This is a genomic window from Streptomyces sp. NPDC002018, from assembly GCF_042890865.1.
Classification (GTDB): domain Bacteria; phylum Actinomycetota; class Actinomycetes; order Streptomycetales; family Streptomycetaceae; genus Streptomyces.
Genome location: NZ_JBIASO010000003.1, coordinates 1 through 115343, shown reverse-complemented (window position 1 = coordinate 115343; position 115343 = coordinate 1). Strand labels below are relative to the sequence as shown.

General features: G+C 71.3%; 89 protein-coding genes, 1 tRNA gene, 1 rRNA gene, 1 other RNA gene, 1 pseudogene and 1 riboswitch (1 of these 94 running past the window's edge). Of the genes and pseudogenes, 26 read left to right on the top strand and 67 right to left on the bottom strand.

Annotated elements, in window-relative coordinates; all coding sequences use genetic code 11:
- From ACFYYH_RS06135 to clpS, 7 genes are all read right to left on the bottom strand, one after another.
- A protein-coding gene (locus ACFYYH_RS06135; RefSeq protein WP_388546563.1) for an ABC transporter ATP-binding protein crosses the window boundary here: on the bottom strand, positions 1–182 show its 5' portion. The gene continues 607 nt to the left of window position 1, outside the view; the window shows 182 of its 789 coding nt (coding positions 1–182); the start codon lies at positions 180–182; the stop codon falls past the left edge of the window.
- Positions 179–1225 carry a FecCD family ABC transporter permease gene (locus ACFYYH_RS06130; RefSeq protein WP_388546561.1) on the bottom strand — a complete coding sequence of 349 codons (1047 nt, stop codon included), beginning with the start codon at positions 1223–1225 and terminating at the stop codon, positions 179–181. Before ACFYYH_RS06130 ends, ACFYYH_RS06135 begins: the two co-directional genes overlap by 4 nt.
- 6 nt (positions 1226–1231) lie before the next feature.
- Positions 1232–2245: an ABC transporter substrate-binding protein gene (locus ACFYYH_RS06125; RefSeq protein ID WP_388547239.1), complete on the bottom strand. Its 1014-nt coding sequence runs from the start codon at positions 2243–2245 to the stop codon at positions 1232–1234.
- A gap of 48 nt (positions 2246–2293) precedes the next feature.
- A riboswitch (cobalamin riboswitch) is annotated at positions 2294–2428 on the bottom strand.
- Complete coding sequence (locus ACFYYH_RS06120) at positions 2418–2831, bottom strand: Mov34/MPN/PAD-1 family protein (protein WP_388546558.1); 414 nt, start codon at positions 2829–2831, stop codon at positions 2418–2420. It overlaps the preceding riboswitch by 11 nt.
- A gap of 170 nt (positions 2832–3001) precedes the next feature.
- A complete protein-coding gene (locus ACFYYH_RS06115) occupies positions 3002–4474 on the bottom strand; it encodes an amino acid permease (RefSeq protein WP_388546556.1) in 1473 nt (490 codons plus the stop codon).
- 400 nt (positions 4475–4874) lie between these two features.
- Positions 4875–5453 (bottom strand): DUF2017 domain-containing protein, encoded by a 579-nt coding sequence (locus ACFYYH_RS06110; RefSeq protein ID WP_388546554.1) that lies wholly within the window; start codon positions 5451–5453, stop codon positions 4875–4877.
- Positions 5453–5758, bottom strand: a complete 306-nt coding sequence (gene clpS, locus ACFYYH_RS06105; protein ID WP_376374152.1) for an ATP-dependent Clp protease adapter ClpS — start codon at positions 5756–5758, stop codon at positions 5453–5455. Before clpS ends, ACFYYH_RS06110 begins: the two co-directional genes overlap by 1 nt.
- A gap of 167 nt (positions 5759–5925) precedes the next feature.
- Between clpS and ACFYYH_RS06100 the strand changes: the two genes are divergently transcribed.
- Positions 5926–7254 (top strand): nicotinate phosphoribosyltransferase, encoded by a 1329-nt coding sequence (locus ACFYYH_RS06100; RefSeq protein WP_388546551.1) that lies wholly within the window; start codon positions 5926–5928, stop codon positions 7252–7254.
- 364 nt (positions 7255–7618) lie between these two features.
- Positions 7619–8209, top strand: a pseudogene (locus ACFYYH_RS06095) (nicotinamidase); the annotation flags it as partial.
- Positions 8210–8545: 336 nt separating this feature from the next.
- Here ACFYYH_RS06095 and ACFYYH_RS06090 read toward each other — a convergent pair.
- On the bottom strand, positions 8546–8872 hold the full coding sequence (locus ACFYYH_RS06090; protein WP_388546549.1) for a hypothetical protein: 327 nt from the start codon (positions 8870–8872) through the stop codon (positions 8546–8548).
- Positions 8873–9007: 135 nt separating this feature from the next.
- A complete protein-coding gene (locus tag ACFYYH_RS06085) occupies positions 9008–11422 on the bottom strand; it encodes an immune inhibitor A domain-containing protein (RefSeq protein WP_388546547.1) in 2415 nt (804 codons plus the stop codon).
- A gap of 418 nt (positions 11423–11840) precedes the next feature.
- On the opposite strand from ACFYYH_RS06085, the gene ACFYYH_RS06080 reads away from it, so the two are divergent.
- Complete coding sequence (locus tag ACFYYH_RS06080; RefSeq protein WP_388546544.1) at positions 11841–12161, top strand: hypothetical protein; 321 nt, start codon at positions 11841–11843, stop codon at positions 12159–12161.
- A gap of 9 nt (positions 12162–12170) precedes the next feature.
- On the opposite strand, the gene ACFYYH_RS06075 is transcribed toward ACFYYH_RS06080, so the two are convergent.
- Positions 12171–12929, bottom strand: a complete 759-nt coding sequence (locus ACFYYH_RS06075; protein ID WP_388546542.1) for an RDD family protein — start codon at positions 12927–12929, stop codon at positions 12171–12173.
- 76 nt (positions 12930–13005) lie between these two features.
- Complete coding sequence (locus tag ACFYYH_RS06070; protein ID WP_388546540.1) at positions 13006–14604, bottom strand: RDD family protein; 1599 nt, start codon at positions 14602–14604, stop codon at positions 13006–13008.
- A 454-nt stretch (positions 14605–15058) separates the two neighbouring features.
- Between ACFYYH_RS06070 and ACFYYH_RS06065 the strand changes: the two genes are divergently transcribed.
- Positions 15059–15535 (top strand): SsgA family sporulation/cell division regulator, encoded by a 477-nt coding sequence (locus ACFYYH_RS06065; RefSeq protein WP_388547236.1) that lies wholly within the window; start codon positions 15059–15061, stop codon positions 15533–15535.
- A gap of 125 nt (positions 15536–15660) precedes the next feature.
- Here ACFYYH_RS06065 and ACFYYH_RS06060 read toward each other — a convergent pair whose 3' ends face one another.
- Entirely contained in the window at positions 15661–17046 is a 1386-nt protein-coding gene (locus tag ACFYYH_RS06060) for an FAD-binding oxidoreductase (protein ID WP_388546538.1), read from the bottom strand.
- A 107-nt stretch (positions 17047–17153) separates the two neighbouring features.
- On the opposite strand from ACFYYH_RS06060, the gene ACFYYH_RS06055 reads away from it, so the two are divergent.
- On the top strand, positions 17154–18788 hold the full coding sequence (locus ACFYYH_RS06055; RefSeq protein WP_388546535.1) for a tetratricopeptide repeat protein: 1635 nt from the start codon (positions 17154–17156) through the stop codon (positions 18786–18788).
- A 183-nt stretch (positions 18789–18971) separates the two neighbouring features.
- On the opposite strand, the gene hppD is transcribed toward ACFYYH_RS06055, so the two are convergent.
- Entirely contained in the window at positions 18972–20126 is a 1155-nt protein-coding gene (hppD, locus tag ACFYYH_RS06050) for a 4-hydroxyphenylpyruvate dioxygenase (protein WP_388546533.1), read from the bottom strand.
- 170 nt (positions 20127–20296) lie between these two features.
- Between hppD and ACFYYH_RS06045 the strand changes: the two genes are divergently transcribed.
- On the top strand, positions 20297–20842 hold the full coding sequence (locus ACFYYH_RS06045) for an Lrp/AsnC family transcriptional regulator (RefSeq protein ID WP_388547234.1): 546 nt from the start codon (positions 20297–20299) through the stop codon (positions 20840–20842).
- A gap of 139 nt (positions 20843–20981) precedes the next feature.
- Here the strand turns inward: ACFYYH_RS06045 and ACFYYH_RS06040 are convergent, their stop codons facing one another.
- The 4 genes from ACFYYH_RS06040 to ACFYYH_RS06025 form a co-directional block, all read right to left on the bottom strand.
- Complete coding sequence (locus ACFYYH_RS06040) at positions 20982–21770, bottom strand: S16 family serine protease (protein ID WP_388546531.1); 789 nt, start codon at positions 21768–21770, stop codon at positions 20982–20984.
- A 57-nt stretch (positions 21771–21827) separates the two neighbouring features.
- The gene (locus tag ACFYYH_RS06035) at positions 21828–22469 is read right to left on the bottom strand and encodes an IclR family transcriptional regulator (RefSeq protein WP_066953917.1); all 642 of its coding nucleotides are present in this window, start codon (positions 22467–22469) and stop codon (positions 21828–21830) included.
- A 541-nt stretch (positions 22470–23010) separates the two neighbouring features.
- Complete coding sequence (locus tag ACFYYH_RS06030) at positions 23011–24798, bottom strand: DEAD/DEAH box helicase (protein WP_388546528.1); 1788 nt, start codon at positions 24796–24798, stop codon at positions 23011–23013.
- A gap of 380 nt (positions 24799–25178) precedes the next feature.
- Positions 25179–26660 (bottom strand): MFS transporter, encoded by a 1482-nt coding sequence (locus ACFYYH_RS06025; protein ID WP_388546526.1) that lies wholly within the window; start codon positions 26658–26660, stop codon positions 25179–25181.
- A gap of 172 nt (positions 26661–26832) precedes the next feature.
- Between ACFYYH_RS06025 and ACFYYH_RS06020 the strand changes: the two genes are divergently transcribed.
- Positions 26833–26907 (top strand) — tRNA-Cys (locus ACFYYH_RS06020).
- A gap of 240 nt (positions 26908–27147) precedes the next feature.
- Here the strand turns inward: ACFYYH_RS06020 and ACFYYH_RS06015 are convergent.
- From ACFYYH_RS06015 to ACFYYH_RS05945, 15 genes are all read right to left on the bottom strand, one after another.
- On the bottom strand, positions 27148–27804 hold the full coding sequence (locus ACFYYH_RS06015) for a hypothetical protein (RefSeq protein WP_388546523.1): 657 nt from the start codon (positions 27802–27804) through the stop codon (positions 27148–27150).
- 9 nt (positions 27805–27813) lie between these two features.
- On the bottom strand, positions 27814–30114 hold the full coding sequence (locus tag ACFYYH_RS06010) for a hypothetical protein (RefSeq protein ID WP_388546520.1): 2301 nt from the start codon (positions 30112–30114) through the stop codon (positions 27814–27816).
- Positions 30114–30557, bottom strand: a complete 444-nt coding sequence (locus ACFYYH_RS06005; protein WP_388546517.1) for a hypothetical protein — start codon at positions 30555–30557, stop codon at positions 30114–30116. Before ACFYYH_RS06005 ends, ACFYYH_RS06010 begins: the two co-directional genes overlap by 1 nt.
- A gap of 49 nt (positions 30558–30606) precedes the next feature.
- Positions 30607–32040 carry a type VII secretion-associated serine protease mycosin gene (mycP, locus tag ACFYYH_RS06000; protein ID WP_388546515.1) on the bottom strand — a complete coding sequence of 478 codons (1434 nt, stop codon included), beginning with the start codon at positions 32038–32040 and terminating at the stop codon, positions 30607–30609.
- A gap of 39 nt (positions 32041–32079) precedes the next feature.
- Complete coding sequence (locus ACFYYH_RS05995; protein WP_388546513.1) at positions 32080–33525, bottom strand: hypothetical protein; 1446 nt, start codon at positions 33523–33525, stop codon at positions 32080–32082.
- Positions 33526–33713: 188 nt separating this feature from the next.
- The gene (locus tag ACFYYH_RS05990) at positions 33714–34238 is read right to left on the bottom strand and encodes a hypothetical protein (protein WP_388546511.1); all 525 of its coding nucleotides are present in this window, start codon (positions 34236–34238) and stop codon (positions 33714–33716) included.
- 98 nt (positions 34239–34336) lie between these two features.
- On the bottom strand, positions 34337–36646 hold the full coding sequence (locus ACFYYH_RS05985; protein ID WP_388546509.1) for a xanthine dehydrogenase family protein molybdopterin-binding subunit: 2310 nt from the start codon (positions 36644–36646) through the stop codon (positions 34337–34339).
- Positions 36643–38058 (bottom strand): 2Fe-2S iron-sulfur cluster-binding protein, encoded by a 1416-nt coding sequence (locus tag ACFYYH_RS05980; protein WP_388546507.1) that lies wholly within the window; start codon positions 38056–38058, stop codon positions 36643–36645. Before ACFYYH_RS05980 ends, ACFYYH_RS05985 begins: the two co-directional genes overlap by 4 nt.
- Positions 38055–38951, bottom strand: a complete 897-nt coding sequence (locus ACFYYH_RS05975; RefSeq protein ID WP_388546504.1) for an FAD binding domain-containing protein — start codon at positions 38949–38951, stop codon at positions 38055–38057. Before ACFYYH_RS05975 ends, ACFYYH_RS05980 begins: the two co-directional genes overlap by 4 nt.
- A gap of 278 nt (positions 38952–39229) precedes the next feature.
- Complete coding sequence (locus ACFYYH_RS05970) at positions 39230–41023, bottom strand: beta-N-acetylhexosaminidase (RefSeq protein WP_388546502.1); 1794 nt, start codon at positions 41021–41023, stop codon at positions 39230–39232.
- Between the two features lie 10 nt (positions 41024–41033).
- Positions 41034–41858 (bottom strand): carbohydrate ABC transporter permease, encoded by an 825-nt coding sequence (locus tag ACFYYH_RS05965; protein ID WP_388547232.1) that lies wholly within the window; start codon positions 41856–41858, stop codon positions 41034–41036.
- A gap of 11 nt (positions 41859–41869) precedes the next feature.
- A complete protein-coding gene (locus ACFYYH_RS05960) occupies positions 41870–42841 on the bottom strand; it encodes a carbohydrate ABC transporter permease (RefSeq protein WP_388546499.1) in 972 nt (323 codons plus the stop codon).
- A gap of 7 nt (positions 42842–42848) precedes the next feature.
- Positions 42849–44153: an extracellular solute-binding protein gene (locus ACFYYH_RS05955; protein WP_388546496.1), complete on the bottom strand. Its 1305-nt coding sequence runs from the start codon at positions 44151–44153 to the stop codon at positions 42849–42851.
- A gap of 227 nt (positions 44154–44380) precedes the next feature.
- The gene (locus ACFYYH_RS05950) at positions 44381–44680 is read right to left on the bottom strand and encodes a DUF3039 domain-containing protein (protein ID WP_066953876.1); all 300 of its coding nucleotides are present in this window, start codon (positions 44678–44680) and stop codon (positions 44381–44383) included.
- Between the two features lie 123 nt (positions 44681–44803).
- Positions 44804–45364, bottom strand: coding sequence for a YqgE/AlgH family protein (locus tag ACFYYH_RS05945; RefSeq protein WP_388546494.1), 561 nt, complete (start codon positions 45362–45364; stop codon positions 44804–44806).
- A gap of 263 nt (positions 45365–45627) precedes the next feature.
- Here ACFYYH_RS05945 and murA point away from each other — a divergent pair, with 263 nt between their 5' ends.
- Positions 45628–46968: a UDP-N-acetylglucosamine 1-carboxyvinyltransferase gene (murA, locus tag ACFYYH_RS05940; protein ID WP_363081869.1), complete on the top strand. Its 1341-nt coding sequence runs from the start codon at positions 45628–45630 to the stop codon at positions 46966–46968.
- 212 nt (positions 46969–47180) lie between these two features.
- Here the strand turns inward: murA and ACFYYH_RS05935 are convergent, their stop codons facing one another.
- From ACFYYH_RS05935 to ACFYYH_RS05875, 13 genes are all read right to left on the bottom strand, one after another.
- Complete coding sequence (locus ACFYYH_RS05935; protein WP_004571953.1) at positions 47181–47462, bottom strand: HU family DNA-binding protein; 282 nt, start codon at positions 47460–47462, stop codon at positions 47181–47183.
- Between the two features lie 467 nt (positions 47463–47929).
- Positions 47930–49363, bottom strand: coding sequence for an NAD-dependent malic enzyme (locus ACFYYH_RS05930; protein WP_388546491.1), 1434 nt, complete (start codon positions 49361–49363; stop codon positions 47930–47932).
- A gap of 428 nt (positions 49364–49791) precedes the next feature.
- A complete protein-coding gene (locus ACFYYH_RS05925; protein WP_388546489.1) occupies positions 49792–52365 on the bottom strand; it encodes a HelD family protein in 2574 nt (857 codons plus the stop codon).
- A 63-nt stretch (positions 52366–52428) separates the two neighbouring features.
- Positions 52429–53283, bottom strand: a complete 855-nt coding sequence (locus ACFYYH_RS05920; RefSeq protein WP_388546486.1) for a zf-HC2 domain-containing protein — start codon at positions 53281–53283, stop codon at positions 52429–52431.
- Positions 53280–53867 carry a sigma-70 family RNA polymerase sigma factor gene (locus ACFYYH_RS05915; protein ID WP_388546484.1) on the bottom strand — a complete coding sequence of 196 codons (588 nt, stop codon included), beginning with the start codon at positions 53865–53867 and terminating at the stop codon, positions 53280–53282. Before ACFYYH_RS05915 ends, ACFYYH_RS05920 begins: the two co-directional genes overlap by 4 nt.
- 371 nt (positions 53868–54238) lie before the next feature.
- Complete coding sequence (locus tag ACFYYH_RS05910) at positions 54239–54832, bottom strand: CGNR zinc finger domain-containing protein (RefSeq protein WP_388546482.1); 594 nt, start codon at positions 54830–54832, stop codon at positions 54239–54241.
- A gap of 168 nt (positions 54833–55000) precedes the next feature.
- Positions 55001–55531, bottom strand: a complete 531-nt coding sequence (locus ACFYYH_RS05905) for a GNAT family N-acetyltransferase (protein WP_388546480.1) — start codon at positions 55529–55531, stop codon at positions 55001–55003.
- A gap of 191 nt (positions 55532–55722) precedes the next feature.
- Positions 55723–56862 carry a uroporphyrinogen-III synthase gene (locus ACFYYH_RS05900; RefSeq protein WP_388546478.1) on the bottom strand — a complete coding sequence of 380 codons (1140 nt, stop codon included), beginning with the start codon at positions 56860–56862 and terminating at the stop codon, positions 55723–55725.
- 104 nt (positions 56863–56966) lie between these two features.
- On the bottom strand, positions 56967–58343 hold the full coding sequence (locus tag ACFYYH_RS05895; RefSeq protein ID WP_388546475.1) for a nitrate/nitrite transporter: 1377 nt from the start codon (positions 58341–58343) through the stop codon (positions 56967–56969).
- A gap of 235 nt (positions 58344–58578) precedes the next feature.
- A complete protein-coding gene (locus tag ACFYYH_RS05890) occupies positions 58579–59982 on the bottom strand; it encodes an acyltransferase (RefSeq protein ID WP_388546472.1) in 1404 nt (467 codons plus the stop codon).
- Positions 59979–62102, bottom strand: coding sequence for a bifunctional polysaccharide deacetylase/glycosyltransferase family 2 protein (locus ACFYYH_RS05885; protein WP_388547230.1), 2124 nt, complete (start codon positions 62100–62102; stop codon positions 59979–59981). Before ACFYYH_RS05885 ends, ACFYYH_RS05890 begins: the two co-directional genes overlap by 4 nt.
- A 99-nt stretch (positions 62103–62201) precedes the next feature.
- Entirely contained in the window at positions 62202–62969 is a 768-nt protein-coding gene (locus tag ACFYYH_RS05880) for a hypothetical protein (RefSeq protein WP_388546469.1), read from the bottom strand.
- 139 nt (positions 62970–63108) lie between these two features.
- Positions 63109–64080 carry a LysR family transcriptional regulator gene (locus ACFYYH_RS05875; RefSeq protein WP_388546466.1) on the bottom strand — a complete coding sequence of 324 codons (972 nt, stop codon included), beginning with the start codon at positions 64078–64080 and terminating at the stop codon, positions 63109–63111.
- 102 nt (positions 64081–64182) lie between these two features.
- Between ACFYYH_RS05875 and ACFYYH_RS05870 the strand changes: the two genes are divergently transcribed.
- Positions 64183–64440, top strand: a complete 258-nt coding sequence (locus tag ACFYYH_RS05870; RefSeq protein WP_388546463.1) for a hypothetical protein — start codon at positions 64183–64185, stop codon at positions 64438–64440.
- Between the two features lie 48 nt (positions 64441–64488).
- Here the strand turns inward: ACFYYH_RS05870 and ssrA are convergent.
- The 5 genes from ssrA to ftsE form a co-directional block, all read right to left on the bottom strand.
- Positions 64489–64875: a transfer-messenger RNA gene (gene ssrA / locus ACFYYH_RS05865) on the bottom strand.
- A 189-nt stretch (positions 64876–65064) separates the two neighbouring features.
- Positions 65065–65544 (bottom strand): SsrA-binding protein SmpB, encoded by a 480-nt coding sequence (gene smpB / locus ACFYYH_RS05860; RefSeq protein WP_388546460.1) that lies wholly within the window; start codon positions 65542–65544, stop codon positions 65065–65067.
- 34 nt (positions 65545–65578) lie between these two features.
- Positions 65579–66868, bottom strand: a complete 1290-nt coding sequence (locus ACFYYH_RS05855) for a S41 family peptidase (RefSeq protein ID WP_388546457.1) — start codon at positions 66866–66868, stop codon at positions 65579–65581.
- A 67-nt stretch (positions 66869–66935) separates the two neighbouring features.
- Positions 66936–67853, bottom strand: coding sequence for a permease-like cell division protein FtsX (gene ftsX, locus ACFYYH_RS05850; protein WP_388546454.1), 918 nt, complete (start codon positions 67851–67853; stop codon positions 66936–66938).
- A 52-nt stretch (positions 67854–67905) separates the two neighbouring features.
- Entirely contained in the window at positions 67906–68595 is a 690-nt protein-coding gene (gene ftsE, locus ACFYYH_RS05845) for a cell division ATP-binding protein FtsE (protein ID WP_046503740.1), read from the bottom strand.
- Between the two features lie 338 nt (positions 68596–68933).
- Between ftsE and ACFYYH_RS05840 the strand changes: the two genes are divergently transcribed.
- Positions 68934–69128, top strand: coding sequence for a hypothetical protein (locus ACFYYH_RS05840; RefSeq protein ID WP_066943440.1), 195 nt, complete (start codon positions 68934–68936; stop codon positions 69126–69128).
- A 122-nt stretch (positions 69129–69250) separates the two neighbouring features.
- Here ACFYYH_RS05840 and ACFYYH_RS05835 read toward each other — a convergent pair whose 3' ends face one another.
- The 4 genes from ACFYYH_RS05835 to ACFYYH_RS05820 all read right to left on the bottom strand — a co-directional run bounded on the left by ACFYYH_RS05835 (position 69251) and on the right by ACFYYH_RS05820 (position 74718).
- Positions 69251–69910 carry an LPXTG cell wall anchor domain-containing protein gene (locus tag ACFYYH_RS05835; RefSeq protein ID WP_388546452.1) on the bottom strand — a complete coding sequence of 220 codons (660 nt, stop codon included), beginning with the start codon at positions 69908–69910 and terminating at the stop codon, positions 69251–69253.
- A 268-nt stretch (positions 69911–70178) separates the two neighbouring features.
- The gene (prfB, locus tag ACFYYH_RS05830; protein WP_388546449.1) at positions 70179–71285 is read right to left on the bottom strand and encodes a peptide chain release factor 2; all 1107 of its coding nucleotides are present in this window, start codon (positions 71283–71285) and stop codon (positions 70179–70181) included.
- Between the two features lie 424 nt (positions 71286–71709).
- On the bottom strand, positions 71710–72945 hold the full coding sequence (locus tag ACFYYH_RS05825) for a serine/threonine-protein kinase (protein WP_388546447.1): 1236 nt from the start codon (positions 72943–72945) through the stop codon (positions 71710–71712).
- 90 nt (positions 72946–73035) lie between these two features.
- A complete protein-coding gene (locus tag ACFYYH_RS05820; RefSeq protein WP_388546444.1) occupies positions 73036–74718 on the bottom strand; it encodes a serine/threonine-protein kinase in 1683 nt (560 codons plus the stop codon).
- Positions 74719–75182: 464 nt separating this feature from the next.
- On the opposite strand from ACFYYH_RS05820, the gene ACFYYH_RS05815 reads away from it, so the two are divergent.
- The 4 genes from ACFYYH_RS05815 (at position 75183) to ACFYYH_RS05800 (ending at position 82577) form a co-directional block, all read left to right on the top strand.
- Positions 75183–78743 (top strand): FHA domain-containing protein, encoded by a 3561-nt coding sequence (locus ACFYYH_RS05815; RefSeq protein ID WP_388546442.1) that lies wholly within the window; start codon positions 75183–75185, stop codon positions 78741–78743.
- 204 nt (positions 78744–78947) lie between these two features.
- Positions 78948–80348, top strand: coding sequence for an ABC transporter substrate-binding protein (locus ACFYYH_RS05810; protein WP_388546440.1), 1401 nt, complete (start codon positions 78948–78950; stop codon positions 80346–80348).
- Positions 80349–80352: 4 nt separating this feature from the next.
- Positions 80353–81699, top strand: coding sequence for a carbohydrate ABC transporter permease (locus tag ACFYYH_RS05805; RefSeq protein WP_388546437.1), 1347 nt, complete (start codon positions 80353–80355; stop codon positions 81697–81699).
- Positions 81696–82577, top strand: coding sequence for a carbohydrate ABC transporter permease (locus ACFYYH_RS05800; RefSeq protein ID WP_388546435.1), 882 nt, complete (start codon positions 81696–81698; stop codon positions 82575–82577). The genes ACFYYH_RS05805 and ACFYYH_RS05800 overlap by 4 nt, the downstream gene beginning before the upstream one ends.
- Positions 82578–82889: 312 nt before the next feature.
- On the opposite strand, the gene ACFYYH_RS05795 is transcribed toward ACFYYH_RS05800, so the two are convergent.
- Positions 82890–83498 (bottom strand): TetR/AcrR family transcriptional regulator, encoded by a 609-nt coding sequence (locus ACFYYH_RS05795; RefSeq protein WP_388546433.1) that lies wholly within the window; start codon positions 83496–83498, stop codon positions 82890–82892.
- A 192-nt stretch (positions 83499–83690) separates the two neighbouring features.
- On the opposite strand from ACFYYH_RS05795, the gene ACFYYH_RS05790 reads away from it, so the two are divergent.
- From ACFYYH_RS05790 to ACFYYH_RS05780, 3 genes are all read left to right on the top strand, one after another.
- Positions 83691–84599 (top strand): ABC transporter permease, encoded by a 909-nt coding sequence (locus tag ACFYYH_RS05790; protein WP_388546430.1) that lies wholly within the window; start codon positions 83691–83693, stop codon positions 84597–84599.
- Entirely contained in the window at positions 84592–85362 is a 771-nt protein-coding gene (locus tag ACFYYH_RS05785) for an ABC transporter ATP-binding protein (RefSeq protein ID WP_388546427.1), read from the top strand. Before ACFYYH_RS05790 ends, ACFYYH_RS05785 begins: the two co-directional genes overlap by 8 nt.
- A gap of 312 nt (positions 85363–85674) precedes the next feature.
- A complete protein-coding gene (locus ACFYYH_RS05780) occupies positions 85675–86805 on the top strand; it encodes a glycosyltransferase 87 family protein (protein ID WP_388546424.1) in 1131 nt (376 codons plus the stop codon).
- A 154-nt stretch (positions 86806–86959) separates the two neighbouring features.
- Here ACFYYH_RS05780 and ACFYYH_RS05775 read toward each other — a convergent pair whose 3' ends face one another.
- The gene (locus tag ACFYYH_RS05775; RefSeq protein ID WP_388546421.1) at positions 86960–92035 is read right to left on the bottom strand and encodes an NAD-glutamate dehydrogenase; all 5076 of its coding nucleotides are present in this window, start codon (positions 92033–92035) and stop codon (positions 86960–86962) included.
- Positions 92036–92473: 438 nt separating this feature from the next.
- On the opposite strand from ACFYYH_RS05775, the gene ACFYYH_RS05770 reads away from it, so the two are divergent.
- Positions 92474–93040 carry a DJ-1/PfpI family protein gene (locus tag ACFYYH_RS05770; protein ID WP_388546418.1) on the top strand — a complete coding sequence of 189 codons (567 nt, stop codon included), beginning with the start codon at positions 92474–92476 and terminating at the stop codon, positions 93038–93040.
- Between the two features lie 177 nt (positions 93041–93217).
- On the opposite strand, the gene ACFYYH_RS05765 is transcribed toward ACFYYH_RS05770, so the two are convergent.
- Positions 93218–93883 carry an HAD family hydrolase gene (locus ACFYYH_RS05765; protein ID WP_388546416.1) on the bottom strand — a complete coding sequence of 222 codons (666 nt, stop codon included), beginning with the start codon at positions 93881–93883 and terminating at the stop codon, positions 93218–93220.
- Positions 93884–93941: 58 nt separating this feature from the next.
- On the bottom strand, positions 93942–94448 hold the full coding sequence (locus ACFYYH_RS05760; RefSeq protein WP_388546413.1) for a DUF6912 family protein: 507 nt from the start codon (positions 94446–94448) through the stop codon (positions 93942–93944).
- 416 nt (positions 94449–94864) lie between these two features.
- On the opposite strand from ACFYYH_RS05760, the gene ACFYYH_RS05755 reads away from it, so the two are divergent.
- Entirely contained in the window at positions 94865–95335 is a 471-nt protein-coding gene (locus tag ACFYYH_RS05755; protein ID WP_388547228.1) for an Rv3235 family protein, read from the top strand.
- A gap of 145 nt (positions 95336–95480) precedes the next feature.
- Here ACFYYH_RS05755 and secA read toward each other — a convergent pair whose 3' ends face one another.
- Positions 95481–98306: a preprotein translocase subunit SecA gene (secA, locus tag ACFYYH_RS05750; protein ID WP_388546410.1), complete on the bottom strand. Its 2826-nt coding sequence runs from the start codon at positions 98304–98306 to the stop codon at positions 95481–95483.
- 240 nt (positions 98307–98546) lie between these two features.
- Here secA and ACFYYH_RS05745 point away from each other — a divergent pair, with 240 nt between their 5' ends.
- Positions 98547–99176 carry a GNAT family N-acetyltransferase gene (locus ACFYYH_RS05745; protein WP_388546407.1) on the top strand — a complete coding sequence of 210 codons (630 nt, stop codon included), beginning with the start codon at positions 98547–98549 and terminating at the stop codon, positions 99174–99176.
- 112 nt (positions 99177–99288) lie between these two features.
- Positions 99289–100482 (top strand): winged helix-turn-helix domain-containing protein, encoded by a 1194-nt coding sequence (locus tag ACFYYH_RS05740; RefSeq protein WP_388546405.1) that lies wholly within the window; start codon positions 99289–99291, stop codon positions 100480–100482.
- 37 nt (positions 100483–100519) lie between these two features.
- Here ACFYYH_RS05740 and ACFYYH_RS05735 read toward each other — a convergent pair whose 3' ends face one another.
- From ACFYYH_RS05735 to mtnA, 7 genes are all read right to left on the bottom strand, one after another.
- Positions 100520–101281: a response regulator gene (locus ACFYYH_RS05735; protein ID WP_388546402.1), complete on the bottom strand. Its 762-nt coding sequence runs from the start codon at positions 101279–101281 to the stop codon at positions 100520–100522.
- Positions 101282–101522: 241 nt separating this feature from the next.
- On the bottom strand, positions 101523–102218 hold the full coding sequence (gene hpf / locus ACFYYH_RS05730) for a ribosome hibernation-promoting factor, HPF/YfiA family (RefSeq protein ID WP_388546399.1): 696 nt from the start codon (positions 102216–102218) through the stop codon (positions 101523–101525).
- A gap of 312 nt (positions 102219–102530) precedes the next feature.
- Entirely contained in the window at positions 102531–103253 is a 723-nt protein-coding gene (locus ACFYYH_RS05725; protein WP_388546396.1) for a ComF family protein, read from the bottom strand.
- 257 nt (positions 103254–103510) lie between these two features.
- Positions 103511–105364, bottom strand: a complete 1854-nt coding sequence (locus tag ACFYYH_RS05720; protein WP_388546393.1) for an LpqB family beta-propeller domain-containing protein — start codon at positions 105362–105364, stop codon at positions 103511–103513.
- The gene (gene mtrB, locus ACFYYH_RS05715) at positions 105354–107378 is read right to left on the bottom strand and encodes an MtrAB system histidine kinase MtrB (RefSeq protein ID WP_388546390.1); all 2025 of its coding nucleotides are present in this window, start codon (positions 107376–107378) and stop codon (positions 105354–105356) included. The genes ACFYYH_RS05720 and mtrB overlap by 11 nt, the downstream gene beginning before the upstream one ends.
- Before the next feature lies 1 nt (position 107379).
- Entirely contained in the window at positions 107380–108057 is a 678-nt protein-coding gene (gene mtrA, locus ACFYYH_RS05710) for a two-component system response regulator MtrA (protein ID WP_026245691.1), read from the bottom strand.
- 7 nt (positions 108058–108064) lie between these two features.
- On the bottom strand, positions 108065–109222 hold the full coding sequence (gene mtnA / locus ACFYYH_RS05705) for an S-methyl-5-thioribose-1-phosphate isomerase (RefSeq protein ID WP_388546387.1): 1158 nt from the start codon (positions 109220–109222) through the stop codon (positions 108065–108067).
- Between the two features lie 194 nt (positions 109223–109416).
- Between mtnA and ACFYYH_RS05700 the strand changes: the two genes are divergently transcribed.
- From ACFYYH_RS05700 to ACFYYH_RS05680, 5 genes are read left to right on the top strand one after another with little or no spacing between them, the layout of a single operon-like run.
- Entirely contained in the window at positions 109417–110673 is a 1257-nt protein-coding gene (locus ACFYYH_RS05700) for a glycerophosphoryl diester phosphodiesterase membrane domain-containing protein (protein WP_388546385.1), read from the top strand.
- 4 nt (positions 110674–110677) lie between these two features.
- Positions 110678–111367, top strand: coding sequence for a DUF4129 domain-containing protein (locus tag ACFYYH_RS05695; RefSeq protein ID WP_388546383.1), 690 nt, complete (start codon positions 110678–110680; stop codon positions 111365–111367).
- On the top strand, positions 111364–112590 hold the full coding sequence (locus tag ACFYYH_RS05690; protein WP_388546380.1) for a DUF4350 domain-containing protein: 1227 nt from the start codon (positions 111364–111366) through the stop codon (positions 112588–112590). The genes ACFYYH_RS05695 and ACFYYH_RS05690 overlap by 4 nt, the downstream gene beginning before the upstream one ends.
- Positions 112587–113615, top strand: coding sequence for an AAA family ATPase (locus ACFYYH_RS05685; RefSeq protein ID WP_388546378.1), 1029 nt, complete (start codon positions 112587–112589; stop codon positions 113613–113615). Before ACFYYH_RS05690 ends, ACFYYH_RS05685 begins: the two co-directional genes overlap by 4 nt.
- 11 nt (positions 113616–113626) lie before the next feature.
- The gene (locus ACFYYH_RS05680; protein WP_388546376.1) at positions 113627–114937 is read left to right on the top strand and encodes a DUF58 domain-containing protein; all 1311 of its coding nucleotides are present in this window, start codon (positions 113627–113629) and stop codon (positions 114935–114937) included.
- A 135-nt stretch (positions 114938–115072) separates the two neighbouring features.
- Here the strand turns inward: ACFYYH_RS05680 and rrf are convergent.
- A 5S ribosomal RNA gene (rrf, locus tag ACFYYH_RS05675) occupies positions 115073–115189 on the bottom strand.
- Between the last annotated feature and the right edge of the window lie 154 nt (positions 115190–115343).

Sequence of the window (115343 nt, the reverse complement as noted above, 5' to 3'; positions counted from 1 at the left end):
GTGGGACGGAGGGTCCCGTACACACAGCGCAGCAGGGTGGTCTTGCCGCTGCCGTTGGGGCCGACGAGTCCGACGGTCTCGCCGGGGGCGGCGGTCAGCGCGGCGCCGTCGACGAGCAGCCGTCCTCCGGTCTCGTACGAGAGCCCCTCGATCCGCAGTCCGGCGGCGTCCGGGGCGGTCATACCGGTGCTCCTTCGGGGCGGCGGCGCATCAGCCACAGGAAGAGCGGCCCGCCGGTGAGCGCGGTGAGGACGCCGACGGGGATGTCCTGGGGCGCGGCGACGGTACGGGCCGCGAGATCGGCGACGACCAGGGCGAGCGCCCCGCCCAGTGCCGCGACGGGCAGCAGGACGCGATGACCGGCGCCGACGGCCATCCGGGCGGCGTGCGGGGCCAGCAGTCCGATGAAGCCGACGGCCCCGCTCGCGGCGACCATCACCGCGGTGACGAGCGAGGCCAGGACGAAGACGGCGGCCCGGAAGCGTGAGGTGTCGAGGCCGAGGACGGTCGCGCCCTCCTCCCCCACGAGCAGCAGATCGAGCGGCCGGGCCAGCGCCATGAGCAGGGCGGTCCCGGCGGTGAGCGCGACGGCGGGCACGGCGAGCGTGGCCCAGCGGGCGCTGCCGAGGCCGCCGAGCGACCAGTAGAGCGCCTCCTGGAAGTGCTCGGGCCTGGCGGAGAGCATCAGGATCAGGGTGGTGAGCGCGGAGAGGATGTACGAGACGGCCACCCCGGCGAGCACCAGCCCGCCGCCGGTCATCGTGGAGCCGCGCCGGGCCAGCCCGTACACCAGCGCCAGCGCGAGCAGCGCCCCGGCGAAGGCGGCGGCCGGCATGGCGACGGTGGTGGTGACCCCGCCGCCGATGCCGAGGACCAGCACCAGTACGGCGCCGGTGGAGGCCCCGGAGGAGATGCCGAGCAGGAACGGGTCGGCGAGCCGGTTGCGTACGAGTGCCTGGAGGACGGTGCCGACGACGGCGAGCCCGGCGCCGACGATCGCGCCGAGCAGCACCCTCGGCAGCCGTACGTCGAGGACGATGGTGCGGAAGGGGCCCGGCTCGGCGCCGCCGGCCAGGATCGTGAGCACCTGGCCGGGCGGGATCCGTACGGAGCCGAGGGCGAGGCCCGCGACCACGGCGACGGCGAGCGCGGCGGCGAGGCAGCCGAGCACGAGGGTGTGGCGGAGCCGCCCGTGGGCACGGGCGGGCGCGGTCGCGCGGCTCACGGCGGCTTACTTCACGGCTTCGGGGTGGAGCTGGGCCGCGAGCCGTTCGACGGCGGCGGGGGCCCGTACGCCGAGGACCACGTCCGAGAGGGGCATGACCGCGAACCGCTGGTTCCTGACGGCCGGTACGTCCTTGAGCACCGGGTCCTCCAGCAGCCGCTTCTTCTTCTGCGCGACGGTGGTGGAGCCGTAGTCGTAGATGACGATGACGTCGGGCTCGCGTGCGACGACCTGTTCCCAGGTGGCGTCGCCGAAGGACTTGTCGAGATCGGCGAAGACATTGCGTCCGCCGGCCAGCCCGATCAGTTCGTTGCCGATGCCCGTGCCGCCGGCGGTGAACGCGGTCTTGTCGCCGCTGTCGTAGACGAAGACGGAGAGCGGTTCGACGCCCTTCAGCTCGTCGGCGGTGGACGCGACGGTGGTGCGGGCGTCCGCGATCCACGCGCGGGCGCGGTCCTGGACACCGAAGGTACGGCCGGTCTCCTCGACCTCCCGGTAGACGTCGTCCATGGTCGTCCGGCCGTCGGCGCAGTTCTCCAGATTGAGCCGGGTGCCGATCCCGGAGGCCTTGAGGTCGTCGCGGCTCCGGCCGTCCTTGGCGGCGAACGCGCTGGCGTATCCGCCGTAGACGAAGTCGGGGTTCGCGGCGAGGAGCTTCTCCTTGGCGGGGTACTCCGCGGAGAGGACGGGGACGCTCTTGTACGCCTTCTCGTAGGCGGGGAGGATCCGGTCGTCCAGCCAGGCGGTGCCGACGAGGGACTTCTCCAGGCCGAGCGCGAGCATGATCTCGGTGACGTGCTGGTTCATGGTGACCACCCGCTTCGGCGGCGCCTGGTAGGTGGTGGTCACCCCGCAGTTGGTGACGGTGTACGGGAAACCGGGCGCGGCCTGGGCGGCGGGCCGGCCGGCCGCCGGCTCCGCGGTGTTCCCGGAGGTGCCGCAGGCGGCGAGCGGGAGCAGTACGGCGGATATGAGGGCGAGCGGCACGGCGGGTGCGAGCGCACGGCGGCGCCGGGACAGGACAGACACGACTGGGCCTCCTCCGGGGGATTTCCGCGTCCCCTGGCTGGTGGGAGAAGGGCGGCAGGTCAGTTCCTGGCTGGCAGGCTTCGCGCCTGGTCACAGTGGCGGGACCGCGCCGGTTTCGCACCGGCTTCCTGGGTCCTGCCGCCTCGGTTCGGGTCCGAGTCTCTCAGACGATCTCGACGGGCTCCTCGGTGACCTCGCCGTCGACGATCCGGTACGAGCGGAACTGGAAGGGGCCCGCGTCATCGGTGTCCGCGGTGGAGACCAGCACATAGTGGGCGCCGGGCTCGTTGGCGTAGGCGATGTCCGTACGGGACGGGTAGGCCTCGGTCGCGGTGTGCGAGTGGTAGATGATCACCGGCTCCTCGTCGCGGTCGTCCATCTCCCGGTAGAGCTTGAGCAGATCCGCCGAGTCGAACTCGTAGAAGGTGGGTGAGCGGGCGGCGTTGAGCATGGGGATGAACCGCTCGGCCCGTCCGCCGCCCGCGGGGCCCGCGACCACACCGCAGGCCTCGTCGGGGTGGTCGGCTCGCGCGTGCGCGACGATCTGGTCGTGCAGGGCCTGGGTGATGGTGAGCATGCAGAGAATATAAGCGGACACCGCGGAGCACGGCGAAGGCCCCCGGACACCGGTCCGGGGGCCTTCGTACGGCAGGTGGCCGGGCCCTGTGGGGGCCTGTGTGGCCAGGCCCTGTGGGGCCCTGTCCTGCTCCTGTCCAGGATCTGTTCCTGTCCAGGATCTGCCGGGACCTAGTCCACGGCGGAGGCGTACTCCCGCTCGGCGCGCTGCGCGATCGCGGGGTTGCGGCGCTTCAGGAACTGCCAGCCCGCCGCCAGGGCCACCGCCCAGACCGCCGCGACATAGAGACAGACCCGCGCGTCCTTGTCGTAGGCGATCAGACAGGTCACCAGGGCCAGGAAGGCCACCGCGACCCAGCTGAAGAGCGCGCCGCCGGGGGCCGGGAAGGACGAGGCCGGCAGCCGGCCCGCCTCCACACCCCGGCGGTAGCGGATATGGCTGATCAGAATCATCATCCAGGTCCAGATGCCGGCGGCGGTGGCCACGGAGGTCACATAGCCGAAGGCCTTCTCCGGGACGACGTAGTTGAGGACCACGCCGATGCCCATCAGGACGACGGAGACGGTGATGCCGAAGGCGGGGGTCTTACGGGAGTTGAGCCGGCCGAAGATTGTCGGCGCCTCGCTGTTGGCGGCGAGGTCGCGCAGCATCCGCCCGGTGGAGTACATCCCGGAGTTGCACGAGGAGAGCGCGGCGGTCAGCACGACGAAGTTGACGATGCCGGCCGCGAGCGGGATGCCCATCTTCTCGAAGGCGTGGACGAAGGGGCTGTTGCCCGCCGAGAACTCGGTCCACTTGACGACGGCGAGGATGACGGAGAGCGCGCCGACGTAGAAGACGATGATGCGCCAGGGCAGCGTGTTGATGGCCTTGGGCAGGGTCTTCTCGGGGTTCTCCGACTCGCCCGCGGTCACCCCGACCAGTTCGACTGCGAGATAGGCGAACATCACCCCCTGGAGGGTCATCAGGCTGGAGCCGATGCCGTTCGGGAAGATCCCGTCGTGTGCCCAGAGGTTGGAGGCGGCGGCGGTCTCACCGGCGTCGGAGAAGCCGAGGGTGAGGACGCCCAGACCGATGACGATCATGCCGATGATCGCGGTGACCTTGATCATCGAGAACCAGAACTCGACCTCGCCGAAGATCTTCACCGAGATCAGATTGACGCCGAAGAGCACCACCAGGAACACCAGCGCGCTGACCCACTGGGGGATCTGCGGGAACCAGAAGTGGATGTAGATCGCGGCGGCGGTCAGTTCCGCCATTCCGGTGACGACCCACATCAGCCAGTACGTCCAGCCGGTGGCGAAGCCGAAGAACGGGCCGAGGAACTCCCGGGCGTACTCCGCGAAGGAGCCCGAGACCGGCCGGTAGAGGAGCAGCTCGCCGAGCGCCCGCATGATGAAGAAGATCACGACGCCGGCGAGGGCGTACATGAGGATGATGCTGGGGCCGGCCTTGGCGATATTGGCTCCGGCGCCCATGAAGAGACCGACACCGATCGCGCCGCCGATGGCGATCATCTGGACCTGGCGGCTGCCGAGCCCCCGCTCGTAGCCCTCTTCGGCCGGACCGCCCCCGGCGGGGCCGTCCGCGGCGCGGTCGCCGCCGTGTTCCTTTTCCCTGTCGACCTGCGCAGAGGTCATGTCGTGCAACCCTTTCTCCATGCCGATCCGCGCCGGTGTCGGCCGCGGACCAGTTCGTGATCCCCCCGGATACGGATGGAGTGCCGCCGGCGGTCGGCCGGCGAAAGCACCCCCGGGGACAGGGGTGGAGTCCCCGGGGGGTCGTGAAGATTTATCACGGCGGCGGGCGTGACCGGCGGACGGTTCTGTGGCGCAGCCCACAGGAAGAAGCGGAGGAATCGCACCGCGAACCGCAAAGGTCGCCGGACCGGTGACATGATCGTTATGGCGACTTGAGCGTCAGTTGAGCGTACGGGAAGAGGCCGGCCGGGGGCCGCCGCATGACATGTGGACGCCAGCCCCCGGCGCCCGCGCGTCCTGTGCGCGGGACACCGTGGCGGTGCGGCCCGGTCGGCCCGGATCAGGGCATCAGCGTCTCGACGAGGGTTTCCTGGAGCGCGCCGAGCCAGAGGTACGCCATCACCATCGGCTTGCGCGGGTCGGAGTCGGGCAGCCGGTACAGCTCGCCGCCCTCGTCCTCGTCCGTGACCTCCAGCCGCGTACCGATCGTCAGCCGCAGATCGTTGAGCGCGCCGAGCCAGTGCAGACAGTCCTCGGGGGTCAGCTTGAGCACGGCGCCGCCCTCGCCCGTCGAGGTGAGCCCGTCCAGCGAACGGACCAGCGCGATCCCGTCCTGGCGCTTGCGGCCCCGCAGATCGTTCTCCGTGAACCGTCGGAACTCGGCGGAGAACTCCTTCAGTTCGTCGTCGTCATCGCCGTACGCGTCGGGGAAGAGCCGGGCCAGCGCCGGGTCGTCGGGCGGCTCGCTGGGGCCCTCCGCGAAGAGCGAGGCGAGCGGGTCCTCACCCTGGGCGGGCTCGTCACCGGGCCCGATCAGCTCCAGGAGCTGTACGGCCAGGGAGCGCAGGATCGAGATCTCGACCTCGTCGAGCGCGACGGCCGCGCCGCCGCCCGGGATCGCCTCGAAGCGCCCGGCCATCAGGTGCGGTCCTGGGAGAGGGTCGCCCAGAGCCCGAATCCGTGCATCGCCTGCACATCGCGCTCCATCTCCTCGCGGCTGCCGCTGGAGACGACCGCGCGGCCCTTGTGGTGGACGTCGAGCATCAGTCTGTGGGCCTTGTCCTTGGGGTAGCCGAAATAGGTCTGGAAGACGTACGCCACATAGCTCATGAGGTTGACGGGGTCGTTGTGGACGATGGTCACCCACGGCACATCGGGTTCCGGGACGGCAAAGGTCTCCTCGGCCGATTCGGGGCGTTCGATCTCAGTGGGAGCAACACTCACGGTTCCGGACGACCTTCTTCTCTGCCGGGCTTCTCTGCCGGGTCACAGCGTCACCTGACCCATGTCAGAGCGTCACATGACCCATGCTGCCACCCGGAACCGCCTGTCGCACAAACGGCCACACAGAAATCGTCACTCTGACGAGAGGTCGGGGTAGGATCGGTCATATGAACACTGCGGACCTTGGGCTGCCGGTGGACGTGCCGTCGACCGCGCTCTTCACCGACCAGTATGAGCTGACGATGCTCCGTGCCGCGCTCCAGGCCGGCACCGCCGACCGCCGGTCGGTCTTCGAGGTCTTCACCCGGCGGCTGCCCGAGGGGCGCCGCTACGGGGTGGTGAGCGGCACCGGGCGGGTCCTGGACGCCGTCGAGAACTTCCGCTTCGACTCCGATGTCATCGGCTTCCTCCGGTCGAACCGGATCGTCGACGACGAGACGCTCGGCTGGCTCGCCTCGTACCGCTTCGGCGGGGACATCTGGGGCTATCCGGAGGGCGAGGTCTACTTCCCCGGCTCGCCGGTCCTGCGGGTGGAGGGCTCCTTCGCCGAGTGCGTGCTGCTGGAGACCGTGATCCTGTCGATCCTCAACCATGACTCGGCGATCGCCGCCGCGGCCTCCCGGATGTCGGCGGCGGCGGGCGGGCGCGGACTGATCGAGATGGGGGCGCGGCGTACGCACGAACTGTCCGCGGTCGCCGCGGCGCGCGCCGCGTACGTGGGCGGCTTCGACACCACCTCGGACCTGGCGGCCGGGTTCCGGTACGGCATCCCGACGGTGGGGACGAGCGCCCACGCCTTCACCCTGCTGCACGACAGCGAGCGCGACGCCTTCCAGGCGCAGGTGCACGCGCTCGGGCGCGGTACGACGCTGCTGATCGACACCTACGACGTGGCCGAGGCCGTACGGACCGCCGTGGAGATCGCGGGACCCGAACTGGGCGCCGTCCGGATCGACTCCGGCGATCTGCTGCTGGTCGCGCACCGGGTACGCCAGCAGCTCGACGAACTGGGCGCGGTGAACACCAGGATCGTGGTGACCTCCGACCTGGACGAGTACGCCATCGCCTCGCTGGCCGCGGCGCCCGTGGACGCGTACGGCGTCGGCACCCAGCTCGTCACCGGCAGCGGGCATCCCACCTGCTCCATGGTCTACAAGATCGTCGCCCGTGCGGTGTCCTCGGATCCGAGGGCCCCGCTCCAGCCGGTGGCGAAGAAGTCGCTGGGCGGGAAGCTCTCGGTGGGCGGCCGCAAGTGGGCCGCGCGACGGGTGGACGCGTGGGGGTACGCCGAGGCCGAGGTGCTCGGCACGGGTACGGTCCCGTCGGACCTGCTGGACCGGCAGCTCCATGTGCAGCTCGTCAAGGGCGGCGAGATCGTCGCCCGGGAGCCGCTGGAGGTGGCGCGCGAGCGGCACTTCGCGGCACGGGCCGCGCTGCCGGTGTCCGCGACGCAGCTCTCGCGGGGCGAACCGGTGATCCCGACCGAATACATATGAGAACCGCGGAGACATGAGACACAGGGGACGGCGGTGACGGGACGGTGGTGAGGCGGATGCCCGGCTCCTCCCGTCGCGGGGCCCGGTCCCCAGGGAGCGGACACACCCCGGGGCGCGCGTGTGCCCGGGGGCCGGCCGGACCTCCGGCCGTCTCCCCGGCCGGTGCCGCTCCCGCCGCTCCCGGCTGCCCTGCCCTTCCCGGCCGATCCGATGTTCCCGTCCGCCCCGCCGTTCCCGGCCGATTCGCTACTCCCGACCGATCCGGCGTTCCCGACCGATTCGCCGCTCCCGACCGGCTCTCGTTCCCGTCCTCCGTTCCCGCCCGCAGGCCGCTCGCCCGCCCCTCCGCCGAAGGAAGACCGTCATGCACCGCGCGTTGATCGTCGTAGACGTTCAGAACGATTTCTGTGAGGGCGGCAGTCTGGCGGTGACAGGAGGGTCCGAGGTCGCCGCCGCCATCACCGACCTGATCGGCGAGGCCTCCCCCGGATACCGGCATGTGGTCGCCACGCGGGACCATCACATCGACCCGGGTAATCACTTCGCCGTCGGTCCCGACAGCCCCGATTTCGTCCGGACCTGGCCCGTGCACTGTGTGGCGGGTACGGAGGGGGCGGGCTTCCACCCCAATTTCGCCCCGGCCGTCGCCTCCGGCGCGATCGACGCCGTCTTCGACAAGGGCGCGCACGCGGGGGCGTACAGCGGCTTCGAGGGCGCCGACGAGAACGGTGTCCGGCTCGCGGACTGGCTGCGGGAGCGGGAGATCACGGAGGTCGACCTGGTGGGCATCGCCACGGACCACTGCGTCCGGGCGACCGCGCTGGACGCGGCCCGTGAGGGCTTCGCCACGCATGTGCTGCTCGATCTGACGGCGGGCGTGGCCGTGGAGACCACGGAGCGGGCCCTGGCGGAGATGCGGGCGGCGGGGGTGGAGCTGACGGGCAAGCCCGTGGTGACGGCCCGGCTGACCCCGCCCGGTCCGCGCAGCGCCCCCGAGGAGCCCTCCGGGGGCCCCGCGGGATCCGGAGAGGCCCCGGTCGGCCCCGGCACCCCGGGCGCCCCGGGAAAGCCCAGGAGCAGCGCGGAGGACCTCTCCTGAGCACCACGGCCTGAGCACCACGGCCTGAGCACCACGGCCTGAGCACCACGGCCTGAGCACCACGGCCTGAGCACCACGGCCTGAGCACCACGGGCCTGGGCACACGGCCCGAGCGCTTGGACGGCACCGGCCCCCGGCACGGCGGAACGGCCTGCCTCGCGCGGTCGGTGCCCAGCGCTCGCCGTGGCCTGGCTAGTAGCCGGCGGCCGGGCTGGCCGTGGGGCGCAGCAGGGCCCGTATCGGCTGCCAGAGCTGTTCCCGGCACTCCGGTGTGGTGCGCCACAGCAGACCGTCCGGGTGGTGCAGCACCGCCGTGATCTCGTCCGGCGTCGGGGGGTGCGCGTTGCCGCGCAGATACACCGCGCGCAGCCCCAGGTTCCGCAGCCTGGTCAGGGCGCGGGCCCGGTTCACCGCGTGTACCAGGACGCGCACCGTACCGCCCTCGGCCGCCGGGCTGGGCAGGGTCAGTGCCACCACCACCGTGCCGTTCGGGAGCCTGCTGAAGCCTCCGCCTGCCATGTCCTTCATCTCCCCCGTGCGGCCCCAGTGAGACACCGCGTCAATAAGAGAACCGTAGGACGCACCTAAACACGATCGGCCGCCGCCCGCTAGAGGGCGACGGCCGATCATGCTTTGACCTGCGGTTACTTCCGGTTACCGACCGGAGGCCCCCACCTTGACCGTCAGCGTCTGGCCGTCGAGCGGCTGGCTGATGATGCTGATCTTGGTGTTGGTGTCAGGAACCTTCACGCTGCCGCTCGGGTTCTCCGCACTCCAGTAGGTGCCCTTGCGGTCGTCGAAGACCGGGGCGCCGAGCTGGGCCTTGATCCGCGTCGGCACGTTCGCCTTGTGCAGCGTCAGACCGGACACCGGCCACCAGCTGAAGGTCGAGTCGTACGCCTGGATCCGGTTGCGCATCAGCGTGCCGTCCGACCACTTCAGCGCCTTGGCGTGCGCGTCGATGGGCAGGACCAGACCCTCACCGGGGTGCTGGCTGGTGTTGTTGTCCTTCTGCGAGGTGTCCCACAGCCAGATCAGCAGACCGGTCTGGTACGGGAAGTGCTCGACCTTGTCGCCGTTCGGCGCCGCGAAGCCGAAGTTGTACGGGCCGACCTCAAGGGTCTTGTCGTACGAGACGTACTGACGGTTCTCGGCGATGTAGTACTGCGGGTAGTCCTGGGTGAAGGACTCACCGATGCGCGAGAAGCCGTCCGCGGTCCAGCCCGCGTCGTCGCCCTCGGCGTTGTCCGAGAAGACCGTCGCGCCGTCCGCGGTCAGGGTGATCCCGTCCGCGGCGAAGCCCTTCTGGGCCACTCCGCCGTCCGTCTGGTAGCGGAAGCGCAGGTCGAACTTCTGGCCCGCGTAGGCGTCCAGCGGGTAAGAGAGCTTCTTGTACGCGCCCGAGACACCGGTCAGCGACGGCTTGTCGGCCGCGTCACGGGGAAGGGGCACGCCGTCGGCCGTGCCGTCGAGCACGGTCCAGTTGGCGCCGCCGTCCGTCGACACCTCGGCGTAGAGGTAGTCGTAGTCGGCCTCGATGTCCCACCAGCCCTGGAGGTCCAGCGTGGCGGCGGACTTGCCGGTGAGGTCGACCGGGCGGGTCAGGGTGTTCTTGAGATCGTCACCCATGTCGCTCCACCACTGCTTGGAGCCCTCGGCGGGCTTCACGACAGTCGTGGTCTGCGTCTTCTCCGGCAGCTCGACGATGAGCGCCTGCGGGTTCTTCGTGTTGTACTCCGAGACGCCCAGCTTGTGGGTGGAGTTCTTCGCCGCCTTGGCCTCGGCGTAGTTGAGCCAGCCGAGCTGGAGCTTGTCCCAGGCGGTCATGTCGCCGGGCAGGTCGCCGATCGCGTCCTTGCCGGTGCCGAGCCAGGAACCGGACGACATCAGCGTCCAGAAGGCGGTGGAGTTGTCACCGCCCGCGGTGTCGTACAGGTCGGGCAGGCCCAGGTCGTGGCCGTACTCGTGGGCGAAGACACCGAGGCCGCCGTTCTCGGGCTGCATGGTGTAGTCGCCGACCCAGATACCGGTGTCGCCGAACTGCGTGCCGCCGGCCTTGTTGCCGGTCGGGCCGGTGCTGCCCGCGCTGGTGCCGTACGCGTACCAGCGGTGCGCCCACAGGGCGTCCTCACCCTGGACGCCGCCGCCCGCCGACTCGTCCTCGCCCGCGTGGACGATCTGGAAGTGGTCGATGTAGCCGTCGGCCTCGTTGAAGTTGCCGTCGCCGTCGAAGTCGTAGCGGTCCCACTGGTCGTACTGGACCAGGTCCGCCTTGATCTGCGCGTCCGTACGGCCCTGGGCCTTCTGGTCCGCGGTCCAGGCGTTGACGCCGTCGCGCACCGCGTCCCAGACGTTGGCGCAGTTGCTGGAACCGCAGTAGTTGGAGCCGTAACGGGCCTCGTTGTACGGGACCTTGACCCAGTCGGAGACCTCGCCGTCGACCGAGTAGCGCCCGGAGGACGTCTTCTCGTAGTAGGTCTTCAGCGACTCCTTCTGGCGGCCCTTCCTGTCCTTGCCCGTGCCGAAGTAGAGGTCCTGGAAGTGCTGCTGGTTGTAATCGGCCTGCCAGGCGGTGGAGTTGTCGACCTTGCGGTCGGGCTCCGCTATCTGGTTGTGCCGCGGGCCGGGGTCGCCGCCGAACTTCTGGACGGGCGGGAGCGGTCCGGCCGCGCCGTCCGGGTCGTACGTGGTGGTGCTGTCGACCGTGTCGCCGAACTCCACGAGGATGGTGAAGATCTTGTCGGTCTTCTCCCGGCCCAGCTCGACGTACTTCTTGTTGTCGAGCTTGACGACCTTGGAGGCGCCACGCTTCTCCACCTTGGCGGCACCGGAGATGACCTGCTGGAGCGCCGCCTCACGCTGCTGCGACTGCTGCTTGCTGAACGGGCCTTCCAGGTCGTGTTCGACCTGTCCCTTCTGGGGCGCCGGATCACGGCGCTCGATCCCCGTGGGACCGGATGCGGGGTTGTCCTGAGCCTGGGCCGTGGTGAAGGCCGAGGCCGTGGCGGCGGTCGCGGCGAGAGCCACCACCACCGCGGACATTCTTCTCGCCCGTCGGTTTCTGATCACTTGATGCTTTTCCTCCCCGGCGCACGCGATCCGCGGACCGGGAGTGAGGGATCCGCGCGCGTCTGCGTCATAAGTGACGACATTCGACCGGAGTTAAGAGAGAAAAGACAGACCTTGACTTGCACTGGTCAACTGCACTATGCGAAGGGCCGCGTTCCGCTCGACGGACCCACCGGACACGGAGAAATTCGGACAACAGGCGCACAATTTCAGCCGCTTGTTGAGGGAAGTGATTCGATGCGCCCCCTGTGCGACGGCACCGTGCGTCAGGTCACGCTTACTACCCGTTCCTCCCGGGCATCCCCCGTCGTAGAGTCGATGGGCGGTGCGAGCCCTCCCCACCGCCGCCCCACCCGTGCGACCCGCGTGCGATATGCGAGACACCCCCGAACCCGATGCTCCGAGGACGGATTCCGCCATGCCGCGTCCGACTGCCGCACCGCTCGCCTATGGTTCCGCCACCGTCGTCTGCTCCACGGTCGTCATGCTGCTGGTCTCCGGTGTCACCTCCGGCGCCGGAATCGTGGTGATAGGGATCGCCGCGCTCGCGCTGGGTCTTCTGGTGACGCTCACCGTGGCCGCGCCGGGCCGCGCCGGGGCATACGACGGCGACTCCGGCCGAATCCTCGCGGACCCGGGTGCCCGCCGCGCGCGTACACGGGGGCGGGGAGACACCGGCCCAGCCCTCGATGCGCCGCTAGTCCCCGTCCGTCGATCTTCGCGGGCCCGGAACGCCTGACGGAGAACCCTAGGGACGGCCCGGTCGCTGTTCCGTCGCCACCACCACGACCGTTCTGGCCGCCTTGTCGTGCAGGCCCTGCCGGTAGGGCCTGCTGACCAGGATGCTGAGAATGATGACGGCCCACCAGACGAGCAGACAGCAGAGCAGGGCGGGCAGCCAGAGCACGATGGCGCGCAGGAGCGCGCTGCCGGTGTCCGGCACGGCGCCGTTGTTGAGCATCGCGACCCGGAGTTTCATCCAGCGTTTACCGAGGGTCTGCCCGGATCTCCTGGTCATGAGGGTGTCGTAGCCGACATAGGCCACGACGGAGATGACCGACCAGAACCACTGTGTTCCCGTGTTCACCTGACTGGTGAAGTCGCCCCAATTGCTGCTGTTCGCCTGCGCGTGCCAGTTCCCGAAGAGGCCGGACAGAATGGCCAGCGGAATAAAGATGATCAGGGCGTCGATGATCCGCGCCGCCAGCCGTTTGCCGAAGGGCGCGAGCGGGGGCATCCCGGCGAGCGGATCCGTACCGCCGAACGGCCCCCCGCCGTAGGCGTTCCGGTCATGGGGCCCGGGAGGCGGACCGCTGTCGCCGCCGTAGGGAGAGCCGTACGGGGAGCCGGAGGGCGGACCGTACGGAGAGCCGGATGATGAGCCACCGGGCGGCGGACCCGGCGGGCCTTCCGACGAAGGGCCCTCCGACGACGGGGGTCCCTGCGGTCTCTTCAGGAAGGGGTCGTCGTCGGGTGACTGGCCGGGCGGCGGCTGATCATTGCTCATGGGGGCAGTGCACCGCGCGGGACAGGGGCCCGCAACGGATCACCCGCCGTTCGGAGCAGTCGGTGCCGGCCGGTGTTCAGCCGGCCACAAAGGTACGGGCCGCCTTGTCGTGCCAGCACTGCCGCCAGGGCCGGTCGACCAGGCACCAGAGCACATTGAGGACGCCCACCACGAGCATCCCCAGGACTCCGTAGACGAGCCAGCGGCGCAGCGCGGCGCCGAAGCCCGGGGCCTCGTGGGACTCTATGTCGCGCACTTCGAGACCGCAGAGTTTCTTGCCGAGCGTGCGCCCCCACCTGGCGGTCGGCACCGCCTCGTACAGCACACCGAGGATCAGCAGCGCGACGAGGACCGCCCCGAGATAACCGGCCGTCGTCCCGTCGATGAGCCAGACCGTGACGGTCTCGCCGGTCCGCTCGGCCGCCGCGACCTTGGCGTCGATATGCGTACGGGCCCGGGAGACGAGGGGCAGGGCGGCGGCGCCGACGAGCGCGCCCAGGACGACGGAGTCGATCAGCCGGGCCACGAACCGCTTGACGAGTCCGGCGGGCCTGGCCGCGGCCTGGGCCCGTGCCGCCTGGAGGAACGGGTCCTCCACCGGGGGCTTCCAGGGCGCGACCGGCTGGTCCGGGCCGCCGGGTGTCATGGGCTGGGCGAGCTGGTGGACCTGCTGGGCCCAGGAGGCGGCGCCGCCGCCGGCGCCGGGGCTGACGGGGGCGGCGGGCGCCTGGGGCGTGCCGCCCTGACCGGACATCTGCGGGGACGGGGACTGCGGCTGCCCGTGGGGCTGGGGTTGCGGGTGGGACGGGGAGGGGTGCTGGGGCTGCGGCTGGCGGCGCGCGGGCAGTGCCGCGCCCGTACTGGACGCGCCCTGGTTCAGCGCGCGGATCGCCATCGTGCCCTCGCCCTGGCCCGTACGGCCCGACGCGGCGGCGGTGTCGTCGTCGTTCTTGGCGCGCCGTGCGGCGCGCAGGGCGCGGATGGCCATGGTGCTGTCCACGGCCGGCTGTCCCGTGTCCCGGGGGCCGGACGCCCGGCCGCTGTCGGCGCCGCTCCCGGCGCCGGGCTCCTGTCCGGCCTCCGGCGCGTTCGTCTCCCTCCCGGGTCCCGTGCCCGGCCCGACACCGCGCCGCATCGCGCGGATCGCGACCGCCCCGTCGGAGGACGGCGGGCCGCCGTCGTCCGTACCGGGCCCGAGCGCGCGGACGCCGGGCAGCGCGCCGCCCGTCGGATCGCCGGGGGTGGGCTGCGGGATCTCGTGGTGGGCGGCCGGGGACGTACCGGCCGGCAGCGCCGGCCGGGAGCCGGGCGGCAGCTCCCGCGCGGGACCGGGGACCCGCGGATCCGGACCGCCCGCTCCCCAGGAGACACGGTCGTCGCGCTCCCCGCCGAAGCCGGTCTGCCGTGAGGCGTCGGCCTGCCAGACGGACGCCGGTTCCTGCCGGGGGCCCTCGGGCGGCTCCTCGTCCAGGAAGACCGGGCCCGTCTCCTCGACGGCCGGCGGGGCGAGGGCGGGCTGGGCGCCCGGCGCCCCCTCACCGCCCTGGGGCGCGGGCCGGCTCGTGCCGGGCACCCAGGCGGCGCCGTTCCAGTAGCGGACATATCCGGGGATGGACGGGTCTGGGTAGAACCCTTCCCGGGGTACGTTCCCGCCGTCACCAGGAGGAGTAGCCACTGACCCCAACTCCGTTCACTCACACCATGTTCAGCCAAGGAAGACATTAACGAAGAACTCAGATGCCTGAAGAAGGAGAACAGCAGAAAGACCGCATTCGAAAGGATGTGGGCCAAGAAGTGTTCGCCATGGTGTACGAAGATCCGGGCGCCAGTACCAACGGACGGGTCCTGCATTCACGATCCGGTCCTGATGTGAACGGTACGGTCCCGACATGAACGGTGCCGTTCCGACGCGAACGGTGCTGTCCTTATATGAGCGCCCCCGTCCGGGCACCGATCGGGCCGGACGAGGGCGGACGGACCGGGGGGACCGGCGCGGCGCGGCTCGCGTGCGAAAGGCCGCGAACTCGTGAACTCGTCGCCGGAAGTCGCGTCATAGCAGGCGGGGTGGCGCCTCTCTCCTGGTACGGGCCCGTCTCCGGGCCACCCCGTCAGGAGAGGAAGTGGCCACCATGCACACCGTCGTGGAACGCGATCTGGAGCTGCGTCTGGTGCTGTCGCCCGAGCGCGGCATCCCCGTACCGGCCCGGCTGACCTACCGTACGGACGACCCGTACGCCGTGCACATCACCTTTCACATCGGCACCGAGACCCCCGTCGAGTGGACCTTCGCCCGTGAGCTGCTGGTGGAGGGGGTGTTCAGGCCCTGCGGGAACGGGGACGTACGGATCTGGCCCGCCAAGGTCGACGGGCGCGCCGTTCTCTGTTTCGCCCTCTCCTCGCCCGACGGCGACGCCCTGCTGGAGGCGCCGACGTCCGCGGTGTCCGCGTGGGTGGAGCGGACGCTCCGGATCGTGCCACCGGGTACGGAGGGCGGGCAGCTCGGCATCGACGACGCTCTCGCCGAGCTGCTCGCCGCCACCCCGGCGGACGATCTGTGGCTGCGGGACCCCTGGCCGTCGGACGGATCCGCGGACGGGGAGGCCTGACCGGCGGGCCGGGAGGGTGACCGACAGCCCGGGGCTGACCGGCGGCCGGGGACTGACCGGCGGCCGGGGACTGACCGGCGACCAGGGACTGACCGGCGGCCGGGGATTCACCGGCGACCGGGGGCTCAGAAGAGTTTGCCGGGGTTGAGCAGGCCGAGCGGGTCGAAGGTGCTCTTGATGCCGCGCTGCAACTCCAGCCCCACCGGGCCCAGTTCGCGCGAGAGCCACTCCTTCTTCAGGACACCGACCCCGTGTTCGCCGGTGATCGTGCCGCCCAGCTCCAGACCGAGCGCCATGATCTCGTCGAAGGACTCACGGGCGCGCCGGGACTCGTCCGGGTCGGCCTGGTCGAAACAGACGACGGGATGGGTGTTGCCGTCGCCCGCGTGGGCGCAGACGCCGATCGTCAGGGCGTACTTCTCCGCGATGACCGCCGTGCCGTCGAGCATCTCGGCGAGCCGGGTGCGCGGTACGCACACATCGTCGATCATCGTGGCCGACGCGACGGTCTCCAGCGCGGGGAGCGCGAGCCGCCGGGCCTGGAGCAGCATCTCCGACTCGGCCGCGTCCTCGGCGGGGACGACCTCGGTGGCGCCCGCCGCCACGCACAGCTCACCGACGGCCGCCAGGTCGGCCGCCGGGTCCGGGGTGTCGAAGGCCGCCAGCAGCAGCGCCTCCGTGGTCTCGGGAAGCCCCATGTTCGCCGTGGCGTTGACGGCCCGGACGGTCGTACGGTCCATCAGTTCGAGCAGGGACGGGGTGTGCCCGCGCTCCATGATCCGGCAGACGGCGTCGCACGCGGCGGCGCTGGAGGCGAACTCCGCGGCCAGGACGAGCTGCTGGGGCGGCTGGGGCCTGAGCGCGAGGACGGCCTTGACGACGATGCCGAGGCTGCCCTCCGAGCCGACGAAGAGCCGCGTCAGATCGTAGCCCGCGACGCCCTTGGCGGTACGGCGGCCGGTGGTGAGCAGCCGGCCGTCGGCGAGAACGACATCGAGGCCGAGGACGTACTCCGCCGTGACCCCGTACTTGACGCAGCACAGCCCGCCCGAGGCCGTGCCGATGTTCCCGCCGATGGTGCACATCTCCCAGCTCGACGGGTCCGGCGGGTAGTACAGGCCCCGCTCGCCGACCGCGCGGGAGAGGGTGGCGTTGATGACGCCCGGCTCGACGACGGCGATCCGGTCGACCGGGTTGATCTCCAGGATCCGGTCCATTTTCGTCAGGGAGAGGACGATGCACCCGTCCGAGGCGTTGGCGGCCCCGGACAGCCCCGTACGGGCACCCTGCGGGACGACGGGAACGCGCAGCGCGGTCGCGGTGCGCATGACGTGCTGGACCTGCTCCACCGAGCGCGGCAGCACGACCACCGCGGGCGCGCCCGCCGCGCAGAAGCTCGCCATGTCGTGCGCGTAGGAGGCCGTGATGTCCGGGTCGGTGATCAGGGCTTCGGCGGGGAGCCCGGACCGCAGCCGTACGAGGAGGTCGTCCTGGGAATCCAGATCATCCATGATCCCAGCCTGGCATCCGGGGCCATCGGTGTGAACCCGTCTGCGATCCCCAACGGGAAGCACGGGTGTGCTCTTCATATGGACGCACAGTAATCACCATGAACCGCATGAAACCAGAGCAGGTCAAACAGGTCAGAAGGGCGGCGCTGGCCGCGGGGGTGGGCGCGGCGCTGGTCGGGGGCGTCCTGCTGTTCGTGCCGGACCACGACCGGCCGGCGGCGCTGAGCCCCGAGGCGCGGGCGATGGCCGCCGCGGGCGCGGGGACGCCCGCCTCCTTCCAGGACCTGACCGCGCTCATCCGCGACCGGGAGGCCTGGCTGCGCACGCACCCGAAGGACGGAGAGGCCTGGGCGGTGCTCGGCGCGGCCTATGTGGAACGGGGGGCGCGGCGGGCGGACTCCGCGTACTACCCGAAGGCCGACCAGGCTCTTCAGCGGTCGCTCGCCACGGAGGTCGCGTCGGACGAGCGGGGCGGCGCGGGGCGGCTCGGGGGGCCCGGTGAGGACGGCAAGGCGGGCGAATCCGCCGACTACGGGAATCCGGCGGCCCTGGTGGGCCTGGCCCGGCTCGCCAACGCGCGGCACGACTACGCCACCGCCAGGAAGTGGGCCGAGACCGTACGCAAGCAGCGGCCCGACGACTGGACGCCGTATCCCGTGCTGATCGACGCGTACAGCGGACTGGGTGAGTACAAGGCGGCGGGCGACGCGCTGGACCGGCTGAAGGAACTGCACTCCGGGACCCCGGTGCTGGAGCGTGCCGCGACGGTCTACCGTGAGCGCGGCCGGCGCGCGGACGCGGCGGCGAAGGCGACCGAGGCCGCCGAGACGGCCCGTACGCCGGAGGAGAAGGCGTCGGCGCTGCACACCCTGGGCCAGCTCTCCTGGGACCAGGGCCGGCCGACCGAGGCACTGGGCCACTACGACGCGGCGCTCGCGGCGGCGCACGACCATCCCGCGTCCCTGGCCGGGCGGGCGCGAGCCCTGGCGGCGCTGGGCAGGACGAACGAGGCGTTCCAGGTCTACGACGCCGTGCTGGCCAAGCTGCCGCTGCCGGAGTACGCGCTGGAGCTGGGCGAGCTGTACGACTCGGCGGGTCTGAACGGGGACGCCCAGACGCAGTACGAGCGGCTCAGGAAGCGGATCGAGAAGGCGCAGGCCCACGGGGTGAACGAGGAACTCGTCCTCGCCCGCTTCGAGGCCGACCATGGCAACCCGGAGGGGGCCGTCGAGCGGCTGAGGGCGGAGTGGACACGGTCGCACCGGAACATGTACGTGGCGGACGCGCTGGGCTGGGCCCTGCACCGGACGGGCCGGAGCGACGAGGCGCTGGGGTACGCGCGGAAGGCGACCCGGCAGGGCCTGAGGAGCGCGCTGTTCTCCTACCACCTGGGCGAGATCGAACGCGCGCTGGGGATGCGCGGTCCGGCGCGCGGCCATATCGAGGAGGCGCTGCGGATCAATCCGTACTTCTCGCCGCTGCTCGCGCCGAAGGCCCGGGAGGCGCTGGACCTGCTGGACGACATGCCGGGTGGCGTCCGCCAGGGCACACCGGACACCTACGGACAGCCGATGGCCTCGCCGTCGGTCCCGCCCCCGGCGCCGCAGTCCGTGCCGTCGTCGGTGCCGCGGTCGGTACCCCAGTCCGTGCCGTCCTCGGTGCCGTCCTCGGTGCCTCAGCCGGTGCCCGAGTCGGTGCCGTCGTCGCTCCCGCTGTCACCGGCCGGGGGCGGCGGGATCTGAGCCGGGCGGGCGCGGCCCACGGACGAGTTCGCTCTTCCGCGGGACCGCGCCCGACGTGTGCCCGGCCCGACGTGTGCCCGGCTCGGCGTGTGCCCGGCTCGGCGTATGCCCGGCCCGGCGCCTGGCCGGGGGAAACGCCTGGCCGACGCGGCGCCAAGCCGGGGAGGCGCCTGGCCGGAGCGGTCAGAGGTTGCCGCGCTTCTCCTGCTCGCGCTCGATCGCCTCGAAGAGCGCCTTGAAGTTGCCCTTGCCGAAGCCCATCGAGCCGTGCCGCTCGATCATCTCGAAGAAGACGGTCGGCCGGTCCTGGACCGGCTTGGTGAAGATCTGGAGCAGATAGCCGTCCTCGTCACGGTCGACCAGGATCTTCAGCTCGCGCAGGGTCTCGACCGGCACCCGGGTCTCGCCCGCCCACTCGCCGAGCGTGTCGTAGTACGAGTCGGGCGTGTCGAGGAACCGCACGCCCGCGGCCCGCATGGCCCGTACGGAGGCGACGATGTCGTTCGTGGCGAGCGCGATGTGCTGGACACCGGCGCCGCCGTAGAACTCCAGATACTCGTCGATCTGCGACTTCTTCTTGGCGATCGCGGGCTCGTTGATCGGGAACTTCACCTTGAGGGTGCCGTCCGCGACGACCTTCGACATGAGCGCGGAGTACTCGGTGGCGATGTCGTCGCCCACGAACTCCTTCATGTTCGTGAAGCCCATGACCGTGTTGTAGAACCCGACCCATTCGTTCATCCGGCCGAGTTCCACATTGCCCACGCAGTGGTCGACGGCCTGGAAGGTGCGCTTGGCGGGGGGCGCCACGAGGGGCTCCGCGGCGTCGAAGCCCGGCAGGTACGGGCCGTCGTAACCGGAACGGTCCACCAGGGTGTGGCGGGTCTCGCCGTAGGTGGCGATGGCGGCGAGGACGACCGTGCCGTACTCGTCCTTGATCTCGTACGGCTCCTGGATCCCGCGCGCGCCGTGCTCGGTGGCGTAGGCGTACGCGGCGCGCGCGTCCGGCACCTCGATGGCGAGGTCGACCACACCGTCGCCGTGCTCGGCGACATGCGCGGCGAGGAACCGGCCCCACTCGGTGGACGGCTTGATGACGGAGGTGAACACGAAGCGGGCAGCCCCGTTGGTGAGGACGTAGCTCGCGGTCTCCCGGCTGCCGTTCTCCGGTCCGGAGTAGGCGACGAGCTTCATGCCGAAGGCCGTGGAGTAGTAGTGCGCGGCCTGCTTGGCGTTGCCGACGGCGAAGACGACGGCGTCCATGCCCTTGACCGGGAAGGGGTCCGCCTCGCGCGCGGTGGCGGGGGCGGCGGCGGTGTTCATCGAGGTGTCAGCCATGGCCTCAGCGTCCCGCCGTTCCACAAGGTGCGCAACAGTTCGCGGATTCACTGGGCAGTATGCACAGCCGAGGGCGAGAATGAGGGGGCCATCTGCACAGTATGACCACGGCGGCACAGCGCCGTGCGAGGGCGAGCGCCACGAGGGCGGGCGAGGGGGCGGGCATGGCCATGGGAGCGGACACGGGGGGCGGGGGCACCGGTACGGGCACGGCGGCCGGTATCGACGGACTCGACGGCAGGCTGATCGTGCTGCTGGCACAGGAGCCGAGGATCGGGGTGCTGGAGGCCTCACGCCGGCTGGGCGTGGCGCGCGGGACCGTACAGGCGCGTCTCGACCGGCTTCAGTCGAACGGGGTCATCAGGGGGTTCGGCCCGGCCGTCGATCCGGCCGCCCTGGGCTATCCGGTCACGGCCTTCGCCACCCTGGAGATCAAGCAGGGGCAGGGCGCGGACGTACGCGCCCATCTCACGACCGTCCCCGAGGTGCTCGAACTGCACACCACCACCGGCCAGGGCGACATGCTCTGCCGGCTCGTCGCCCGTTCCAACGCGGACCTCCAGCGGGTGATCGACCGGGTGGTGGGCTTCGACGGCATCGTGCGGGCCGCGACGGCGATCGTCATGGAGAACCCCGTACCGCTGCGGATCATCCCCCTGGTGGAGCAGGCCGCGGCGGACTCCGCCCCCACCGGCCGGCCGCACGGATCCCGGTGACGGGGCCGCCCTGCGGGTGACGGGTGACCTGCGCGTGACGGGTGAGGCGTGACGGCTGGGGGGGGTGGCGCCGGCCGCTCCACGGGTGGCGCGTGACGAGTGGCGGGGCCGCTCCACGGGCGGCGGGTGGCGGGTGGTCTCAGCAGCCCGGTACGTCGCCGCCCTGTTCCAGCGCGCGCAGCGCCGACACCGCGCCCTTGAGCGTGGTGACCGGGATCAGCCGCATGCCCCGGGGAAGCTCGGCGCGCGCGTCGCGGCACTCGGCCTTCGGGACGAGGAAGACGGTCGCGCCGTCGCGGCCGGCCGCCTGGGTCTTGAGGGACACCCCGCCGACCGGACCGACCTCGCCCTCGTCGGTGATCGTGCCCGTCCCCGCGATGGTGCGGCCCCCGGTGAGATCGCCGCCGGTGCCGTCGCCGTTCAGCTTGTCGACGATGCCGAGGGCGAAGAGCAGCCCGGCGCTGGGGCCGCCCACATCCGCGAGATGGAGGCTGACGTCGACCGCGGCCGGGTCCTCGCGCAGATAGCCGAGCGCCGCCGTGGTCGCGGAGTTCTGCGACTCGACCATGTCCTGGACATTGTGCTTCTCGATCTCCTTGTCGGACTCCCCCGACGGATAGACCGCCTCGCGCGGCAGCACCGCCCGGTCCGCGCGGAACCAGCCGTCGACCACATCGCCGAGGTCCACATCGGCGGAGGGGCCGGTCGCCTCGATCGTGGTCATCCTGAGCTGGCCCTCGGTCGTGCGGGTGGGCGTCCCGCCGATGGTGATGACCTGCCGGCCCTGGTCGGTGCCGAGGACGTCCACGGTCATCCCGGGCTGCGCCACGGCGTACGGCAGCGGCGCGATGCCGACGACGGCGAACAGCACGAGGACCGGGAGCGCGCAGAGGGCGAGGAGGCCGGGACGCGAGAGACGAGAGAGCACGGTGTCAATGTATCCGCGTATCGGCGCCCCCTGGGGCCCCGGGCGTACGCGGACGGCTCAGCGCAGGGCGTCCGCCACTTCCTTGGCCGCGTCGACCACGCGCGGGCCCACCCGTTCCGGTACGGAGTCGGCGAGCATCACGACCCCGACACTCCCCTCTATCCCCGTCACGCCGACCAGCGCGGCGGCGGCGCCGCTGGCGCCCGCCTCCAGTTCGCCGTGGGTGAGGGTGCAGCGCGGTTCGGTGAGCACGGTCCGGCGGGCGGCGAGTATCGCCTTGCCCGCGGCGCCCCGGTCCAGCGGATGACGGAATCCGGCCCGGTAGGCGACGTGGTAGTCGGTCCAGGTCGGTTCGACGACCGCGACGGCCAGGGCCTCGGCCCCGTCGACGAGGGTGAGATGCGCGGTGGCGCCTATGTCCTCGGCGAGCGAGCGCAGCGCGGGCAGGGCGGCCTCCCGTACCAGCGGATGCACCTGGCGGCCCAGGCGCAGCACACCGAGGCCCACCCTGGCGCGGCCGCCCAGGTCACGGCGGACCAGGGCGTGCTGTTCGAGGGTGGCGAGGAGCCGGTACACGACCGTCCTGTTGACACCGAGTTTGTTGGACAGTTCGGTGACGGTCAGGCCGTGGTCGGTGTCGGCGAGCAGCTTGAGGACGCGCAGTCCCCGGTCGAGCGTCTGGGAGGTTTCCGCGGTCACGACGCCCTCTCCTTCGGAGTGAGTAACGGCGGCGGCCTCAGGGAGGTGGCGGCGCCGGCCCATCGGCAACGCACGGGGAGGCCGCCCGGCAGGCATTGACGCACCGGCTGCGCTCAGTGGCTGAGCTGCCACGGGGCGTTCATATTGCCGGGACAGTAGCGATCGGCACCGCTGAGCGGAAGGGCTCGTCCAGAATCCGGGCAGGGAAAGGGAGTTGATCCCCGTTCGCGTGTGAAGTCGGCAGAGTGGTGACTTGCGGTGATCGCTCCCGTAATGCCGCGTGACCGGGACGCCGCACCCGGGCGGCCCGGAGCGCCGCGCACGGCGACGGACCGGGGCGCCACGCACGGGCGGCCCGGGGCGCCGCGCATCGCGACGGCCCCGCCGCGACCGTACGACCCGCTCCGTACGCCGCACCCGTCCGGCCCGGTACGGGCACAGGCCGGCCCCCGGGGCCCACGGCCCTGGCGCCCGGCCGCCTCCGGGCCGCCCGGCCGGTCCGGCGCGCGCGCCTGCCCCGGGCGGTCCGGTCCGGTCCGGCTCACCGCATCCGGGTGGCCCACTCCTGCACCTTCGCGATCCGCTCCCGGATCTGCCCCGCCGTCGCCTCGGCGGTCGGCGGCCCGCCGCACACCCGGCGCAGTTCCGTGTGGATCACCCCGTGCGGCTTCCCGCTCTGATGGACATACGCGCCGACCATCGTGTTGAGCTTCTTGCGCAGCTCCAGCAGTTCCTTGTGGGAGACCACCGGCCGCCGCTCGGCCGGCAGTTCCAGCAGGTCCGCCTCGGCGTCCGGCTTCTTCCGGCTGTGCGCGATCTGCCGCGCCTGCCGCTTCTGGAGCAGCATCTGCACCTGGTCGGGCTCCAGCAGTCCGGGGATACCGAGATAGTCCTGCTCCTCCTCGCTCCCCGGGTGCGCCTGCATCCCGAACTCGGCGCCGTCGTACAGCACCCGGTCGAAGACGGCGTCGGACTCCAGCGCCTCGAAGGGCAGCATGTCCTGCTCGCCGGTGTCCTCGTCCTGCTGCTTCTCGGCCTCCGCCATCTCCTTCTCGGACTCGGCGTAGGGGTCCTCCTCGCCGGCCTTCTTCGGCTTGTCGAGCACATGGTCGCGTTCCACCTCCATCTCGCTCGCGAAGCCGAGGAGATTGGGGATGGTGGGCAGAAAGACGGACGCGGTCTCGCCACGGCGTCTGGACCGTACGAAACGGCCGACGGCCTGCGCGAAGAACAGAGGGGTGGAGATGGTCGTCGCGTACACCCCCACCGCGAGGCGCGGTACGTCGACGCCCTCCGAGACCATGCGGACCGCGACCATCCAGCGGTCGTCGTTCTCGCTGAACTCGTCGATCCGCTTCGACGCGCCGGTGTCGTCGGAGAGGACGACCGTGGCCTTCGTACCGGTGATCTCGCGGAGCAGCTTCGCGTAGGCGCGCGCGGAGTCCTGGTCGGTCGCGATGACCAGGCCGCCCGCGTCCGGGATGCCCTTGCGCACCTCGGTGAGGCGCTGGTCGGCGGCGCGCAGCACATTCGGCATCCAGTCGCCGCGCGGGTCGAGCGCGGTGCGCCAGGCCTGCGAGACGGCGTCCTTGGTCATGGGCTCGCCGAGCTTGGCCGCGATCTCGTCACCGGCCTTGGTGCGCCAGCGCATGTTGCCGCTGTAGCTGAGGAAGATCACGGGACGGACGACGCCGTCGCCGAGGGCGTTGCCGTACCCGTAGGTGTAGTCGGCGGCCGAGCGGCGGATGCCGTCGTTGCCCTCCTCGTACGCCACGAAGGGGATGGGGTTGGTGTCGGACCTGAACGGCGTACCCGTCAGCGCGAGCCGCCGGGTCGCGGGCTCGAACGCCTCCAGACAGGCCTCGCCCCAGGACTTGGAGTCGCCCGCGTGGTGGATCTCGTCCAGGATGACGAGGGTCTTGCGCTGCTCGCAGCGGTTGCGGTGCAGCATCGGCCGTACCCCGACACCCGCGTAGGTGACGGCGACCCCGTCGTACTCCTTGCTCAGCGGCCCCGCGCTGTAGTCGGGATCGAGCTTGATCCCGATCCGCGCCGCCGCCTCCGACCACTGCTTCTTGAGGTGCTCGGTCGGCGCGACGACGGTGACCTGCTGGACGACATGGTGGTGCAGCAGCCAGGAGGCGAGCGTCAGCGCGAAGGTCGTCTTGCCGGCGCCGGGGGTGGCGACGGCGAGGAAGTCACGTGGCTGCTCCTGGAGGTATCTGCCGAGGGCACCCTCCTGCCAGGCACGCAGCTTGTTGGCGGTGCCCCAGGGGGCGCGGCCGGGAAAGGCGGGTGAGAGGTGGTGGGAGGAGGCGGTAGTAGTCACGGTCTCCGGTTCGGGCGCTCGGGGTGACGGGGGTACGTACGCGGTCGCGCACGCGCCGGGGTCCGGCACGCGGGGCCGGCACGCCGGGGGTCGGCTGCTCGGATCGGCTGCTTGGGTACGACAACCGGGCCACCCTACCGGTGGGGCGCGTGGATCCTCGTACGAACGAGGCCCTGGACGGGCGGGTGCGACGGGCGCCACATCCAGGGCGTCGACACGATCCCAAGGGGTACTGAATCCACCCGGAATCCGCCTGAACCACCCCGAATTGATCCGCCTGTATGCAGCCGACGGCCTGGCGGGTCCGACGGGCTGGCGGGTCCGACGGGCTAGCGGGTCCGACGGGCTAGCGGGTCCGACGGGCTAGCGGGTCCGGCGGGCTAGCGGGTCCGTACCCGGGTGGCGACCCACACTCCCGCCAGCGCCACCGCGGCCATGGGCAGGAACACCGCCGCGAAGGCCGCCGGGTGGGACCCCGCCGCGCCGGCGCCGGTCACGGCCGAGGCGGCGTGCCCGCCCACCTCGCCACCGCCCAGGGCCGCGAAGGCCGCGCCGCCCCCCGCCAGCAGCAGGACGTTCGAAAGCCCGTCCGAGATCTGGAGCGCGGCGGAGTTCGCGCCCGCCTCCTCGGCAGCGGAGAGCTTGAGCAGCAGCACGCTGGTCGAGGAGATCACCGCGCCCATGCCGAGACAGCCCACACCCCAGGCGATACCCACGATCCAGACCGGAACGGAGTCGATCAGCACGCTCGGCGCGGTCGCGATGGCCGCGGCGGTCAGCACCATGCCCCCCGCCATCAGCCGCTCGCGGTACGGCTCCATCCGCGGCCGGGACTGTAGGTACGAGCCGAGCGCCCAGGTCGCGCCGCCGAGCGCGAGCGAGAGCCCGGCCATCGTCGGCGACAGCCCGCGCTGGGTGACGAGCATCAGCGGTACGAAGCTCTCGGCGGCGATGAAGGAGCCCGCGGCCACCCCGCGCAGCAGCACCACGGACGGCAGTCCGCGGGCCGCCCGCCAGGTGCCGCCGGGCAGCAGCCCGAGGACGGCGGGGACGAGCAGCGCCGCGCCCGCCGCGGCCGGGAGCAGCGAGAGCGGGCGCAGATCCTGGCCCGCGTACTGGAGCAGCCCTGCGCCCAGCGAGATCCCGAGCGCGAGCCGGATCCGGCGCCGGTCGAGGGCGACGGCGGGCGCCGAGGGGTCGGCGGGCCCGGACGCCGTCCGGCGTATCGCGGGCAGGGCGAGCGCCAGCGGCAGCACGATGAGGACGGGTATCCCGATGAACACCCAGCGCCAGCCGAGATGCTCGGTGACGGTCCCGGAGGCGAGCGGCCCGACGACGGAGGGGATCACCCAGCTCGCGGCGAACGCGGCCATGATCGCGGGCCGCAGCCGCTCCGGGTAGGCGCGGCTGACGACGACGTACAGCGCGACGATGACCAGCCCGCCGCCGAGCCCCTGCACGGCGCGGCCGAGGACGAACAGCCACATCGTGCCCGCCGTGCCGGAGAGCAGCAGCCCGGCGCCGAACGCGCTGATCCCGGTGGCGAGCGGCGCCAGCGGCCCGCTGCGGTCGGCCCACTGGCCGGAGAGCACCATCGCGAAGAGGCTGGTGGTGAAGTACGCGGAGAAGGCGAAGGCGTACAGCGGGATGCCGTGCAGCTCACGCGCGGCCACCGGCATCGCCGTACCGACGGCGGTCGCCTCGAAGGCGATCAGCAGGACGACGGAGACGATGCCGATGCTGAGCGCCCGGTGCGCGGGGCCCAGGACACCCCCCTGGTCGGGGGCCTCGGCGGACGGCGGGAGCGGCAGGGCCCGGTCGACGGGAGCGACACCGGCGTCGCCAGGTTCCAGGGGGGTCATAGGCACAGCGTAAGGGGCGAACCATGGGTTGATCCCTGTCGCGGGCCCGATCCGCGCTGGTCCCTTGGTCGTACGACCGTGAACGGAGTGTGGCAGTCGCGTTGCGCCGCCCCCGGCCGTCTTGAGCCACGGCCGCGACGGCTCTACGGTCGAGGAACACCATGACGCACATGGCCGTGTGCCCGAGTGGTTCAGGGACTCGCCTGCAAAGCGAGTTACGCGGGTTCGATTCCCGCCACGGCCTCCACGCAGGGCGCAGCGGCCGGTCCCGGAATGCCACCGGGGTCGGCCGCTGAGGTGTTCCAGGGCCGGCCGCCCGCCGTGCCACCGCGTCGGCACGCGAGGCCCTCGCCGCGCCGGCGGACCGGTCGGCGGCCGACCGGTCGGCTCCGTATCGGTCGGCACCGGCGCGGGTGGACGGCGGGCCGGGGCGACGGCGGGGCGGGGCGACGCGGTGAGGTCCGCGTCGCATCCGGCGCCGGGTGGATCAGAGGGCCGGTGAGGTGTCCGGGAGCCGGGACGGGAGGTCACAGTTGGCCTGCTCGTGCGCGTGCCTGGCCATCACCAGCGCGAGATCCGCGAGGCTCCGGCGAGCGGCCTCCTCGGAGGAGTCCGGGGCCTCGACGGCGCGCGCCACCACACTCAGATGGCGCGGCCCACCGGGAATGACCCCCTCGGAGACACAGGGGACATACACCGCCGCGAGCCGGCCCGAGGCCAGGGCGCCGTCCCCCGCGGTGAAGTCCTTCGGCCGCCCGCCCGTCTCCCCCGCGACGGACTCGTCCTTGATCACGCGCTCGCTCCACGCCTCCGGCGAGGGCGAGGTGACGAGCTCCGCGGTGACGCCGAGGACCGGCTTGCCGTCGGCCGAGACAAAGCAGTTCGAGGTGAACTGATCGCTCAGCTCGTCGTTGCGTCGTCCCTCCTGCCCCGAGAACCGGTACGCGGACCTCTCCGGCAGGGCGTCGGGAAGCGCCGCCGCGGCCGCCTCGCCGTCCCCCAGCGAGCCGCAGACACGATCCGCGCTGATCTCCCCGCGCTTCTCGAACGGCGGCAGCCCGACGGCATAGGCGACCGCGCCGAACGCGACGAGCAGCAGCAGAAACGCCCCCGCGACCAGGGTGATCCTCTTGGATGCAGCCATGACAGATCCTCAACCGCCTTCCGACGGAACGCCTTGACCGTCGATGTAGTTCCGTACGTTCGTCGCGGCGTTGTCGAAGCCGATCTCGGTCTCGCCACCCGCGAAGGACTCGATGTGCGAGGAGGGGTTGCCCGCCATTTCCCCGGCCCTCCTGGCGCCTTCCTGGACCAGCAGGGACGTCGAGTCCTGCATGCTGTCCCAGCGCTCGCCGTTGCGGTAGATCACCTCGTCGGAGCTGTCCTTCTTCTGCCCGTCGGTGATGAAGCCGAGGATCTCGTCGACCGCCGTCTCGGCGAGCCCGCCGGCCACCACACCGCCGGGTCCCGTGAACGGCGCCGTGGCCAGTCCGACGCCCACGCCCGCGATACCGCTGGCCCAGGCGGAGGCGTTGTCCAGCGCCTGGTTGTACTCGGCGTCGCCCTCCACGCCCTTCAGCTCGATCTCGTACGTCCGGCCCGCCCCGATGATTCCCTCGATCTCACCGGCGGTCCTGGAGATACCGCCGATCGCGGACTTCAGATTCTCCGGGTCCGTGAAATTGGGATCGGCGATATACGCGTCCGGGTTGCGGAAATGGTGCTCCATCAGAGCGGTGGTGTAGTTGTGCTGGCCGAGGTTGACCGCCGCGTAGCCCTCCGGGTCGCGGCCCACCGTATGGAGGAAACGGGTCACATCCGCCTGGCCGAGGTCGGCCACGGCGCCGGAGACGGGGAAGAGCCTGCCGCCGTTGGCACCGTCGGGATTGAGCGCCCTGTTGACGTCCGGCATGTACTCGGCGGTTATCTTGCCGAAGCTGTCGGACAGATAGCCGCGCTCCGTGAGCCGCTCCGGTTCCTCGGAGACGGATCTGACGATGCTCTCGTACAGATCCGCCTGTTCCCTGCTGTGCGGAATGGTGTCGATGGTCGGTGCCGTACCGGCGGGATGTCCCGTCGTCGCGGCCTCCAGGGCGAGGCCGAGGGCGTTCTGACCCGTCACGCTCTCGTCCCCCTCGCTGTTGCGCTCGGGCAGCCAGTCCCGCTCTTCGAAGAGATAGTCGAAATTGGTCAGCGACCTCTTGTCCCCCTTGTGGTCGCCGTCCTCGTGCCGGAAGTCGTGGTCCTCGTCCGCGGTGACGAACGTACCGCTGAAGAAATCGGTGGCGGCCTGCGGGCTGTTGGACAGCGCCTTCATGAAACCGGTCATCGGATCGTGGCCCGCGTCCGTGCCGGTCCTGTTCAGCATCGCGCCCATGGGGGTGTTCCAGGCGACGTCGGCGGCGCGGCCGTTGCCGCTCCGCTCCTTCTCGTTCCTGATGAGTTCGCTGCCGTAGTCGGTGAGGAACTTGTCGTCGAAGTCGCCCCAGCGCATCAGACTGCCCATCACCTGGAAGCCGTAGCTGAACGAGGCGCGCCGCTGGATCCGCTCGTCGCCGAGGCCCACCATGTCCTGCTCCCAGCGGGCCATGGCACCGCTGTCGGACTGGGTGGCACGGGCCAGGGTGAGGCCGAGGTTCTCCTGGAGATCACCGAACTGCTTGAGCCGCGCCTGGCTCAGCTCCGGGTTCTCGGTGAGGTCGTTGAGACTCGCCCAGAAGTCCAGCGTGCCCCTGGCGCCGAGCTGGGTGGCGAACCGCTCCGAGAAGAGGTCGTCGTTCGCGTACCGCTCCAGATTGCGGTTCAGCTCGTCGAACTCCTCGGGGCTGAGGTCCTTGGGGTTCTTGGCCAGCCGTGCCATCTCGTCGGCACGCTTGAGCGCCGCCGCCGCGCTGTCCCGGTCCGTGTACGAGGCGTCGGCGAAGCCGTACGGGGCCTGCCCGACGATGGCGACCAGCACCTGCGCCGCCGTGCTGTCGCTCTCGGTGGCCCGGTCGAGTATCCCCTTGACCTCGTCCCTCAGGGCGATGACATCCGACTCCGTGTGCTCGGGGACCTCATGGCCCCTGGCGGCGCGGTCGGGGTGGATGTTCATCGTGACGGTGAATCCGCCGTCCCCCGTGCCCGTCACCGTGAGATTCTTCCGCAGACCGCGCTCGATCGCCGCGTTGAGCCGGCTCTGAAAGCCGACCAGCTCACCGTGGGTGTCGCGCAGGATATTCCGGATACTGGTGGCTTCGGTCACCGCGTCACCGAACTCGCCGGTGGTCTTGGTGATGAACTCACGGGTCACCGTGGCGTTGACACCCGACCAGTTGGCGCTCCGTGAGCGCTGTTCGAGCTGGGACCTCGCGTCCTCCTTCAGCTCCTCCAGCTTGGTGATCATCGTCGACCAGTCGTCGACGGCGGTGCCGAGCTTGGCGAAATTCCCGAACCTGAGCGCGTCGAGATCCATCAGCCCCGGGTCCTCTCGTCGAAGCCGCTGTCCAGCTCGGCGTACCGGAATCGGGTGGCGATGTAGTACTCGTCGTCGGCGTGGGCGTTCTTGGAGTAGTCCAGGTGATTGGAGATATGGGCGCAGGCCTCGAGCAAGGTGTCGACCTGGGAGTTCCATGTGTCGGTCACGGTCGAGAGCGCGCTTCCGAGGGCGAAATCGTCCTTCATCGCCGTCGCCGCCTCGTAGCTGCTCTGCTTGGCGTGATCGCCGTCCGTGTCGAGTCTTCTGTACAACTTGAACGCCTCGTCACCGATCGCCGCCAGATCGGACTGCGTGACCTTCAGGTCACCCTCCGGTATGGGGCCACCGCCGCCGCCGTCCAGTTGATTGAGCCGCGTCTGGGAGGACGACCGGTCGGCGGCGTCGCTCTTCAGCTGGGACCATTCCTCGTCGAATGACATGACTTCCCCGTGAGTGAATATGGATCGGCGTCGAGAGCTGGTGGTCGGCTCATCCCGACCGCTCGGGCCCCGCCGGACCGGTGGGCGGATACGGCTGGGGGCGAGGGTGTGGCTGGGCTCGCGGATACTGCGGCGGCGACCCGAACTGCTGCGGCTGGGCGTACGGCTGGGGCTGCTGGGACTGCTGCGGGTACGGAGGCCGCTGATACGCGGGCTGCTGGTGCGGGGCGGACCCGGGTGCCGGCGGCGCGAGGGCGGCGGCCCGGCGGCGGGAGCGGAGGAGGGGGACGGCGACGGCCGCACCGATGAGCAGGGCCGCGCCGATACCCAGGCCGACCCAGAGAGCGGTGCCGGTGTCGGCGCCGTCGTCGGAGGCGGCGGCCGGAGCGGGGGCGGGCTGCTGGGTCTCGTCGCCCCCGTCGCCCGTGTCCCCGGAGGCTTCGGAAGCTCCGGAGGCTCCGGGCGAAGGCGCCGTGGAAGCGGCGGCCGCGAGATCGGGAAGCGGGTACTCGTCGGCCGGGCCGGGGTCGCCGGGGTCCGTGAGGGCGATCCGGGGGCGGACGAAGCCGTAACCGATGTAGTCGTTCCGCTCGGCCCCGCTGGTCGGACCGCCGGCGGTGTTGAGCATGACGCGCAGCACCTGGTTGTTCGTCCAGTCCGGGTACTTGGACCAGATGAGCGCGGCGGAGGCGGAGGCGAGGGCGGAGGCGTCGCTGGTGCCGCTGGTGTTGCAGAGGCCGGTCTTTCCCGCGCAGGCGGTGACGATGTCGGCACCGGGGGCGGCCAGGTCCACCTCGGGGCCGCGCTGGGACTCCGAGGTGGCCTTGATGTCCTTGCCGACCGCTCCGACCCCGACGACGCCCGGCGTCGCGGCGGGGTACTTCGTGGCGGCGTAAGCCCCGTCGTTGCCGACCGCGGCGAAGAGGAGTTTGCCTTTCTCCAGCGCGTACTTCACGGCCTCGCGCGTGGCGGCGCCGTCGTACGGGGCACCCCGCGAAAGGTTGATGATCTTCGCTTCCGAATCCGCCGCGTACCGGATCGCGACGGCCTCCATCTCGTCGCCCCGCTCACCGGCGGCGTTGTCCACCCTGACGGGGAGGATCCGCGCCCCGGGCGCCAGTCCGAACGCGCCGTCTCCGCCATGGCTCTCACCGGTGGCCGCGATCATGGCCGCGATGCCCGTGCCGTGGAGGCCGTAGTCGTCGAGTTCGTCGCCGGGCCGCACCGAGAAGTCCTTGCCCGCGACCAGCCGGCCGTCCAGGTCGGGCACCTGCTGCACACCCGAGTCGATGACCGCGACCGTGACACCCTCGCCGGTGCTGGTCTTCCACATCTGCTCGGCCCGCATCGTGTCGAGGTGCCACTGTCTCGACCTGACCGTCTCGGCATGGGCGGGGGTGGCCGCCACGCCCGCCAGCAGCAGCCCCAGGGAGCCGGATATGAGCACGTTCCACCGAGGGGCTCGGGTGCCGCTGGCGCGCATGTGTACGGTCCTTCTCACCGGATTCGGGCGGGGGGCGGTTCAGTCGACGACCGGCGGCACGACACGGCGACCGCCCTGCTGCCAGGTCTCTTCGTCCTCGGTCAGATAGTCCGGGCGCCGACCGGCCTCGTTCTCTGGGGTCCCGGGGTTCCCGGGACGGCGACCGCCCCGCTGCGCCGCACCACGGACCAGACCCGAACCACCGGGGGTGAACGGGCGGGCGCCGGTCGCTCCGGGCTGCTGCGTCCGCCCGGCCACCATCCCGCCGCTCTCGCCCGCGAGACGCCGGCCACCGGCCACACCGCCGTGAGCGCCCGCCGAGCCGCCCATCGCGCCACCGCCGGCCGCCCCGCCCATCGGGGGGCGGCCATGGACGCCTTCGGCGCCCACGACCGTGCCGCGCGGGATCCCGCCGCTCGGGCGGCCCGAGTTCGGCGGTACCGGCCGGCCGCCGACGATGCCGCTGTCACGGGGCATGCGCGCGCCCGGCGAGCCGGCGAGGGGCCCCTGTCCGGACAGCAGCGGAGCACGCCCGCCACCGGTGGACGAACGGCCCCCGCCGGAGACCGGCGCGGAGGAGCCCCCGCCGAACGCGGGCGGGACCAGCCCGATCTGCGGAAGGGTCGTGCCGTCGGGGCGGCCCGCCGGGGGAACCGTGTTCGGCGTCCCGGTCGGCGGAAGCTGTGTCGAGGGCGGCGCGGTCACACCGTCGATCTCCATGGCCACGGGAACGTCCCGCGCCGTCGTCGGCGGATACGTCCGGATCTCCGTCTGCCCGACCGGCGCCGCCGGTCCGCCACGGCTCTCCGTCGCGCTATGACGGGCCGAGGAGGCGGAACCGTCGGAGGTTCCTCCCCCGCCGCCCGACGTACCACTGGACCAGGAGAGGTCGTCGGACCCGTAGTAGTCCCCCTTGGGGACGAAGTCCCCCGGCGGCGGCGGGAACGTCGGCGGTTCCTGCGCGCCTATCACGACCGACGACAGCGAGTACGACTGCGCGAGCTTGTTCATCTGCTGAACGGCCTGCGCGTGGTCCTCGTTGAGCTTGGCCCTCGCCTCCGAGGCGATCGTCCGGGAGTCCGGGTCGTTGCGGAACTCCAGGGCCGCCTCCAGGTTGCCCCGCGCCGTCTCGTCCACCTTCGGGAGGTTGGCCTTGACCTCTCTGAGGGTCTGGGCCGCGTCGCCCATCCAGACGGCGCCCACATCGCTGTAGTCCGCGAGCAGCAGCGTGGCCTTCCAGGTCTGGTCGCCCCAGGTCTCGAACGCCTTGCCCGCCTCGCCCCGCCAGTCCACCGAGGTGATGTACGACTTGAGGTCGTCGCCGATCTCGCCGATGGTCTTCGCCGCCTCGGCCAGCAGATCGGCGTGGTTCTTGAGTGTGTCAGGGTTCGCGGCGGCGATCATGGCCCGCAATTCCTGATGTGTGTGTGCCTCGAAGTTGGTGGTCGCCGACGATCCCCCGCCGCCCCCACTGTTCTCCAGCATGACTCCGGCCCCTCTTTCCCCGTTTGTCCCGCGTTCCCCGCGTGCCCAGCGTTCCCCGCGTTCCCCATGTGCCCGACGCACCCCGACGGGCCGACGCACCCCGTCGGGACTGCTCACCCCGTCGGGCCGGTCCGCCCCGACGGCCCGGCGTTCCCCGCCCGGCCGCCGTGACGGCCGACGGCATCACGTCAGGAAGCTCCGCCCGACGAGTCCCCGTCACCGCTCACGGGACGCCCGTCCGTGGCGTCCCGTTCCTGCTCCGCGCGCCGTTCCTGCTCGCGGCGCTCCCAGTTCCGCTGCGCGTCCTGGCTGATGCGCTGCATACGCCGCTTGATGTCGTCGTCGATGTTCTCGTAGCCCCTGCGGGAGCCGTCGACGGCGATGCCCAGGGCCTCGATCTGACCGGCCAGGCCCTTGGAGAGATTCTGGAGTTCGGTGTGCACGGTGCGGTAGACCCCGTACAGCTCGTCGGCTTCGCCGAAGCCCGTGCCGAGGTCCGCCCTGGCGACCGTTCCGCCCGCCATCTCCGTCGGCGCGGCCGACGAGTTGTCGAGCTTGGTCAGCAGCCCGTCAACCCTGTTCTTGAACTTGATCAGTTCCGCCGCGTCGACATTCAGATCCGTGGAGCCGCTTCCGCCGCCGCTCCCGCTCGCCGCGCTCGTCGTGGGCAGGCCCGGATACACCGGCCGTCCCGTCCCGTCGTCCTCCGCCATCGACGCCTCCCCCGTTCACCACACCTACGGGGATCACTGTAGCGAGCGCCCACGACAGTACGCATCCCGGGCTTGCAGGTGCAACGCGGATACCGCCCCTACGAGTTGGGGACCGCGACCGCCGCCTGGGGACGGATCGGGAGGCGGCTGATCGGGCGGCCCGTCGCGGCGCGCACCGCCGAAGCCACCGCCGCCGGGGCGGTGACCACCGGCGCCGCGCTGGCCGGTTTGGCACCGAAGGGGGCCACGACGTCGCGTTCTTCCACGAGTTTCACGATGCGAATGTCCGGTGCGTCCAGAGAGGTCGGAAGCGCGTAGCCGGTGAGGTCGGGGCGGCGGATCAGACCGCGGTTCGTCCGGAGGTTCTCGGTCAGGGCCGTACCGATGCCCTGGGTGATGCCCGCCTCGATACGGGTGGCGAGCTGCGCCGGGTTGAGGACCCGGCCGACGTCCTGGGCCACGGCCATCTCGACCACCCGGATCGAGCCCAGCTCGATGTCCACGTCCACGACCGCGCGGATCGCGCAGAAGGCCAGCCCCACGAAGGCGTCGCCCTGGCCCGACGCGTCGAGGGGCTCGGTGGGGTGGGGACGGCACTGCGCCGTCGCCCAGAGTTCCTTGCCGTCCATCGCCTCGGTGACCGTGGTGGACAGCACACCGTCGTACGAGGTGATCTTGCCGTCGGTGATCTGGAGCAGTTCGGTGGACATGCCGAACTTGTGGGCCAGCGGCTGGAGGAGCTGCGTACGGACCATCTTCGCGGCCCGCTCGACCGCGCCGCCCGAGACCCAGGTGTGCCGGCCGTGGGCGGCCGGGCCCGCCGGGGGCTGGTCCGTGTCGACCGAGGCGACATGGACCTCCTCGATGCCCAGCGTCTCCTGGACGATCTGACGGGCGAGCGTGGAGAAGCCCTGTCCGGTCTCGACGGCCGCGCAGATGACCGTGGCCACCCCGTCATGGACCTTGACGGTGGCCGTGGAGACCTCGTCCGCGCCCTCGGCGCCGAGCATGTGCACCATGCCCAGGGCGTAGCCCACCCCGCGCCGTACCGCGCCCGGTTCGCCCGCGCCCTCCGGGCCGCCGGGCAGCAGCCAGGCCGCCTCCGGGGTGTCCTTGGGCAGCGGGGGCAGCGGGAAGTCCCGTACGGCACCGAGCAGTTCGGCCACCGGGGCCGGGCAGGTCACGGTCTGGCCGGTGGGCAGGATGTCGCCGGTGGCGAGGACATTGCGCAGCCGCAGCTCGGCCGGGTCGATCCCCAGCTTGGCGGCCAGTTTGTCGAGCTGGCCCTCGTACGCGGCGCAGACCTGCATCGCGCCCTCGCCGCGGACATGGCCCGACGGGGGGTTGTTGGTGCGTACGGCCCAGCCCTCGATGAAGGCGTGCGGTACGACGTACGGGCCGCAGGCGAAGGCGACCGCCGCCGCGAGCGACTCGGACGAGGAGTCCGCGTACGCGCCCGCGTCCAGCAGGATCTGGGCCTCGACCTTGACGAGCCGGCCCTCGGTGTCCGCGTGGTGGCGGTAGCGCAGCAGCGTGGGATGGCGGTGGGCGTGGCCGAGGAAGGACTCCTCGCGGGTCGCGGCCAGTTTGACGGGGCAGCCGGTCCGCAGCGCCAGCAGGCCGAGCGGGATCTGGAAGCCCGGGTCCTCGCGGTCGCCGGTGGCGCCGGGCACCCCGGTGACGACGACCTTCACCCGTTCCGGGTCGAGGCCGAAGCAGGCGGCGGCCAGATCGCGGTCGGTGTGCGGGTCGGTGGACGCCGTGTAGATCTCGACGCCGCCGTCGGGTCTGGGGACGGCGAGGCCCGCCTCCGCGCCGATGGGCGCGGGGTCCTGGCGGCCGATGCGGTACAGGCCCTCCACGACCACCTCGCCGGTGATCTCCGGATCGCCGTAGCTCAGCGGGATATGGCGGATCAGATTGCCGTCGGGGTGCAGCGGCTCGGCGGCGAAGGCCTTCTCGGGGTCGGTGACCGGGTCGAGCACCTCGTACTCGACGGCGATCGCGGCGGCGGCGAGGCGTGCCGTGTCGGGATGGTCGGCGGCGACCGCGGCGATGGCCTCGCCGTGGTGGCGCACGACGTCCGAGGCGAAGACGGGACGGTCGACGACACGGCGGCCGTACGCCGAGTCCCCGAGGACGTCCTCGTGGGTGACGACGGCCCGTACGCCCGGCATCTCGGCCGCGGCGGCGGTGTCGATCGAGACGATGCGGGCGTGCGGGTGCGGGGAGCGCAGGATGGCCGCCCACAGCAGGCCCTCGGCCCACAGGTCGGCGGCGTACGGGAACGTGCCCTCGGTCTTCGCGCGCGCGTCGGCCGGGGGGAGGGATGCTCCGAGGCCGTGCGCGGGGGGCTCCTGCTGAGGAGCGTCGAGCGCCTGGGCCCCGGTGGCCGCGTCGTTGCTCACGCCATGCCTCCGTCGGGCGAGTGCGGGGCCTGGGCGCTGCCGGCCCCTGGGGGTGCCTGGTGCGGGATGCGGGCTTCCTCGGAGGCCGCGGCCGCGGCCTCCGCGCTCGCGGTCCGTTCGGCGACGACCTCGTTCACCGCGTCGAGCACGCCGCGGTAGCCGGAGCAGCGGCAGAGGTTGCCGCAGAGCGCCTGGCGGGTCTCCAGCTCGCTGGGGGCGTGGTTGCCCTCCAGGAGGTCGTGCACAGTCATGGCCATGCCGGGGATGCAGAAACCGCACTGCACCGCCCCGCACTTCGCGAGCGCCCGTTGGACGTCGGAGGGTTCGCCGTCGACGGCGAGCCCCTCGACCGTACGGACCTCGGAGCCCGCCGCGGTCGCGGCGGGGACGAGACAGGAGGCGACGAGCCGGCCGTCTACCTGGACGTTGCAGGCGCCGCACTCGCCCTGTGAGCAGCCGTCCTTGGCGCCCGCGAGGCCGAGGCGCTCGCGCAGCACGTACAGCAGGGACTCGCCGATCCAGGCGTCGGTGACGGGGCGGTCGGCGCCGTTCACCCGCAGGACGTAGGCGCCGGACGGGTGTTCGGCGCTGTCGCTGCTGCTGGTGAGGGGCTCGGGGGCGGGCTCCGGCAGGGGTTCCGGCTCGGGCGCCTCCACGGGCTCGGGCGCGGGGCCGGCTTCGCCCTCGGCGGTCTCCGCGCCGTCCGGGGACGGTGCGTACTCCGCCGGCTCGTACGCCGCGGGCTCCTGCGACACCGGCTCGCGCGACACCGGGTCGTGCGCGGGCTCGTGCGTCACCGAACCCTGTCCGGGGTCCTCCTGCGGCGGGAGGGGTGCGCCCGGAGCGCCCTCCTGGCCCGTGTCTCCGGGCCCGGTGGCCCAGGGTGCCGCCGCGCCACCCGGCAGCGTTGCCGGCGGACTGCCGCCACCCCACTGGGATGCCAGCATCGAGGTACTGAACTCGCCCGATTCGTCGGGAAGATCACCCTTGGTGACCGGGATCGTCCACTGACCGGTCAGCTCGGAGGGGCCGGCGGGCTCACCGCCGCCCCCGCTCTCCCCGGCACCCGCCGCGCCGTTGTCGGCGTAGCCCCACTGTCCGGCCGTCTGCGGGTCGTAGCCGCCCTGGCCGTACGCGCCCTGGAACCGGCTTCCGCCGTCCTGGCCGGGGTCCGGCCACCGTACGGCGCCGCCCGCGTCCTCCGCGGGCGTCAGCGGGGTGATCTGGGGCGGTACATAGCCATGTCCCGGCGCGGCCAGCGGCGCGTCCATGCCGTCCTCCGGAGGGAGGTGCACGAACGCGGTCGACTCGCCGTCGTACTCGCCGCCCTGCGGGACCGGCTGCCAGCCGCCCTGCCCGTGCGGGGCCCCGGTGCCGGAACCGGAAGTGCCGGAGTTCTCGTTGGTGGTCACGACAGCGCCCTCCCCAGTGCTCGTCGGGCCAGCGCGGCGACCGTGCGCCGCAGATGCTGTACGGCGGGCGAGACGGGCGGAGCCTCTCCCCCGTCGACCGGTGGCGGGGGGTCCGGGATGCACGCGGCGGCCACGTACTCGCCGAAGGCGGCGAGCGCCTCCTGGGTGAGCCCCCGCGCGCCGTCCCAGTCGATCAGCGAACCGATCCAGCGCTCGGCCTCCAGGGGACGCAGCGGCATCGGCGCGATCGCGCCGACCGCGCAGCGCACCCCGCGCCGCGCCGGGTCGAGCACGACCGTGACCGAGGCGGTGGCCCGGCCGGGGCCGGTCCGTCCCGTCGCCTTCAGGAAGACCTGGGGCGCGTGCAGCAGGGGCACCCGTACGAAGCCGATCAGTTCGGCGGGCGCCAGCATCTCGCGGCCCGCCAGCAGATGCGCGATGGGGATCTCACGGCGCGCGCCGCCGGGGCCCGCGACCACGAGGTCGGCCTCCAGGGCGGCGAGCACGGGCAGGGAGTCGCCGGTCGGGGCGGCGGTGGCGATATTGCCGCCGAGCGTGCCCGCGTTGCGGATCTGCGGCGGTCCCGCCGCACGCGAGGACGCGGCGAGCGCGGGGATGAGGGCCGCGAAGTCGGGCCTGCCCATCCGCGCGTGTGTCAGACCGGCACCGAGCAGGGCATGACCGTCCTGGTAGTGCCAGCCGCGCAGCTCGCTGATCCGGCCGAGGCCGACGAGCCCCGCGGGCCGGAGCTGGCCCTTGTTGACGGCCGCCATCAGATCGGTGCCACCCGCGACGGGCACGGCGGCGGGCATCTCCGTGAGCGCCGCCACGGCCTCGTCGAGCGAGGCCGGCAGCGTCACGGACTGCGCGGTCTGCGGTGCGTGCGTGGTCAACCCGGCTACCCCTTTCCGGTGTCCCGGTGTCCCGCCTGTGTTGCCGTACCGTACGTGCTCACAGCCCGGACGTGGCAACTCTGGCACATCTTCCGGGCCCGCCGACGCGAGGGTCCGCGAAGGGTGGATCCGTCCCCCACCAGGGGGAAGGTCCGGTTTCACACCTCTTCGCCGTCACATACGGAATGCCACTCTTCGGCGTTCCTTGTACGACTTATCCTTACGGACGGCCACGATCCCAGGGGCGGCGGGCCGGGGCGCCCGGCTCCCGTGTGTGCTCACACGTTTGGCGGCGCCCCCTCGATCGGGCGTCCGAGCACACCGGGGCGCCGCTGCCACGGCAACGGGCCGCCGGGCGGCCGGTATTCGACCCCGAGTGCGTCGAGGCGCCGAAAATGCCCGGCCATACGCCGCTCGAAATCGGCGTAATCCCGCTCCACCGGGGACGGCAGCGAGGACCAGGCGACCTCCGCGAAGGCGGCCAGGCGCGGGAAGACCTGGTAGTCGACGCGGGAGCGGTCCTGCATCACCTCGGTCCACACATTGACCTGGGCGCCGAGCACATGGGCCGCCTCCTCCTCGGTGAGCTGCGGCGGTACGGGCTCGAACCGGTAGACGTCCTCCAGGGTGCGGACATAGCCGATGGGCATCGGCTCGTCGTCGCCCGCGGCCTGGCGGTGGTCGAGATAGACCTGCTGCTCGGGGCACATGACCACGTCGTGGCCGGCCCGTGCGGCGGCGATCCCGCCCGCGTAGCCGCGCCAGGACGACACGGCGGCGCCCGGCGACAGGCCCAGGTCCGTGGTCTCGTCCCCGCCGGTCCGGTGCCCGCCCTCCAGGATCTCGTCCCAGCCGATCAGCCGCCGTCCGCGCTCGGCGAGCCAGCGGTCGAAGTGCCGGATGATCCAGGACTGGAGCTGGTCCTCGTCGGCCAGGCCCAGTTCGCGCATCCGGGCCTGGGCGGCCGGGGAGCGGCGCCACTGGTCCTTGAGGCACTCGTCCCCGCCGATGTGGATGAACGGCGAGGTGGACCGGGGGAAGAGCGCGAGGAGTTCCTCGAAGACGTCCTCGTAGAACCGGAGGGTGTTGTCAGTGGGGGCGAGTACGTTCTCGGTAATGCCCCAGGAGTCCCAGACGGTGAGGGAGGCCGTGTCGATGACATCGGTGTTGCCGAGTTCCGGATACGCGGCGATGGCGGCCTGCGAATGGCCCGGGATATCGATCTCCGGGACGACACGGATATGCCGCTCGGCGGCGTAGGCGACGATCTCGCGGATGTCGTCCTGGGTGTAGTAACCGCCGTGCGGCTTCTCGTCCCACAACTCCGAGGCGCGGTGGCCCCATTTGGTGCGTGAGCGCCAGGCACCCACCTCCGTCAGCCGTGGATGGCGCTTGATCTCGACGCGCCAGCCCTGGTCGTCGGTGAGATGGAAGTGGAAGACATTCAGTTTGTGGGCGGCGAGCAGGTCCAGATAGCGCAGCACCCCGTCCTTGGGCATGAAGTGCCGTGACACATCGAGCATCAGACCGCGCCAGGCGAAGCGGGGCGCGTCCTCGATGACGGTCACCGGCACGCTCCACGCGCGCGGGGGTCCGGCCGGCGCCGCGCGGAACGCGTCGGGGCCGAGGAGCTGACGGAGGGTCTGGGCGCCCCAGAAGACACCGGCCGCGCCGCCGCCCTCGATACGGACCGCCTCCGTGTCGACGGTGATCCGGTACGCCTCGGGGCCCGGGTCCCCCGTGATGCCGGGGGTGATGCCGAGGACGATCCGGGTGCCGTGCCCGGCGCCGCCGGGATCGCCCGCTCGGCCCGGGTGGCTGGATCCGTACGGGTCTCCGGAGCCGCTCGCGGCGCCGGAGTGGTTCGCGGCGCCGGATCCGTACGGGTCGCCGGAGCCGTTCGCGGCGTCGGGGAGCGGCAGTCCGGTGGCGGCGCCGACGGTCGTGCGGAGCCAGCGGGCCACGCCCTCCGTGCCGGGTGCCGCCTCGATCACCGTCCGGCCGTCGAGCGGCAGGCGGGCGCCTTCCGGCGGTGCGGGAGCGGTCCGCCGGGGGTTCGGGATCAGATCCATCGCCGTGTCCTCAATCCTTGACCGCGCCGCCGAGTCCGGAGACCAGGCGCCGCTGTACGAGTACGAAGAAAACCAGCACCGGAATGGTCATCACGGTGGACGCGGCCATGATGCCGCCCCAGTCGTTCTCGTCCGGTTTGAAGAAGACCAGCAGTGCCATGGGAAGCGTCGACTGGGAGGTGTCGCTGATGATGAAGGACTTGGCGAAGAGGAAGTCGTTCCAGGTCGAGATGAAGGAGAAGACGCTCGTCGCGACAAGCCCGGGGAAGACCAGCGGGAAAAGGATCTGCCACAGGAACCGGGTGCGGCTCGCCCCGTCGATGTACGCGGCCTCCTCCAGCGCTTCGGGGACCGCCTTGACGAATCCCCGCAGCATCCAGACCGCGAACGGCAGGGAGAAGGCGAGATGCGGCAGGACGAGTGAGCCGAGCGTATTGAGCAGTCCGGCGTCCCGCATCAGGAAGAACAGCGGGATGGTCAGCGCCTCGACCGGCACCATCTGCGCGACGAGGAACATGATCAGCAGGGTCGTACGGAATCGGAAGCGGAAGCGGGTCACCGCCGTGGCCGCCAGAAACGCGATCAGCGCGGAGACGATCACGACCGTGCCCGCGACCGCCAGGCTGTTGAGGAAGTACCGCCCGAATTCCTGCTGTTCGAAGACGCGGCGGAAGGAGTCGAGCGACGGGGAGAACGTCCAGGGACGGGCCTCGGTGGACTGGATCTCGCCCGCGGGTTTGACCGCCGAGAGGACCATCCAGTACAGCGGGAACGCCACGATCACGGCGATGACGAGGGCTGATGCCTCGGCGGCCAGCCGCCAGGGACGGCGCATACCGAGCAGGTTCACAGTTCTTCTCCCCGGCGTCGGATCAGTCGCAGATAGACGAGTGTGACCGCCAGCAGAATCAGCAGCATGACCACGCCGATCGCCGAGCCCAGGCTGTACTGCGAGGAGGCGAAGGCCTTCTGATAGGCGTACACATTGAGCACGAGATTCTGGCCGGCGATTCCGCCGCCGTTGGTCATCACATAGATCTGTGTGAAGACCTTGAAGTCCCAGATGATCGACTGAATGGTGACGACCACCAGGATCGGCCGGAGCATCGGCGCGGTGACGGCCCGCCAGGTCCGCCACTGCGAGGCGCCGTCGAGCGAGGCCGCCTCCAGCACCTCCCCGGGGATCGCCTTGATGCCCGCGTACACGGTCACCATCACGAACGGGAAGGAGCACCAGACCACTTCGAGCAGCACCAGCGTGAAGGCGCTGTAGCGGCCGTACGTCCAGGAGAAGTCACCGAGTCCCAGCAGCCGGTTGACCGGCCCGTAGTCCGGGTCGAACAGGAAGACCCAGACGGTGGAGCCGGTGATGGCCGGGGTGGCCCAGGCGCCGAGGGCGGCGAGCATCAGCGCGAGCCGGGGCACGGCCCGGACCCGGGTCAGCAGGACGGCGAGCGCGCAGCCCACGGCGAGCGTGGCGACGACACACGCCGCGGCGAACACCACGGTCGCGAGCAGCACCTGCCAGAACTGGCTGTCGCCGAAGAGTTCGGCGTAGTTGCCGAACCCCTTGAAGGTGGTGGGTTCACCACCGCTGACCTGGGCCTGGGTGTACTCCAGAAAGGAGATGAGACCGAGCTGGTAGATCGGGTAGACCAGCAGCCCGCCGAGGACGACGAGGGCGGGCGCGAGATAGAGCCAGGGTGTCCAGCCGCCCTCTCCCGCCCGCCGGGGCCCCCGTCGGCGGGTGCCCGCGGGGTGCCCCGGAGCCGGAGGGACACGTACGGTGCCGTCCCGCTCGTCGGTGCGGATCGTCATCGCGCGCTCAGCCCGCGGACGCGAAGGCCGCGTCCATCTTCTTCGCCGCCTCGTCGGACGCCGTGGCGACGTCCTTACGGCCGCTGACGATCTCCTGGAACATGGTCGGCAGGACGAGCGAGGAGTCGATCTGCGCCCAGCCCGGCGACGCGGGAACGAACTTGGCGCCGGCGCCGAGGGTCCGTACGAAGGGCTCGACGAACGGCTCCTTCTTCGCCGCGTCGGCCAGCACGTCCGTGTACGTCGGCAGGAAGCCCATCGCGTCGAACAGCGCGGCCTGGCTGTCCTTGCCGGTGAGCGACTTCATCAGGTCCACCGCGAGCGTGCGGTGCGAACTGCTCCTGAGGACGCCGATGTTGTTGCCGCCCGCGAACGCCGGCGCGATCGAACCCGCCGTGGCACCGGGCAGCGGCACGACCGCGTACTTGCCCTTCACCGAGCCCGCCTCGACGGCCGCGTGGCTGAAGTCGCCGCCTATCGCCATCGCGGCCTTGCCCGAGGCGAAGGCCGTCACCGTCGCGTTGCCGCCCATCGAGGCGCACTTGGCGGCCGGACAGTTGTCGTCGCCGAAGAGGGAGGTGTACGCCTCGATGCCCTTGCGGGCGGCCGGGCTGTTGACCGCGGCCTTGTACGTGCCGCCGCTCTCCTCGGCGAGTTCACCGCCGTTCGCCCAGAGGAACGGCATGGCGCCGTAGGTGTACGCGCCGCCGACCGCGAGCCCGTACAGACCGGGCTTCTCCTGGTGGATCTTCTTGGCCGTGGAGATCAGCTCGGACTGTGAGGCGGGGGCCTTCAGCCCCAGCTCCTTGAAGACATCGGTGCGGTAGTACAGCGCCCGGACACCGACGAAGAGCGGCGCCCCGTAGATCTTGCCGTCCACGGTGACGGACCGCTTCGCCGTCGGGTCGGTGTCCTTGGCCTCGTCCCAGGCGCCGAACTCCTCGGTGATGTCGGCGAGTCCGCCGTCCTTCACATATCCGGCCGTGTCGGTGTTGCCGTACTCGATCAGATCGGGCGCGCTCTTCGGGTCGTTGAAGGCGGCCTTGATGCGCTGGGCGCGGGTCTCGACCGGGATGTACTCGATCTCGACCTCGGCGTCCTGGTGCTTCTTGCCGAAGGCCGCGACGGCCGCGTCGACGACCTGCTCCTTGGGCTTGTTGCCGACCTCCTGGAAGAGCCAGACGCGCAGGGTGCCGCTCTTCTCGTCCTTGGCCGCGCCGGTGTCGGAGGTCTGCGGCGCGCAGGCGGTGGCGGTGAGGCCGGCCAGCGCGAGTGCCGCGAGGGGGGTGGCGATACGGGCAGAAAGCTTCATCCGGGGTCCCTACGGGTTGGCGTTGCAACATGTGCAACATCCGTTTCGTGCTGCACAACACGCAGGAGACTAGGCATGGCCTGATCACGCCGACAAGTGGTCTCAACCATTTCGTTGCAGCGGACACGGCGGCGAAACAGCGCGAGCCATGGCCGGAAACGCGCGACGGCCCCCGGGACGCGCGCGGATGCGCGCCCCGGGGGCCGTCGGTGACGGAGGACCAGCCGTTACTTCTTGCTCTTGTCCTTACCGCCCTTGCCCTTGTCCTTGTCCCCACCAGGACCCATGGACTCGTAGATCTCCTTGCACATCGGACAGACCGGGTACTTCTTGGGGTCACGCCCCGGCACCCAGACCTTTCCGCACAGTGCCACCACGGGAGTGCCGTCGAGCGCACTCGCCATGATCTTGTCCTTCTGGACGTAGTGGGCGAAGCGCTCGTGGTCGCCGTCGCCGTGCGACACCTGTGGTGTCGGCTCCACGAGGGTGCCCGTACCTGCCCCGCGCTCGGGCTCAAGAGTGCTCATGAGAGCCAAGGGTACCCACGCCTGACCCGTATCGGAGGCTCCGGGTCCATGCACTCCGCAGCCGTACGCTCACACATCGCGCCGACACGCCGACCGCACCTCGCACGGCGCGCCGGCGAAGGGTCAGTTGAGAGAGGGATCGTCCGGGTATGTCGCGACCATGGCCAGCTCGCCGCGCTGCCGCCGCAGCACCGCCCGCCACAGCCGCTCGGGACGCGGGGACGACACATCGCCCGGCTCCGACTCGACGACGTACCACGCCCCTTCGCGCAGTTCGTCCTCCAACTGGCCGGGGCCCCAGCCCGCGTAGCCGGCGAAGACCCGCAGCGAGCCGAGCGCCCGTGCGAGCAGCTCCGGCGGGGTCTCCAGATCGACCAGGCCGATCGCGCCGTACACCCGGCGCCAGCCCAGCGGTCCGTGGTCCCCCGGGATGACCGCGAGCGCGAGCGCCGAGTCGAGCGAGACGGGACCGCCCTGGAAGACCACACCGGGCTCGCCCGCCAGCTCCCCCCAGGGCTCCAGGATCTCCCCGACGTCCACCGGGGTCGGCCGGTTGAGGACAACGCCGAGCGAGCCCTCCTCGTCGTGATCGAGCAGGAGGACCACCGCGCGGTCGAAATTCGGGTCGGCGAGGGCCGGTGTCGCGACGAGCAACCGCCCTGTGAGCGAGGACACCTCGGTCATGCGAGACATGATCCCGCATCTTCGCGTTCCGCGGGGCTCGCCCAGCACAGTCCACGTGAACGCAGCTCAGGGCCTACGGCGGCGGCGGGAGCACACACCATGGAAAAGCCGCGTCGGTCACCCTCCGCGAGGGAAGGGGAACGGTATGTGTCGTAGCGGCTCCCGTTCCGGCCCATCCCTGTCACAGGCCTTATGGCACAGGGGTCCCAGCCCCTTACCCTTTTCCTTGGCCACCTGCCCGCCCACTCCGGAACGCGAGATTCATGACCGGCACAGACGATGTAATGCTTGTCCACGGCGGAACCCCGCTGGAGGGTGAGATCCGGGTCAGAGGCGCGAAGAACCTGGTGCCGAAGGCGATGGTCGCCGCGCTTCTCGGCAGTGGCCCGAGCCGGCTCCGCAACGTTCCGGACATCCGGGACGTACGGGTGGTTCGGGGGCTGCTCCAGCTCCACGGGGTGACCGTACGCCCCGGCGACGAACCGGGCGAGCTGATCCTCGATCCGACGCATGTCGAGAGCGCCAACGTCGCCGACATCGACGCCCACGCGGGTTCGTCGCGTATCCCCATCCTCTTCTGCGGTCCGCTGCTGCACCGGCTCGGCCACGCCTTCATCCCCGGTCTGGGCGGCTGTGACATCGGCGGCCGGCCGATCGACTTCCACTTCGACGTGCTGCGCCGGTTCGGCGCGACGATCGAGAAGCGGGCGGACGGCCAGTATCTGGAGGCCCCGCAGCGACTGCGCGGTACGAAGATCCGGCTGCCCTATCCGTCGGTCGGCTCGACGGAGCAGGTGCTGCTGACGGCCGTGCTGGCCGAGGGCGTCACGGAGCTGTCGAACGCCGCGGTGGAGCCGGAGATCGAGGACCTGATCTGCGTGCTCCAGAAGATGGGCGCGATCATCTCGATGGACACCGACCGGACGATCCGGATCACCGGTGTCGACCGGCTCGACGGCTATACGCACCGGGCGATCCCGGACCGTCTGGAGGCCGCCTCCTGGGCGTCCGCCGCGCTGGCCACCGAGGGCAACATCTATGTACGCGGCGCCCAGCAGCGGTCGATGATGACCTTCCTCAACACCTACCGCAAGGTCGGCGGCGCCTTCGAGATCGACGACGAGGGCATCCGCTTCTGGCACCCGGGCGGCTCGCTCAACGCGATCGCGCTGGAGACCGATGTGCACCCCGGCTTCCAGACCGACTGGCAGCAGCCGCTGGTGGTGGCCCTGACGCAGGCCTCCGGGCTCTCCATCGTCCACGAGACGGTGTACGAGTCGAGGCTCGGGTTCACCTCCGCGCTCAACCAGATGGGCGCGCACATCCAGCTCTACCGCGAGTGCCTGGGCGGCTCCGACTGCCGCTTCGGCCAGCGCAACTTCCTGCACTCCGCGGTCGTCTCCGGTCCCACCCGGCTCCAGGGCGCGGATCTGGTCATCCCCGACCTGCGCGGCGGCTTCTCGTATCTGATCGCGGCGCTGGCGGCCCAGGGCACGTCCCGGGTGCACGGCATCGATCTGATCAACCGCGGCTACGAGAACTTCATGGAGAAGCTGGTGGAGCTGGGCGCGAAGGTCGAGCTGCCGGGCGGCGCGCTCGTCTGACCCGGCCGCACCCCGTCGTCCCCGTTTCGCCGGTGGCCCCGCTCCCCTGAGCGGGGCCACCGGCGTGAGCGCCCGCACCGGCCCTGTCGGGGTCCCGCACGCGCCTGGCCTGCGGCCTTGTGACGGCCGGCCGTACGGAAGGGGTCCCGGCACACCCAGGGGCGGCCACCCGGTCCGGGTGGCCGCCCCTGAGCGTTGCCTATGGATGCGTCTTACTTGCCCTTGGCGGCTTCCTTGAGCTTGGAGCCCGCGGAGACCTTGACGCTGTAACCGGCCGGGATCTGGATCGGGTCGCCGGTCTGCGGGTTACGAGCGGTGCGAGCGGCACGGTGGGTGCGCTCGAAGGTCAGAAAGCCGGGGATGGTGACCTTCTCGTCGCCCTTGGCGACGACCTCGCCGACCGTCTCGGCGAGAGCGGCCAGCACAGCGTCGGCGTCCTTGCGGGTCACCTCGGCGCGGTCGGCCAGGGCGGCCACCAGCTCACTGCGGTTCATGTTGTTACTCCCGTGTTCTTCTTGCCTGTGAGGCGTGAGATCGAAGCCGATGCTGCCAGGGCCCTCGGACAGTCCCCGGACCCGGGTCTGCTGACAGACCCTCGCGCCCGAATACGCATCCTGCCCCCACCAGCGGCGGGAAAGCCAATCCGGCACCCTCCGGAGTCACACGAAAAGCGCCACTGCCTCGTCGTCGTGACGTTCCGTGGACTCTGTGGAGACTCCTTGGAGCCTTGGAGCCCTGAACCCCCCGAAGGCCCTGAAAACCTCCCTGGAGCGGCGGGGCTCATGGTCCGCCACCCTAGAGGGGCCCGTGGGGCCCGGCGAATCGCGACGCGCCGGGCGCGGGCGGACGTGGGAAGCACCACAACGGTGCGCCACGGCCGTGCGCCATCGGGGCCGTCCTCGCTCCCGGACCGGTATCGGCACCGGTGTGGGTGCCGATGGTGGTGCCGACGTGGGTGCCGTCACACCGACGTGGGGGTCGTCACACCGCCCGCCGCCGCTCTGGCGGCGTCGCGCACCGCTCCGGCCACCGCGCCCGCGACCTTGTCGTTGAAGACGGAGGGCACGATGTAGTTGGGGTTCAGCTCGTCCTCGGTGACGACATCCGCGAGCGCGGACGCCGCGGCCAGCATCATCTCCGTGTTCACCGTACGGGACTGGGCGTCCAGCAGGCCACGGAAGACACCGGGGAAGACCAGCACGTTGTTGATCTGGTTGGGGAAGTCGGAGCGGCCGGTGGCCACCACGGCCGCCGTCTCGCGCGCGATCGCCGGGTCGACCTCGGGGTCCGGGTTGGCCAGGGCGAAGACGATCGCGCCGTCCGCCATGGCCGCCACGTCCTCGCCGTCCAGCACGTTCGGGGCCGAGACACCGATGAAGACGTCCGCGTCGACCACGGCCTGCTTCAGTGTGCCGGTGACGCCCTCGGGGTTGGTGTTGTCGGCGATCCAGCGCAGCGGCGATTCCGGAGCCGCCTCGACCAGGTCCTCACGGCCCGCGTGCACCACACCGTGGATGTCGGCGACCACGGCGTGCTTGACGCCCGCCGCGATCAGGAGCTTGAGGATGGCCGTACCGGCGGCGCCCGCGCCGGACATGACCACGCGTACGTCCTCGATGGCCTTGCCGACCACGCGCAGCGCGTTGGTCAGGGCCGCGAGCACCACGATCGCGGTGCCGTGCTGGTCGTCGTGGAAGACCGGGATGTCCAGGGCCTCCCGCAGCCGCGCCTCGATCTCGAAGCAGCGGGGCGCGGAGATGTCCTCCAGGTTGATGCCCGCGAAGCCGGGGGCGATCGCCTTGACGATCTCGACGATGGCGTCGGTGTCCTGGGTGTCCAGGCACAGCGGCCAGGCGTCGATGCCGGCGAAGCGCTTGAAGAGGGCCGCCTTGCCCTCCATGACGGGCAGCGCGGCCTTGGGGCCGATGTTGCCGAGGCCGAGCACCGCGGAGCCGTCGGTGACGACCGCGACGGAGTTGCGCTTGATGGTCAGCCTGCGGGCGTCCTCGGGGTTCTCCGCGATCGCCATGCAGACCCGGGCCACACCCGGGGTGTAGATCATGGAGAGATCGTCACGGTTGCGGATGGGGTGCTTGGACGCCATCTCGATCTTGCCGCCGAGGTGCATCAGGAACGTACGGTCCGAGACCTTGCCGAGGGTGACGCCCTCGATCCCGCGGAGCTGCGCGACGATCTGGTCCGCGTGCGCCGTGGAGGTCGCCGCGATGGTGACGTCGATCCGCAGCTTCTCGTGGCCGGAGGCGGTCACGTCAAGGCCGGTCACGGAGCCGCCGGAGGACTCCACGGCCGTGGTGAGCTGGGAGACCGCGGTACCGCTCGCGGGCACCTCCAGCCTGACCGTCATCGAGTACGAGACGCTGGGCGCCGTTGCCATGACCGAGTTCCTCTGCTTTCCCTAGCCGCTGTGCCGCCCCGCCCGGCCCATGACCCGGCGGCGCAAACCGATGGTCGCACCTACCAGCGGGTAGCAGGTAAAGACCGCTACCTCCGAAAGGCGCTTTCCACGATGCGAGAGACCCTAACAGCGGCAGGCCCAACAGGAGCAGGCCCCCACCAATGACTGGTGAAGGCCCGCTGACAGAAGTGTGGTGCTCGCGCGAAGAAGAACCGCGCGTATGAACGCATATCGCGTATGAACGCATATGAAGAAGAAAGTGGCACCGACCCGCCATGCTCGCCTCGCGGCAAGTGGTCGCTCGAAGCGACGAAGGTTGGGCCCGGGGGCTTGGATCGGGCCGGTGCCGTACCCAGGCTAACAAACCACTCCGGTAAGTGATTCCTTCCTCGCGAGTTGACTTGGAATCAATCCCGCAGGAGGTCCGGTACTCCCTCCGGGTCCGGCTCGTCACGGGCCGTCGAGACCACCGTGAGCTGCTGCGTCGCCCGGGTCAGCGCCACGTACAGCACCCGCAGTCCGGCCGGCGACTCGTCCGCGATCTCGGCGGGCGAGACCACGACCGTCGCGTCGTACTCCAGGCCCTTGGCCTCCAGGCTGCCCAGCGCCACCACCCGCCCGCCGAGCCCGGCCAGCCAGCGCGCCGCCTGCTCGCGCCGGTTCATGGCGACCACGACACCGACCGTGCCGTCGACCCGGTCCAGCAGCCGCCCGGCCTCCGCCCGTACGGCCGCGGCCAGATCCCCGTCCCGTACGACGGAGAAGCGCGGCTCCACGCCGGTGGAGCGCACCGCCCTCGGGGACTCCATACCGGGCATCGCGAGCGCCAGGACCTTCGCCGCCAGCTCCGCGATCTCGGCCGGGTTGCGGTAGTTCACGGTCAGGGTGAAGCGACGGCGCGGCCGGGTGCCCAGCGCCTCGTCGCGGGCCTCCGCCGCCTCGTCCGGGTCGGACCAGGACGACTGCGCCGGGTCACCGACGACCGTCCAGGTGGCGTGCCGTCCCCGGCGGCCGACCATCCGCCACTGCATGGGCGTGAGGTCCTGGGCCTCGTCGACGATGACATGCGCGTACTCCGTACGCTCCGCCGCCAGCCGCTCGGCGCGCTCACGCTGGGACTCCTCGCGCTGGGGCATCAGCTCCTCCAGCCCGGTGAGCTGGTCCAGCGGATCGAGTTCGCGGCGCTTCCTGGGGCGCGCGGGCGTGCCGAGCAGGGTCTCCAGCTCGTCCAGCAGCGCCACGTCATGGACGGAGAGGGGGCCCTTGCCGTCGGCGCCCAGCCGCTTGAGCGAGCGCGCCAGACGGCGGATCTCGCCCTGGTTGAGAATCCGGCGCGACCAGCGGGCGAGCCGCCGCTCGTCGGCCATCGCGGCGAGCACGCCGCGCGGGGTCAGCTCGGGCCACCACGCGTCGAGGAAGGCGATGAAGCTGTCCTCGGAGGTGACGTCCTCGTCGAAGGAGGAGCGCAGTTCGGCGGCCAGCTCGGGGTCGGTGTGGCGCCCGGCCGCTCCGGACTTCGTCCACAGGGCGTCCAGCAGCAGTCTGCGGGCGCGCGGGCGCAGCAGATTGACCGGCGCGGTCCCGCCGAGCACGGCCTCCCGGATCCGGCGCAGCTCGTCGGCCTCGAGTTCGAGCCGCCGGCCGAACGCGACCACACGCAGCCGCACCGGCGCCCCGCCCCGGCCACCGCGCGCCACGGCCGCGCCGGTGCCTACAGTGCCCACGGCCTCCCCGGCCCCCCGCGCGTCGCCGGCTTGCCCTGTCTCCTCCGTCTCCTCACCGAACGAGAGCTGCTCCTCGCCGAAGGAGAGCTGACCGGCACCCGCGCCCATGACGGCGCCCGCGCCCAGGCCCGCGTTCGCCGCGCGGCCGGCCCGTCCGCCGCGGCCGCCGGGACCGCCGGCCGGGGCGCCTTCCAGCGCTCCTCTCGCCGCCTTGCGCAGCACCTTCAGCATCCGCGCCGAGCCCTTGACCCGGGCCACGGCCGGTTCGTCGTACGCCGTGGCCTCCGCGCCGTCGACCAGCGAGCCGACCGCGCGGATCGCGACCTGCCCCTCCTCGCCCAGCGAGGGCAGCACACCCTCCGTGTACGCGACCAGCAGCGGCGTCGGCGAGACGACCAGGATGCCGCCCGCGTACCGCCGCCGGTCCTGGTACAGCAGATACGCGGCGCGGTGCAGCGCCACCGCGGTCTTGCCGGTGCCGGGACCGCCCGAGACCTCGGTGACCGACGCGGCGGGGGCCCGGATCACCAGGTCCTGCTCCGCCTGGATCGAGGAGACGATGTCCCGCATCGTGTGGCTGCGCGCCTGCCCCAGCGCGGCCATCAGCGCGCCGTCCCCGATGACGGGCAGCGCCGCGCCGTCCAGGGAGGCGGTCAGCTCGGGACGCATCAGATCGTCCTCGACCCCGAGGACCCTGCGGCCCTTGGAGCGGATGACCCTGCGCCGCACCACCCGGCCGGGATCGACCGGGGTGGAGCGGTAGAAGGGCGCGGCGGCCGGCGCGCGCCAGTCGATGACCAGCGGCGAGTAATCGGAGTCCAGGACCCCGATCCGGCCGATGTGCAGGGTCTCGGCGATATCGGCCGTACGGTCGGACCTGATGGCGTCGTCGGCCGGTTCGACCGAGGTGTACGCGCCGTCCGGGCCCTTCTGGCCGTCCTTGCCGGGCAGCAGGTCGATCCGCCCGAAGAGGAAGTCCTCGAACTCGTTGTTGAGCCGGTTGAGATGGATCCCGGCCCGGAAGACCTGGGCGTCACGCTCGGCGAGGGCTCCGGGCGTCCCCACCTGCCCCCGTTTGGCGGCATCGTGCATCAGGAACTCCGCCTCGTGGATCTTCTCCTCGAGGCGGCGGTACACCTGGTCCAGATGGCGCTGCTCGCCGTCGATCTCACGGTCGCGTACGGAGTCGTGCCCCGTGTCGCGTACCGGATCGACGACCGGTCCAGCGGATTGAACAGCGGCATCCTGCGCGGCCACCGGGGCCCCCTTCATAACGTGCGTCGGGCAGCCGTCAACCGTACGCGAAGGGGGGCCGGTATGTCAGGCGTCGACCTCCACCAGTCGCTCGCCGTCGAACGTACGGACCTCGAAGTGATCGATGTCGTTCGTGTCCATGGCCGTACCGCCGTGGACGTACAGCGGGCTCTTGGAGATCTTGTTCGGGCTGTCGGCGATACCGTAGCCCCACTTCGGCACCGACCAGGAGGTGACGACCTCCTCCTCGCCCGTCTTCGAGACCGCGACCAGACTGCACTTGAGCGGACCCTTCACATTCTTCAGCTCCAGGACCGTGTGCGTGCCCCAGCCCTTCGGCTCCATCCCGATGGTCGCGCTGACCTTGGTGGTGGCGTCCGTCGCCCAGACCTTGTCGGTCATGTGGTTGAAGAACGCGTCCTCGGCCGGGCTGGTGGGGTGCGGGTCGGCGGCCTGGTTGGAGGTCCCGCCGTCCCCCGCGGTGGCGGTGACGGCCACCACGGGACCGCCGATGACCAGGGCCGCCGCGGCGGCCACCAGATACATCCCGCGCCGCCTGCGCCGGGCGTGCCGCACGGCCACCTCGTCGACCAGCCGCCCGAGGAGCTGGGGGCTGGGCTGTACGGAGACGGACGGCGTCGGCAGCGCCGCCAGCGGCACGACGGGGGCCAGGGGAGCCGGCGGGCCGGGCAGTCCCGGTGGCCGGGACCCGGCGAACGGATCGGGGCTGTCCGCCAGCATGGCCAGCATCGGCTCCATCCCGGAGAACTCCTCCAGGTTGACGGCGCAGATGCGGCAGCCGGCCAGATGCGCCTCGAAGGCGGTGGCCTCGGCGTCGTCGAGAATGCCGAGGACATACGCGCCGACGGCTTCGTGCACAGTACTTTCGTCGCCCAGTCCGTACTGCTCATGCGTGGTCATGCCGAGACCCCCCTCTCCTCCAGCGCGAGCTTCATGGAACGCAGCGCGTAGAACACCCGTGAACGCACCGTGCCGCTGGGTATGCCGAGCGTCTCGGCAGCCTCGTTGACCGTCCGCCCCTTGAAGTACGTCTCCACCAGAACTTCCCGGTGTGCGGGGGTCAAATCATCGAGCGCATCAGAGAGCGTCATCAGCCACAACGCCTTGTCGATCTCGTCCTCCGCGGGCATGACCTCCAGCGGCGACGGGTCGACCTCCTGCGGCCGGGCCTGCCGGCTGCGGTGACCGTCGATGACGATGCGCCGGGCGACCGTCACCAGCCAGGGTCGGACAGAGCCGGTCGCCCGGTTGAGCTGGCCGGCGTTCTTCCAGGCACGGATGAGCGTCTCCTGCACGACGTCCTCGGCCCGCTGGCGGTCGCCCGCGACCAGACGCAGTACGTAGGCGAGCAGCGGTCCGGCGTGCTCCCGGTAGAGAGCTCGCATCAGCTCCTCGTCCGGAGCGGAGACGTTGGTGCGCTGTGCCTCGTTCCGGTGCCGGGCCCGGTGAGGTCGGTCTTCGGCCACGGCCGCATCCTTGCGCACCTGAACCTCCCGGTCGAGACCTTGATGGCTGCTTCTCCCTCATCACTACGGACACACCCGTGCCATGACTCAACGGGTCCGGAAAAACTTTCAAGATCTTTTATGGGCACGGGTGGGCGGCCTCGCACGGGTTCGCCCCGGTCCGGTACCCGTGCGCGACGCATGGAGAAGGCGCGGAGGGGTCGTGTGGGCCCTGCACGGAATTTATGCATGGGGAGACCATACTTGGCCGAAAATCGCCTGGAGAGGACCGGAAGTCGCTCACCTCCCCCGGCGGAATCCGATCGCGCGACCGGAAACCCGACGCGCTGACGGAAGCCCCGCGAGGCGGGGCCGCGGTCACGGGGCCGTCGCGAGCGCGGCCCCGAGGCTCAGGCGCGGGACAGGGCCGCCCTGCGGCGGTGCCTGGCCACCCGTTCGCGGTTGCCGCAGACCTCGCTGGAGCACCAGCGCCGCCGCCTTCCCCGCGAGGTGTCCAGATAGACCCTCCCGCAGGTGTCACCCTCGCACTGCCGGAGCCTGGCCCGCGCCGCCGGGTCGGTGAGCAGCTCCACCGCGTCCCTGGCCACGGCAGCCAGCAGGGCGGGGCAGTCGGGCTCGGCGCTCAGCGCCCGTACGAGCACGCCGTCCTCGTCCCGTACGGCCCTGATCCCCGGCGGCGCCCCGGCGGCCAGCGCGTTGACCCGCTCCAGGGCTCCCGCCGCCTCCCGGCCGTCGATCTCGGCACGCACCAACTGCCCCACACCGTCGCGCAGCTCGGCGAACGAACGGACCCAGCAGGCGTCCACGGCCCGCAGCGGGGTCCCCTTCGGCACCAGTCCGGCACCGACCAGCCACCGGCGGAGCGACACGGCGCCGTCGAGCTGTTCCCACGCTCTGGTGGTCGGCTCCGCCGTGGCCACCAGATCCAGGCAGACGCGCCCGGAGTCGAACCGCCACTCGTACGAGCCCATGCCCGCCGCCATGTGCCTGTCACCGCCTCGGGTTCACCGGATGGGTGCCTTCCCTCACAGAGTGCCTGCCCCCGGGCGCGGCCGTAACCCCTGCCGCCGGCCCGGTAAACGCGGGAGCGCGGGAAACCCGTCCCGTAGAAAGGGGCCGGACCTCCACGGGGGGGCGAGGTCCGGCGGACCTCATGGGGCGATGTCCGGCGGGCCGTGGTGCAGTATGCGCTGGAAGAGACGGTGGTCGCGCCACTGTCCGTCGATCTGGAGATAGAACGGGGCGGTCCCGATCAGCTCGAAACCGCACTTGCGCAGCACCCGCTGCGAGGCCGCGTTGGCGAGGACCGTGCCCGCCTCGACCCGGTGCAGGCCCAGTTCGTCGCGGGCCGCGCGGCAGACCTCCTCGACCGTGCGGGTCGCGAGGCCCCGGTTGAGGTACTCGCCATCGATCCAGTAGCCGAGGTTCGCGCTGCGGAAGGCACCGAGGGCGATGTTGGAGAGATTCGCCTCACCGACGACGCGTGCGCCGTCGGTGAGATGCCAGCGCCGGATGGACGGGTTCGCGAGCCGCTTGGCCTGGAAGCGCGCGGTGAAGTAGTCCGCGGGGCGGTACGGCTCCCAGGGACGCAGATGGTCGCGGTTGCGGACCAGTGCCTCGGCGAGGCTTTCGGCGTCGTCGGGGGTCGCGGGCCGGAGACGGACGGAGGTGTGGGGGGCCATTCCCCGTACGGTACCGACGGGGCCGGGAAGTGCCAGAGGGCCTGGGGACGGCCGCGCGTACCCCTGATCGGCGGCGCGGCGGGACGGCCCGTCCCGGCCCTCCGGCAGTCCCCTCGGATCGCGCGCGGCCACTCACGTACCGCCGCTCACCCGTCTCACCCGTCTCAGCCGCCTCAGCCGTCTCAGCCGTCTCAGCCGTCCGCGTACTTGGAGTCGGCCGCCGGGTCCAGCGCCAGCCGGTAGCCGCGCTTGACCACGGTGTGGATCAGCTTCGGCTCGCCCAGCGCGGTCCGCAGCCGGGCCATCGCGGTCTCCACGGCGTGCTCGTCACGGCCCGCGCCCGGCAGCGCGCGCAGCAGCTCCGCCCGGGAGACCACCCAGCCGGGCCGGCGGGCCAGGGCGTTCAGCAGCGCCATCCCGGCGGGCGGCACCGGCCGCAGTCCGCCGTCGACCAGCACGGCATGACCGCGGATCTCGACTCGGCGGCCCGCGACCGGGAGCGTACGGGCACGGGCGGGAAGCTCCGCGCAGAGCACCTGGACGAGCGGTCCGAGCCGGAAGCGCTCCGGCTGGACCGTGTCGATCCCGCGTGCCTGGAGCGGCAGCGCGGTGACCGGCCCGACGCACGCCGCCAGTACGTCGTGGTGCAGGGCCTCCAGCAGCGCGGGCAGCCGTCCGCGCTGCTCGGCCCGCGACAGCAGCGAGGCGGCGGCCGGCGCGCTGGTGAAGGTGACCGCGTCCACGGCGCGTGCGACGGTCGCGTCGATGAGCCGGTCGACCGGGGCCAGATCCTCCGGGGGCATCCAGCGGTAGACGGGCACGACGACCACATCGGCGCCCCCGGCCCGCAGCGACTCCACGAATCCGGGCAGGGGTTCGCCATGGAGCTGGAGCGCGACCCGCCGGCCCTCGACCCCCTCGCCGAGCAGCCGGTCGAGCACCTCCGCCATCGACTCCGAGCCGGGCGACCAGGCCTCGACCAGCCCGGCGGCGCGGATGGCCCCGCGCACCTTGGGTCCCCGGGCGAGGAGTTCGGCCCCGCGCAGACAGGACAGCAGTTCCTCGCCGTGGCCCCAGCCGTCGGCCGCCTCGATCCAGCCGCGGAAGCCGATCGCCGTGGTCGCCACGACCACATCGGGGACGTCGTCGATCAGTTCCTTGGTGGCGGCGAGGAGTTCGGTGTCGTCGGCGAGCTGGACGATCCGCAGCGCCGGGGCGTGCAGGACGGAGCCGCCGCGCCGCTGGAGCAGCGCGCCCAGTTCGTCGGCGCGCCGGGCGGCCGTGACCCCGATCGTGAATCCCGCGAGCGGGCCGTGCGGCTGGCCTTCCATGGCTCTCCTCCTGCCCGCTGGAGCGACCGAGCCTGTCAACGGCGCGTGACGTGCGGGGTTCGCCTGTATTTCCCCGTTGTAACGAACAACGGGGCTCCCCTGGCTCACACCTGTGCGTAGCCGAGCCTGGGCTCGCGCTCCTCCGGTACGGCTCCGGCCCGCGGCCCGCGAAGGTATACCGCCCAGGTCAGGCCGGAGCAGACCGCGTAGAACGCCAGGAACACGACGAACGCCGCGGTTCCGGTGCCCGCCGTCTGGAACGACTGCCGGAACGCGAGATTGATGGCGAGCCCGCCGAGCGCGCCGACGGCGCCGATCAACCCCATCGAGGCGCCGGAGAGCCGGCGGCCGTACGCGGCGGCGGCCTCGCCCGTCATCCCCCGCTCCAGCGCCTTGGCCCGGAAGATGTCCGGAATCATCTTGTATGTCGATCCGTTGCCGAGCCCGGTCAGCAGGAACAGCGCGACGAATCCGACGAGGAAGACGGTCAGCGACGCGTGGAGGGAGGCCAGGATCACCACCCCGGTCGCGAGGGCCATCGCGGCGAAGGTCCCCAGGGTGATGCGGGCACCGCCGTACCGGTCGGCGAGCCTGCCCCCGACGGGCCGTACCAGCGAACCGAGCAGCGGTCCGACGAAGGTCAGCGAGGCGGCCTCCAGGGGCGTACGTCCGAACTGGGTCTGGAGGACCAGACCGAAGGCGAAGCTGTATCCGATGAACGATCCGAACGTCCCGGTGTAGAGCACGGACATGATCCAGGTGTGCGGGTCCCGCACGGCCTCCCGCACCGCGCCCGTGTCATTGCGTACGGGCGCCAGATTGTCCATGAACAGCGCGGCGCAGAGCGCGGCGACGACGATCAGGGGGAGGTACACCCCGAGCACGAGCCGCGGATGCGCGGCTCCCGCCGTCCCGATCACCAGCAGCCCGGCCAGTTGCACGACGGGTACGCCGATGTTCCCGCCGCCCGCGTTGAGTCCCAGCGCCCAGCCCTTGCGGCGCAGCGGGAAGAAGGAGTTGATGTTGGTCATCGAGGAGGCGAAGTTCCCGCCGCCGATCCCGGTGAGCGCCGAGACGAGCAGCAGGACGGGGTACGGGGTCCCCGGCTCCATCACGGCGAAGGCGGCCCCGGTCGGCAGGAGGAGCAGCAGCGCGCTGACGACCGTCCAGTTGCGCCCGCCGAACCGGGCGACGGCGAAGGTGTACGGCACCCGGACGACCGAGCCGACCAGGGTGGCCATGGCGATCAGGAAGAACTTCCCGGCGGGGTCGACACCGTACTCGGGGCCCATGAACAGGACCATGACCGACCACAGGGACCAGATGGAGAAACCGATGTGCTCGGAGAGTATGGAGTAGAGCAGATTGCGGCGCGCGATCCGCTCGCCCGTCTCCTTCCAGAAGGTCTCGTCCTCCGGATCCCACTGCTCGATCCAGCGGCCCCTCTTGCGTGCTGCGGTGGTGGTGCTCGCGGCAGTCATCACGCCTCCACGGACGGGAATCGAATGGTGGTTCCCGACCGTAGGGACGGCGCGTTTCGCCCCCGTGCCCGAAGGTGACCGCGGCGCAACCTTGCTCTCACCCGCCCGAAAGCCCAACTGTGAGCGCCCCCCGCGCCCCGAGCCACCCCCGGAACCAAGCCCTGCCCACCCCTGCCCCCGGGCCCGCGCCCTGCCCAGGGCTGTCCCCCGGGGCGCGCGTCAGCGCCGTGTTGTGTCAGTGCCGGGACGCGCGGGCCCTGGCCTCCTTCTCGCCGTTCGGCCACAGGCGCGGCCGGCGCTTGGCCGCCACGTCCTCGACCCAGCCGATCGCCAGGATCGTCAGGGCGAGCAGCGGCCAGACCAGGACCAGCATCAGGGCCGTGTACGCGGAGTCCAGTTCGGCGGAGTACGCGTCGATCCCGGGGATGGACCAGAGCTGGTCGATCAGCGGGACCGTCGCCAGGATCAACAGGTTGTGCCAGAGATAGATCGTCACCGCGCGGTTGTTGGCCAGCGTGATCACCGAGTCGAACTGTCCGAGCCGGCCCGGGAGTTCGCGCCACGACGGGGAGTACTGGAGCAGGATCGCGACGAAGCCCAGCGACCAGGTCGCCTGGGCGAGGGGGATCTCGTCCAGGTTCCAGCCCTCGGCGGTGAGATGGCCCGACGCCCACCACAGGGCGAAGGCCATCGCGAAGGCGGCCAGCGAGACCGTGATGTAGCGCGGGACCTTGCGGAACATGCCGTCGTTGTGGGCGAAGCCGAGGACCCAGCAGGCGCCGTAGACCGCGAAGTCGGAGACCGCCTCACCGGTCTCGCCGGGGAGCTCCACCAGGCCCGTCCCGATGACGGCGGTGAGGGCGACCGGGAGGAGCAGCGTCGCCCACGGCACCTTGCGGAACGCCCACAGCAGCAGCGGGGAGGCGATGACGAACCAGAGATAGGCACGGATGTACCAGAGCGGGCCCGCCGTCTGCTCCGCCCAGGTCTCCTCCAGCAGACCGCCCGGGGAGCCGTTCTCGTACGGGTACGGCGGGGCGCCGAACGGGACGAGGTAGTTGGCCAGCCGGAGGAACCACCACAGTCCCTCCTCCCTGACCGGCCGCCACCCCAGCACGAACATCAGCGGTACGACGAGCAGCGCGAACGCCCACATCGGCGGCAGCAGCCGGCGCAGCCTGCCGCGGATGACGCTCCACGGGGGCCGCTTCGACAGGGAGCGGGCCATCAGCGATCCGGCGAGCGCGAACATCACGCCCATGGACGGGAAGAGGATCGTCAGCCAGGCCCAGCCGAAGACATGGAAGACCACGACCCTGACCAGCGCGATCGCGCGCAGCAGATCCAGATAGCGGTCGCGTCCGCCGGGCGCCGGGGCGGCGGCCCGGTCCCCGGCGGGCGTCCCGCCCAGGACCTGGCCGGACGGCCGGTCCTGGCCGGACACCCACTCCGGGGCGAACGCCCGGTCCTGGCCGGACACCCACTCCTGGGGGAACGCCCGGTCCCGGGGTGCCATCGGGTCCTGGACGGCCGCCCTGTCCTCGGCGGAGGTCCGGTCCTCGGCGGAGGGCCGGCCGTGCGCCGGCGCCTTGTGCTTCGCCCGGGGCACTCCCCCGGTGTCGACGGGACGACTGGTCACGCGACGGGCCTCCGATCGGCACCGCGCCCGCGCTGGCTCGGTATCGAGCCGGGCGCCTCCACCACTCCGGTACGGCGCAGCTTCTGCCACCGCAGCCGGCCACCGGTGAGCGCGGTGATCCAGGACTGGAGCAGCACCACGTACATGAGCTGCCGGTAGAGGATCTGCTGGAGGGGCAGCGAGATCAGATGGGTCATGCGTTCCCGGTCGAGCCGGAAGGCGTACGCGGCGCAGACGGCCTGGATGAGCAGCACACCGAGCCAGGCCACGACGGTCTTCTGCGTGGGGCCGAAGACCAGGCCGTACAGCAGGAACACATCGATCAGCGGGGCCAGCAGCGGCGCCAGCACCATGAAGAGCGACACCAGCGGCAGACCGACCCGGCCGAAGCGGCCCGAGGGACCGCGCTCGACCAGGGCGCGGCGGTGCTTCCAGATCGCCTGCATCGTGCCGTAACTCCAGCGGTACCGCTGGGACCAGAGCTGCTGGACCGACTCCGGGGCCTCGGTCCAGGCACGGGCGCGCTCGGCGTACACCACCCGCCAGCCGTCGCGGTGCATGGCCATGGTGATGTCGGTGTCCTCGGCGAGCGTGTCCTCGCTCATCCCGCCGACCCGCTCCAGCGCCTCGCGCCGGAAGGCGCCGACCGCGCCCGGGATGGTGGGCATGCAGCGCAGCATGTCGTACATACGCCGGTCGAGGTTGAAGCCCATCACATACTCGATGTGCTGCCAGGCCCCGATGAGACTGTCGCGGTTGCCGACCTTGGCGTTGCCCGCCACCGCGCCGACGCGCGGATCGCCGAAGGGCTGGACCAGCTCCCGGACGGTGGACGGCTCGAAGACGGTGTCGCCGTCCATCATCACGATCAGATCGTGGGTGGCGTGCGCGATGCCGTTGTTGAGGGCGGCCGGCTTGCCGGAGTTCACCTGGCGTACGACATGGACGTTGGGCAGCCAGAGCGCCTCGACGATGTCCGCGGTCCCGTCCGTCGAGCCGTCGTCGATGACGATGACCTCGATGGGATGGTCGCTCTCCATCAGCGAACGCACGGTGTTCGCTATGCACTCGCGTTCGTTGTACGCGGGCACCAGCACGGTCACCGGTTCGGTGACGGGCGTCCCCCAGGTGAAGCCGCGGCGGCGCACCCTGCGCGCGTGCGCGAAGGAGAGCACCAGCATCAGGCCGAACCGCAGGAAGACCAGCACCCCGATCACGGAGAGCCCGACGACCAGGACACCGGTGACGCTCTCGGAGAGGGCGACGGCGCCGACCCAGGCCTTGCCCTTCCACAGGGCCGTGCCGGTGACCGGGGTATGGGCGCTGGGCGCGCCGAGGGCCTCGGTGACCGTGGTGAACTCGTACCCCTTCTCCCGCATGTCCGGCAGGAACTGCCCCAGTGCCGCGACGGTCTGGGAGCGGTCGCCGCCGGAGTCGTGCATCAGCACGATCGCGCCCTTGCCGTCCTTCGGGGTGGCGTTGCGGCTGATCACGGCGGCGCCGGGGCGCTTCCAGTCCTCGCTGTCGGTGCTGTCGAGGACCGTGATGTAGCCGAGGCTGCCGATGTACCGGGCGACCGGCCAGGACTTGTTGTCCAGGGCCGAGGAGAACGAGGAGTACGGCGGCCGGAAGAGCGAGGTGCGGATGTCGGCCGCGCCCGCGAGCGCGAGCTGGTTCTGGGACAGCTCCCAGTCGATCCGTGACTGCGTCTGGAACGAGAGATCGGGGTGGTTGAAGGTGTGCAGCCCGATCTCGTGGCCCTCGTCCACCATCCGCTTCACCAGCGCCGGATAGCGGGAGGCCATGGTGCCCGTGACGAAGAAGACGCCGTGGGCGTCGTACTCCTTGAGCTTGTCGAGGACCTTGGGCGTCCACACCGGGTCGGGGCCGTCGTCGAAGGTGAGGACGATCCTGTGGTCCGGGATGTTCAGGGCGCGGGCGGGGGTGGCGCCCCGCGCGTCGATGACCGGGCCGCCCTTGAGGATCTGCCGGGGCACCTGGTCCGCGTCCACCGATTCGCGTACGCGGTGGTCGGCCAGGATCTCGCTGTGCACATAGCCGCGCAGCATCAGCATCGCGAACAGCGCGACCAGGATGAGCGAGGGGAGGAGATAGCGCATGGGCAGTCTGCGCCGCCCGACCCGTGTCCGCCTGGTACGACGGGCATGGCCGCCGTGCCGCTGCGAGGCCGGTCTGCCGGTGGAGCCGGTGGAAACCATCTAGCGCGCACCCTCCGCCGCCAGCGGCCGGCTGCCTTCCGGCTGGCCGTCCACGGGTGGGCTCTCGACGGGCGGTGAGCCGGGCTCGGTGGTGGGCGGATCCGGGTCCGGGCTCGTCCCCGTGGGGGGCTCGCCTCCGGTCCCGCCGCCGTCCTCGCCCGGGTTGCCGCCGGTCCCGGGCGTGGTGCCCGGATCCGGCTTGGTGCCGCCCGTACCGCCCGCCGGATCGGCGGGCGGTTTCGCCGAGGCCGAGGTTCCCGGCGCGGGCTTGCCCGAGGTGTCGGGGGTGACGCTCTCCGAGGGCCTCGGCACGGCCACGCCGTCCGGGTCCGTCGGCGAGGAGGTGGCGTCCGGAGTGACGGGGGTGACGCCGACGGACTCGCTGGTCGTCGGCGCCGGCTGTATCTCGACGGTGTCGGGCTTCTGCTTGTCGGCGAGCCCGGGTATCTGGAGCCAGGGAGCGCTGGAGTTCCCCCCGATCAGCGCGCCGACCAGCGTCACGGCGTAACAGGCGCAGGCGATGGCGACGACCCAGCCCGCCCGGCGGAAGGTTTTGCCACGGCGGCCACTGGCATCGACGAACACGGGGCCGTCGGATATCTCGGGACCGGTCTCCCGCGCGGGACCCGACTCCCGCGAGGGACGGGCGCCCGGGGGCAGTTCGGAGAGTTCACGGCCCGCGCCGTCCAGCTCGATGGTGACATCGCTCGGCTCATACGTATGCCCCGTTTGGGCATCTTCTCGCCATTTGTCCACTGCGCTACGCACATCCCCCACCACTGAACGTATTTGGGTGTCCCAGCGGCTGGCCGGATATCACTGCGGTCGAGCCCCCACTCGAACCGAGCACCCCCCTACCACACCGCACCCGGGTCACGAATGTAGCGCACCGGGATGGCCGGGGAGTTCAGCTTCCGGGGTTGGTGTGCATCAGTCCGGTGACAGTGGCGGGCAGCCAGCCACCAGGGGACAGATCAAGCCAATCCCCCTCTTTCGTCAGCCTGGTGGCGGCGGCGCGCAGCGCGTCCACTCCGGGGTGTTTCAGCCCCTTCCGCCACACCAGCGACAGCGGTGACAGGGGCACGGGATCGACGAGGGGGCGCAGGACGGCCCCGGGCATCTCCGGAAAATCCACCACCGTGAGCACGGGCGCCCGGCTCTTGGCCATCACCCGCCGGAACTCCTCGGCCCCGACCGCCATCGGCGCGGGCGGCGCGATACCGATGCCCCGTCCGGCGAAGAGCTGCCGCGCCAGCTCCGTCCACTCCAGGGTGCCCGGATTGCCCGCCCCGGCGTACACGTTCTCCCCGGCGAGCGCGTCGAGCGGCACCTCCGCGCGCGCGGTCAGGGGATGGTCGTACGGCAGCAGCACGGCCAGCCGCTCGTACCGTACGAGCTGATGGGAGAGACCGGCGCGGAGTGCGGGCGCGAGCCCGCCGAAGTATCCGAACGAGACATCGAGCCGGCCGGCGAGGATCTCGGCCGCGGCCCCGGTGAGTCCGCTCAGGAACCGGGCCATCAGCTCATGGTCCGGGGCGAGTTCACGGGCCCGCGCCAGCACCCGGCCGGAGACCATGCCCTCGCTGTTGAGGTCGACGAGCAGGGGCCGCGCCCCGCCCGCGCAGGCCGCGATCAGCTCGTCCTGGGCGGCCAGCACCCGCCGGGCGTACGGCAGCAGCCGCTCTCCGTCGGCCGTCAGCGTCACCTGCCGGGTGGTGCGTACGAACAGTTCGGCGCCCAACTCTCGCTCCAGCCGCCGGACATCACGGCTGAGCGCCTGCTGGGCGACATGGAGCCGGGCGGCGGCGCGGGTGAAGTGCAGCTCCTCCGCGGCGACGGTGAAGGCCCGGAGCAGCCGGGGGTCGATGTCTCGGGGCACACCGCATTCAACCGGGAACGGCTCGCGATCCACAACACAGATGCGTGAATGGCCTCTGATCAGGTGTTGGACGGGAGTGGCGGAAGCCGCGAGGGTGAAGCCATGCCTGAAGCCATGCCGTACACACCTCCTCCCCGGGCGCCGCTGATGACCGTGACGGGCCACACCCTGGTCCTGGCACGGCGGTACGAGCCGGATCCCCAGCCCGGTACGGGCCGGGCTCCCGGCCGGGAACCCCGCGGGCGACGACGCCCGCGCACCCGTCCGTACGCCCGCCGCTTCGCGATCCGGCTCGGGGCCTCACTGAGGGCCCTGCTCCTGGCGGCCACCAGCCGCCCGCGCGGGTCCGGGCACGACTGAGGCCCCGCTGCCGGAGCAGTGGGGCCTCAGTCTGTGTTCACATGGGAATTGTGGAGATGGCGGGAATCGAACCCGCGTCCAACGGTGCGGAACCAGGGCTTCTCCGAGCGCAGTCCGCTTCGCTTTTCTCAGCCCCGGAGATCACGCGGACAAGTCTCCGACGGGCTCAGTCACTGTTTGATTTCCCACCGGGCCCCGTGACCGGGCTCAGTGGTTTAGTTCCCTAGCTGATGCCAGGATCCGGGTCGGGAACAGCCCCGGGCTGACACTCCGCGGAGTCTTCGCTAGCTGCTAATTAGGCAGCGAGAGCGAAGGCGGAGGAATCGCGCTTAGAAGTGGCGATTATTGTTTGCGACATATGGTTAACGAGATCATTGCCGCTTCCTCGGCTCGCTTCCCCTGCTTCGACATCCGCTGTCGAAACCGATCATCCCCATGTTGATTTTTCAATCGTGAGCACACACCCGCTGAGAGGTGCGTACCCATCGTACGTGATCAGCGCGGGACGGTGCCAGCGTATTCCCCCGATCGGGCCCCGCCCGGCTCCCGGCGGGCTCCCGGCCGACCCCCGTCCGCCTCGTCCAGGCCTCGTGCGGGCCTGATCCAGGCCTCCGGCGGCCCGGATCAGGCCCGCTGACGCCGCTTCACCGCCGAGATCGCCCGGTCCGTCTCGCGCCGGTCCTGCTTCTCCCGGAGCGTCTGGCGCTTGTCGTACTCCTTCTTGCCCTTGGCCAGCGCGATCTCGACCTTGGCCCGGCCGTCCTTGAAGTACAGGGCCAGGGGCACGATCGTGTGACCCGACTCCTGCGACTTCGACTCCAGCTTGTCGATCTCGGCCCGGTGCATCAGCAGCTTGCGCTTGCGGCGGGCGGAGTGGTTCGTCCATGTCCCCTGGCTGTACTCGGGCACATGCACATGGTGCAGCCAGGCCTCGTGCCCGTCGATCTGGACGAAGCCGTCCACCAGCGAGGCCCGCCCCTGGCGCAGGGACTTCACCTCGGTGCCGGTCAGCACGAGACCGCACTCGTAGGTGTCGAGAATGTGGTAATCGTGCCGCGCCTTCTTGTTCTGCGCGATCAGTTTGCGCCCTGTTTCCTTAGCCATAGTCCCGCCATTTTCGCACCCCGGCGCAACTTCTTTACCGTGTGCCGCCGAGACCGCTCAGTACGGTCGTGGCCCGCTCCTGGGCACGCTCGCTGACCAGCAGGTCCGGGGTGACGCCCCGGCCGTCCACACCGTGGCCGGCCGGAGTGCGGTAATGGCCCACGGTCAGCTCGGCGACGGAACCGTCGGGCAGCCGGCTGGGCATCTGGACCGAGCCCTTGCCGAAGGTGCGCGAACCGACCGTGACGGACCGGCCGCGGTCCTGGAGGGCACCGGTGACCAGTTCGGCGGCGCTCATCGTGCCGCCGTCGACCAGCACCACCACGGGCCGGCCGGTGTCGCCGCCGGGAGCCGCGTAGAGGGCGCGCTGCTCACCGCGTATGTCGTACGTGGCGACCAGCCCGCCGTCGAGAAAGGCGGAGGCGGCCGTGACGGCCTCCGTGACCAGCCCTCCGGCGTTGCCCCGCAGGTCGAGCAGGACACCGACCCCCTCGGGCGCGCCCAGGACCGTGTCCCGCACCCGCTTCCCGGAGCCCTTCGTGAACGCCTCGACCGAGATCCGCAGCACACCGTCCTGGACACGGTCGACCGTGACGGGCCGGGTGGCGAGCCGGGCGCGGCGCAGGCTCTTCGTCCAGGAGCGCCCGTCCCGTTCCAGGCCCAGGACGACGGTGGTGCCGACGGTGACGGGGGCGGACCCCCCGCCGGTGGATCCGGCGCCGGACCCGGTGCCGGACCTGGCCCCGGAACCGGATCCCGGCCCCGATCCCGGCCCCGAGCCCGAGCCGGCCGTGGAGCCGGATCCCGGGCCGGTGGCGCCGCCGCGCAGCAGCGTCATGACCTCGGTCACGGGCCGGTGCGCGACCTCCGCGCCGTCGACGGTCCTGATGATGTCGCCGGGGCCGACACCGGCCGCGTCCGCCGGGCCGCCGGGCTGGACCCGGGTCACCTCGACCAGACCGCCGGCCGTCCGCCGGGCCTCGATCCCCACCCCGGTATAGGCGCCGTCGAGCGCCTGTTCGAACTCCGCGTACCGGCGCTTGTCGTACACCGCGCCCCAGCGGTCACCGCTGCGGCTGACGACCTCCTCGGCCGCCTCCGTGGCGGACTTCCCGTCGGCCATCGCCTCGGCCGCCGCCCTGGCGACCTCCTCGCGGTCGGCCGTGGCGGCGACATTCCTGGCGGGGACGCGGGCAGCCTTCTCCTCGGTGCGCGGCAGCGAGTCCGTCGCGGCGGCCGTGGCGAGGACACTCGCGAACAGCAATGTCAGGGCCGCCCCGCGGCGCAGACCGCGGGATCCATGGTGCGATGCGGAACCCGGCATGGCGCTGAGTCTAGGACAACGCCCGACGGCCCAAGGAAGCTTGTCCCCGCGCCGCCAGGGGCACTTGTCACACCCGGAGGTACTTGCGCAGCGCGAGGAAGGCGGCCACGGCGGGCATCAGCAGACCGATCGCGATCACCAGTGGAAGCTTGGCGAGCACGGCGTCCCAGCCGATGAAATTGACGAGCTGCATCTTCTCGGCGAGCGCCAGACCGTTGTCGATCAGGAAGTAACGGCCCACCATCAGCATCAGACAGGCCACCACACCGCCGATCAGCCCGGCGAACGCCGCCTCCATGATGAACGGCATCTGGATGTAGAAGCTGGAGGCGCCCACCAGCCGCATGATCCCGGTCTCCCGGCGCCTGCTGAACGCCGACACCCGTACGGTGTTGACGATCAGCATCAGGGCGATGACGAGCATCAGCGCCATCACACAGAGCGCCGCCACATTCATGCCGGTCATCAGGTCGAAGAGATTCTGGAGAATGTCCCGCTGGTCCTGGACGGACTCCACACCGTCCCGGCCGGCGAAGGCCGTCGCGACCACCTTGTACTTCTCGGGGTCCTTGAGCTTGACGCGGAAGGACTCCGGCATCTGGTCCGGGGTGATCGAGCCGGCGATCGGGGAGTCGCCGTACTTCTCCTTGTAGTGCTTGTACGCCTCGTCGGCCGTCTCGTAGTGGACCTTCTCGACGAGGTCCATCTTCTTCAGATCGGTCTCGATCTGCTTCTTCTGCTCACCCGTGACCGCGCCCTTGACGCACTTGGGCGCGGTCGCCGCGTCGTTCTTGTTGCAGAGGAAAATGGAGACATTGACCTTGTCGTACCAGTAGTCCTTCATCACGCTGACCTGGTCGCGCATGAGCAGCGCGCCGCCGAACAGGGCGAGCGAGAGGGCTACGGAGACGATGACGGCGAAGGTCATCGTGAGATTGCGGCGGAGACCGACGCCGATCTCCGACAGGACGAACTGGGCGCGCATGGCGTCCTTTCAGCTTTCGATTCAGCTTTCGGTGCTCAGTGCTGCCGGCCGCTCAGTGCTGGTAGCCGTAGACGCCGCGCGCCTGGTCACGTACCAGCCGGCCCTTTTCCAGCTCGATCACGCGCTTGCGCATCTGGTCGACGATGTTCTGGTCGTGGGTCGCCATCACGACGGTGGTGCCGGTGCGGTTGATGCGGTCCAGCAGCTTCATGATGCCGACGGAGGTCTGCGGGTCGAGGTTGCCGGTCGGCTCGTCCGCGATCAGCAGCAGCGGGCGGTTGACGAAAGCGCGTGCGATCGCGACGCGCTGCTGCTCACCACCGGACAGCTCGCCGGGCATCCGGTCCTCCTTGCCGCCGAGACCGACGAGGTCGAGGACCTGGGGGACGGACTTGCGGATCTCGCCGCGGGACTTGCCGATGACCTCCTGGGCGAACGCCACGTTCTCGGCGACGGTCTTGTTCGGCAGCAGCCGGAAGTCCTGGAACACGGTGCCGAGCTGGCGGCGCATCTGCGGCACCTTCCAGTTGGACAGGCGCGCGAGGTCCTTGCCGAGGACATGCACCATGCCGTGGCTGGTGCGCTCCTCACGCAGGAGCAGTCTCAGGAAGGTCGACTTGCCGGAACCGGACGAGCCGACCAGGAAGACGAACTCCCCCTTCTCGATTTCGAGGGAGACATCACGCAGGGCCGGGCGGTTCTGCTTCGGATAGGTCTTGGAGACGTTGTCGAATCGGATCACGGGATGCACCACGCACGGTCGGCCGGAGATACGGGAGTACGGGAGTGGGTGAGGGGAAGTGAGGGAGTAGGTGAGCGAGACCTTACGCGAAGCGGACAGGGCCGCGCAGTCCGCGTCCGGGGTTGGGACAGGACCGGCCCCGACGGTACGTCCGGTCTTGCGGCGCTTTATCACGGATGCACGGCGACCGCCAGCGGTGATGGGCCCACCGGAATGCCGTCGGCCGCGCCGAAAGCGACGGGAACTGGCACAGTGGGGTGGGGAACGGTCGTGTTCCCCGGAGCGTTGAGCGGAGTGACACTGGCTGCGGCTCCGCCGCGCGGTGAGGAGGAATGCGCATGACCTACGACCGACTGGTGTGCGCCAACTGCGCGGGGCCCGTCAGCGAGGGCAGATGCCGCGTCTGCCGTGCCAACAGGGAGCGACTCCAGCAGCAGGGCCCCCTGGGCGGCCTGAGCCCGGTGGCTCTGCTGACGCTGCTCGTCCTGCTGGTGGCGGCGGTGGCGCTGGTCGCCGCCCATCAGCCCGCCTGACACCCGTCCCGCTCTCCCGAGCGCACATCCTCATCCGGGCACACAGAGGGGCCCGGACGCCTTGACCGGCGTCCGGGCCCCTTGTGTCTGTCCTACGGCTGTGCTGTCCGTCCGCGGTCGCCTCAGGCGGCCGTACGGCCACCGCCCACCAGACGCGGCAGCATCCGGAAGCCGACGCCGCCCGCGATCATGGTCGCGGCACCGATCAGCAGGAACGAGGTCTCGGCGGCGCCGGTCTCCGCCAGCTCCTCCTTGGCCGATCCCTGCTGCACCGGCTGCGAGCCGGCACTGTCGGTGTCGGTGTTGTCGACGCACTCGGCACCGTCGAGGTCCACGGTGCAGGTGCCCGCGCCCTCGTCGCCGCCACCGCTGCCACCGCTGACGCCCGCGCCGGGGTCGTCGGTCGGACCCGGGTCGGTGGGCTCGCCGGTCGGCGGCTCCTCGGTCGGAGGCTCCTCAGTGGGAGGCTCCTCGGTGGGCGGCTCCTCCGTCGGGGGCTCCTCGGTCGGAGGCTCCTCCGTCGGCGGCTCCTCAGTGGGAGGCTCCTCGGTCGGCGGCTCCTCGGTGGGCGGCTCCTCCGTCGGCGGCTCCTCGGTCGGAGGCTCCGGGATCTCGGTCGGCGCCCCGGTCTCCTCGTTGATTCCGATGAGGCCGACGTCGGCGGAGGCACTGACTCCGATACCCACGGCCTGAGCGGCGCCCGCGATGGTCAGCGAGGCGCCCGCCGCGATCACCGCGCCGGCGGCCACGCGTGCCACGCGGATCCGCGTCTTCTTGGTCATCTGCTTGCTACCCCCAGTAGCTCATTCGTCATCGGTGCAGCGTCCGGCGCGGCGACGGCGGGGGTCCGCATGTACTCCGCCCCCGGTCTCACGCGCCTCGGAATACGCATGCCGCGCGCCAGCTTTCCGACTTTTCATATACGCGTCAAGGTGGTTGCCCGTGCGATGACCGTTATCGCGTCAGTTGTCCGGCGCGAAGACGCAACTGTGACAAAGAAGGGAACTGCCGCCCGGTGGACGGCAGTTCCCTTGTCGACAAAGCGCGAATTTACTTGTCCTGCTGCTTGCGCCAGCGAATTCCCGCTTCCAGGAACCCGTCGATCTCACCGTCGAGCACACCCTGCGGATTGCCGACCTCGAACTCGGTCCGCAGGTCCTTGACCATCTGGTAGGGGTGCAGCACATACGAACGCATCTGGTTGCCCCAGGAGTTGCCGCCGTCGCCCTTCAGCGCGTCCATCCTGGCCTGCTCCTCCTGGCGGCGGCGTTCGAGCAGCTTCGCCTGGAGGACGTTCATGGCGCTCGCCTTGTTCTGGATCTGGGAGCGCTCGTTCTGGCAGGAGACGACGATGCCGGTCGGCAGGTGCGTGATACGGACCGCGGAGTCGGTGGTGTTGACGCCCTGTCCGCCGGGTCCCGAGGCGCGGTAGACATCCACGCGCAGCTCGGACTCGTCGATCTCGACATGGTCGCTGGACTCCACGACCGGAAGCACCTCGACCCCCGCGAAGGAGGTCTGGCGACGGCCCTGGTTGTCGAACGGCGAGATACGCACGAGCCGGTGCGTGCCCTGCTCCACGGAGAGGGTGCCGTACGCGTACGGCGCCTTGACGACGAAGGTGGTCGACTTGATGCCGGCCTCCTCCGCGTACGAGGTCTCGTAGACCTCGGTGCCGTAGCCGTGCCGCTCGGCCCAGCGCAGATACATGCGCTGGAGCTGCTCGGCGAAGTCGGCGGCGTCGACGCCACCCGCCTCGGCCCGGATGTTGACCAGCGCCTCGCGCTCGTCGTACTCACCGGACAGGAGCGTACGGACCTCCATCTCGTCCAGCGCCTTGCGCACGGACTCCAGCTCGGACTCGGCCTCGGCACGGGTCTCCGGATCGTCCTCGGCCTCGGCCAGCTCGAACAGCACTTCGAGGTCGTCGATCCGCCCCCGGAGCGCCTCCGTCTTGCGGACCTCGGCCTGAAGGTGCGAGAGCTTGCTGGTGATCTTCTGCGCCGCCTCCGGGTCGTCCCAGAGGGACGGGGCCGCGGCCTGCTCCTCCAGCACGGCGATGTCGGCCCTCAACTTGTCGAGGTCCAGGACGGCCTCGATCGACCCCATGGTCGAGGAGAGGGACTTCAGCTCTTCGGATACATCGACGACTGCCACGCCCCCAGCCTAGCTCCTCTTTGTTTTGGGGCTCGGTTCGCCTCCGGGCGCTTGGTGCCACTGTCGACGGTCGACCGTGCTCGGTTCGCTCGTTCCTCACGAACCTCCGCGCGCTCTCCCTTTCGACAGCGGCGCGCCCTTCGGCTCACTCGCCGGCGGCCGACAGCAGCCGGAAACAGGTCCGCACCCCGGGCGGCCGGGGTGACCGGACCCGAGGTGGGGCCCACCCTGGCGGCCTGGGGCGCGGATACGTCCTGGTTCCGCACGGCCGCCGGCGAGTGAGCCGAAGGGGCGCGTCGGTGCCGAGAAGGAGAGCGCGCGGAGGCCGTGAGGTACGAGCGGTCGAGCACGGTCGACTGTCGGCATCGACATGAAGCGCCCCGGAGGCGAACCGAGCCCCAAAAAAAGAAACAGCCCCGAAAAATTACGGCACCGGGGAAGTGGGGTGCTTGGAGTCCTGGGGGGCGGCGTCGTCGCCGCCCGCGCTCGTGGCCAGCCAGCCGCCCACGGCCACCAGCAGGATCACCAGTACCGAGACCACTCCCAGGGTGAGCCGGCGCTTGCGTACCGCCTCCGCCTTGTGGCGGGCCGAGCCCGGCCTGCGCTGGCCCGGGGAGCGGGGCGCGCGGGCCGTGCCCCGGGCGCCGCCCGCCAGTTCGTCCGGGCCGGGGACGCGCATGCTCGTGTGCGTGTCCCGGTTGGAGTCGGGCGCCGCGCCGGGGACGAGCGGGACCGCGCCGCGGCGGCGCGGCTCCTCGGGGGCCGTGGGGCCCGGCTCCTCGTAGGCCGGTTCGGCGGGTTCCGCGTCGGGCTCGTCCACGTCCAGCGGGGGGATGCCCGCGAGCAGCGGCAACTGCTCCCGCAGCCGGGCCGCCAGCTCGGACGCGCGCAGCCGTGAGGCGGGGGCCTTCGCCAGGCACTGCACGAGAAGCTGCCACAGCTCCTCGGGGATGCCGGGCAGCGGGACGACGGTCTCGGTGACATGACGGCGCAGTACGGCCCCGGGGTGGCCCCCGCCGAACGGGGTGAAGCCCGCCAGCAGCTCGTACAGCACGGTCGCCAGGGCGTAGATGTCGACCGCGGCGCGCGGCGGCAGGCCCTCCACGATCTCGGGCGCCAGATAGTCGGGTGTGCCGATGATCCTGGTCGCCTTGGTGCGGCGCGGGGTGTCGATCAGCTTCGCGACCCCGAAGTCGGTCAGCAGCGCGGGGTGCGCGCCGCCGGGGCCGAGCGGGCCCTCCATGTCGAGCAGGATGTTCTCGGGCTTGACGTCGCGGTGGACCACCCCGGCCGCGTGCGCGGCGGCGAGGCCGTCGGCGACATCGGCGATGATCGCGACCGCGGCCTCGGGTGCGAGCCGGCGCTCGCGGTCCAGACGGGTCCGCAGATCGGTGCCGCGGACCAGTTCCATGACCAGCGCCAGATCGTTGCCGTCCACGACCAGGTCGCGGACGCCGACCACCCGGGGATGGTCGAGCCCGAGCAGGGCGGTGCGCTCCTGCACGAAGCGCCCGACCAGTTCCTGGTCGGAGGCGAGGTCCTCGCGCAACAGCTTGATGGCCACGGGGCCTTCGGGCCCTTCCCCGAGCCACACCGTGCCCGCGCTGCCCCGCCCCAGAATCTGATGGGCGGTGTACCGGCTGCCGATATTCCGTGCCAAGACTGCTCCCTCAGCGGCTGGCGTTGCCCAGTCAAAGTACGCGGGTATCGGGGCGTTCCGTACGGGATCCCGGGGTTGTCCCCCCTGGGATCACTGCCCCGAGCCGGAGCCCGGGTCCGAACCGCCCAGCTCCGACAGCCAGTCCGTCACCGTCGAAAACGCGTCACTTATCGCGGTCCAGTAGCTCTTGCCCTCGGCGACCCAGTCCTGAAGAGGTGTCAGCTCCCAGATGAGCCAGCCCGCGACGAAGAGGAGGACGAGGGTGAACAGGCAGCCCTTGAGGCAGCCCAGGCCCGGGATCCGCATCGGGTTCGCGGTGCGCTGCCGCGGCTCGCGCGGCGGACGCGGCTGGCGCGGCGCCGGCTGCTGGGGCGGCGGCTGCGGCGGCGCGTACTGCTGCTGCGGCGGCGGCGCGTACCGCTGGGGCTGGGCCTGGGGCGCGTACTGCTGCTGCGGCGGCGCCTGGCGCTGGGGCCGCTGCTGCTGACGCGCGGGCGGCTGCGGCGGCTGATGCTGCTGCCGGGGCGCCTGCGGGCGCTGCGGACGGCGGCGCAGCGGGTCCTGGTCCGGATCCAGATACTGCACCTGCGTCTGCTCGTTGCGGTCACGCGCGGCCTGGAGCTGGCTCTGCCAGGGGTGCGGGCCCTCCGGCTCCGGGGTCCCGTCGGGACGCGGCGGCACGGGCGGCATGACGGCCGTCGGGTCGGCGGCGCCCCGGGGGTGGCCGGATCCCGGTCCGCCCGGTCCCGCGCCGGTGGAGGGCATGACGCTGGTCGCCGCGTTGGGGTCGTACGAGCCGGCGTTGCTCGGCAGGACCTGGGTCGGGTCGGCCGCCCCGGGCAGCTCGGGCACCGGCGCGGGCGCCGGGTCGGGCGCGAGCAGCGCGCCGACTCCCAGCGCGGCGTCGACCTGGGCGGATGTGGAGTGCACCCCGACCCCGGCGGCGACGGTCCGCAGGGCGCGGGCGAGGTTCTGGGCGCTGGGCCGCTGGTCGGGGTCCTTGCGCAGGCAGCGCTCGATGACCGTCCACAGCGGCTCGGGCACGGTGGTGGGACGGCGGGGCTCCTCGCTGAGATGGCGGTGGAGCACCTCCAGGGCGGTCGCGCCGGCGAACGGCGGACGTCCGGTGACCAGTTCGTACAGCAGGATGCCCGCGCCGTAGATGTCGACGGCGGAGGTCTGGGGGCGCCCCTCGGCGGACTCCGGCGCCACATAGGCGGGGGTGCCGACGAACTCGTGGGTACGGGTCAGCCCCGGGGAGTCGGCGAGACGCGCGATGCCGAAGTCCGTGAGCATCGGGTGCATGCCGCCGCCGTCGTCCTTGAGCAGGACGTTGGCCGGTTTGAGGTCCCGGTGCACGACGCCGTCGGCGTGGCTGGCGGCGAGCGCGTCCGCGATCTGGGCGGTCAGCAGGGCCGCCGCGACCGGGGAGAACGGGCCGTTGTCCCGCAGATAGCGGTGCAGGTCGGGACCGTCGACCAGGTCCATCACGAGCGCGAGGAGATCGCCCTCCACGACGAGGTCGCGGGTGCGCACGATATTGGGGTGGGTGAGCCGGAGCAGGACGGAACGCTCGCGCAGGAAGCGCATCACCACGTCCGCGTCGTTCGCCAGCTCCTCCTTGAGGACCTTGATCGCGACGGTCTCGCCGGGCTGGCCGGCCACGGCCGCCTCGGCACCGGCGGTCTCCCGCTGACGGGCGCGCCAGACGGTGCCCGTGGCACCGCGTCCGAGCGGCTCCTCGAGCAGGTACTTGCTGCCTACCGGCCGCACGTCATGCGCTCCCTGCTGGTCGGGTCATCCATGGCCCCGGGCGCCCCGGGCTTCCGACCCACTTTAGACCGCCCGAACGCGTCACCGAACGGATCATGGAACGGATCACCGGGCGGTCATCTTCCGGTCCCGCGCCGGTCGTGTTCGGAGGGAAGACGCTCACATACGGCGGATGGTTGCCGAACAGCAGGTCGGAGGGCGTCACAGATGATCACCAACTGTCTCGAAGTGATGAACCGGCAGGCACTTTTGCGCCAACAGCCGACTATTCAAGATCACTTGCTGTCGGCCGCCGGGCGTGTTGTCGGCGGCAGGTGCGAGGATGCCCCCAGCACGCGAAGGTGTGGGGTGGGGAGTCGCACCGTCCGTGCCGACCTGTACCGGGCGACGCGTCCGTGCGTGGTGGGGGGATTCACCGAGCGCTCCCCTGCCGGCACCCCGCGCAGAAGGGACCGCTGACGGCGATGCAGATCCGGCTGACCGTCCTCGCGCCGCGCGGCGGCCATGCCGCCGGACGCGCGTGCGACGTGCTCGTCACCGCCCCGGCCGGGACGGCGCTCGCCGCCGTCGCCTCCAACCTCGCCACCGCCGTCTCCGGCCCGGACGCCTCCGGCGCCGTCGTGCTGTACGCGGGCCGCGAGCGGCTCGACGCCCAGCGCTGCGCCCTCGGCGAGCCCCCGCTGATCGACGGCGCGGTGCTCTCGCTCCAGGTCCCCGGTGAGGACGACGCGCCCGCCGACGACGCCCCGGCCCAGCTCCATGTGGTGGCGGGCCCGGACGCGGGCGGGGTGCATCTCCTGCACGGCGGACGGATCAGAATCGGCCGCTCCGCCGACGCCGATGTGCCCCTGGACGACCCGGACGTCTCACGGATCCACTGCGCGGTGACGGTCGGCGACGACGGCCGGGTCTCGGTGGCCGATCTCGGTTCCACGAACGGCACGACGCTGGAGGGCGTCGCCGTCGGCGAGCGCCCGGTGCCGCTCGCTCCCGGCGCGCTGCTGCGGCTCGGCGAGTCCGCGCTCCGGCTGACCTCGGGCGGCCGCCCGGCCGCGCTGTCCACGGCCCCGGACGGCGAGGGCCATCTGCGGATCGTCCGGGCGGGCGGACCGGGCGGACCCGCCCCGGAGAGCGGGCAGGATCCCGCCGGTGCGGACGGCCGGGGAGGGCTCGCGTACGGCTCCGCCGACGGTCCGGGCGGGGTGGCCCCCGCGCGGTCCGGCGGCAGCGGTCCGGCGACGGGCGCGTACGGCACCGGCGGATTCGGCACGGACGGCTCGGGATACGGCCCGGAGGGCGCCTCTCCGGGCCCGCAGTACGGCAACGGCCTGCGCGAGCCCGCCCCCACGCACGGCGGTCCCGCTTCCGGCGCCCGTGACACCCCGGGTGCCGGCCCGGTGCCGGACGAGGACCCCCAGGGGCGTGGCGAAGGTCATACGGTCCGCGGGTACGGCGGCTCGGTGCCCGCCGGGGCCTCCAGCCGGATCCTGGGCCCGCAGTACGGCAATCCGCCGGGCGCCCCGCGGCTGCCCGACCCCCGCAGCGCCGACACGCACTACGGCTTCCGCGGCCGTGCCGAGGACGCCCCGGACGGGACCCACAGCCGGGCGACCGCGCCCGACCAGGCCGGTGGCGCCCCCTGGCGGCGGGAGGGCGAGGCCCGGCCCGGCGTGGGCCCGGCCGACGACGGCCCGCAGTCCCACAGCCGTACGCCGGGATCCCGACGGCAGCCCACGCCCGCCCACGGCACGGAGTCGCCCGACGCGGCCACCCCCCGGCGCGGCGGCATAGGCGCCTGGGCGCGACGGCTCACCGGCACCCGGGACGAGGAACTGCCCGACGCGGCCCAGGGCGGCCCGGGGCGGCCCTCGGCCGGCGCCGGACCCGTCCCGCCCGCCGAGACCAGTCCCGACCCGGCGGCGGTGCTGCTGACCGCGCTGGGCCCGGGGCCCCGGCTGTGGGAGCGCGACAGCCGCCACCCCGACGCGCTCGTCGTCCGGCTGGGCACGGCGGACCGCACGGCGTCCGGCGCCGCGGCAGCGCTGTCCGCCGCCCCGGTCACGGTCGGGCTGCGCGAGGCCGGCTCCCTCGCCCTGGCGGGCCCCCGGGAGCGGCTGACCGGTATGGCCCGCTGGGCCGTGGCCCAGCTCGCCGCGCTGCACTCCCCCGCCGATCTGGAGATCGTGCTGATCGCCACGGACCGCGCCAGGACCGTGGAGGAACGGGTCCAGGACTGGGGCTGGCTCGGCTGGCTCCCCCATGTGCGCCCCGCGCACGGCCAGGACTGCCGGCTGCTGCTCGCCTTCGACCGGGACCAGGCCGCCGCCAGGACCGCGGAGCTGACCCGCAGACTGGACGACGGCCCCCTCGGCCCCGGCTGGGCCTCGGCCGATCCCTGGACCATCACGGAGGCCGCCGCCCGCCACGACGGCCCGTACACCCTGGTGATCGTCGACGGCGACCCCGGTTCCGCCGCGCTGCGCGAGGCGACGGCCCAGCTCGCCGGGGCCGGGGCCGCGGCCGGGGTCCATCTGCTCTGCCTCGCCGAGACCCCGGCGGCCTCCCCGCTCTCGCCGATCGCCGCGACGTACGAGACGGCGTGCGCGGCCTCGCTGCCGTTCCGGGAGTGCGGGGCCGTCGCGCTGCTGAGCGGCGATGTGGCCACCTCGCTGCGGGTGCTCCGTACGGCCGTCGGCCAGCCCGCCGGGCATGGCACGGTCGCGGTGGTGGACGCGGTCTCGCGGGCCTGGGCGGAGCGTTTCGGCCGGGCGCTGGCGCCGCTGCGCGCCACCGCGGGGAGCGGCCGGAGCCGTCCCACGGCCGTGCTGCCCCGGTCGGCCCGGCTGCTCGACGAGTTGGGCCTCGCGCGCGCCACCCCGGCGTCCCTGATGGCCCGTTGGGCGTCCGCGGCGGACCGTACGGGCGACTGCACGGCGGTCCTCGGCGCCGGGCCCCGCGGCCCGCTGAGCGTGGATCTGACGGAGGAGGGCCCGCATCTGCTGATCGAGGGCCCGGCGGGCAGCGGCCGTACGGAGCTGCTGCGCTCGATCGCCGCCTCACTGGCGGCGGCGGGCCGCCCGGACCGGCTGGGGCTGCTGCTGGTCGACGGCGCCGGGGGCGAGCGCGGCGAAGGGCTCTCGGCCTGTACGGAACTGCCGCATGTGACCGAGCACCTCATCGCCTCCGACCCGGTCAGGATGCGGGAGTTCGCCCAGGCGCTGGGCGCCGAGCTGAAGCGCCGGGCCGAGCTGCTGGGGCCCACGCACTTCGCCGACTGGCACGCCGAGCAGGACGCGCGCGAGGTGTCGGAGCGGATGATCGGCCAGCGCGCGCCGAGCGCCGCCGAGCAACGGGCCGTGCGGCGGGGCGAGTCACGCGCCGACCAGCAGGAACAGCAGCCGGACGGCTTCCGCGGCGAGCCGGAGTCCCCCGCGCGCGGCACGCTCAGGCTCCGTGCCTCCTCGGGCCGTCCCGGCCACGGACAGCGGCCCGCGCCGCTGCCCCGGCTCGTCGTGCTCGTCGACGACTTCGACGCGCTGGTGGCGCCCGCGCTCGGCAGCCCGGGGCGGCCGGCGGCCGGTTCGGTCGTACGGGCCCTGGAGGCCGTGGCCAGGGACGGCGAGCGCCTCGGGGTGCATCTCGTGGCGGCCTCGGCGCGCCCGGACCGTACGGTCGACACGGAGCTGGCGCAGGGCGCGCGGCTGCGGGTCGTGCTGGACGCGCCGCCCGTCGCGCCCTCCCCCGACGATCCGGCGCCCGGCCGGGGCCGGCTCGGGCATCCGGACGGCCGGGTCACCCCGTTCCAGGGCGGCAGGGTCACCGGGCGCATTCCGCGCACGGCGACGCTCAGGCCCACGGTGGTGGTCGTGGAGTGGGAGCGGATGGGCGATCCACCGGCCCGCCGGCCGGTCAGGGAGCTGGGCAACGGACCGACGGATCTCGCGCTGCTCGCCAGCGCGCTCGACCGGGCCGCGCGATCGGTCGACGCCGTCCCTGTGGCCCCACTGACCCCGGCCCACCCGTGAAACCCTGAAGATCCCTTTACGTCCGTCGCGGCACGTCACGGGCCTATCACGATCGATGACCCGGCACGGGGAACGGTATTGCGGCGCCCGGTCACGCGGCGTAGGACTGTGCGCACGGGACGAGTGCAGCGCCGCCACGTCACGGCCGCGACGCTGGTTCCGCATGCGTAGATCCGTACGCACCAGGACAGAGACGGGGCAGTAATGGGCACAACTCCTAGGGCACGCAAGGCGCTTCGGACCGGCAGAGGGAGGTGGGGCAGCCGCAGGGCCGCCGTGGCGATCGTCGCCGTCGGTGCCGTGGCCCTCAGCGGCTGCGGCGGCGATTCGGGCGACGACAAGGGCGCGGACGGCGGCGCGAGCAAGGAACCCGCCGCGGCGAGCGTCCAACTGCCCCAGCTCGACGGTGAGAACATCCAGGTCGCGGCTGTCTGGACCGGGCCCGAGCAGGAGAACTTCACCAAGGTTCTGACGGAGTTCGAGAAGCGCACGGGCGCGAAGGTCACCTTCGTCCCCGCGCAGGACCCGATCGTCAACTTCCTCGGTACGAAAATAGCGGGTGGCAGTCCCCCGGACGTGGCGATGCTGCCCCAGGTCGGGGCGATCCAGCAGGCCGTGGAGAAGAAGTGGGCCAAGCCGGTCGGCGCCGAGGCGAAGGCCCAGCTCGCCAAGAACTACAGCAAGGTCTGGCAGGACCTCGGCGCGGTGAGCGGCGAGCAGTACGGCGTCTATTTCAAGGCCGCCAACAAGTCGCTGGTCTGGTACAACAACGCCGCGTTCGAGAACGCGGGCGCGACGGTGCCCAAGACCTGGCCGGAGTTCCTGTCCACCGCCGAGACCATCTCGGCGTCGGGCGTCACCCCGGTCTCGGTCGGCGGCGCCGACGGCTGGACCCTCACCGACTGGTTCGAGAACATCTATCTCTCCCAGGCGGGTCCGGAGAAGTACGACCAGCTCGCGAAGCACGAGATCCCGTGGACCGACGGTTCCGTACGGGACGCGCTGAGCACGCTCGGCCAGCTCTTCGGCAAGCCCGCCCTGATCGCCGGCGGCGCGGACGGAGCGCTCCAGACCGAGTTCCCCGCCTCCGTCACCCAGACCTTCACCGGCGGCGACCAGCCCAAGGCCGCGATGGTCTTCGAGGGTGACTTCGTCGGCGTCAACATCGGCGAGACCGAGGCCAAGATCGGTACGGACGCCAAGGTCTTCCCGTTCCCGGCGGTCGGTCCCGACTCGCCGGTCGTGACGGGCGGCGACGCGGCCGTGGCGCTCAAGGACAGCAAGGGCGCCCAGGCGCTGCTGACCTTCCTGGCCTCCACGGACGCCGCACAGATCTGGGCGGAGGCGGGCGGCTTCGTCTCGCCCAACAAGTCCCTGGACGTGGCCTCGTACCCGAACGACGTCCAGCGCGACATCGCCAAGGCGCTGATCGCCGCGGGCGACGATGTGCGCTTCGACATGTCGGACCAGATGCCGCAGTCGTTCGGCGGTACCCCCGGCAAGGGCGAGTGGAAGGCGCTCCAGGACTTCCTGAAGAACCCGAAGGACGTCGCGGGGGCCCAGCAGAAGCTGGAGTCGGACGCGGCCAAGGCGTACAAGAGCTGACGGGATGACGTCGGCAACGACGGGGGGCACCGCACCAGTGCCCCCCGGCACGCATACGCGCAAGAGCGTGACAGGCACACGTAAGCTCGTCGCGGCCGGCTTTCTGCTGCCCGCGCTGGTGCTGCTGGGCGCGCTCGTGGTCTACCCCATCGGGTTCTCGGTCTACCGCTCCTTCTTCGACAAGTCCGGCGACAGCTTCGCCGGGCTCGACAACTACGTCGAGATCTTCAGCGACGACACCATCCTGACCGCCGTCCAGAACAACGCGATCTGGGTGGTGGCGGCGCCCACCGTCGCCACGGCGCTCGGTCTGATCTTCGCCGTGCTCACCGAACGGGTGCGCTGGGGCACGGCGTTCAAGCTGATCGTCTTCATGCCGATGGCGATCTCGATGCTGGCCGCGGGCATCATCTTCCGGCTGGTGTACGAGCAGGACCCGGACCGCGGGGTCGCCAACGCCGTCTGGGTGGGCGTGCACGACACGTTCAACGAGTCGGCGGGCTTCCCCAAGGCGCATCCCCTGCCGGTCCATCCGCTGAAGGCGGCGGGCGGCGGCGCGTTCCTCACCAAGGAGCCCGTGAGCGCCGGCAGCGCGGTCCAGCTCCCGCTGGTCGGCGTGGCTCCGGCGAAGATGCCCTCCGACGCACGGCCCGCGCGGGCCGCGACGGCGGAGGACGGCCGGGTGACCGGCACCGCCTGGCTGGACTTCACCCGGGGCGGCGGCGGCAAGCCCAATGTCATCGACACCCGCGAAGTCGGCCTCAAGGGCATCAAGGTGGAGGCCGTCAAGGACGGCAAGGTCGTGGCCTCGGCGACGGCCGGCGCCGACGGTACGTTCAGCCTGCCGGCGGCGGCCGACGGGGCCCATCTCAGACTCCCCGAGGCCAACTTCAGGGAGCCCTACAACGGCGTGGACTGGCTCGGCCCCTCCCTGGTCACCCCGGCCATCATCGGCAGCTATCTGTGGATGTGGGCCGGGTTCGCGATGGTGCTGATCGCGGCGGGACTGGCGAGCGTGCCGCGTGAACTCATGGAGGCCGCCCGGGTGGACGGCGCCAACGAGTGGCAGGTCTTCCGCCGGATCACCGTGCCGCTGCTGGCACCGGTCCTCGCGGTCGTCATGGTCACGCTGATGATCAATGTGCTGAAGATCTTCGACCTGGTCTTCATCATCGCGCCGGGCTCGTCCCAGGACGACGCGAACGTCCTGGCGCTCCAGCTCTACCGCTCGTCGTTCGGCACGGACGCGGATCTCGGCGTCGGCAGCGCCATCGCCGTACTGCTGCTCCTGCTGGTGATCCCGGTGATGCTCTTCAATGTGCGGCGGATGCGAAGGGAGACTCGCCGATGACCACGAACGATCAGACGGTCAAGGCGCGGCCGTCCCTCCCCGCCCGGATCGCCGCCCGCGCGGGCGGCGGTGTGATGCGGGTCTTCCTGATCCTCGTCGGCCTCTTCTGGCTGATGCCGACGATAGGACTGCTGCTCTCGTCGCTGCGCGACTCGTCGGACATCGCCGGGAGCGGCTGGTGGAAGGTCTTCACGGCCCCCGCCCAGCTCACCACCGACAACTACGCGCAGCTCCTCGACAACGACACCATCACCAACTCGCTGTTCTCCACGATCCTGATCACCGTCCCCTCGACGGTGCTGGTCGTGGTGATCGGCTCGCTGGCCGGATACGCCTTCGCCTGGATGGACTTCCCCGGCCGCGACTGGTGGTTCCTGCTGGTCGTGGGGCTGCTGGTGGTTCCGGTGCAGGTGGCGCTGGTGCCGGTCTCGAAGCTGTTCGGCGCCATCGGCATCTTCGAGACGACCTTCGGCGTGGTGCTCTTCCATGTCGCGTTCGGTCTGCCCTTCGCGATCTTCCTGCTGCGCAACTTCTTCGCGGAGATCCCGAAGGAGCTGCTGGAGGCGGCCCGGCTCGACGGGGCGGGCGAGATACGGCTGTTCACCCGGGTCGTGATGCCGCTCGGCGGTCCCGCGATCGCCTCGCTCGGCATCTTCCAGTTCCTCTGGGTCTGGAACGACATGCTGGTCGCGCTGATCTTCGCGGACTCGGACAGCCCGCCGATCACGGTCGCGCTCCAGCAGCAGGTACGTCAGTTCGGCAACAACATCGACGTCCTGGCGCCCGGCGCCTTCGTCTCGATGGTGATCCCGCTGGTCGTGTTCTTCGCGTTCCAGCGGCAGTTCGTTACGGGTGTGATGGCGGGAGCCGTCAAGTAGGTCCCGCCGCCCGCCGGGTCCGGCCGGTCAGGTCCCGTACGCCGGCCCCGGCCGCCGGGTCCTGGCCGCCGGGTCCTGGCCGCCGGTCCTGGTCGTCGGCCCTGGTCGTCGGCCCTGGTCGTCGGCCCTGGTCGTCGGCCCTGGCCGTCGCAGGGCGAGGCCGGGAGGCGGAAGCGGCGGCAACTCGGGGAGGGCCGGTCACGGGACGACCGGCCCTCCCCGACTTCCGTTACGGGGCACCGACTCGCGTGGCGGGGCAGCGCCACCCCGCGCGCGTAGGGCGCGGCGGGCAGGCGTCAGCCGTGGCAGGCGTCAGCCGTGGCGGACGGCCGCCACCGCGGAGCCCGCGAGATCGTCCAGATATCCCTGGGGCAGATCGCCGCGTACCACCACCAGCCGCCAGTAGAGCGGTCCGACGATCAGATCGAGAGCCCGGTCCGCGTCCGTCCCCTCGGGGAGTTCGCCCCGTTCGACGGCCTCGCGGACGATCACCGCGGCGATACCCCGCTGTCCGTCCAGCAGCGCCGCCTTGATCGCGTCGGCGATCTCGGGATGGCGGGCCGCTTCCACCAGCAGATCCGGGATGACCTGCGAGGCGACCGGATGGCGCAGGGCACGGGCGGCCACTTCCAGCAGGGCGCGCACATCGCCGTGGAGCGAACCGGTCGCGGGGGCGGGCAGCCCCTGCGCCGCGAAGGCGGAGACCAGATCGAGGACGAGGGCCAGCTTGGACTTCCACCGGCGGTAGACGGCCGTCTTGCCGACCCCGGCCCGGCGAGCGATGCCCTCGATGGACATCCGGGCGAAGCCGACCGCGGCCAGTTCGTCGAGGACGGCGGCGCGGATGGCGTCCGTCACGTCCTCCCGGAGCACGGCGGCTCCCGCGGGGACACGGCGTGAGGTGCGGGGATCCGTCGTCATGGACACGAGCATAACGTCACACCGGCGTGACGACGACACGGTTGCGTTCCGACGTACTCCGTCCTACCGTGAGCGTCACGACGATACGGAACCGTTCCGTCGTAGACCGTCCCGGACACCCTGACGTCCGGGCCGCCCCAGCCCCGCCCCACCGCGGCGCCAGCCCCCGCCGCCCGCCGAAAGCCGGTCTCCGTGAGCCAGCCGATCGCACCGACGACCCCGGTCCCGGCCGAAACCGATCTCGCCGCCCTCGCCCGCCGGCACGGGCTGACCGTGAGCGGCGCCCGGCCGGCACTGCCCGCGTATCTCCGCGACCTCTGGTCACGGCGCCACTTCATCGCCGCCTTCGCCACCGCCCGGCTGACCGCGCAGTACAGCCAGGCCAAGCTCGGCCAGGTCTGGCAGATCATGACCCCGCTGCTCAACGCGGCGGTCTACTATCTCGTCTTCGGCGTCCTGCTCCGCACCAGGGACGGGGTGCCGGACTTCGTCCCGTTCCTGGTCACGGGCGTCTTCATCTGGACCTTCACCTCCAGCTCGATCATGGCGGGCACCCGCGCGATCTCCGGGAACCTCGGTCTCGTGAGGGCCCTGCACTTCCCGCGCGCCGCCCTGCCGATCGGGCTCGCCCTCCAGCAGCTCCAGCAGTTGGTCTTCTCCCTGGGCGCACTGGTGGTGATCCTGCTCTGCTTCGGCCAGTACCCCCGGCCGAGCTGGCTGCTGGTGCTCCCCGCGCTGCTGCTCCAGTCGCTGTTCAACACCGGGGTCTCCCTGGCCGTGGCGCGGCTGGCGGCCAGGACCCCGGACCTCTCCCAGCTCATGCCGTTCGTCCTGCGCACCTGGATGTACGCGTCGGGCGTGATGTGGAGCGTCGACAAGGTGATCCGCGACCACCGGCTGCCCCACGCGGTCGTGCTGCTCCTGGAGTACAACCCGGCCGCCGTCCCCATCGATCTGACGCGGTACGCGCTCATCGACAGCTTCACCGCCGGCCGGCTGCCCCCGCACATCTGGGCCGTGGCCCTCGGCTGGGCACTGCTCGCCGGGGCCGGCGGATTCCTGTTCTTCTGGAAGGCCGAGGAGGAGTACGGACGTGGCTGAACGCATCCCCACCGTCGTCGCCGACGGGGTCCACATCAGCTATACGGTCCATGGCACCCGGGGCGGCCGGGGCAGTGCCCCCTCCGCCCTGAGCCGGATCGTCTCGCGGCGCGCCGCCCCCGGGGCACGCCAGGTGCACGCCGTACGGGGGGTCAGCTTCGCGGCGTACAAGGGCGAGACGATCGGACTGATCGGCTCCAACGGCTCGGGCAAGTCGACGCTGCTCAAGGCGGTCGCGGGACTGCTCCCGCCGACGCGGGGCAGGATCTTCACCAGGGGCCGGCCCTCGCTGCTCGGGGTCGACGCGGCGCTGATCAGCGATCTGACGGGCGAGCGCAATGTCGTCCTCGGCGGGCTGGCGACGGGCATGTCGCGCGAACAGGTCCGGGAACGGTACGACGGCATCGTGGAGTTCTCCGGGATCAACGACAAGGGGGACTTCATCTCGCTGCCGATGCGGACGTACTCCTCCGGCATGGGCGCCCGGCTGCGCTTCTCGATCGCCGCCGCCAGGAGCCATGAGGTCCTGCTGATCGACGAGGCGCTCTCGACCGGTGACGCCACGTTCCAGCGGCGCAGCCGGGAACGCATCGCCGAACTGCGCGCGGAGGCCGGCACGGTCTTCCTCGTCAGCCACAGCGACAGGACCATCACCGAGACCTGCGACCGGGCGCTCTGGCTGGAGTCGGGCACGCTGCGGATGGACGGTCCGGCGGCGGAGGTCGTCGCGGCGTACGAGGCGTTCACGGGCAGGAAGGAATAAGGCCGAAACGGGCTAATGTGCCGGTCGATGACAAACCGTCCGACCGGCCCGGCCGGCACCCCCGAGCCCTCGTCCGCCCGTACGCCCGGCCCTCCCTCCACGGACGAAGCCGTCCGTGGTCCTGCCCGTGGTCCCGTCCGGGGTTCTGTTCGCGCTTCGGTCCTGAAAGCCGTCCGCGTCTCCGTGCGCGCCTCGGTCTCGGTCCGGAAAGCCGTCCGCGCCTCCGTCCGTGTCCCACGGACCGTCCGTCCCGGCCGCCGCGCTCTCCTCACCTGTGCCCTCTGGAGCGTCTGGGCCCTGACACGGCCGGCGATGCTCTGGCTGATCCTCCATGACACGCTCGGCGTGGGCGCGGTCGGCCGTGAGGTGTACGGCGTCTACCGGCACTGGTACGAGCAGCTCAGGCTGGGCTCGTACCCGCTCGACGATGTGACCTGGCAGTACCCGCCGGGCGCCGGGGCGGTCCTGCTCGCCCCCGCGCTGCTGCCGTGGCTGACGTACTTCCAGGCGTTCGTCGCCCTGGCCCTGCTCTCCGACGCGGTCGTCACCCTCGCGCTGACGCGGGCCGGACGCGGCGCCGGATCCTCGCGCGCCGGGGGGTGGCTGTGGGTGTGCGGGCTGCCGCTGCTGCTGCACACCCCGCTCGTGCGGTACGACGTCCAGGCCACCGCCCTCGCCGTACTGGCCCTGCTCGCCGTAGGCCGTCGTCCACGCACCGGCGGGGCGCTCGCCGGGCTCGGTGCCATGGTGAAGGTCTGGCCGGCGCTGACGCTGCTGGGCACCCCCCGTGGCCGTACCACCCGGGCCGCCTGGATCTCCGCCGTGGTCAGCGCCCTCGCGCTGCTGGGATTCCTCGCCCTCCATCTCGCCCGCCCGCTGGACTTTCTGCACCAGCAGGGCGGCAGGGGCATCCAGATCGAGTCGCTCGGCGGGACCGCGCTCTCCCTGGCCCGGCTGGCGGGCTGGTCCGGCCGGGTCGAATACCGTTACGGCGCCTTCGAGTTCACCGGCCCCCATGTGGCACAGGTGTCCCTCGCCGCGCTGCTGCTGACCGCGTCGGCCTTCTGCTGGCTGATCCTGTGGCGGGTACGCGCCGCGCGCTGGACGGCGGCCACCCCCTTCGACGCGGCGCTGACGGCCGTGCTCCTCTTCACCGTCACCAGCCGGGTGATCAGCCCGCAGTACCTGATCTGGCTGCTCGGTCTGGCCGCCGTCTGCCTCACCTCGCGCGTGACCACCCAGCGTCCGGTCGCGCTGCTGCTGCTCCCCGCGACGGCGCTCACCGCCCTCGGCTATCCGGTGCTGTATCTGGACGTCATGGCGGTCACGCCGCTGGGCTGTCTGGTGCCGGCGCTCAGAAACGGACTGCTGCTGGCGGCGGCGCTGCTGGCCTGCCGACGGCTGTGGGCCGGAACACGGAGGGAGGTGCCCGGCCCACCGTGAGCCGGGCACCTCCCGTATGCCGCCGTCCGGGGCGGAGATTCACCCGTACGGGCCACCCCCGAACCGGCCCCCGGCCAAAATATTCACCCGAACGGGATGTCCCCCACACGAGTGCACCGCCGGACGGGTCACCCGTTCGGGTTCGTTCCGCCCGTCAGCGATGCGTACGCAGCAGCGTGCGCATGGTCCGCATCGCGACCGACAGATTCGCCAGATCGAACGCGTCCGAGCTCTGGATCTCCTCCAGCGTCGCCCGCGCACGGGAGAGGATCGCCGCGTTCTTCTCCTCCCACGCGGTGAACCGCTCCTCGGGCGTCGAGTTCCCGTTGCCCACCGTCAGGACGTCCGCGGTCAGCGCGGCATGCGCCGCGTACAGGTCCTCACGGATGGCGGCACGCGCCATGGACTGCCAGCGGTCGGCGCGCGGCAGCTCCACGATCCGGTCCATGAGCTGGGTGATCCGCAGCCGGTCACCGAGGTCGTAGTACACCTCGGCGACGGAGAGCGGGTCCTGTCCCGTACGGTCCGCGATCGCGACGATGTCGAGCGTCGGGAAGGCGGACGAGAACCCGGCCACCCGTACGGCGAGTTCCTCCGGCACCCCCGCGTTGGTCAGCTCCGCCAGAATCCGCTGGTACCACTCCATCTCCGCGCCCCGCAGCATCGTGGGCAGCTGCGCCCAGACCCGCTCGACACCCGCCGCGAAGAAGTCGATGGTGCCGGTGATCTCCAGCGGCTGCGGCCGGTTGCCGAGCAGCCAGCGCGTACCGCGCTCGACCAGCCGGCGTGAGTGCAGCCTGATCCGGGTCTGGACGGCGGCCGGGACCTGGTTGTCCAGATCCTCCACGGCGTCCCAGACCGCGCTGAGACCGAAGATCTCCCGTGCCGCGGCCTGCGCCCGGACGATCTCCTCCAACGATGCCCCGGTCTCCTCGCGCAGCCGGTGCAGGAAGGTCGAACCACCGCTGTTGACGGTGTCGTTGACCAGGACCGTCGTCACGATCTCGCGGCGCAGGGCATGCGTGTCGATCTGCTCGGGGAACCGCTCGCGCAGCGCCGCCGGGAAGTACGCGTGCAGCAGCTTGCGCAGATACGGGTCGTCCGGCAGACCGGTGTGGATCAGCTCGTCCGCCACCGTGATCTTGGTGTACGCGAGCAGCACCGCCAGCTCCGGCTGGGACAGCCCCCTGCCCGCGCCGAGCAGTTCGCGGATCTGCCGGTCGCTCGGCAGGAACTCCAGCGCCCGGTCGAGATGTCCGTCCCGCTCCAGTCTGCGGATGAACCGCTGGTGCGCGTGGAGGAGGGACGGCGACTGGGCGCAGGCGTTGGCGAGGGCCGTGTTCTGCGCGTAGTTGTTGCGCAGCACCAGCGCGCCGACCTCGTCGGTCATCTCGGCGAGCAGCTTGTTGCGCTGCTTGACGGTCATGTCGCCGTCCGCCACCAGGCCGTTGAGCAGGATCTTGATGTTCACCTCGTGGTCGGAGGTGTCCACACCCGCGCTGTTGTCGATCGCGTCGGTGTTGGCCTTGCCGCCCTCGCCGGCCGTACCGCGCCGCGCGAACTCGATCCGGCCGAGCTGGGTCAGCCCCAGATTGCCGCCCTCGCCGACGACCTTGACCCGCAGGTCCTCGCCGTTGACCCGGATCGCGTCATTGGCCTTGTCACCGACATCGGCGTTCGACTCGGTGGAGGCCTTGACGTACGTACCGATTCCGCCGTTCCACAGCAGGTCCACCGGGGCCTGGAGGATCGCCTTCATCAGCTCGGCGGGCGTCAGTTTGGTGACACCGGGCGCGATCCCCAGGGCCTCGCGCACATGCGCGTTGACCGGGATCGACTTGGCGGTACGGGGGTGGATGCCGCCGCCCTGCGACAGCAGCCGCTTGTCGTAGTCGGCCCATGAGGAGCGCGGCAGCTCGAACAGCCTGCGCCGCTCGGCGTACGAGGTGGCGGCGTCCGGGTGCGGATCGATGAAGATGTGCCGGTGGTCGAAGGCCGCGACCAGCCGGATGTGCTCGGAGAGCAGCATGCCGTTGCCGAACACGTCACCGGACATGTCACCGACCCCGACGACCGTGAAGTCCTCGGACTGCGTGTCATGGCCCAGCTCGCGGAACTGCCGCTTCACGGACTCCCAGGCGCCGCGGGCCGTGATGCCCATGCCCTTGTGGTCGTAGCCCGCGCTGCCGCCGGAGGCGAAGGCGTCCCCGAGCCAGAAGTCATAGGCGACCGCGACCTCGTTGGCGATGTCGGAGAAGCTCGCGGTGCCCTTGTCGGCGGCGACGACCAGATAGGTGTCGTCCTCGTCGTGGCGGACCACATCGGCCGGCGGCACGACCTCGCCCGCGACCATGTTGTCCGTGATGTCGAGCAGGGCCGAGATGAAGATCTTGTACGAGGCGATCCCCTCGGCCAGCCAGGCGTCCCGGTCCACGGCCGGGTCGGGGAGCTGCTTGGCGACGAAGCCGCCCTTGGCGCCGACCGGCACGATCACGGTGTTCTTGACCATCTGCGCCTTGACCAGGCCGAGGACCTCCGTACGGAAGTCCTCACGCCGGTCGGACCAGCGCAGACCACCGCGGGCGACCTTGCCGAAGCGCAGATGGACGCCCTCGACCCGGGGTGAGTACACCCAGATCTCGAACGCCGGGCGCGGCGCGGGCAGATCGGGGATCGCCTGCGGGTCGAACTTCATCGACACATAGCTGTGGTGCCCGTCGTCCCCGGTCCCGCGTCCCTTCCGGTCGCCCGCCTCGCTCACCTTCTGGAAGAAGTTGGTGCGCAGGGTGGCCTTGACGAGGGTCAGGAAGGACCGGAGGATCCGGTCCTCGTCCAGGCTCGCGACCTGGTCGAGGGCTCCGTCCAGCTCCTCCAGCATCGCTTCCGTCAGCTCCGTGCCGGCGCGCTGGCGCCCCGGCGACATCCGGGCCTCGAAGAGGGAGACCAGCAGCCGGGTGGTGTGGACATTGCTGCGGAGGGTGTCCTCCATGTAGTCCTGGCTGAAGGTGGAGCCCGACTGGCGCAGATACTTGGCGTAGGCGCGCAGCACCATCGCCTGCCGCCAGTCCAGACCGGCGCTCAGGACGAGGGAGTTGAAGCCGTCGTTCTCCGCCGCGCCGGTCCAGACCGCGGCGAAGGCGTCCTGGAAGCGCTCCCGGGCGTCATCGGCGAGATAGTCGCCGTCCGGGCCGCCCAGCGGCATCCGCAGCCCGAAGTCGTAGATCCACGCCGTGGAACGGTCCGCGCAGCGCAGCTCGTACGGCCGCTCGTCGACGACCTCGACACCGAGCCGCTGGAGCACGGGAAGGACCGCGGAGAGGGAGACCTGCTCGCCGGAGCGGTAGATCTTGAAGCGGCGCTCGCCCGGTCCCGCGCCCACCGGCTCGTACAGGGAGAGCGAGAAGTCCGACTCCGCCTTGTCGAGGGCCTCCAGATGGACCAGGTCGGCGACGGCGGCGCGCGGTGAGTGGTCGGCCTTGTACCCCTCGGGGAAGGCATTGCCGTAGTGACGCAGCAGCCCGGCCGCGCGCTCCTCGCCGCACTCGGCGTTCAGCGCCTCGCCGAAGGCGTCGGACCAGGAGCGGGCGGCCTCGACGAGCCGGGCCTCGATCCGCTCGGTGTCGGCGTCGGTGAGCTTGACCAGCTCGGTGCCCCGGGGGACCCGGACCACGAAGTGGAGCCTGGAGAGGATCGATTCTGTGTTCCAGGCGGTGAAGTCGACGCTGGAGCCGCCCAGCTCCTCCTTGAGGATGTCGACCAGCCGCAGCCGGACACCCGTGGTGTAGCGGTCACGCGGCAGGTAGACGAGGGCCGAGTAGTACCGCCCGTACTCGTCCTGGCGCAGATAGAGCCGCAGCCGCCTGCGCTCCTGGAGGTAGAGCACGCTGGTGACGATCGAGCGGAGCTGGTCGACGGGCGTCTGGAACAGCTCGTCGCGCGGATAGGTCTCCAGGATCTGGAGCAGGTCGCGGCCGTCGTGGCTGTCGGGCGAGAAGCCCGCGCCCTCCAGCACCTCGGCGACCTTGCGCCGGATCACCGGGACCCGCCGTACGGACTCGGTGTACGCGGCCGAGGAGAAGAGCCCGAGGAAACGCCGCTCGCCGACGACATTGCCCTTGTCGTCGAACTTCTTCACCCCGACGTAGTCGAGATAGCCCGACCGGTGCACGGTGGCGCGGCTGTTGGCCTTGGTGAGGACGAGCAGCCGGTGCTCGCGGGCCTTGGCACGGGCGTCGGCGGGCAGCCTGCTGAAGGAGGGGCTGACCGGGTGGTCGTCGTCCTCGCTGTGCTGGGGGTCGGAGCGCAGGACGCCGAGCCCGGTGCCCGCCACGGCGGACAGGGCGTCGGAGTCCGTGAGCTGGTACTCCCGGTACCCCAGGAAGGTGAAGTGGTCGGCGGCGAGCCAGCGCAGCAGCTCACGGGCCTCCTCCACCTCCTGCTCCCGCAGATCGTCGGCGGTCGGCTCCTCGACCAGTTCATCGGCGATGCGCAGCGCGGCGTCGCGCATCTTCTCCCAGTCCTCGACGGTCTCCCGGACGTCGGACAGGACCCGCAGGAGATCGGAGGTCATCTGCTGGAGATCGGCCCGGTCGGTCTCACGGTCGATCTCGACATGGATCCAGGACTCGATGAGCACGTCGTGCGGGCGGTCCGCCCCGGTGCCGCTCCCCTCGGGAAGCACCTCGATCAGCCTGCCGGTGACATCACGGCGTACGACGACCTGCGGGTGGATCACCGCGTGGATGCCCCGGCCCTGCCGGGACAGCTCGTTGGTGACGGAGTCGACCAGGAACGGCATGTCGTCGGTGACGACCTCGACCACGGAGTGGCTGCACGTCCAGCCGTTCTCCTCGACCGTCGGGGTGTGCACCCGTACGCTCGCCGTCCCCTGGGGACGGTGCGCCGCCAGACGGTAGTGGGACAGCGCCGCCCCCAGAACATCGACCGGGTCACGGTCGGCGAGGTCCTCGGGCGCGGTGTGCAGGTAGTAACGCTGGAGATAGGCGCGCAGAGCCCCCCGGGCGCCGAGGCCGACGGCAGGGTCGGCGGCGCCGTCGCCGCCGTCGCCGCCCGGACCGCTCTCGTGGCCCTCGCCGTGAGGCCCGGCCGCCGCCTCGTTCTTCCAGGGGCCGCCCCCCCACCCCCCGGTCCCCCCCGCCGGGCTGTTCTCAGCGGCCTGTGCCGCCTGTTCCAGCAGCTCAGCCTTGGCTTCGTCCAGCTTGGTGTGCATGTCCTCTGGCTCCTGTCGCGCGCCGTTGCGTGACGTAGGTGAAGGAAGCGACGCAACGCCACGACGCGGGGTTTCCGGTCGAGGTCGACGTTATGCCGCGATGAGAGATGTCCGGGGCGTTATCGGCCAATTGTGGCGGCCGGCCCGGACCGAAGTGATCAGCGATCACCCGGGCGCTGTGGCGCTCCGGGCACGGGCGGGGGGCTTCGCTGCCCCCACGGCTTATCGCGCTGATCACCGCCCAAGGCTATCGCTCCTCACCGGGGGCCCGTCATGGGCTGCATGTGTACAAAAGAAGGCCGACAAGTTTGACACTCTGGACAGCGACACGGACCGCCCGGACAGCGGCACGGACCGCGCCGACCGGGACGGGAGACGGCCTGCGGGACGACACTGGTCGACAGATGGACAGATCGACCCACCCTTCCGGGAGCAGTCATGGCAGCCAAGGTTCTGATCGTCACCGGCGACGCCGCCGAGTCCCTCGAAGTCCTCTATCCGTACCAGCGCCTGCGCGAGGAGGGGTATGAGGTCCATATCGCGGCGCCCTCCCGCAAGAAGCTCCGGTTCGTGGTTCATGACGTCGAGCCGGGCTTCGACACCTACACCGAGAAGCCCGGCTACACCTGGCCCGCCGATCTCGCGTTCTCCGAGGTCGATTCCACGCAGTACGCCGCCGTCGTCATCCCCGGGGGCCGCGCTCCCGAGTACCTCAGGGGCGATCCCGAGCTGCGCAAGATCCTCAAGTCCTTCTTCGACGCCGACAAGCCGGTCGCCCAGATCTGTCACGGCCCGCTTCTGACCGCCGCCCTGGGCGAGCTGGCCGGGCGCCGGGTGACCGCCTACCCGGCCCTGGAACTGGATATGCAGGCGGCCGGCGCCACCTTCCAGGACTCCGAGGCGGTCGTGGACGGCAATCTCGTCTCCGCCCGCGCCTGGCCGGACCACTCCGCCTGGATGCGCGCATTCCTCACGATCCTGCGGGCGAAGGCCCCGGTGACGTGATCTGACCGAAGGACCTGGTGACCGGCCGCCGACCAGGAGGGCGGGCCGGGGTCGTCGGATGTACGGGACGGCGGCGCACCGGCCGCGACCCCGTCCTCCGGCCCCGGCCGCCGCTCCGTATCCCCGGCATCCCCGGCACTCCCGGCGCCGCTTCAGCGCGTCACCGGCGCACCGGCGTCAGAGGCTCTGCGCCGTCGCGACCGCCTCCGCCAGCGTGTCCACCACCGGGACGCCCATCGTCTCCAGGCTGGCCCTGCTGTTCGTACCACCGGTGTAGAGCACGGCGCGGGCGCCCACATGCGCCGCTGCCACCGCGTCGTCGACCGCGTCGCCGATCACCACCGTGTGCGCGGGGGATATCGCGCCCACGGAGGCCAGTGCGGTCAGATGGCGCTCCATGTGGAGCGCCTTGCTGCCCCCGGACGGCCCCGTGCGTCCGTCGACCCGGAGGAAGTGGCTCTCGATCCCGTACCCCCGTACGGTCGGCACCAGCTCCTCGTGCCCGTACATGCTCAGCAGCGACTGGCTGCGGCCGGCCCGCCGCCACTGCGCCAGCAGCTCCTCGACGCCCGCCGTCAGCACACAGGCCGCGCGCAGCTCCGTGTAGTACCGGTGGAAGGCCGCGTCCATGACGGCCCACTCGGCGTCGCTCGGCAGTCGGCCCATCAGCCGCTCGTAGAAACGCGGGATCGGCACGCAGTACAGCTCGCGGTAGCGGTCCAGCGTGATGGCTTCCAGACCGATGTCCGCGAAGGCGGCGTTGGTCGCCCCGATGACCGCGTCGATGTCGTCGAGAATCGTGCCGTTCCAGTCCCAGACCAGATGCGTGTTCTGCTTCCCCATGGCAGAAACCGTACCGGCCGGGTCTGACAGCGGCCCTGGCCGAGGCCCCCTCGGGCGGTCAGCCGATGAGGTTCGGGATCTCCTGGACCCCGTACCAGAGCAGTTCGTGGTCCTCCGCGCCGTCCACCGTGAACTGGGCGTCGTCGTCACCGTGGTCCGCCGCCCCCAGCGCCGCCGCGGCGGCCGACACGTCCTCGTCCGCCTCGTCGGAGTCGACGTGCACCGCCGCCGCCTTCGTCAGCGCGATCGCCGAGGCGATACGCACCTCGCCCACCGCCCCGGCGTCCAGTCCGCGGTCGGGGTCGGAGACGGCTTCCCGGTCGGGCACGTCGGCCGCGAGAACCACCCGGCGCCGTCCCACCCCGGGATCGGCGGCGAGCAGCCGCAGGGAGGCCGCCGCGGCCCGGTTCAGGGCCGCGTACTCCAGTTCCTCGATGTCGTCGGAGACGTACCACTCCCGCAGTCCCGGGGTCACGGCGTACGCGATCAGCGGCCCCGGCCCGACTTCGCCCGTCTTGTGCGCCTCTGCGAGACCGGACAGGGTCAGGGGGACATAGACGCGCATGAGGTGGCCGCTTTCATCGTCGGGAGAGCACACAGGATACGTCCGGGAGTCCCTCTTCGGGGTGATGCTCACGGGCTCCCGGGCGTCCACCGAGGACCGCGCACCGCCCGGCCCTCTGGTCCGGCACCGCCCATCGGTCACACGGATAGGTGATTCCACGGTCCCGTGCCCCGACGGCGTACCCGCCTTGCGGGCGTCACCCCACGCCCCGTAAAAGATCCCCCAACAGAAGTTACCGACCGGTATCGGACCGGACGGGCAGAACGGGGGCGATCTGCGTGAAGACGACCGGCACCACCAGGAACACCGACACCACCAGGCGCACAGGCGCGGCCAGGCTCGCAGGCCCCACCGCGCGCACGGACACCGCCGGGCGCACGGACATCACCTCCCGCGTGGCGGACATCACCCCTCGCGTGGCGGGCACCGCTCCCACCGGCGCCGGGGCGGACCGCGCGGCGGCCAGGACCGTCGCCGGAGCGCGGCCCCCCGGACGGCGTGACCAGCGCAGGCCCGGCACCGTCCGTCCACGGCGCAGCAGCCGGCGCATGACCCCGCACGAACTCTTCGCGGAGCGCCTCCTCGCCGTCCTCAGCGGCCGCCGCCCGGTGCACTGGATGCTCGGCCAGACCGTGGGAGAGGCGTACGAGCAGCTCGTCCGGCTCGCTCCCGGCACTCCGCTCCGGGCACGGGGCGTGCTCCCCGTCATCCGTACCTGCCACGGCTTCCAGCCACGGCCGGGCGTGGTCGAGGCCTGCGCCAGCATCGCCGCCGGTGAGCAGGTCCGCGCCATGGCGTTCCGGCTGGAGCGGAGCGCCGATCTGCGCTGGCGCTGCGCCGCCGTGGAACTCGGCGGTGAACGCACCGACGGCCGGCCGGGCGCGTGAGGCGGGGAACAGGAAGGCGGGGGAATCGTGAGGCAGGGAAACCCCGAGGCGGGGAACAGGAAGGCATGGATACGGCATGGGAACGGGCCGGGGCGCACAGCGAGTGCGTGCCCCGGCCCGTTCCCGGCGATCCGGCTGCTGGGCCCTACTTCTTGCGACGACGGCCGCCGTTGCCGCCCTTCTGCGCCTTGCGGCGCTCGGCACGCGTCAGCCCGTCCGTCGTGGACCGGGTCGGTCCGTCCGCGTTCTGGAAGTCGCCCTCGACGATGCCGCCCTCCCCGTCCACCGTGGGAGCGGAGAAGTGCAGCCGGTCCGGCCGCTGCGGCGCGTCGAGCCCCTTCGCGCGGATCTCCGGCCGCGCCGTGCCCGCGGCCACCGTGTCCTGCTTGGACAGCGAAGGACGCTCGGCCGCGTCCTGCACCGGGACCTCCTCGACCTGCTGCTCGACCTGGACCTCCAGATTGAACAGATAGCCGACGGACTCCTCCTTGATGCCCTCCATCATGGCGTTGAACATGTCGAAGCCCTCACGCTGGTACTCGACCAGCGGGTCCTTCTGCGCCATCGCCCGGAGGCCGATGCCCTCCTGGAGGTAGTCCATCTCGTAGAGGTGCTCGCGCCACTTGCGGTCCAGGACGGAGAGCACCACGCGCCGCTCCAGCTCACGCATGATGTCCGAGCCGAGCTGGTTCTCCCGCTCCTCGTACTGCTGGTGGATGTCGTCCTTGATGGACTCCGCGATGAACTCGGCGGTGATCCCGGCACGGTCGCCGGCCGCCTCCTCCAGTTCGTCGATGGTGGCCTTCACCGGGTAGAGCTGCTTGAACGCGCCCCACAGCCGGTCCAGGTCCCACTCCTCGGCGAAGCCCTCGACGGTCTCCGCCTGGATGTAGGCGTCGATCGTGTCGTCCATGAAGTGGCGCACCTGCTCGTGCAGGTCCTCGCCCTCCAGAACACGGCGGCGCTCGCCGTAGATGACCTCACGCTGGCGGTTGAGGACCTCGTCGTACTTCAGGACGTTCTTACGCGTCTCGAAGTTCTGCTGCTCGACCTGCGACTGGGCGGAGGCGATGGCGCGCGTCACCATCTTGTTCTCGATGGGGACGTCGTCCGGCACATTGGCCATGGCCATGACGCGCTCGACCATCTGCGCCTTGAACAGCCGCATCAGGTCGTCGCCGAGCGACAGATAGAACCGGGACTCGCCCGGGTCGCCCTGACGGCCGGACCGGCCGCGGAGCTGGTTGTCGATACGGCGTGACTCGTGCCGCTCGGTCCCGAGGACATAGAGCCCGCCGAGGTCCTTGACCTCCTCGAACTCCGCCTTGACGGCCTGCTCGGCCTTCTCCAGCGCGGCGGGCAGGGCGGCCGCCCACTCCTCGACGTGCTCGACGGGGTCCAGCCCGCGCTGGCGCAGCTCCGCCTCGGCCAGGTCGTCGGGGTTGCCGCCGAGCTTGATGTCCGTGCCACGGCCGGCCATGTTCGTGGCGACGGTGACGGCGCCCTTGCGGCCGGCCTGGGCGACGATCGTCGCCTCCCGGTCGTGCTGCTTGGCGTTGAGCACCTCGTGCTGGACGCCACGCTTGTTGAGCTGCTGCGAGAGGTACTCGGACTTCTCGACCGAGGTGGTGCCGACCAGGATCGGCTGCCCCTTCTCGTGCTTCTCCACGATGTCGTCGACGACCGCGGCGAACTTGGCGACCTCGGTGCGGTAGATCAGGTCGGACTGGTCCATACGGACCATCGGCCGGTTCGTCGGGATCGGCACGACGCCCAGCTTGTAGATCTGGTGGAACTCGGCGGCCTCGGTCATGGCCGTACCGGTCATGCCGGAGAGCTTGCCGTAGAGGCGGAAGAAGTTCTGGAGGGTGATCGTGGCGAGGGTCTGGTTCTCGTCCTTGATGTCCACCCCTTCCTTCGCCTCGATCGCCTGGTGCATGCCCTCGTTGTAGCGGCGGCCGGCGAGGATACGGCCGGTGTGCTCGTCCACGATCATGACTTCGCCGTCGATGACGACGTAGTCCTTGTCGTTCTTGAAGAGTTCCTTCGCCTTGATGGCGTTGTTCAGATAACCCACCAGCGGGGTGTTCACCGACTCGTACAGATTGTCGATGCCCAGCCAGTCCTCGACCTTCGCGACACCCGGCTCATGGATGGCGACGGTGCGCTTCTTCTCGTCGACCTCGTAGTCGCCGGTCTCCTCGATGCCCTTGAGCGGGTTGCCGGCCTCGCCCCTGGTCAGCCGGGTCACGAGCTTGGCGAAGTCGCCGTACCACTTGGTGGCCTGGTCGGCGGGGCCGGAGATGATCAGCGGTGTACGGGCCTCGTCGACCAGGATCGAGTCGACCTCGTCGACGATCGCGTAGTTGTGGCCGCGCTGGACCAGTTCCTCCTGCGACCACGCCATGTTGTCGCGGAGGTAGTCGAAGCCGAACTCGTTGTTGGTGCCGTAGGTGATGTCGCAGGCGTACTGCTCGCGGCGCTGCGCGGGCGTCATGTTCGCCAGGATGCAGCCGACGTCGAGGCCCAGGAACTTGTGGACGCGGCCCATCATCTCGGAGTCACGCTCGGCCAGGTAGTCGTTCACCGTGATCAGATGGACGCCCTTGCCGGACAGCGCGTTCAGATAGGCGGGCAGCGTGCCGACGAGGGTCTTGCCCTCACCGGTCTTCATCTCGGCGACGAAGCCGAGATGCAGCGCCGCGCCGCCCATGAGCTGGACGTCGTAGTGGCGCTGGCCGAGGACGCGCTTCGCCGCCTCGCGGACGGTGGCGAAGGCCTCGGGGAGCAGGTCGTCCAGGCTCTCGCCGTCGGCGTACCGCTCTTTGTACTCGGCGGTGAGCGCCCTCAACTCGGCGTCGGAGAGGTTCACGAAGTCCTCTTCGATGGAGTTGACCTGGTCCGCGATGCGGTGCAGTTTGCGCAGGATCTTGCCTTCGCCTGCACGCATGAGCTTGTTGAAGACGGACACTGAGGTTGGTCTCCTTGCCGGTCGGGCCGGGCACGTGGGTCGGATACGGACACGGGCGCGGGCACGGCAGGCGGGCCCCACCGCAACGGCCATCGTAAGCGAGGACCCGCCTGTGCCGGGAGGGCCGACGTCACGCGGGCCTGCTGTCACCCGCAAGAAGAACGCGCGGACCCCGCCGAAGGTGCCGGTGCGATCCGAAAAGTAGTCGTGACAAGGGGAACGCCCCGGCAGAATCCGGGCATGGAACCCCTCGTTCTCACCACCCGGCGGCTGCGGCTGCGGCCGCCGACACCCGCCGACACCGACGACATTCTCGCGGCCTGCCAGGATCCGGAGATCCAGCGCTGGATACCGGTGCCCTCGCCGTACGAACGGCGGCACGCGGAGGACTTCACCGGGCGGACGGTCCCGGAGGGCTGGCTCCACGACACGGAGTACACCTTCGCCGCGGAGCCGCGCGGCGGCGGTCCGGTGATCGCCGCGCTCAGCCTGCACCACCCCCGCCCCGGCACCTGGGAGGTCGGCTTCTGGACGGCCAGGGAGCACCGGGGCCGCGGCTATGTCACGGAGGCCGTGACCGCGCTGGCCCGCTGGGCCTTCACGACGCTGGCCGCGGAGCGGCTGGAGTGGCGTGCGGAGGTCGGCAACGCCGCCTCGCGGGCCGTCGCGGAGAAGGCCGGCTTCAGGGTGGAGGGCGTCCTGCGCGCGGGGCTGCTCAACAAGGAGACCCTGCGTGACTGCTGGATAGGCGCGCTGCTCCCGTCCGATCTGGGGCTGCCGAGCGTCCACCCGTATCTGCCGGCGCCCGCGGCGGCGGCCCGGACCGGGGGCCTGCCCGCCCCGGCCCCGGACGTACCCGCCCAGACCTGAGCACCGGACCCGGCCGCCGGCCCTCAGTACGGGACGCGGCCGCCGGGCCCGGGGCCGGACAGCACCCGGCCGCCGGATCCGGGTGTCAGTGGCGCCGTCTATCGTGCGGACCATGACGACTGTGCCGCCCGCCGCCGAGCTGTCCGCCGACGACGCCCGCCGTATAGCGCTGCGCGCCCAGGGGTTCCTGGGGGCGCCCGACCGGCGCGGTGGCGTCCGGGGGGTCCTGCGCCATCTCGGCGCCGTCCAGCTCGACACGATCTCGGTGCTGGCGCGGTCGCACGAGCTGATTCCGTACGCGCGGCTGGGCGCCGTCGGCCGCAGGGCGGTCGAGGACGCCTACTGGACGCCCGCGCCCCCCGGCGGGCCCTCGCCGCGCCCGCACGCGTTCGAGTACTGGTCCCACGCGGCCTGCGTCCTGCCCATCGAGGAGTGGCCGCACTTCGCCTTCCGCCGCCGCGCCTACCGCGCCCGCCCGCACTGGTACCACGACCTCGCGGACGGCGCGTACGAGGCGGTGATCAAGCAGTTGCGCGCGGAGGGCCCGCTGACCGCCACGGAGCTGGGCGGCGCCAAGAACGGCGGGCCGTGGTGGGACTGGTCCGAGGCGAAGGTCGCCGTCGAGCGCGCGCTGATGTACGGCGAGGTCGTGTGCACCGGCCGGCGGAGCTGGAAGCGGGTGTACGACCTCGCGGAGCGCGCCGTTCCCGACACGCTCCTCCATGACGATCTGGACGACCGGGAGTGCCTGCGCCGGCTCGTCGGGCTCGCGGGCCGGTCGCTCGGTGTCGGCACGCGCGCCGACATCGCCGACTACCACCGTCTCAAGGGCGAGCAGTTCGACGCCGTGGTCGCGGACTCGGGGCTGGTGCCGGTGACGGTGGAGGGGTGGGGGAAGCCCGCCTGGGCCGATCCCGAGGCGCTGGCGAGCGCTCCCCGGGGACGGCACCGTACGACCCTGCTGTCACCGTTCGACTCGCTGATCTGGGAGCGGGCCCGCACAGAGCGGATCTTCGGCTTCAGCCACCGGCTGGAGGCCTATGTCCCCAAGCCCAAGCGGGTGTACGGCTATTTCGCGATGCCGCTGCTGGCCGGTGGCCGACTGCTGGGCCGGGTCGACCCGGCGCGCGAGGGGAAGACGCTGGTGGCCAAGCAGGTGTCCCTGGAGGGCCGCAAGGCCGTGCTTCCCATGGCCCAGGCGCTGCGGGAAGCGGCGGAGTGGGTCGGCTGCTCGGACGTGCGGGTGGAGCGCGTCGACGCGCCGGAGCTGCGCGGCCCGCTGGCCGACGCGCTCACCGCTCTCTGATTGCCCGGCGGCCACCGCGCGACCGCTCGGCGACCACTCAGCGGATCTCGAGAATCTTCTCCCGCATCGCGTAGACCACCGCCTCCATCCTGGAGTGCAGTTGCAGCTTCTCCAGGATATTGCGGACATGGTTCTTCACGGTGTTCTCGGAGATGAACAACTCCTTGGCGATATCACGGTTGTTCATTCCCGTGGCCACCAGTTTGAGGACTTCCAGTTCACGTTCGGTCAGCCGCGGCGCGGGGACGAGTCTGCGCTCGTCGGTGCGCTGAATCATCGATTTGAACTCGGTCAGCAGCTTGGACGCCATGGACGGACTGATCTGTGACTGTCCGTCGGCCACGGCGCGGATGGCGGTGGCCACCTCGTCTGTGGAGATCTCCTTCAGGAGATAGCCCGTGGCGCCCGCCTTGATCGCGTCGTAGAGGTCGGCCTCCTCGTCGCTGATCGTCAGCATGATGATCTTGGCACTGGGGGCCACCTCCTTGATGGAGGTGCAGGCCTCGATACCGCCGCGCTTGGGCATCCGTACATCCATCAGCACGATGTCCGGCAGCAGATCCGCGGCCTTGTCCACGGCCTCGGCGCCGTCACCGGCCTCACCGATGACCTGGATGTCCTCCTCCTGGGCGAGGACGATCTCCAGTCCACGGCGGAAGAGGGCGTGGTCGTCCACGACGAGGACCCGGATCGGCTCCTTGCCCGAGCCGCCCTGTTCCGTGTCGGCGTCGGACCGGGCGCCGCCGACCGTGTCATCGGCATCGTCCGCGCTGTGCACCGGTCCGAAGCTGTCCGCCATCGTTCCTCCCCCTGAAGGCCGTGGCCCGAGTTCATGAGAGCCGGCCAACCGCAGTTCGCAGACCACTTGTTGGCTTGCGACGTCATGATTTCATGCCTGGATGACAGAGCGGTGATCCTTCGGTCCGCACGCCGGTGCCCCTGAGGCGCGGGGGGCGCTCAGGGGCACCGGCGGAGCACGGAGGCCGACCGGACTCCCGGTCGGCCTCCGGCCCTTGTGCCGGCCGCGTGCGAGCGATGACTCAGCCGCCGAGGGCGCCGCCCGCGCCGCCGACCTCCGAGCCGGCGAACGGGTCCGTCCTGAGGTGGATCACACCGTAGTCGTAGGCATGGCGCCGGTAGACGACGCTGGGTTCCTTGGTGTCGGAATCGACGAAGAGATAGAAGTCGTGCCCGACCAGCTCCATCTCGTAGAGCGCCTGGTCGAGGGTCATCGGTGCCGCCGCGTGGTTCTTCTCCCGGACGACCAGAGGCCCTTCACCCTGTACCTCCAGCGTGCCGATCCTGGTGGTGGGGACGGCCGCCTCGGCGGCCTCCTCCTCCGCGGCGGTCTGGCCGTTCGCGTTCAACTGAGCCACGTCAGGAACGACTTCCACGACCTCGGCGGCCGAAAGCCGCCCGTTGCCACGCCGGTTGTGCCGCTTCTCGTGCTGCTTGCGCAGCCGCGCCTCCAGCTTGCCGGTGGCCAGATCGAGCGCCGCGTACGGATCGGCGGCAGCCGCCTCCGCACGGATCACGGGGCCGCGGGAGTGGAGTGTGATCTCCACCCGGTCGCACCGGTCGGCCTGCCGCGGATTGTGCTCCTTGGACACCTCGACGTCGAGGCTGATCACCTTGCCGTCGAGCTTCTGGATCTTCTCCAGCTTGAGCTTCTCGGCCACGTGCTTGCGGAACCGCTCGGGCACCTCGGTCTTGCGGCCCTTGACGACGATGTCCACGCAGAACTCCGTTCCCGGATCACTCCGCCTCGTTGCGGAGTTACTCCCTGTTGCACCAGACCCCGGTAGTCACCGGAGCCTCGGACTTGGCGACTTTCACCTCCTCCTCCCCCGTCGACGTGATCCCCATCCCCCCAATTCTCGAGGTTCTGAAAACGCCGAGCAGACCAGTGCATTCAGTGCGTCACGGCTTGCGCCATTCCTCATAACCGAACATAGCCCTCCCGGACGGGTGTCGGCACCCGCTACCGGCATGTACCTCTGTTCAGGTGTTTTTCTTCCCCCATTGCCAGCAACGATGCAAGATCCCGATCAGTTCCGGTTTATTTCGAAGGACAGGGGCGGAGCCGCCACAACAGCCGCGCTCACCTGCGCATACAGGGAAATGCCGGGTCCCGTCGCGGCACGCAGTGCCCGCGCCGCCTCGACCAGCGAGGAACCGGTGGTCATGAGATCATCCACCAGCACCACCCGGCCGCCCGCCAGCAGCCGCGCGCCCCCGCCGGCCACCTCCAGCGCCCCCGCGAGATTGACCCGTCTGCTCCGCGCGTCGAGACCCGCCTGGTCCGCCACCGCGCGCCGCTGGCGCAGCACCGGCAGCACCCGGCACGGCCGGCCCGCACGTCTCAGCTCCCCGGCGGCGGCCAGCGCCATCCTGCGGGTCGCGTCATGTCCGCGCGCCCCGACCGCGCGCCGCGCGGAGGGCACCGGCACGAGCAGCAGCGGTCCCACCCCCGTACCGGACGGCGCGGCGGCCCGCACGGCCGCGGCCAGGGCCCGGCCCAGCGGTGCGGCGAGTCCGAGCGCGCCACGCTCCTTGTGCGCCAGCAGAACGGCCCGTACGGCGTCCTCGTACGGCGCCGCCGCGTGCACCACCGGCAGCCCCAGGGGCTCGGGAACCGGCCGCACCCGGCACGGCCACGTGCCGTAGAGGGCCCGCCCGCAGTCCTCGCACAACAGCGTCCTGGGGCTGCCGCATCCACCACAGACGACCGGCAGCACCAGGCCGGTGATCTCGCGCCACCACCCCCGCATGGGACCCACTGTGTCAATGACGGAGGTCCCCCGGCCACCCCTGTGGATGACTGGTTCCGGTAAAGCCCGGCGCCGGGGCGCACCCGCCCCGGCCGAGGCACCCCGTGCCCGCGCGTACCCGCCGGCGTGGCGGTACGCACGGGCCCGCACGAACCCGCGTCCCGTCGGCCCAGAACTCGGGGCTCGGGGCTCGGGGCTCGGGACTCCTGACTCGGGAGCGGACGTCCCCGGGAACGTCCCAGGGCCCAGGGGCGGGATCAGCCGGGATAGACCGGTGACGAGCCGTCCTCGACCATCGTCTGCCAGTTCGCCCCCATGGGCAGCCCCACGATCCCGGCGTCCTGGGTGTCGGCCACCAGCGGCTGCCGGTCGTCGTCGGCCGCCGCGATCGCCGTCACCGGGGACAGCCCCGGCAGCACGCCCGCCGCCGAGGTCGACCCGTCGGTCTGGATGTAGCGCACCTGCTCCACACCGCCGGACTCCTTGCCGACCACGACCAGCCGGCTGGGTCCTGCCCAGGACACCGCCGTCACCGACTCCATCTGCGGGGCCGCGGGCTGGAGACCGCCCACGGACACCTCCGGCCCGGCCCCGGAGCCATGCCGCTCCACCCGCCCGATCTGCAGCGTGATCCGCCCGTCCTTGGCCAGCAGCAGGGCGATCCGCACACCGTCCGCCGACACCCGCAGCGCCTCGATGCGCGCGCCCTCCAGCCCGTCGACCACGACCGGCCGCGGCGGGCCCGTGCCCTCCGGGAACCGCAGCAGACGCGGCTGCCCGGGGTCCCGGTCGGCGATCCACAGATCCCCGTGTCCGTCCCAACTCGGCGCGGACAACCGGTCCTGCGGGCGTGGGCCCTTGCTCTCCACCAGCGGATCGCCCAGCTCGCCGTCGGAGAGTACGGAGGCCACATGGAGCGACTTGGCGTCCTCCGAGACGCCCGCCGCGTGCTTCTCGTCCCGTGCCACCGCGACCGAGCCGAGCTTCGACCGGCCGTCGCCGAACGGCCCGACGACACGCACCGGTTCGACGCTCTCGTCACTGCCCATATGGAGCGTCGACAACCGCCCGCCACTGTCGACGAAGTACGGGTTGTCGGGGCGTCCCGTGGTCCGGTCGGGCGCGAACTCCTCGGCCTGGTCCCCGCTGAGCACACAGAGCGAGGATCCGTCCGCCAGCAACTCGACCTGGCTGACCGGGGTGGAGGTCAGGTCCCGCAGCGTGAAGATCAACTGCGCCGCCATCTTGCGGCACTGCGTACTCCCCGCCTTGGACGCCTTCTCGTTCAGCGGCACCTTCAACGCGTTCCGGTCGTCGAACTCCAGCGATCTGGTGCCCTTCTGAAGGGCCGTACCGGCGGGGAAGGGCGAATCGACGACCGGCTTCAACCAGTCGGTCGGCCCGTCGAGCAGGACCTTCACCGCCTGTGTGACCGGATCCATCCGCGTCGTGGGGTCTATTCGCTGACGGATGTAGACCGGGTCCGCGACCAGCCAGTTCTCCCCCGACGCGAAGTAGTACTTGTTCATGGAGCGGTAGTTGCGCTGGAAGTCCGACTCGCCGAGCACCAGCCCCGGCGGAAGGCTGTCGATACGCCACTCCTTGGTCTCCGCCCCGATCTTCTCCTGCACCAGGTGGATCGCTCCGTTGTACGGCGTCGGCTCGACCGGCTGATAGGCGTGCGCCTCGTCCACATCCGCGATCCGGTCCCCGTACAGCGGATAGGTGCGCCCGGGGTCACCGGTGACGGACGGCGGCTCCTTGACCGGGGTGGGATCCGGCGCGGCCCGCAGGACCGTCGTGCTCTCCCCCGGCTTCCAGTCCCTGGACGCCTCTTTGGTCAGATACTTCCTGGCCATCGCGAAGTCGGGGTCGTCGCTGGTCATGGCCTCCAGGAAGCCGTCGACGATCTCGTCCGGCCCCGCCTTCTCGCGGGGCGGCACGGCGTACACCCGCACCTGTGACTCACCGGGCGGCGAGGCCTTCACCGGCTCCACGTCGCCGCTGTCCGGGATCGACGCGCAGCCGGCCAGCAGCGCGGCGACGGCCACCAGCAGGGCCGGGGCGCTCACCGCCCGTCCCGGACCGTGGCGACGGCGGTCAGCGCCCACGAATCGTGTCCTCCCGCTCCGTAACCTGCTCTGTGGACTCCTCGGATTCCCCCGCGGGGCGCGCCACCACGCGCGCGCCGCTGCCCGGCATCGCCGCCGGGTCCACCGCCGCGGCGGGGCGGGGCGGCGGCACGCCCGGCGCCCCGGGCAGCGCGGACCGGTCCACGCGCTGCTGGACGGGCATGCCGGCCAGCCGGTGCGCGCTCTCCCTGCGGTCATCGGCTTCCGCACGCTCGCGGTTGCGCCGGGAGTCCTCGGGCTCCAGCGGTATGGGCGAGCCGCGCAGCGCCTCGTCCGCCGTACGGGGCAGCGTCAGACGGAACTGCGAGCCGCCTCCGGGTTCGCCCCACGCCTGGAGCCAGCCGCCGTGCAGCCGTGCGTCCTCGACGGCGATCGACAGCCCGAGGCCGGTACCCCCGGTGGTACGGGCGCGCGCCGGATCGGCCCGCCAGAAGCGGTTGAACACCCGGGTCGCCTCACCGGGCTTCAGTCCCACCCCGTAGTCACGCACCGCGACCGCGACCGCTCCGCCCGCGACCCCCATCCGTACGACCACATCCCGCCCCTCGCCGTGCTCGACGGCGTTGACGACCAGATTGCGCAGCACCCGCTCCACCCGGCGGGCGTCGGCCTCGGCGACCACGGGCTGCTCGTCCCCGAGCACCCGGATCCTGCTGCCCTTCGCCTCCGCCAGCGGTTCGGCGCCGCCGATCACCCGCCGTACGACCACCCTCAGATCTATCGGCTCGGCCTCCAGCGCCGCCGCGCCCGCGTCGAAACGGCTGATCTCCAGCAGGTCCGACAGGAGCGACTCGAAGCGGTCGAGCTGGTCGCCGAGCAGCTCGGCCGAGCGCGCGGTCACGGGGTCGAAGTCGCTCCGCGCCTCATGGATGACATCGGCGGCCATCCGCACGGTCGTCAGGGGGGTACGCAGCTCGTGCGAGACGTCGGAGACGAACCGCCGCTGCATCCTGGAGAGCTCCTCCAGTTGCTGGATCTTGAGCTGGAGGTTCTGCGCCATCTTGTTGAAGGCCTCACCGAGCCGCGCGATGTCGTCCTCGCCCGTGACCTTCATCCGCTCCTGAAGACGGCCCGTGGACAGCCGCTCCGCGATCCCCGCGGCCATCCGCACGGGCGTGACGACCTGGCGCACCACCAGCCAGGCGATGGCGCCCAGCAGTACGACGACGAAGAGCCCCGCCGTGGCGAGCGTGCCCTTGACCAGGTTGAGCGACTGCTCCTCCTGGGTCAGCGGGAAGATGTAGTACAGCTCGTACGCGTTGCCGTCGACATCGTTCAGCCGCTTGCCGACGATCAGCCCCGGCTCCGGCTCCCGGTCCTCGGTCGCACCGGTGTATCTGATCTGGGCGTATGTCTCGAACGGTCCGGTCCCGCGCGCCACGGCGGACCGCAGATCGGCGGGGACACTGGCGAAATCCACCCCGCCCGAGACCCGCGGCGCCCGGTTGGTGGAGGCCACGTCCTGCGCGTCGGGACTCAGCGCCACCACATTGAAGGCCCCCGGCCCTCCACTGGCGAGCTGTTCGACGAGGTCGGAGCGCCAGTTGACGGAGGTCCGCCCCGCCCTGCCGCTCGTCCCGTCGCCGTCCCGGCCGCCGGGCGCTGCCGGGGCGTCGGCCTTCTCCTTCGCCACGGTGAAGCCACCGGCCGCCTGGCTCTGGGCCGCCTTCTCCTTGGCTTCGAGCAGACCGTTGCGCACCTGGCCGATGACCACGAATCCGAGCAGCAGCACCACCCCGAGCGACATCAGCAGCGTGGCCGCGACGACCCTGAGCTGGATATTGCGCCGGTACAGCCGTACGGCGGGCAGCAGCGGCCGCCTCACCCAGCGCACCAGAAGCCGCAGCACCGGTCCGCCGGGCGAGCCGTCCTGAAGCAGCCGACCACTCTGGAAGAGCCGGCCGAACCGGGAGAACAGCCGCCCCAGGGCGGCCGCCCGCCCCGCACGGACTCCCGGCTCCCCGGGCTTCGGAGCAGCGCCGCCGCCGGACATGTCAGCTCGGTCCTGCCTTGTAACCGACACCACGGACGGTCACCACGATCTCCGGACGCTCCGGGTCCTTCTCGACCTTGGAGCGCAGCCGCTGGACATGCACATTGACCAGCCGGGTGTCCGCCGCGTGCCGGTAGCCCCACACCTGCTCCAGGAGCACCTCACGCGTGAACACCTGCCACGGCTTCCGTGCCAGCGCGACCAGCAGATCGAACTCGAGCGGGGTCAGCGCGATCGACTGCCCCTCCCGCTTCACCGAGTGACCCGCCACATCGATGACGAGATCGCCTATCGCCAGCTGCTCCGGCGCCGGCTCCTCGGACCTGCGCAGGCGCGCCCTGATACGCGCCACCAGTTCCTTGGGCTTGAACGGCTTGACGATGTAGTCGTCCGCCCCCGACTCCAGCCCCACCACCACATCGACCGTGTCGCTCTTGGCCGTCAGCATGACGATCGGAACCCCGGACTCGGCCCTGATGAGCCGGCACACCTCAATACCGTCCCGGCCGGGCAGCATCAGATCCAGCAGCACCAGATCCGGCTTGGTCTCCCGGAAAGCGGCGAGGGCCTTGTCACCGTCCGCTACGAACGACGGCTCGAACCCCTCACCACGCAGCACAATCCCGAGCATCTCGGCCAGTGCGGTGTCGTCATCGACGACAAGGACGCGTCCCTTCATATCGACATCATCCCATTAGCTCATCGTTACCTTGGCGTGACCTGACACACAGCTCCGCGATTCCCGCCCCGGTCACCGGGGACAGCGCGCCTTTTTCGGTGACGAGCGCCGTCACCAGTTCCGGGGGCGTGATGTCGAAGGCAGGGTTGTACGCCTGCGTTCCCAGCGGCGCCACCGGCATCCCGCTCCCCGCCTCCGCTCCCGCCGCCGCTGTCTGCGGCGCCGTGACCTCTGTCACTTCCTGTCCTGGCCGCTGCTCCACCTCGATCGACGCCCCGTCCGGGGTGTCCAGGTCGATCGTCGTGGTCGGAGCGACCACGACGAATGGCACATGGTGGTACTTGGCCAGCACGGCGAGCGGATAACTCCCCACCTTGTTCGCCACCGAGCCGTCCGCGGCGATCCGGTCCGCCCCGATCAGAACGGCGTCCACCTCTCCCGCCGCGAACAGCGAACCAGCCGCGTTGTCCGTGAGCAATGTGTACGCCATCCCGTTGCGAGCCGCCTCATACGCCGTCAGCCGGGCCCCCTGAAGGAGCGGACGCGTCTCGTCCACCCACAGACGCCGCAGCCGCCCGGCCCGGTGGGCCGACAGTGCCACGGCGAACGCGGTGCCTTCCCCGCCCGAGACGAGCGCCCCGGTATTGCAGTGGGTCAGGATCCGGTGGCCGCCACCCGGCAGCAGTTCATCGAGGAGCGTAAGCCCAAACTCCGCCATCTGCGCGCTGGCCTCGGCATCCTCCTGGTGCAGCCGCCTGGCCTCGGCGAGCGCGGCCGCCGCCGCGCGGTCGAGACCGGACCCGCTCGCGGCCGCCGCGCGGTACGCGTCACGCGCCCGCCGTACCCCGTACCCGAGGTTCACCGCGGTGGGCCGCGCGTGCGCGAGCTGCGCCGCCGCGTCCTCCACGTCGTACCCCCGCAGCGCGGCCAGCGCCACACCGTAGGCGCCCGCGACCCCCAGCAACGGTGCCCCGCGCACCGCCAGCGTCTGGATCGCCCGTACCAGCGCGGGCACATCCGTACAGACCAGCTCGGCCTCCTCGACCGGAAGTCTCGTCTGGTCGAGAAGCACCAGCACGGGCCCTTCCGGCGGCTCGTCCCAGCGGATGGAGGGGAGCATGGACGGCTCCGCGCCGGCCCGGATCTGTGCGTACTGATCAACCATCCGCTCAGTCTGCCCGCTACGGCACGGACAATGAAGGCAAGCACGGACGCAAGAAGGAGATACGGCCCCCGGCCCGCCCAGGGGCGACGCGTGGCACGATGGCTGCCAGCCCGCCACCCCGCTCCGCGGACAGGCGCCGTTGAAACGCCGACTCGCCGAGCCGGTCCCGCAACCAATCCACGAGGTGGACGACCGTGAACGACACTCCGGGCTGGGCCTCGCCCGGATCCGCCCCGTCCGACGGCCAGGACCCCGCCGTGCCCAGGCCGGCCGAGCCCGCCGACGACAGCGGCCCCGCCCCCAAGTGGTCGGCCGACCAGCCTCCGGCCGGCCAGTGGTCCCCGCCGAGCGCCCCCGGCACCGGACCCTCGCCGCAGCGGCCCGCGCCGGGCTGGGGCGGCCCCGCCCAGGGCGGCGGCCCCGCTCACGGCGGCCCGGGGCCCGGTTACGGGTGGGGCCGGCCGCCCGCCGCCAAGCCGGGAGTGATCCCGCTGCGCCCGCTCGGCGTCGGCGAGATCCTGGACGGCGCCGTCTCCACGCTGCGCGCCCACTGGCGGACCGTGCTGGGCGTCACCCTCGCCGTCGCCGTGGTCTCCCAGATCACCGAGATCCTCATCCAGCGCTACCTCCTTCCCGAGCCGGTCGCCCTCGACCCCGACCCGAGCCCCTCGGAAGCCCTCCGTCAGGCCGCCGACTCGGCGCAGCAGGGCCTCATCTCGCTCGTCCCGTCGCTGGTCATCACCGTGATCGGCACCCTCTTCACGACCTCGATACTCACCGTGGTGATCAGCCGCTCCGTGCTGGGGCGGCCCGTCACGCTCGCCGAGGCCTGGCGCGAGGCACGGCCCCGGCTCCCCCAACTCCTGGGCCTGACCGTGCTGCTGCTCCTCATGAGCACCGCCATCATGACGATCAGCATCCTTCCCGGCCTGCTGCTGGGCTCGGCCGCGGGAGTCGCGCTCTCCGTGCTCGGCGTATTCGCGGGCCTCGCCGTCGTCGTCTGGCTGATGGTCCGCTTCAACCTCGCCTCGCCCGCACTCGTGCTGGAACGCCAGGGTGTCCTGCCGTCCTTGCGCCGCTCCGCCAAGCTGGTGGGAGGTTCCTGGTGGCGTATCTTCGGCATCCTTCTGCTCACCCTGGTACTGACCGTCCTCGTCACGCTGGTCATCTCGGTGCCCTTCGGCATCCTCGCCGCCGCGGTGGACGGTGAGGGACTCGAAGGTCTGGTCTCCGGCACCGGTACGGATCTTGGCTGGCCCTTCCTGATCATCACCGGCATCGGCACGGTGGTCGCCACCACGATCACCTATCCGATCTCCGCCGGCGTGACCGTCCTCCTCTACGTGGACCAGCGCATCCGGCGCGAGGCCCTCGACCTCGAACTGGCACGGGCCGCGGGCGTACCGGCCTACGGCCCCGAACAGCCGGGCCCCGGCACTTCCGGAAGCTGATGCGGTGTCCATCACCGGGGGAGCGACGTCCGCGCGCGTCCTGATACGCCTGAGCGACGACATACCGGTGGACACCCCTCGCACCCCCGCCCGTGAAGCGGCGGAACGCGAACTGTCCAAGCCGATGTACCACGAGAACGACCCGAACCTCCTCCAGCGCGCACTCGACCGCTTCTGGCAGTGGATCGGCGAATTCCTCGACGCGGCTTCCGGGGTCGCTCCCGGCGGTCCGCTCGGCCTGGCCGTCATCGTCCTGGTCGTGGTGGCCCTCCTGGCCGCTCTGTGGTGGCGGCTCGGCACGCCCCGCCGCACACCCGGCTCGGCCGGTTCGCTCTTCGAGGAAGTCCCCCATAGCGCCGCGGAACACCGAGCCACCGCCGAAGCCCACGCCGCCGCCGAACGCTGGAACGAGGCCGTCCAGGAACGGATGCGCGCCATCGTCCGCTCCCTGGAGGAACGCGCGCTGCTCGACCCGCGCCCCAGCCGCACCGCCGACGAAGCCGCCTCCGAGGCCGGGCGCCCGCTCCCCGCCCACGCCGCCCGACTCCGCGCCGCCGCAGGAGAGTTCGACGACGTCACATACGGAGGCCGCACCGCCGACCGGCGGACATATCTGCGTCTGCGCGAACTCGATCTCGATCTGGAACGAACGAAGCCGCAGTTGAGCACCGCATCCGGAGGAACGGCCGAGTGACCTCCACGACCGGCTCCACATCGCTCGCCCTCACCACCGGCCAGGTCTGGACCCGGGCCCGCGGGCTGCTCCTCGCGCTCGCCATCCTCGTGACGGCAGCGATCGTGATGGCCGCCCTCACCTCGGGCGGCCACCACGGCCGCCTCGACCCCCGCTCCGCGGACCAGTACGGCAGCCGCGCCGCCGCCGAGCTGCTCAGAGGCAGCGGGGTCTCCGTCGAAGTCGTCACCACCCTGGACGAGGCCACAGCCGCAACCGGCCCCGACACCACTCTCCTTGTCACCCAGCCCGATCTGCTGACAGTCCACCAGCAGCGGCTCCTGCGCGACGCGACCGCACTCTCGGGAGGCCGAACCGTCCATCTCGGTGCCGGCCCGCCCTCGGTCGGCGTACTCGCCCCCGGAATCCGGACCAGCACGCCCGCACCTGTCACGGCACGAGCCCCGCGCTGTCCGCTGCCCATCGCCGACCGCGCCGGCGCCGTCGACCTCGGCGGCGAGCGGTACGTCACCGACTCGCCCGGCGCCGAAGGCTGCTACCCGAGCGACGGCGCACCGACCCTGCTCAGGATCCCCGCGGCGCAAACAGACTCGGACATGGACGCAGGGACGGGCACTGACAGGGATGCCGGTGACACCGTCCTGCTCGGCTCTCCCGATCTTCTCTACAACGATCGCCTCGACCAGCGGGGAAACGCCTCGCTCGCCCTGCAACTCCTCGGCTCCCGGCCTCATCTCGTCTGGTACCTCCCCTCGCTCAGTGATGCCTCCGCCGCCCAGGACAGCGGCGACAGCGGCTTCCTCGATCTGATCCCGTCAGGCTGGCTCTGGGGCACTTTCCAGCTCTTCCTCGCCGCGGTGCTCGCCGCCGTCTGGCGTGCCCGCAGACTCGGCCCCCTGGTGGCCGAACGGCTCCCGGTCGCCATCCGGGCCTCCGAGGCCACCGAGGGCCGCGCCCGCCTCTACCGCAGGGCGAATGCCCGGGACCACGCGGCATCGGCCCTGCGCTCGGCGGCCCGTGACCGTCTCGCACCCCTCCTCGGCGTACCGGCCGCCGAGGCACACTCCCCCGCGTCCCTGATCCCGGCCGTCTCCTCCCGGCTCGCGGACACCACCAAGGACCCGCACACCCTGCTCTTCGGCCCGGCCCCGGCCGACGACGCCACTCTCATCCGCCTGGCGGACCAACTCGACGCCCTCGAAAGAGAGGTACGCACCCCATGAGTGCCCCGACCGCACAGAACGCCGGGAACGCCGGGAACGCCGAAAACACTGAGACCGCCGGGAACACTAAGAACACCGCCAGCGCCCGTGCTTCCCTGGAGGCCCTGCGCGCCGAGATCGCGAAGGCGGTGGTCGGCCAGGACCCCGCCGTCACCGGGCTTGTCGTCGCCCTTCTCTGCCGTGGCCATGTCCTCCTCGAAGGAGTCCCCGGCGTCGCGAAGACTCTTCTGGTACGGGCCCTCGCCGCTTCCCTGGAACTCGACACCAAGCGCATCCAGTTCACCCCGGATCTGATGCCGAGCGACATCACCGGATCCCTGGTCTATGACGCCAGAACCGCTGAGTTCTCCTTTCAGCCCGGCCCGGTCTTCACCCATCTGCTGCTGGCCGATGAGATCAACCGCACGCCGCCCAAGACTCAGGCGTCACTTCTCGAAGCGATGGAGGAGCGACAGGTCACGGTCGACGGCACACCACGTCCGCTGCCCGATCCTTTTCTGGTCGCCGCCACCCAGAACCCCGTCGAGTACGAGGGCACCTATCCGCTCCCCGAGGCCCAGCTCGACCGGTTCCTTCTCAAACTGACGGTGTCGCTGCCGTCACGCGACGACGAGATCCGGGTCCTGACCCGACACGCGGAAGGCTTCAACCCGCGTGATCTGCAGGCCGCGGGGGTGCGGCCCGTCGCCGGGCCGGCGGACCTGCAGGCGGCACGCGAAGCCGTCGCCAAGACATCCGTCTCGCCCGAGATCGCGGGCTATGTCGTCGATATCTGCCGTGCCACTCGTGATTCCCCCTCGCTCTCACTCGGCGTCTCCCCGCGAGGCGCCACTGCCCTGCTCTCCACCGCCCGCGCCTGGGCCTGGCTCACCGGCCGGGACTATGTCATCCCGGACGATGTGAAGGCCCTGGCTCTCCCCACGCTCCGTCATCGTGTCCAACTGCGGCCCGAGGCCGAGATGGAAGGAGTCACCGCCGACTCCGTCATCACCGCGATCCTCGCCAATGTCCCCGTTCCCCGATGAGGCGGTGAACCGTGGCTCTCACCGGACGCACCGCACTTCTCGCGGCCCTCGGCACTCTCCCCGTCGGCATCTACGCCCCCGGCTGGGCGGGGATCCTTGCCGTCAATGCACCGCTCTCCCTAGCAATTCTGTGCGACTACGCCCTGGCCGCACCAGTGCGAACGCTCCGATTCACCCGAAGTGGTGATACGTCTGTTCGACTCGGTGAAAGCGCGGAAGTCCAGCTCACCGTCACCAATCCCTCTGGCCGCAAGCTCCGCGCCCACCTGCGCGACGCCTGGCCGCCCAGTAGCTGGTTCGCCGGAACCGAACAGGCCGCTTCCCGCCACAAGCTGACCGTCCCGGCAGGCGAGCGCCGGCGAGTCACCACGTCCCTCCGTCCCACCCGCCGCGGCGACCGTCGAGCGGAACGCGTCACTGTGCGCTCCTACGGGCCCATGGGCCTGGCGGCCCGCCAGGGCAACCACGACGTCCCGTGGACGGTGCGGGTACTGCCGCCCTTCACCAGCCGCAAGCACCTGCCGTCCAGGCTTGCCCGGTTGCGCGAGCTGGACGGCCGTACCAGCGTGCTGACACGCGGTGAGGGCACCGAGTTCGACAGCCTCCGCGCCTACGTACCCGGAGACGACACCCGGTCCATCGACTGGCGGGCCACTGCCCGCCAGTCGGCCGTAGCCGTACGGACCTGGCGCCCCGAACGTGACCGGCACATCCTCGTCGTCCTCGACACCGGCCGTACGTCGGCCGGCCGGGTCGGAGACGTTCCCCGGCTCGACGCGGCCATGGACGCCACGCTCCTCCTCACCGCGCTCGCCTCACGAGCCGGCGACCGGGTGGACCTCCTCGCCTACGACCGCCGTATACGCGCCCGGGTTCTGGGCCGTTCCGCGGGAGATGTTCTGCCGACGATGGTCAACGCGCTCGCCCCGCTCGAACCGGAGCTGGTCGAGACGGATGCTCGCGGCCTCACCGCCGCCACGCTGAGGAACGCCTCACGCAGATCGCTGGTCGTGTTGATCACCAGCCTCGACGCGGCCCCTGTCGAGGAAGGGCTGCTTCCTGTGCTCTCTCAGCTCACGAAACGGCACACGGTCCTCGTCGCCTCCGTCGCCGATCCGCATATCGAAAGCATGGGTGAGCGGCGCGGCACAGTGGACGCGGTCTACGAAGCCGCCGCCGGCACGCAGACACAGGTACAGCGTCGGCGCACCGCGGAACAATTGCGGAGACACGGCGTCACCGTGGTGGATGCCACCCCGGAGAAACTGGCTCCGGCTCTCGCGGATGCGTATCTCGCGCTGAAAGCGGCGGGACGTCTCTGATACCCGACGACACGGCCCTCCGGTACAAGACGGAGGGCCGATGAAAATCGGCCGGCTGGCGCATCGCATTCAGAACAGGCCGTGAACGCAGAAATGCCCCGCACCATAACGGTGCGGGGCATCCCCACAATAATTGTTCGGCGGCGTCCTACTCTCCCACAGGGTCCCCCCTGCAGTACCATCGGCGCTGTGAGGCTTAGCTTCCGGGTTCGGAATGTAACCGGGCGTTTCCCTCACGCCATGACCACCGAAACACTATGAACATATGAAACAGACCGGATAACACACGGCTGTTCATTGCTTCAGAACTAACACAGTGGACGCGAGCAACTGAGGACAAGCCCTCGGCCTATTAGTACCGGTCAACTCCACCAGTCACCTGGCTTCCATATCCGGCCTATCAACC

What these genes read in the sequence shown, in the direction of transcription:
- ACFYYH_RS05855 (WP_388546457.1), bottom strand. Translation starts at nt 66,868, where the DNA reads ATGCCGGGTTCCGCATCGCACCATGGATCCCGCGGTCTGCGCCGCGGG.
- mtnA (WP_388546387.1), bottom strand. Translation starts at nt 109,222, where the DNA reads ATGGTTGATCAGTACGCACAGATCCGGGCCGGCGCGGAGCCGTCCATG.
- ACFYYH_RS05800 (WP_388546435.1), top strand. Translation starts at nt 81,696, where the DNA reads ATGACCACGAACGATCAGACGGTCAAGGCGCGGCCGTCCCTCCCCGCC.
- ACFYYH_RS05900 (WP_388546478.1), bottom strand. Translation starts at nt 56,862, where the DNA reads ATGGAAGGCCAGCCGCACGGCCCGCTCGCGGGATTCACGATCGGGGTC.
- ACFYYH_RS06055 (WP_388546535.1), top strand. Translation starts at nt 17,154, where the DNA reads ATGAAACCAGAGCAGGTCAAACAGGTCAGAAGGGCGGCGCTGGCCGCG.
- ACFYYH_RS06065 (WP_388547236.1), top strand. Translation starts at nt 15,059, where the DNA reads ATGCACACCGTCGTGGAACGCGATCTGGAGCTGCGTCTGGTGCTGTCG.
- ACFYYH_RS05840 (WP_066943440.1), top strand. Translation starts at nt 68,934, where the DNA reads ATGACCTACGACCGACTGGTGTGCGCCAACTGCGCGGGGCCCGTCAGC.
- ACFYYH_RS05970 (WP_388546502.1), bottom strand. Translation starts at nt 41,023, where the DNA reads ATGGATCTGATCCCGAACCCCCGGCGGACCGCTCCCGCACCGCCGGAA.
- ACFYYH_RS06045 (WP_388547234.1), top strand. Translation starts at nt 20,297, where the DNA reads ATGGGAGCGGACACGGGGGGCGGGGGCACCGGTACGGGCACGGCGGCC.
- ACFYYH_RS06115 (WP_388546556.1), bottom strand. Translation starts at nt 4,474, where the DNA reads ATGACCTCTGCGCAGGTCGACAGGGAAAAGGAACACGGCGGCGACCGC.
- ACFYYH_RS05780 (WP_388546424.1), top strand. Translation starts at nt 85,675, where the DNA reads ATGCTCTGGCTGATCCTCCATGACACGCTCGGCGTGGGCGCGGTCGGC.
- ACFYYH_RS06100 (WP_388546551.1), top strand. Translation starts at nt 5,926, where the DNA reads ATGAACACTGCGGACCTTGGGCTGCCGGTGGACGTGCCGTCGACCGCG.
- mtrA (WP_026245691.1), bottom strand. Translation starts at nt 108,057, where the DNA reads ATGAAGGGACGCGTCCTTGTCGTCGATGACGACACCGCACTGGCCGAG.
- ftsX (WP_388546454.1), bottom strand. Translation starts at nt 67,853, where the DNA reads ATGCGCGCCCAGTTCGTCCTGTCGGAGATCGGCGTCGGTCTCCGCCGC.
- ACFYYH_RS05810 (WP_388546440.1), top strand. Translation starts at nt 78,948, where the DNA reads ATGGGCACAACTCCTAGGGCACGCAAGGCGCTTCGGACCGGCAGAGGG.
- ACFYYH_RS06090 (WP_388546549.1), bottom strand. Translation starts at nt 8,872, where the DNA reads ATGGCAGGCGGAGGCTTCAGCAGGCTCCCGAACGGCACGGTGGTGGTG.
- ACFYYH_RS05895 (WP_388546475.1), bottom strand. Translation starts at nt 58,343, where the DNA reads ATGACTGCCGCGAGCACCACCACCGCAGCACGCAAGAGGGGCCGCTGG.
- ACFYYH_RS05765 (WP_388546416.1), bottom strand. Translation starts at nt 93,883, where the DNA reads ATGGGGAAGCAGAACACGCATCTGGTCTGGGACTGGAACGGCACGATT.
- ACFYYH_RS06015 (WP_388546523.1), bottom strand. Translation starts at nt 27,804, where the DNA reads ATGGCTGCATCCAAGAGGATCACCCTGGTCGCGGGGGCGTTTCTGCTG.
- ACFYYH_RS06025 (WP_388546526.1), bottom strand. Translation starts at nt 26,660, where the DNA reads ATGACCCCCCTGGAACCTGGCGACGCCGGTGTCGCTCCCGTCGACCGG.
- ACFYYH_RS06010 (WP_388546520.1), bottom strand. Translation starts at nt 30,114, where the DNA reads ATGGATCTCGACGCGCTCAGGTTCGGGAATTTCGCCAAGCTCGGCACC.
- ACFYYH_RS06060 (WP_388546538.1), bottom strand. Translation starts at nt 17,046, where the DNA reads ATGGATGATCTGGATTCCCAGGACGACCTCCTCGTACGGCTGCGGTCC.
- ACFYYH_RS05905 (WP_388546480.1), bottom strand. Translation starts at nt 55,531, where the DNA reads ATGGCCCCCCACACCTCCGTCCGTCTCCGGCCCGCGACCCCCGACGAC.
- ACFYYH_RS05760 (WP_388546413.1), bottom strand. Translation starts at nt 94,448, where the DNA reads ATGCGCGTCTATGTCCCCCTGACCCTGTCCGGTCTCGCAGAGGCGCAC.
- ACFYYH_RS05955 (WP_388546496.1), bottom strand. Translation starts at nt 44,153, where the DNA reads ATGAAGCTTTCTGCCCGTATCGCCACCCCCCTCGCGGCACTCGCGCTG.
- hppD (WP_388546533.1), bottom strand. Translation starts at nt 20,126, where the DNA reads ATGGCTGACACCTCGATGAACACCGCCGCCGCCCCCGCCACCGCGCGC.
- smpB (WP_388546460.1), bottom strand. Translation starts at nt 65,544, where the DNA reads ATGGCTAAGGAAACAGGGCGCAAACTGATCGCGCAGAACAAGAAGGCG.
- ACFYYH_RS05945 (WP_388546494.1), bottom strand. Translation starts at nt 45,364, where the DNA reads ATGACCGAGGTGTCCTCGCTCACAGGGCGGTTGCTCGTCGCGACACCG.
- ACFYYH_RS05740 (WP_388546405.1), top strand. Translation starts at nt 99,289, where the DNA reads ATGACGACTGTGCCGCCCGCCGCCGAGCTGTCCGCCGACGACGCCCGC.
- ACFYYH_RS05910 (WP_388546482.1), bottom strand. Translation starts at nt 54,832, where the DNA reads ATGGCGGCGGGCATGGGCTCGTACGAGTGGCGGTTCGACTCCGGGCGC.
- ACFYYH_RS05960 (WP_388546499.1), bottom strand. Translation starts at nt 42,841, where the DNA reads ATGACGATCCGCACCGACGAGCGGGACGGCACCGTACGTGTCCCTCCG.
- ACFYYH_RS06080 (WP_388546544.1), top strand. Translation starts at nt 11,841, where the DNA reads ATGCCGCGTCCGACTGCCGCACCGCTCGCCTATGGTTCCGCCACCGTC.
- ACFYYH_RS06120 (WP_388546558.1), bottom strand. Translation starts at nt 2,831, where the DNA reads ATGCTCACCATCACCCAGGCCCTGCACGACCAGATCGTCGCGCACGCG.
- ACFYYH_RS05935 (WP_004571953.1), bottom strand. Translation starts at nt 47,462, where the DNA reads ATGAACCGCAGTGAGCTGGTGGCCGCCCTGGCCGACCGCGCCGAGGTG.
- ACFYYH_RS06075 (WP_388546542.1), bottom strand. Translation starts at nt 12,929, where the DNA reads ATGAGCAATGATCAGCCGCCGCCCGGCCAGTCACCCGACGACGACCCC.
- ACFYYH_RS05770 (WP_388546418.1), top strand. Translation starts at nt 92,474, where the DNA reads ATGGCAGCCAAGGTTCTGATCGTCACCGGCGACGCCGCCGAGTCCCTC.
- ACFYYH_RS05775 (WP_388546421.1), bottom strand. Translation starts at nt 92,035, where the DNA reads ATGCACACCAAGCTGGACGAAGCCAAGGCTGAGCTGCTGGAACAGGCG.
- ACFYYH_RS06110 (WP_388546554.1), bottom strand. Translation starts at nt 5,453, where the DNA reads ATGGCCGGGCGCTTCGAGGCGATCCCGGGCGGCGGCGCGGCCGTCGCG.
- ACFYYH_RS05885 (WP_388547230.1), bottom strand. Translation starts at nt 62,102, where the DNA reads ATGCGCTATCTCCTCCCCTCGCTCATCCTGGTCGCGCTGTTCGCGATG.
- ACFYYH_RS05965 (WP_388547232.1), bottom strand. Translation starts at nt 41,858, where the DNA reads ATGCGCCGTCCCTGGCGGCTGGCCGCCGAGGCATCAGCCCTCGTCATC.
- mtrB (WP_388546390.1), bottom strand. Translation starts at nt 107,378, where the DNA reads ATGTCCGGCGGCGGCGCTGCTCCGAAGCCCGGGGAGCCGGGAGTCCGT.
- ACFYYH_RS05870 (WP_388546463.1), top strand. Translation starts at nt 64,183, where the DNA reads ATGCCTGAAGCCATGCCGTACACACCTCCTCCCCGGGCGCCGCTGATG.
- ACFYYH_RS05990 (WP_388546511.1), bottom strand. Translation starts at nt 34,238, where the DNA reads ATGGCGGAGGACGACGGGACGGGACGGCCGGTGTATCCGGGCCTGCCC.
- ACFYYH_RS05815 (WP_388546442.1), top strand. Translation starts at nt 75,183, where the DNA reads ATGCAGATCCGGCTGACCGTCCTCGCGCCGCGCGGCGGCCATGCCGCC.
- ACFYYH_RS06005 (WP_388546517.1), bottom strand. Translation starts at nt 30,557, where the DNA reads ATGTCATTCGACGAGGAATGGTCCCAGCTGAAGAGCGACGCCGCCGAC.
- ACFYYH_RS05995 (WP_388546513.1), bottom strand. Translation starts at nt 33,525, where the DNA reads ATGCTGGAGAACAGTGGGGGCGGCGGGGGATCGTCGGCGACCACCAAC.
- ACFYYH_RS05725 (WP_388546396.1), bottom strand. Translation starts at nt 103,253, where the DNA reads ATGCGGGGGTGGTGGCGCGAGATCACCGGCCTGGTGCTGCCGGTCGTC.
- murA (WP_363081869.1), top strand. Translation starts at nt 45,628, where the DNA reads ATGACCGGCACAGACGATGTAATGCTTGTCCACGGCGGAACCCCGCTG.
- ACFYYH_RS05745 (WP_388546407.1), top strand. Translation starts at nt 98,547, where the DNA reads ATGGAACCCCTCGTTCTCACCACCCGGCGGCTGCGGCTGCGGCCGCCG.
- ACFYYH_RS05835 (WP_388546452.1), bottom strand. Translation starts at nt 69,910, where the DNA reads ATGACCAAGAAGACGCGGATCCGCGTGGCACGCGTGGCCGCCGGCGCG.
- ACFYYH_RS05795 (WP_388546433.1), bottom strand. Translation starts at nt 83,498, where the DNA reads ATGACGACGGATCCCCGCACCTCACGCCGTGTCCCCGCGGGAGCCGCC.
- ACFYYH_RS05950 (WP_066953876.1), bottom strand. Translation starts at nt 44,680, where the DNA reads ATGAGCACTCTTGAGCCCGAGCGCGGGGCAGGTACGGGCACCCTCGTG.
- ACFYYH_RS05920 (WP_388546486.1), bottom strand. Translation starts at nt 53,283, where the DNA reads ATGACCACGCATGAGCAGTACGGACTGGGCGACGAAAGTACTGTGCAC.
- ACFYYH_RS05805 (WP_388546437.1), top strand. Translation starts at nt 80,353, where the DNA reads ATGACGTCGGCAACGACGGGGGGCACCGCACCAGTGCCCCCCGGCACG.
- ACFYYH_RS05735 (WP_388546402.1), bottom strand. Translation starts at nt 101,281, where the DNA reads ATGGCGGACAGCTTCGGACCGGTGCACAGCGCGGACGATGCCGATGAC.
- ACFYYH_RS05930 (WP_388546491.1), bottom strand. Translation starts at nt 49,363, where the DNA reads ATGGCAACGGCGCCCAGCGTCTCGTACTCGATGACGGTCAGGCTGGAG.
- mycP (WP_388546515.1), bottom strand. Translation starts at nt 32,040, where the DNA reads ATGCGCGCCAGCGGCACCCGAGCCCCTCGGTGGAACGTGCTCATATCC.
- ACFYYH_RS05685 (WP_388546378.1), top strand. Translation starts at nt 112,587, where the DNA reads ATGAGTGCCCCGACCGCACAGAACGCCGGGAACGCCGGGAACGCCGAA.